The sequence below is a fragment of the Bacillus sp. FSL K6-2839 genome, assembly GCF_038003365.1.
Taxonomy (GTDB): Bacteria; Bacillota; Bacilli; order Bacillales; family Bacillaceae; genus Bacillus.
This window is the reverse complement of record NZ_JBBOOZ010000001.1, coordinates 344,464-459,806: the sequence shown is the minus strand read 5'-3', so window position 1 is coordinate 459,806 and position 115,343 is coordinate 344,464. Positions and strand designations below refer to the sequence as shown.

Here is a 115,343-nt window from a genome sequence, read left to right as displayed (position 1 = left end):
ACGAAACGAATTGGAGTGTCCTTCAATGATCTTGACGATCGTTCTTTTTTTATTAGCAGGAATAGCAGAAATTGGCGGCGGCTACCTTGTGTGGCTTTGGCTGCGTGAAGCCAAACCCGTCAGCTACGGGATTGCTGGGAGCCTCATCCTCGTCGCTTATGGGATCATCCCTACCTTCCAGCAGTTCCCGACCTTTGGACGAGTTTATGCGGCCTATGGCGGTGTGTTTGTGGTTCTTGCTGTGTTTTGGGGCTGGTGGGTCGATCGAAAAACGCCTGATTTTTACGACTGGATCGGTGCTTTGATCTGTTTAGCCGGAGTCAGTGTGATGTTATTTGCGCCCCGCCATTCATAGCCTCATATAAAAAGTGCTGCCACATATGGGCAGCACTTTTATGAGATTATTTTTTAACGAGCTCCAGCCGTTTGTAATTCTTTGTTCTTCTCTTTAAAGCGTTCGTTATGAGAAGAAACATACGCCACTTTTTCGGCTTCTGGTTCGATGTAAAGCTTCGCGCTATTGAGCGCATTGACTCCGTCAACAAATGTCCCAGCTATTAAGCGGACCTTGCTTTTATGTGTACATAAATCACCTACCGCATAGACGCCTGGTAAATTGGTTTCCATTTTTTCATTGACCTCGATCAGTCCCCATTCACCCTGCTTGAGTCCCCATTCTGATAGAACACTTAAATCACCTTTCATGCCGTGATTGACGATGACAGCGTCTGTTTCCATTCGTTCGATTTCACCTGTCTCTATATTTTGGATGGTGACAGCATCAATTTTATCGCCTTGACCATGAAGTTCTGTCAGTTCATGCGGGGTTAAAATTCGTGTGCAAGATGCCTTCATGTTGGCGACGTTTTTCTCATGTCCGCCAAACATGTCACGGCGATGCACGACGGTCACACTTTCAGCAATCGGAACAAGCGCATTTGCCCAGTCAACCGCTGAGTCGCCGCCTCCAGAGATAACAACCCGCTTTCCTGCAAATGTCTTAAGCTCCTGCACTGTGTAATAAAGGTTTGTCACTTCATAGCGGTCTGCATGCTCGATTTCAAGCTTCCGCTGGACAGGAATGCCGTGGCCCATCGCTAAAATGAGGGTCTTCGTCAAATGGCGATCACCATTTTCAGCCGTCAGCAAAATGTTCTGATGTTCATCTCGCTCGAATGACGTGATTTTTTGATTCAGGGCGATCTCTGGTTCAAATGTTTTCGCCTGCGTTTCCAGCTGCTGAATCAGCTGTTCGCCTCTTGTTGGCGGCAAACCGCCTACATCCCAAATGACCTTTTCAGGATACAGTAGGATTTTTCCGCCAAGGCTTTCGTTATACTCAAGTACCTTCGTCTTTAAATCCCGCATCCCACTATAAAAGGCGGTGTACATGCCTGCTGGACCGCCGCCAATAATGGTGACGTCAAACAATTCAAGCTGCTCTGTCATTTGAGTCCCTCCAGTTTTTCATCGATTGATCTATTTATAAGTGATATTGATTCTCATTATCATATGTACCTATTGTAGTCTACTCTGGTGAAAGGAATCAATAGCTTTCTGTAAAAAAAGAACAGGACGAGTGCTTTCTCGTCCTGTCATCCATCACACTATCGTTAACCCAAGGTCTTTTAATTCAAGCGAAACAAGTCTTGCAATCGCATCTGCTCCTTCTTTTGTAAAGTGCGTGCGATCCTCTATGCCTGTTGACAGCATAAAGTAAGAGGTCGTTTTCTCTATGCCGGAAATTTGATAAAACTGAAGGCTTGCCGTATTCAAATCAACGAGAAGGACCTCTTCTTCATCAGCTAATTCCTTCATAGCAGCACAGTAATCTGGGAAATCATTGATATATTCTCCGTCTTTTTCATGAAAGCGGCCGACTGGCGTTAATAAAAGCGGTGTTGCTCCTTTCGCTCTTGCTCCATGAATATATTGAGACAAATAGCTTTTATACGTCGTGAAAGGATCTGTATGCCGCTCGGGCTTCTCCGTTGAAGCATCATTGTGCCCCATTTGTGTGAACAGCCAATCCCCTGGCTGAATGTCAGCCAATATGTCATCAAGCCGTCCTTCTTCAATGAATGTTTTTGAGCTTCTTCCACCGATTGCACGGTTGTCGACGCTCACGCCTTGCGCTGTATAGCGATGTAAAAACTCTCCCCATCCTCCTTGAACAGGACGGTCTGGGTAAGATGAAACGGTTGAATCACCAGCTAAATAGATGGTTGTCATGTTCATACGCCCCCTTTTTCAAATAGCCACCTCTTCTAAGCGATGCGGACATCCTAGTGGCTGCTGAAAAGATATGAAACAATTAGCATCGCTACTTCATTGATTCTCTTTTTGATGATGAAAACCCTGCTTACCGGTCGATGTGAATACGTTAAATATGCGGCGGAAGTTCTACTTTTGTCTCAACAGCTTGCTTTAACGCCTGAAGCATGTAACCAATTCCTTTATATGGAGCCAGCGGATAAATCGCTGTTTGATGAGGAAGTAACAAAGGATCGATCACCTTTCGATATTTCTTTCCACCTAGAATCACTAGTTCATCATATGCAGTGAGATGTTTTTCATGAAATTGTTGCCTTAGTGCTTCTCGTGTCATTTGATCAGCATGCGGTGTACCAAAAGCCACATCATAATTTTCATGGATGATCTCATCTGCCTTTAAGAATCCATGCTTCGCTGATAAAATCAGCCAGTCTGAAAAGAACGTTTGGGCATAGCTTTTCGTACGCTGATGCAGCGGACTTAAATAAACGAGGTTCGCCGGCTGGCTTCCTGCTTCTGGATGGACGTCCCAAATTTTCTTCGCCCCACATGGAATGATACAAACTCGCTTCACTTGATTTTCTCCTTCCTTCGTCGATACATCCGATACAACATACAGCCTAGCGCTGTGCCAAGTGTATTTAAGAGAATATCATCAATATCGCTGCTTCTTGTAATGATACCAGATTGCGAGAATACCCATTGAAGCACTTCAATCATGGTTGACAAGAAAAAGCCAGCAAGAATCGCCTTTTGCCAGCGTAAGGTTCGGAATGCTTGATAGAGAAAAAAACCAAGTGGCACAAATAACAAAATGTTCCCTGCCAGATTCAAAAAAACAAGATTGGGATAGCCGTGATGGTAGGCGTGAAGATTTTGATAAATGGACTGCAAAGGCAGGAGGTTGACACTCACCTGATCCCTTGGTGCGGAAAAACGATTTGGAAAGACCGTCAAATATAATAAAACATTCGTATAAATAAATAGACAGGCAAGAACTAATTCTGTACGTAAATAGATAAATCGTTTTTGCTTTTTCGCCTGTCTGTATCTCATATGTAGATAGAGCGGGACGAGCAGGAGAAAATAAGCAATGGAAACTATAGCACTGGATGTCATACGGAGAGCTGCCCCTTTCTCACATGATGCTTGACCATATTTACAGCTTATTCAGGCCTGCCCGCATCTATTCATCACTTATTCTCATATTCAATGACGAGAATACCATATTGACAAATCGTCATTTTTCCGCTAAACTGACTGACATTCAGTCATTTAAGGTCGGTGAAGATGTGTCGAAACGAGAAAAGATTATGCTTGCTGCCATTGACGCGTTTAAAGAAAAAGGAATTGAAAAGACGACCATTTCGGATATTGTGAAAGCAGCAGGAGTGGCACAAGGAACATATTATTTATATTTTCCTTCAAAGCTGTCTGTCATGCCTGCTATCGCAGAATATCTGATCTCACAGATGGTCCCCGCTATTGAAAAAGAATTAACACAGCATGCGGATGTCCTCGATCAAGCAGATGCGCTTGTTGAATTCATCTTCTCTTTTACAAGACAATACCGTGACGTCCTTGCTCTGACCTACTCAGGTTTAGCTGCCACGGAGCATTTAAAGGAATGGGAAGATATTTATGAGCCGATTTACAAATGGGTCGCTGCTTTTTTAGAAAAAGCTAAGCAGGATAAAAGAGTCCGTGCGAATTTGAACTGTCAATATGCCGCTAAATTCATTATCGGTTTACTGGAATCGTCTGCTGAGCAAATGTACTTATTTACAGAAACAGATACAGAAGAGGTTCTGATTCAAAAGCGAGAGGTGAAGCAATTTCTCCTTTACGCACTTGGCATAGAGACACCTTAACTTAGTACAGCACTTGCTGTACGCTCTTTTTTGGCTTCAAAATGACGAATCGTCAGTTTTAGGAGGAAATAGGATGAAAAAAAGCTGGATGTATGTCGCACTCACTTGTTTATTCGAATTACTTTGGGTGTTTGGTTTAAATAAAGCTGATGCTGTGTGGGAGTGGGCGATCATTATCTGCCTGATCCCGGTTGATTTTTATTTTTTAATGAAAGCCTGCGAGAAGCTGCCGACAGGGACCGTGTACGCCGTGTTTGCCGGAGTTGGAACGATTGGTACGTCTTTGATGGATTATGCGCTGTTTGGCGGTTCGTTTTCATTAGAAAAGCTCTTATTTATGGGCATTTTAATTCTCGGCATTATTGGACTGAAAGTGTCTGATGGAGATGCACATGAGCAGAAAGGAGAAGCGGTATAAATGGGCTGGTTTTTTGTGCTGTTAGCCTCTGCCTTTGAAATTGGCGGAACCATTGGTCTCAATATGTTCAGTAAGAAAAAGCAAATCACGACAGGCATTTTATTTGTTGGCGGATTTGCCTTATCCTTTTTGTTTTTATACGCCTCGTTCTCTTCCGTTCAAGTATCCGTTGCCTATACGGTCTGGATTGGACTTGGAACGGCGGGCTCTGTCTTGTTTAATATGATTCTATTTAAAGAGCCGAAAAACATGATTCGTATACTCAGCTTGCTGCTGATCGTGATTGGTGTGGTCGGGCTGAAGTTGTTTGCGTGATTGATTGACAAAAAAGGAAGGGAGTCAAAGCCCCTTCCTTTTTTATTTCTCGTTTAATGTGGATCATGCTGCTCGAGCAAGAGACCCATTGCGTAAATCGATCCGCCTTTTTCATCTAATAAAAAGTACACAATCAAAGGTTCCCCAAAAGCTGCTGTCTGCTGTGTGAACAAAACACAGGTGAATTTCTCGATACCAATTGGAAGCTTTCTTTTTAATATAGGATGAAGAATAGGCGAAGTCCGAATTGTATCTACATCAACATCCCAAAGTTCGTTTTTTAATGTTGGATAATGCTCTGATAACAATTGGTGTAACATGTCGGTCGTGAGCGCTACTTTTCCATCGTACCCATCATCTATTATGTTGGTGTTATACATCCGACGGTTGCTCACCCTTTGAAGCATTGATTCGTATTCCTTTTAAGACAAAGCGTTTCTGGCCATCAAGTGTACAAGTGATCAATGTCAGTTCATTTTTCCCGCGATCCTTTAGTACATCAACATCCGTCGGTTCAATCGTAGCAGAGCTGACAATTTTATATTCGTATGTTTCAGCTTGATGATGTAAGACGACTTTTTCTCCTTTCGGCACCTCTGGCAGCTGCCGGAAAAGCCGATCACCTCTATACCCTCTATGGCCTGCAATCGTGAAATTCCCTTCACCTGGCATTTGATGAGATTTGATTTGAGTCAGTGCAATACCTAAATTTTCTTTTGATGTAACTGGAAGCACTTTTTCGTTTAAATCAATTGACGGGATCTCTAGCTCCATCACATCTCGTAGGTCTTCCTCTGACACAGTTAAATGTGGAATAGAAGAAAGGGCATCACTGTCATTTTCTTCAATCATCTTTAATGCCTGTTCCATTGCCGCTGTCTCTTGAGAAGTTCGCCACTCATATATAAAAGGAATGGAGATGAGCATCAGCCCTGTGAACACCAAAAAGCTGCCTAATAAGGTTCTTTTTTTCATCAATACACTCGTTCCTTCCTTTTACTGAATGGTTCTTCTTCTAAGAACAAGGAGAACAGTTCCAAAAACTACTAGTAAAATCCCTGCATACATCAAATAACGCAGCCATTCTTCTCCGGTCTTTGGCAGCTCACCGTTTGAGTCATGAGGCGGATGTTGATCACCTTTAGGTGAGGCTGGAGGATTCGTGTGATCCTCTTCATTCTTCACTGGTGCATTTTTCACAATCAATGTCTTGATCTCCACTTCGCCCATTTGAATTGTAAAGATGAGTGGTTTCTTTAAAGCTACATAACCATTTGGAGCTTTCGTCTCTGTGAGTGTATATTCACCAGGTTTAAGCCCTTTGACAATGGCTTCTCCGTCTTTTCCTGTTGTCACAGATTTTATGGTTTTCCCGGCTTTTGTACGAATGTCAAAGGCTGCACCTTTTAAGGTTCTATCTGTCTGCTGGTCTACCTTTATGATACGCAGACTTCCTAAGATCAAGTGATTCTTCGCTGTTAATTGAAGTGGCTTCTGCTGATTTTTCTCAATGGTAAACAGGATCGGCTTATGATCCAATTGATAGCCATGAGGTGCTTTCGTTTCAACGAATTGATATTCTCCCGGTTTTAGATCGTTGATGTGAAGCTTTCCTTTTTGGTCCGTTACAAGTGATGTCTTCAACGTTTTCCCTTCTTTACTCAGAAGAGCAAACTCTGCATTTTCGAGCGTATGTCCCTCCTCATCCACTTTGGTCAGTTCCACTGCTCCCGGCGTCAGTTTGTTGATCATTTCTACTTTTGCTGGTTTGTCTTGACCTAAACGAATCGTAAATGAGACAGGTGTCTGATCCAATTCATAGCCGGCAATGCTTGCTGTTTCGACAAATTGATAGGTTCCTGGTTTCAGTTGATCGACTGTCAGTTGACCGTTTTTGTCTGTCTTTAAGTCTTTCTGAATACGCTGATCATGCTCATCAATCAGGTCAAAGGTCACCCCAGCGAGCAACTGTCCATCCTCCCCTTTTTTCTGAAGCTTCACAGCACTTGTCGTCCGAATATTTTCTTTTGTCACTTTCACCAGTTGATTTGGGTTGAAATCAATCTTAAAGTCTACTGGTTCTGCATCTAGTTTATGTCCAAAAGGTGCTTTCGTTTCAACCAATTGGTAAGCGCCTGGTTTCAAATCGTTTACAGTGATGATGCCTTTCTCGTTGGTTGTTAAACCTGACATCAATTCTTTACCATCGTCATTGAAAAGTGTAAATTCTGCGCCTTTCAATCTTTCTTTTTCTTCCCCTATTTTTGTTAGTTCTACAGAACCTTTCTTGAGCTGATTGATTGCCTCCACTTGAATCAACTCTTTTTGACCTAATTCAACTTGAAAGACAAGTGGTTTCGCACTCAATTCATAGCCTTCAAGACTCTTTCTTTCAACAAATTGATAGGTTCCAGGTTTTAGACCTGTGAAGGTGATTTTTCCCTCCTGATTGGTTGTAATCCCTTCTCCTCCTGCCACTATCTTTCCTTTGGCATCAGATAGATCAAAGACAACCCCTTCTAATGATTTCCCATCTTCGCCTTTTTTGTGTAACAGCACTCCGCCTGTTGTGCGGCTATTTTCTTTTGTGACACTGACCAGCTTCTGTGGGTTAAATGGAATAGCAAAAGTGACAGGTGTTTCGTCAAGCTCATGACCGAATGGAGCCTTCGTTTCAACAAACTGATAGGTTCCAGGTTTAAGATCGCTGATTGTGATCTGCCCGTTCTGATCTGAGACGAGACCCGTTTCAATCTCTTTTCCATTTGCATCTAAAAGCTTGAATTCTGCTCCTTTAAGCACATCATTCTTTTCACCGAGCTTCGTGAGCTGGACAGCTCCAGTTTTAAGATCATTGATTACTTTTATCTCTGCCTGAGTTTTTTGTGCGATTTCGATGGTAAAAGGATAAGGTTTATTTTTCTTTTGGTAACCATCAATACTCTCTGTCTCCACGAGCTGATATTTGCCCGGTTTGAGGTTGTCGATCAAAAGCTTCCCATCTTCATCTGTTGTCAAATCTTTACGCACGACTTCGTCATTTTGATCCATGACTTCAAATCGAACACCTTGAAGCTTCTTGCCATCTTCTCCTTCTTTCATCACTTCTAATGCACTTGTTTCATATAGGTTCTTTTTCGAAATGATGACCGGTTCCTTTGGATCGAGTGGTACTTCAAATTTGATTGGCGTTTCATCTAATACATAACCATCAGGTGCTTTTGTTTCAATGAGCTGATACGTACCCGGTCTTAGTTCGTTTATCGTGATCTTGCCATTTTCTCCTGTGACAAGCGAATCTTTTAGCTCATGCCCATCTTGACCTAAGAGCTTGAATTGTGCACCTTCTAGTCTCTCTCCGCCTTCGCCTATTTTGCTCAATTCTGCAGAGCCTTTTATCATGTCATTTACTGCGGTTACAGTCGTTGTTTCTGTTTGATTCTCTTTAATTGTGAACGGCCATTTTTGCTGATTTAATTGATAGCCTTTCGGTGCGTTTGTCTCAACAAAATAATAGGAACCTGGCTCAAGATGTTTGAAAAGAATTTCTCCTTTTTCGTCCGTTTTCAAATGGGTTTGGACAGTATCTCCAGATTCATTTTTTAGTTCAAATTCTGCATTCTCTAATGCTGCACCCGTCTCTTTGTCTTTTTTTGTTAACTTGACATGCTGGCGGATTTCTTGGTTCTGCACCGTCATGCTATTTCCTGTTTTCGCTTGATCTCCTGATTCGTAAGGCTGATCAATCGTTACATGGATCGGTTCCTTGTGCTTCATATAACCATCAGGTGCTTTCACTTCTGTCACTATATAGTCACCATACAAGAGACGATCAAATCGAAGAGCTCCTTCTTCATCTGTTGCCTTTGTTCCAATGACGATACCGCTCGCAGCATCTGTCAGAGAAAAGCTTGCTCCTTTTAGCACTTTTCCACTACTCGCATCTACCTTTTTAATGGTTAAAGCGCCAATCGCTCCCGTGCCATCTCCCATGCCAGCGGTGCGTTTTACCACAATTGAGGCTTCGGATTCCTTTTTTATTTCTTTTACATTTTCACCTCTAAACGTTACTTCGTTTTGAAGTGTACTTCCCACCTTATCTAAAATGAGAGATTGATATTCTAAAATATATGGTCTGGTGATGTCTTCTTTAAATTTGATTTGAAAAGAGTCTGGATCGAATTCAAGGTCTAGCTCATAATCCTTCCCTTTTTCTAGCTCTTCCTTTTTGGTCACTTGCCCCTTTTCATCTATTGTCGTCGAATAGAGATGAAATGAGTTTTCTATTATTGCTTGGTTACTGCTCGGATGGTCTATAATCGTCGCATCTTGGACTGTTGATTGACCAAAGTTGATATTCAGTTTCCAATCAATAACCTTCCCTTGCTGATTTCCTGATTTGCTCGTGTATTTCCCTCCATTTGGAATGGACACCACAGCATTCACGTCTGATTCTTTCGTCTTTCCATCATAAAGGGCCGCTTTATTTTCGTAGGTTTTCTGTACTAAATCCATTCCTTCAACACTTGTTTGATACGTGATTTTGTATGGGGAATCAATGGCTTTTTTGAAAATGACTTCGAAGCCTGATTCTCCTTTTTCATTTTCAAGGAATTTGATGTCATAATGTTCTTTCGCTAATACCTCTTTTTCTTCTGCTCCATTTTCCCCGCCATGTAAATCAAGCGAGTAGATGGTGATTGAATCTTTAAGCAAACGCTGATTTCCTTGAATGAAATCCTCGATTTTCGCCTCTTCTAAATGTTTCAAGTTATAGTTCACACCGATATTCCAGGTGATCTCTTTTTTCTTTGCATCATATGTTCCGTTCTTGAACCCATTTGACTGCGTGTATGTGTCAGGCGTGAAGACAGACTGATTTTCCTTCGTCAAATCCTTGCCATCTTCATTTACCCATTCAAGCTTTACATGATTACGCAGGTTCTTTTGATCTTTATTTGCTCTTTTTTCATAATCAAAAGACGTTGTATATGTGACTACATGTTCTGTCTTTATTTCTTTCGTAAATTGAATATCAAATCCATTTGCATGTTCAACTATTTGATAATCTGTGCCTTCTTCAAGCACTGTATTTCCTGTCGTCACTTTTAAACTATCTTTTTGCAGCGTCAATCCTTCGTTTGTAAACGTATCTTTTAATATCAGGTTGTTCATGGTTTGTTGATCTTTGTTGAAGGTGATACGCCATGGAATGGTCTTGTTCTTGTAATTCGGTGTTCCATGATTTTTCGTTAGGATTTGCTGGTCAATTCTTTGCTTCCCTTGTTTGCTCTCTTTGCCAGCTGTTACAGTATTGATAATCTCTTCAGCTTCAAAAATCCGCTCGGTTGCTTTTGTTTGATATGTGATGAGATAAGCCGATTGAATATCTTGATTGAATTGCAAGGTAAACCCGTTTTGTTCATCCTTTTTTTGAGGTTGAACCACATAATGTTCAAACGCTTTTGTTCCTGATTCTTTGCCATTCTGATCAATTGTGACTTCCTTGACTTGAAATGAATCGGATATCAGCGCCTGTGTGCCATTAAAGAAGTCTTCTAACAAAGCATCCTTTTTAGCAATCGTTTTTTCGTTATAGTTATAACGAATTTCCCAGGTAATCGTCTGTGTGACTGGGTCGTAGTGGGCGGCTTTTTTATTTAAAGGGCTGCCTCTAGTCACATTCACTGTTCCTTCTGCTGAACTAATCACTTTATCAGCAGAGACAAGGGACGCTTTATTACGAAACGCAGACTGATCTTGATTCGTAATGTCCGTTTCATACATTAAACGGTAAGCTAGATGCACGTCATCTTTAAATTCAATCGTGAAATCTTGACCATCTGCTGTTTGGCCGATGGTGTAGTGGTTTTCGTCAAGCTGCTGACCAATCGATGTTTCACCATTTAGCTTTGTATCAACACGATAAAGCTTGATTGAATCTTTTTTTAACGCCTGCCCCTCTTGAATCGGATCTAACAGTCTCGCTTGTTTCACATCGTCTAAGTCCATATTAAAATCGACTGTCCATTGAATGGTTTCAGCATTGTAAGATCGATTGGGTTTTCCCTTTTTAGAGACATTTGGGCCATTTGGAATGTATTGAATCGGGATCGATATCGTATCTTTGCCTTCAATTGGAGTAATGACCACTTCTTTTTCTTCAGTAATGACAGTTTTTTTATCTAATTGCGTCCACACTTGAAGTGTTCCATGGATATTTGAATATTGTTTGATAAAGTCAGTGAATTCGATGGAGGCATTTCCACTTTCATCTACAGAAAAATAACCAATGGTTGCTTGATTAAATTTCATCTCGAGACGATCGATTTTTTCGTAAATCACTAATTCCTCTGGAACCTTGAAATGGAATTCATCACCGCCATTATAGCTATGCCCATTCGGGATGGCCCACTTATAGTTAATGGAAATCAGCGAGTTGATATCAGGCCTATCAACTGAATTTCCTCCCTGATCTTCAAATATCAATTTCGCATCAGTGAGGAGATTTTCTTGTATCAGCATTTGTTTTGAAACACTTTGCAGCCCTACACGCTTAGATATGCTCACTTTGTTTTTTAGTAATTCATCCTCATCGCTTTGTTTCGTTTGAGCGGCTTCTTGATTCTTAGCTGCTTTGTCTTTCTCAGTTGAGGTTGTGTCATCTTTTGGAAGGCTTTCTTCACGCTCGTTTTGCTTTGTTTTCTCTTTTTGCTCAGCTATACTAGTGACATCGATGTCTATTGATCCTTCTAAATTTGGATCAAGCTCAACATCTTCTTTAAATATGACCGTCACTTCATTTTGTTTTGAAACGGTATACTCTCCAACAGATACTTCATTGACAATAATTGGTTCATTCTGCTCCTTCTCTACCTGAATGGCTGAAGGAAGAGAGAGAACATACGGATATTGCTTTTTTAGATCAATTCCTTTTATAGACCAATGGACAGTGGCCTTTCTTACTTGCTGATCTTCCATGTTTGATAACTTGTTTCCTTCGCTATCAGCAAACTCAATATCCCCATAAATGTTTTCTTGGCTTTCTTTGGCTTGTGCCCCTGCCAGAGGCAAGATTCCTAATATACTAGACTGTATGACTAACACCGCGATGAGAGCCAATGACAATATTCTTTTCAATACATCCACCCTTTTCTAAAATTAATTTTCAACAACGATAAAAAACCATTTGTATCTTGTCTGATAAACCACTCCGTTTCTAATCAAATATTTTCTAAAAATTGCACCTTAAGACCCTATGAATAAAATGAGATGATCAATCATGAGCTTGAAAGGTAATCATGAGTAGTGGATATAGTAACTGGATAGGGGTCTATAGAAATGGGGAATAGTGAGAGGGATCATGAAAAAATAAATGTGAATTTTCTATTTATACTGGAATGAACAACAAATGATGTTTACATGCTTATATAATCATGTATTCACATATGGTTCGTTCATATGAAACAAGCATGTATCATATGGTATGTATGGTGAGACAGTTCAGCATCATATAGATCGCATTCCTTTCTACTCCCTTTCATATGGTAATCAAAAAGCTTCTCCGTTTTATTCTTACATTTACCGTTTCAACAGCAAAAAAATAAACAAAATATCTAAAATGATCCATTTTTATAGGATTCATGGCTTACTTATCACCTTTTAAAAGAAAAATATGGAGAATCAGCGAATAACATTTGTTTTCGTCTAATTTTTTTCTCTTTTATCTTCAAAAGTGAAGACAAAACGATTTAGCCTAAACATTACAATCATTTCATGCCTATTTTGAGAATCAAATGTTCTTTAAGTGAACTTCATAATATAGAGGCAAGCCAAGGGAAGGAGTTAGTTGTTTGATGGAGCTCATTGATAATAAATCAAAGAGATGGATAAAAATTTTAAAACTGCTTGTATCCAAAAATAAGTGGTGGAGCCTTCAAGAAATATCGAATGAACATATCGGTTCGGTTCGTGCCATTCAAAGCGATTTAGAACAAATGAAATCGTTCAAAACAGAGAATGGAGAGCCGTTAATCCACATAAAGCCAAGACAAGGCATATCCATTTGTTATACACAGACGATACGAGTAGACTACTATATCAAGGAAATATTAAAAGATACGATTGAAATTCGATTGATTGACGGCATTTTTTTCGAACAAAACAGGTCTTTCTATGAATGGATGGACACGCTTAATATTAGTAGATCAACATTGTATAACACCATTCATAAAATCAATTCGATCCTTACATCCTATGACATCGAGTTACGCCCAGATAGTATGCAGTTCCATGGGGATGAGAAGGAGATTCGTCAATTCTTTGTTGAGTTTTTGTTTGAAGTGTATGGAAGCCGGCTTTGGCCATTCGATGATATTCAAAAGCAAGACGCAGTTGATTTATTACAAGAGCTATTTCAGGTGCTCGAAGTCAATGTACCAGATGTGGCTATAGATAAATACTGCCTGTGGCTCGGTGTTTCCATTCACCGAGTGAGGAAAAATTTTACCATACGACGCAATTATACGTACTCGATGAATGAAGAAAAACAGACCTCTACAGCCAAAGGTATCTATAATCAAATCAAAAACTGGGAAGAGCACATTTGCCAAATGACAAAGGACATTTTTGGTATTACACTGGATCATCACGAATTTGTCTTTTTACTATTGATCGAACCAGCTATTGGCCACTTTAAATCAATTGAATCTGTCGAAGAAAAGTTGACGTTCTTTCAATCGCATACACCACACCTCTTTGAAGCCATTCATTCATTTATCAATCAATTGGAGTTGATTTATCATCAAGAGGTGGCTAATCGCAAGGTGATGACACTGATTCTTCTCCAATATTATGTGTATTCTAAGGAAATTACCGTGAGAGATGGATTCCTTTTCAAAAAGAAATCGAGTTATTTATCAGAGGTGAAAGAGCAGCTTCCTTACTTCTATTCGAGGATTACTCATATCATCCAAGAGTTAAAAACAGACGATATACTCGCTTCTTTTGTGAAAAATGAACGGGAATTGATCCGTATCATTACGTCTACCTGGAGAGGGCTTGTTCAATTTGAAATGGAGCGAAGAAACGTGTTGAACATATTTGTTATTTCAACATTAGGTTATTATCATAGTTTGTTTATAGCAGATTTAATTAAATTAAGCGTGCCTCCTCTCATCCACACTTTTACAAGTCCAGAAAATACATTAAATGATGTAACGATGGATCAACTTGGGATTGATATGATCGTGACCGATACCGAGCTCCCTATTCAATTTGGACGATATACACTGCTGATCAGCTCTTTTCCAACAAAGAAAGAATTGGACAACTTGAACCGAAGATTGGTTGATATGATCGACTAATGTTCATCAAAAAAAGCTGCTTGAGAGCTTCTCAAGCAGCTTTTTGCTTCTGTATTAATGAAGCACGATTTGTTCATTCATCAAATCAATGGCGTAAAGTGATTGCTCATATTCATCTAATAGAAGGTATACTTTGAGCGGTGCAGCGGTTTGATCTGTCTGCTGCGTGAATAGGACACAAGTGAATTTTTCGATCCCCTCTGGCAGCTTGCTTTTCAGAAAAGGATGAAGAATAGGAGAGATTCGAAGGGTATCAACATCTTTCAGCCAAAGCTCATCTTGTAACGCAGGATAATGGTCAACCAAAAACTGACGAAACACTTCCAATGTACTCAAGGCAGATATCCTCACTTTCTTCTATCATGGCTTCAAGCTTACCTAAAAACAAACGTGTTCAAGTCATCCTATGATGTCAGTCCACCAAATGTCGTATACTACTAGAGACACGATTTCATTTTTCTTCAAAAAGCATTGTAGATCAACTTTACTGTCAGGAGTGTTTACTATGTATGACGTCTACTATATTCCAACCGATGGACCTATGATCATATTCTTATCTGTTTCTTTCGTGATGAAACGACAACTTCCTGCTACAAACTTCCAAATTCCTTCAAAAAATTGGTGCAATGAGACAAAAAAGAACAGCTCCTCACTGTTCTTTCAGAAATTATGAGAGGTCTTTCAAAGAAAACACTTCGCCGCTCTCTGCATCAACACCATCATGGCAATCGAGCTTTCCGCATAGAACATATTGTTTTTGCACTTCGTCATAGACGTAGATAGGTGTAAGTTCAAGACGTTCTCTCAATTTTTCAAAGGCTTCTTTCTGAGATACAGAAATTTCACTTGCTGCTTGAGAAGGACTCAGTATCCCGCACACTTGAAACATTTCTTTTTTATCTATGTAATTAACGGCTTCAAACGAGCTGGCGTCAATGAAGACCTTGATCTTGTCCATAAACCCACTGCCTTCTTGCCCGTTCGTTTTTAATATCGCATGGATGTATCCATGATCACGTTGGAGTGTTTTCAGAACCCACTTCCCTGTATCCTTTGGATATTTTTGCGCCAAGAATCTTCGGATTGATTTGATACACTCAGCTTGCTCTTCTTTTGATATCGGGAAGGTATCTGGTGACGGTTCCAATGAGAAAGCTTGTTCAGCTGAAATGTTCTCATGAATATTCATTTCCTTTTTTTCAAAGGCATTGTTTAACGGTTCATTCCACTCAATGATCTCATTCATGTGTATACAATGCGTTTCTCCACGCCCAAGTTCAAACGGAAGCGTTCCTGTTCCATCGTTCTTGACATAGATTTCTTCTAATGCATAAATTGCTCGAATTCGATTGTGCTCGAAGGATGGCCATTGAAACTGCTGCACTTGCTGCTCGGCTAAGTTCTCCAGCTTATCAATAGAAAGCACATATTCCTCAGCTCTCAGTAATGTTTTGGCTAAAAATGGGCCGTGGTGTGTAAAGTACATGAGCTGTCCATGTTCATCCCATTTCACCTCAATTCTGCCTGAAGGCGTCACTTTCACACCATCTATTGCTTCTTCGAAAAAAAGTCCCCCTTTTTCCTTCTGATGCATGTGAAAATGCTCACCATAGATCAACCCTGTTTCTTGTTCGATCCATTGAATGACATGAGCTGGATATGGTCTCTTAAATGTGACACCATGCTGCGCATAGGTTTTGTCCATGACAAAAATAACTGTTTCCACCTGTCCCGTATTCAAATTCACTTCAATAACGGCTGTGCCGTCTGGGTTGACATCGTCGTCCTCAGGTTCAGCTTCATGAGAGGGGAACCATTCCATATTCAATGTATAAATCGTTTCATTAAACATATTGACGTAACGATGAAAGCTGTGTCTTTTTAGATGATAAAGATCTAAGCCAAATTTCGCCTTTGTCTGATCGATCAATTGTTGTATGTTTGCATTCAATGGATTCACCTCAAAATGGTTAAGTTTTATGGAAGAACAAAAATAACGATAAAGATGAAGATGACAATAGCCATCAAGAGTCCTAAAGCAATTCCCATTATGTTTGACTCTTTTGTATAACCTGTTAATTCGACTTCAGTAGATCGGTCGATTTTTCTAAAGCGAAAAAGCATGCTAATATTGATAAGAGCTAGAGCCATAATCAATAAGAAAAGTAGAAATATAGGTTGGATATCAAAGAATGGGTTCGATACATCTTGGAAGCTAAAAGACTGAAAGAACATAAGCCCACTCAATATCAGTTTCCAAACATTATCCATCTTCTGTTCTTTCTCCCACTCTTTCCCCAATTTTTCTTTTTCATAAATAGCTATCTGCTCGAAAATTGGAATGAAAGACTTTGTTGATCCTTTTTTAATAAAACCATAAATGCTTTGAAGGAGCATTAAAATTCCTAAACAAAGAAAGAAATGTGTAAATCGAATTTCAACAATTTGGATCAACATAAAAAAAGCGACGATTATGATAGCGGCTATTAAATTAGAGACAGCTATTTGTTTCGTCCTCATCTTTTTCAGTGCAGCTTGTTCCATGTAATACTCCTCTCCGTTTTAAATGTTTCTGTTGAACGCTCTATCTTTATTACGATTTTACTGAAAAAATGTTTCAATATTTTCCCTTTCAACTGTCAATTCGGCTTTTTTCGCAAATGAAAAGACGCCCATCATTCAATGAACGTCTTATCTTTCTTCATGAAATCAGCACATCATATTTGAACAGCTGATCTGTTTTTTATTTGGTGGGCTGCCAGGTGTTTAAAGTCATCAACAGACAGCTGTCTAGATGTCTTTTCTCCATGCTGTCTGATGTTCAGTGTTTTTTCTTGCATTTCTGTATCGCCAATGACAGCGATATAAGGGATTTTTTGCATTTGTGCTTCTCTCATTTTATAGCCGAGTTTTTCATCCCGTTCATCTATTGTCACTCTTATTCCGATCCTTCTTAATTGCTGCTGCACCTCAACGCAGTGGTCGAGGTGAACCGTTGAGACAGGGATGATTTGTACTTGTACTGGTGCCAGCCATAACGGGAAGGCGCCTGCAAAATGCTCGATGAGAATGCCAAGGAAACGATCCAGAGAACCGAAAATGGCACTATGAATGACAACTGGCCGTACCTTTTCATTTTTTTCATTGATATATGTTAAATCAAATTTCTCAGGCATTTGAAAATCTAACTGAATTGTGGCGCATTGGTGGCTCCGCTGCAAAGCATCTTTCATATGAAAATCGATCTTCGGGCCATAGAATGCGCCATCTCCTTCATTTAGCTGGTAATCGACTTTTAGCCGATCAAGCACATTCTTTAGCGCTGATTCAGAGATATCCCAAATGGCATCATCGCCTAACGCTTTTTCAGGACGAGTGGATAGTTCCACAGAGTACTCAAACCCAAATGTCCGATACACATGATCAACTAATTGGAAAATTTGTTTGATTTCAGCTTCAATTTGATCTTCTCTCAAAAAAATATGGGCATCATCTTGGCAAAATGTCCTGACCCTGAACAATCCATTTAATGCTCCGCTAAATTCATGACGATGCACCTGACCAAATTCAGCCATCCTGATCGGAAGGTCTCTGTATGAATATAAGCTATTTTTAAACATGAGCATATGTCCTGGACAATTCATCGGCTTTAAAGCAAAGCTTGTATGGTCTACTTCTGAGAAATACATATTTTCATGATAATGATCCCAGTGTCCCGACTTTTCCCAAAGCTCTTGGTTCATCATAAACGGTGTGCTCACTTCTTCATATTGCGCTTTGCCTCGCACTTCTCTAGAAAAAGCCATTAATTCATTTTTGACAAGCTGACCTTTTGGTAAATAAAACGGCATACCTGGCGCTTCTTCTGAAAACATAAATAGTGATAATTGTTTCCCTAATTTTCGGTGATCACGCTTGTTTGCTTCTTCCATGAAATGAAGATATTCAGCTAGTTGTTTTGAATGTTGAAACGCTACACCATACACTCGCTGCAATACATCTTGATGACTGTCTCCCCGCCAATAAGCCCCTGCAACACGTGTTAGTTTAAATGACTTTAAGTACCCAGTAGAAGGTAAATGTGGTCCACGGCACAAGTCGATAAATTCTCCTTGCTGATAAACTGTGATGGCTTCTTGAGAGGGTAGACCTTTTAAAATATCCAGCTTATATGGATCATGTGCAAACAACGATTCAGCTTCTTTGTAAGATACCTCTTTTCTTTGGATGAGATGATTCTCGTTTATGATGTTTTCCATTTCTTTTTCAATTACAGCCAAATCCTCTACACTTAATGTTTGATTGAGCTTCATATCATAGTAAAATCCATTTTCGATAACAGGTCCGATTCCAAGTGTGACATTGTCGTATAACCTTTTCACCGCTTGGGCTAATATGTGTGCAGATGTATGGCGCAGCACTTCAAGCCCTTCTTTTGAATCGAGTGTGACAATAGACAGCCCAGCATCGCTGTCCAGCTGGTGACTTACATCGACCAATTGATCATTGATCTTTCCTGCCACTGCTTTTTTCCTTAAACTCGGGCTAATATGGGAGGCAACATCTGCGACAGTCGTACCTGCAGAAAACTCCTTTATCTTTCCATCTGGAAATTGAATCTTCACCAATTTTTCTCTCATGACTGACACACCTTTCTTTTTTTGAAATAAAAAAACACACCCATCCCTCATAAAGGGACGAATGTGTAATCCGTGGTTCCACCCAAATTCCCATAATGCGTATTCGCTTTATGGCTCTGGTGCCGTAACGCGGCATAGTCGGTATTGGATACTTCAATTTTCCCCAATACAGCTCAAAGGTGGTAAGACAACTTTTCTGCGTTAGGAAGATTTCAGCGTGACTTCCCTCTCTGGTAACCGATAAAAGCTGCTCATGTCCTTTTCAAAGCAATGATGATATATGAGTGAACAAAAAAACACACCCATCCCTCATAGAGGGACGAATGTGTGATCCGTGGTTCCACCCAAATTCCCATAATGCGTATTCGCTTTATGGCTCTGGTGCCGTAACGCGGCATAGTCGGTATTGGATACTTCAATTTTCCCCAATACAGCTCAAAGGTGGTAAGACCATTTCCTGCGTTAGGAAGATTTCAGCGTAACTTCCCTCTCTGGTACCCAGCAAAAATGGCTCATGTCCTTTTCTTCGCTTTTAATTTCTCCATATCTTACATGATGATGATAGAACATGTAAAGCTTTATTTTGTGCAGAGCAATTGAAATTCATTCTTTAAATGATATGTTGCGTGTATTGACTTGGGCTGTATTCAATTTGAAACGCAGGGGATAAGGCTCGTTTCACTTCTTCTGTGATACGCTCTCCTTCTTGATTGAATTTCTTTTCCATGTCTGCACCATTTGATAGCAAATCATCTGTCTCTTCGTCAAACCAGCGGCCATACTGTATGTTCCAATTCCAGATCTTTGAGAAAAGTGTATCGCTCATTGGTATATCATCTCTTTCTAGATGACATTGACAATGCCCACAATGAAAAGGTTCACCACCGTAATCTCCTTCAATTTTCACAAAAGGATGATCCTCAAATTCACGGCAGCACACCCATTTTTTGAAGTGCTGACCGAATTCTGTCAGTTTAATTGAGTAATAACGCATGGAAGTTCGTCGTCCTATCATGTCAAAAATGCCTTGATCAATTAATGTCTTTATCCGATACTCGATAAAATCATCACCGATATACTGATCTAAATGACCAATGACTTCTCCTATTAAGCGTGGAGTTACGATGTACTCCTCTTCTGGCTCGGACTGATGAAGCCGCTTAGCCATTTTCACTAAATAAGCATCAAATTCATCTTCTGGTACACTGATCGTTTTTCCTTTTTGCCATATCCGCAGCGTATGATTTTCTTTAGCAAATGAAAGCCATTCGTTTTGTAATTTCTCTCTTTCTTCTTTTGATACTGCGTGAATGTGCTCTTTACATCTGTACAAAACCTTCAATTTTTCAGTTGTAATTTCCCCGGCATGGCGAATATCCATTCGTCTTGTATTTGTATTGAACAGCTGATCAAATGCAGTCGTTGTATTGAGTAGAGTCAATTCAATGTTTTTCTCTTTTAATAAATAGATGGCATATCGTAAACCAATTTGCTCATGTGCATTACTGCCTGTCCAGATGAGGATACGCGTACCATCTTTTATATCTTTTATTTGTTGAAGCATTCTATGCTGATCGTTGACCATGTCATCAAAATAGCCAAATTCATTTGATATCACGTTACGCAGCCACTCTATACGCTTCTCCTGTCCTTCATGTTCATGCAAATGCAAAAGGGGTCCAATCGAATAAATGTCATCAAAGGCGATAATATTATTTACTTGATCTTGCTTCATTTCACGTAATGCTTGTTTTAAACTACCGGCAGGTGCTGCCCCAAATACGATATGTATCATCATTTGTCTCCCTTTATCTTACAGTTTATTTCATCTTCACCTATTCATGGCTCTTGCGTCAATTCTATTGAGTCAATTTCATTCAAAAGTATGACAATGAGAGGATAAGATATATATAGAATGCAGAATTGAAGAGACTATATCCCACGAAATGGAGCAATCTGTTTACTGAGCTCGCTTTGAGACTTTTCTTTCTGAATGATTTATAGATAGAAATCCCCTCAAAAAAGGATTTCAGTTCAAGCTCTTATTCACAGATTCCCCTTCACAAATCGTTCTCTTCGCTTTCTTGATAATTCTGCTAGTCGCTTTTGTATCAGATTCCTTAGACCACTGTTCGCAAAGGTTCATGACCCAATTTGGCTGTGTTTTACTAGCGTCATTGAGCCAGTTTCCTACAGAATCTTGAACATATGTTGATAGATCGGATTTGAGTAAATTTAGAATAGGCAGTGCCCTCTCTGGCTCTTGTTTTAATAACTCAATATGCTTTGTCCATACCCCTCTAGGACGGATCGACTCTACAGAGAACCGGCGAATATTTTCATCCCCGCTTTTTGCCCATTCTGTTAAATATTCTATACTTTGATCAAGCTGATGACTGAGGCTTTCTCTCACTGACATCCACGCAATTTCTCGTACACCAAAATGATGATCAGCTGCAAATGGCTGAATGTACGCAAGTTTCTCTTCCAGAGTTGATAAGTGTTGTTTGTTCATATAAGCAGCCCAACAGCGAACGCTATCAGATACGTGGTGAGCAAATGCCTGTAGTACTTCCGCTTGTTTTTCCTCATTCTCTTCGTGTAGCACTTCATCTAACAATTGACCGATGAGACGAATTGCTTTCATTCCTGATTCAGCTTTTTGTTTAGTGATCTCAGATGAAATATCGTCTATATAATGGTCTAAACCAACGGACGGCAAAACATGCTGTATTAGCGTCATATGATTGACAGCCAGCCATTCAGTTAAATTCACACTTTCGATCTCTCCCTGATTCAAAAGGATCCAGACGTCACGAGGGATATCAGTCCCCTTTCGAGCGCCTTTTCGATTGATGATATCCTCACTTATTTGCATTCTATTTTCTCTCCTCGTCTAGCAGTTCTTTTGTTAGACATTCATCGTTTTTAAAAGAAATTTGTTGATGCCTTCATTCTTTGGATATTGACTCCTATTGTAGCAAATATACAACTTCACTGGTTCATTCTTCAAATCAAAAAGGAACTACCCGAAATAAGTAGTTCCTTCTATACAAAATTGAATTTAAGTTAGCTTCCTTGTTCGAGCACCTTCAAACTCTTATGCTGAGAAAAACGGTCAAACGCCACCATTAGAATGGTCATGAGTAAAGCGAGAAAAACGGTTCCAGCACTGATCCAGCTTAGGTTTAATATAGATGTTTCGCTTAACAAAATCCCTCCTACACCAGAGCCTAAGGCAAATCCGAATTGAATAAATGATGTATTGACACTTAATGCGATATCAGGAGATTTTGGTACAAGTGTTACAAGATATAGCTGCTGAGCTGGTGATGTGCTCCATGTAGCGATCATCCATATCATGATGACAGCCACCATGACCACGAGATTCCCTGTGACAAATGCTAGCAGCATGAGCATGATGATTTGCAAAATGATTCCTGAGAAAATCGTGAATATTGGGCCCTTTTTATCTGCCGCAATCCCTCCAAGGCTGGAGCCCAAAAAGCTGCATATTCCAGCTAGTAATAAAATGCCACTGATTTCTGTGATACTAAGGTTTGCTGATGCTTGCAGGAAGGGCGTTAAATAGGTAAATAACGTGGAATATCCACCTACATAGAATAGCGTCACTGACACCGCAAGTAATATTCGCTTATCTTTTAAAATCGATAATTGCATACCAAGTGTCACCGGTTCTTGTTCTTTCATAGAGGGAATTCGCCTATACACAACAATCAGCGGAATAAGCGTGATCAATCCAATGGTTGCGAATAATGCTTTCCATCCGATTATACTGCTTAGAAATGTCCCGATGGGAACGCCCAAAACCAAGGAGCTGCTTAATCCCATTAAAATGATGCCAATGGCTGTTCCTCTTTTTTCACGTTCTACAAGACGAGTCGCAACAGCCATTGCCACTACAATAGCCGTCCCCCCACTGATTCCTTGTAAAATCCTTGTCATCATTACCATTTCAAACGAATGGCTGACACTTGTGATGAAATTACTTAAAATAAAAATGATCAGCATCCATGATAGTATTTTTCTGCGGTCCATATTGATCGTCAGTGCAATGACAATCGGTGCGCCGATGGCTGCTGAGAGAGCTAAAGACGTGACCAATAATCCAGCAGCAGACGTCGTGACATGTAAATCATCTGCGACCATCTGGATAATGCCTGTAATGATATATTCAATCGTTCCAATTAAAAAGGCTGCTAATGCAAGTAAATAGACAACGGTTTTATTTTTCATCGTGACTTTTCTCCTTTGGGCAAAGTTTACGATTTGATCTCATCTTTAATAGGAATTTGAATTTCAATGAGTCTGCCTTCTTCATTTTCAGACAAAGGGTAATAAATCTCTCGGCCCGGCTGGTCTTCTTTCACGCGGTATCCGTTATTTTCGATCCATGTTGCCAGGTCAATACAAGCAGTTTGTGCGGATGGAGAATGTGAATGAAATAACAGCGTCGCCATGGTTTCTTCTGCAGGTAACGTACGTATCTTGATTCCTTGAGGAAGAGTGCCCCTTAACGATTTGACGGAATACCCTACCTCAAATTCGAACTCACTTTCTTTTTCGAATGAGTCCCTCCACAGCACCACTTGTGGTCCCGAGATCGATTCTTGTTGATTTTTAAGTAATAAATGATGAAACGTTTGAAAGAATGAGGGGATCTCATCAACAGTTCCGTTAGTTTGAAAAGACATGATGCGTTTGCTTTCAACAGATTTGATGATGACCTCCTGTTCTTTTTCAACACACCCCTCTCGTTTGATGAGGTGCATCCGCTCCTTAATACGCGCTAATTTCTGTTGTTCTCTCTCGATCAATTGCTGAATCTCACTTTCTTTCAGCAGAAACATGCCCTGAATCTGCTCTACCGAAATATCTTCACGAAGCAGCTGAGCCATTTGCTTTAACGTAAAGCCCAATTCCTTGTACAGAAAAATTCGATTGACCTCAAGCAGCTGCTCAGCTGAGTAATAACGGTATCCCGAATCCTGATCGATCTGCTTAGGCTTTAATAAATCAATTTGGTCATAATATCTTAAGGTTTTGACAGGGACTTTACTTAACATAGAAAAATCACCAATCTTGAACATCCTGCATCTCCTCCGTTTTGTTGATCTGATCAAAGTATAAACCTTTCAGTTAAGGGGAAAGTCAACTGAAGAATTTAAAAATGTCGATTCGCTTCGGTAGAAACAAAAAAGCACTATTTTCAAATAGTGCCTAAAACGAAGGTTTTCGATTCACTTTTAAAAGAATGCTTTCTGATAAGAGCGGAGCACATGCCATCACCCCTTGAATTTATTCATTTACTCCAAACAATCCAATCTTTCCAGGCACTTTACAATATCTCCACTTTTAAAGAAATTGAATATGGCACCCTCGCTAAATCGTTCGGCTCTTACAACCCCCATCATGAGAGCAAGCACACACTGCGCATTTAAATTTGAAATGTCCACATTCTCCATATCGTTCGATCCACCTTCAATCCCATTTTCTTTGAGGTTCTCTCTGTAGCGGGTAAGCTGCAGCTCTTGATGTTGTTTTGCAAAGGTATAAACATCTTCGATCAAGTGACGAACCGTTTCGGAATAATTCACAAAGGGCATCTGAATCGGATGTTCAGCTGTGCCATCATTTTCTTGATCGATTACCCATTCTCCAATATGATCTTCCTGAAGCAGTGGTATGTATTTTGTTAGAATATCGAATTGACTCATTTTCATCCTCCTCTATCTCCTTTATATGGTTTACTCTGATCGACACCTATGGATCAGTATAAAAAAAATCCGTGATCATCCTACCAGCTAGACACCAGTATTCAAATCACGGACAGTCTTTATTCACTTCACTTTTTATACTCTAACCATTGATACAACTGTCTCCACATGCGCCGTTTGCGGAAACATATCCAATGGCTGCATGTATTCGATTTTGTAGTCTTTTGACATGTATTCAAGGTCTTTTGCTAGTGTGGATGGGTTGCAAGAGACGTAGACAAAGCGTTTTGGTTTGACTTGTTTGACAGTGTCTAAGAAGGTGCGCTCGCAGCCTGTTCTTGGCGGGTCCACGACGATGACGTCAGGACGGAAGCCTTCTTTGACCCATTTTGGCAGCCAGTGTTCAGCTGTTCCTGTCACATAGGTCGCGTTTTTCATGCCGTGTTTTTTGGCATTTTTCTTGGCATCATCAATCGATTCTTTGATGACATCCATTCCTCTTACTTCTTTTGCACCATCTGAGAGCCACATACCAATGGTTCCAACGCCGCAATATGCATCGACAACCTTTTCTTTGCCAGTCAGTTTGGCCGCTTTTTTCGCTTCGTCGTAAAGCTTTAGCGTTTGCTTCGGATTCAATTGGAAGAAAGCACGTGCACTCAGTTCAAAGGAGACGTCTCCTAAAAATTCTTGAATGACCATGTTGCCAGCTAGGTGAGATGTCTTATGGCCAAAGATAACCGACGTTTTTTCACCGTTGACATTGTGCATAATGGACGTCACTTCTGGCAGACGTTTTTGAATGGCTTCGGCGATTTCTTTTTTCTTTGGAAATTCAGGTTTCGATGTGACAAGGACGACTTGTACTTCCCCTGTTTCAAAGCCGACACGCACGACAATTGAGCGTACGTCGCCTTTTCTTGTCCGTTCATTGTAGACCGATACACCGAATTTCTCTAAGATTTTGCGGACAACGCCCGTTGTTTTGTTCGTATTTGGATGCTGCACGATACATTCCTTGATCGGTACAAGCTTATGAGAGTTCAGTCCGTAAAGTCCAGCAATGATGTCACCGCTGTGAGAACGCCCTACTTGGAACTGGCTTTTGTTTCGGTAGTGCCACGGATCTTCCATGCCGATCGTTGGTCTAATATCTAGCGTTTCGACCGATAGCTTCGTGTGTCGTTCCATTGATTGAATGACAATATCTCGTTTTTCCTTTAGCTGCTGCTCGTATGCCAAATGCTGTAGCTGACAGCCTCCGCACTGCTCGTATACTGGGCATGGCGGTTTCACTCGATGCTCGGAGCGCTTTCGGACTTTTCTAACCGTACCTTCTGCATATTTTGCTTGGACATTCGTTGCTTCCACAACCACTTCTTCGCCTGGAAGCGCACCCGGGACAAAGACCACTTGCTTTTTAAAATAACCGACCCCTTCCCCATTAATGCCAAGGCGTTTAATGGTAAGCGGGAACTGCTGTCCCTTTTGTAAAAGGGCACCTTGCTGTTTTTCCTTCACTTCATTCTCTCCGTTCTATCTGAACCCTTGATAGGTTGTCTTCATTTTATTCCATCTCATTAGTATATCATGACTTGGACAAAGAGAGAAAATCCCTTTCATTTATTTATCTGTCTCAATGCTTCTCCATAAATATAAAGAAGCGTAGCTTAAATACGGGGTCCACTCCTTGCTTAATGCTGCCATTTCTTCTTTTGTCGGCTTTTCAGGCAGGTCAAAGTGCCGCTTGATGGCGTTTTGAATACCGATATCTGCCATCGGAAAGAGATTTGGTCTTCCAAGTCCATTCATGAGCACATTTTGAACTGTCCAAGGTCCAATCCCTCTAATCGGAAGCAGACGTTCTTCCACCTCCAGATCAGTTAAATCGTGTAATTCTTCTAAACAAAGAGAGCCGCTCACAATTCGCTTCGATACATCGATGACATATTCCGCTTTCCGCTGACTAAATTGGAGCTTTCTCAAATCCTCTGTTTCAAGTGAGGCGATGGCTTCCGGTAAAGGATCAAACCAAACACCTTCTATTTGCTCACCGTACGTATGAACAAACCGTTTCGTGAGCTCATAAGCAAACGCCAGATTGAGCTGCTGATGAATGATGCATTTCATCAAACAATGATATAAATGAAAATCCAGCATGAGCGGTGTCCCGACATGACGCTCAAATATGGACGCTAAATTCGTTTGAGAAAAATGCTCATGCACAGCGTGTAATTGATGCTCCATACCAAATATCCGCTTCACCTCAGATATGAGAGGTTCCTCAGGACCTTTTCCTTGCACCCGAAACGTGGGTGCTTCTTTTGTTCCGATGGCTTGAACGACGACAACGTGTGATTTTTGTTCTAACCTAATTGGTACTTTGATTTCTCGTTTATTCAAATCGACTGCTTTTAATGGATCACTTGATAAGCGTCTGAGCACTTGATCGAAATGATACGGCGGCTCCACCACCAGCTCTTTTTCCCACATGTTTTCCTCTTCCTTTCTGCAAACACGCAGATGCGATTGTTTCACTTTGCATGAATGATTCTCCATATTGAATACTTTTAAACATAAAGAGTACAAGAATTTATCAGTTATATCTTCCTTATTTACGGTCATTTTCCTTTTGGATGAAGAAACATTTTTAGTCGAATTCAGCTAAAATTCGACAGCATCCTTCAATATTTTAGGATTATTTACCTTAAATTAGAAATAGAACCTCTGGGTGATATCTTCTATTCCGAAAACATTTGTATAATTATGACATATCAAGGAGGTGAACAAAGGAATTAGCTGATTAGGCAATCATTTGTTTTATCTTGCAGGACCATATTTTACCTCATTGATAACCGGCTTCACCTAGTTTCACTTTTTACGAAAAGAAAGACCCAAAATTTAAAAACAAAGGAGATCCGACCAATGAAAAAAACCATTCTTTCTGTTGCCCTTGCCACTGCTGTTTCTTCGACACTACCAGTATTCGCTGACGCTGCTGAACAAAAAACTACTCCAGTTTCAACTACTGTTCAGCAAACTGTTTTAAACAAAGCTGTTGAAAGTAAAGCATCTACAACCGCAGGAAACGTTAATATTAACTTTGACGTACTTGGTATAGCTAATGCATTAATCAATGCTGCAAATGCTAACACAAACCGTGAAGGCTTTGTCAAAGGACTAATGGAGTCTGCTTTCTATGCTGCGGGCTCAAAATACAATGTCATGGTATTTAACTTAAGCCAAGGTTATGAGACTCGTTTCAACGGAGTCAAAACGTTTGCTACTGTGAAATACGGAAGCATTACTTACGGAGTTTGGGTATTTGAAAATGGATCTTTCACAAACAAAGGTGACGGCGGCTACATCAACTGGGCATTTAGAGGCTGGTTCGACCGTAACGGTGGTTTCGTCAACTTCCGTCGTCCTTAATTCTCGTTTTTATCCATCAATCATACACGCACATTGGACCGATCTCAGTGATGAGATCGGCTTTTTTTATGCAGAACACGTATAAGTTCACCGGTGCTGCTTCATGATATAATGCAAGTCTGGAGGGGTGCACATGCTGAAAAAAATTGCAGTGACAAAAAACGGCGACTTGATTGAACATGCAACATTACAGCAGCTTTCAAGCCCCGATATCGCCTGGTACTGGATTGATTTCCATGCGCCAACAGAAAAGGAAGCAGCGCTTTTGAAGGAATACTTTCAGTTCCATCCGCTTGCGATTGAGGATTGCTTCCATTATTTACAGCGGCCGAAGCTTGATTTTTATGAAGGGTATTTATTTTTCGTGCTTCATGCCCTGAATCAAAAGACGCTTCGATCTGAGGAAATCGATCTGTTTGTCGGTGACAATTATATCGTGACCTTTCATTTGAAGGAGGCGCCATACATTGACCGTGTCATTCGAAAGCTCAAAGAATCTGACAAAACCCGAAATAGCGGACCTGAGCATATTGCTTATATGCTGATTGATCAGCTTACCGATGATTATTTCCCTATTATTTATCAAATTGAGGACAGGCTGAATGAAATTGAGGATGAAGAAGGTCATAAAACATATGGAACGCTGATGAACGAAGTATTCGGAATTCGATCCGATTTGCTCAAGCTGCGACGAACGATTATCCCGATGAGGGATCTTTTATATCGTATTGTAAACACGCACATGATGAAAAGCGATACAAATCGTCAAGCATATTTTAATGATATTTATGATCACTTATTGAAATTAACAGAGATTGTCGAATCGAACCGAGAAATGACAGCAGATTTAAGAGACAGCTATCAGACGCTGAATTCCAATCGAATGAATGCGATCATGATGACATTGACCATTGTGTCGACTATTTTTATCCCACTGACCTTTATTGTTGGGGTGTACGGAATGAACTTTGATAACATGCCTGAATTACACTGGAAGTATGGCTATTTTGGGGTGCTGATTTTCATGGGTCTGCTCGTCTCGGGTATGCTTTTGTGGTTTAAGCATAAAGGATGGTTCCGCATTTTCAAATAATTTGTTGAGAGAATAGCTTGGGGGCGGTTAAGGTGGAAAACTGGATTCCATTGACTCATCAAGAACTAAGGCTGGTATGGAAGACGTTCTATCGAGATTTCAAATTTAATCCAAGCATCTCTCGTTTTCCCTCATTCCACGTACCATCTCCTTATATTACATATGATATTTCTGCTTATTTTGAGGACCCTTCCCTTCTACATGCGGAGAAAGACCTTGAAGAGAAAGCGTTACTTGCTTTTCAGGAGCATATGAGAACAGACGAATATATGCTGGCACTCGATTGGCAGCACGAATGCTACTGGATCACACCATACGAGTCATTTGAAAAAGATGAAATTGGGGAATGGAGAGTCCCTGTGCTTCCTAACGGGGATTATGATTTCTTTTTATCAAAAGAGATGCATTGGGGCTTGCTAGGACATCCTTGGGAGCAAACAATCACGATTTTTGGTGAGGGCTTGATTGACTCTTTTACGCGTCATCACCCGATTTTGTTTCAGCGTAAAATAAGAGAAGGATAAAGAAAAAGCTCGCAGGTCTTCTGCAAGCTTTTTTCTATAGCTGAGGGAGATGCCATACTTTTTCAAGCATGAGATCGTCTAGGCTTTTAAAGGAATAACCTTGTTTTTTCAGGGCCGTGATGGCATCATCCAATGCCTCTGCATTGTCCCTTGAGACGGTATGAAGTAAGTAAATGGCACCTGGGTGCGCCTGCTTCATCATTTGATCGTAAGCATACTGTTTTCCCTTTTGATGATGAATATGCCAGTCCACAAACGCCACTGACCAAAAAACGGTTTGGTAGCCGAGCTCTTTTGTTTCCTTCAGCACTCTTTCACTGAATACACCGCGCGGCGGACGAAGATAGAGGTTGTCTTGTTTTCCAGTGATTTTGTACACGGCTTCATTGACACGCCCCAGCTCTTCTTTGATTTCTTTCGTACTCTTTGTTGTTAAATCTGGATGGTGATAGGAGTGGTTGCCAATGATATGACCTTCCTCTGCCATCCGTTTGACGAGCTCAGGCTGATCCTTTACAAAGTGCCCTGTCACAAAAAAGGTGCCTGGTACTTGATGTTTTTTCAGCACATCTAAGATCTTCGGCGTGTACCCATTTTCATAGCCATTGTCGAAGGTAAAATAAATCTCTTTCTTTTTCGTGTTTCCTAAATAAAAGGCATCATACTTTTTTAAAAGGACGTTCAATTCTTTACCCGCATCTGCTGGCTTGTGTTCTTTGCTTTTCGCAAATCCCCAATGGACGGGCTTATTAGACACGGCTTCCGCTTCTGAGAGAGGCATGGATACAAAAAGCGCACATAAACAGATGAGCATGTATTTTTTCATTTACGTCACTTCCCGGTTTTTCTTCTATTGTGCAGAATAAGACCGAGACTCATACATTGATTCACCTGCCAAATTAAAGAAAAAAGCCCGCACTGCGCGAGCTATTCTTCCTTCCAATCGTTTTTAAACCGTTCATATTTCGCTTCTAAGTCGTCAATCATCTGGATCAGTCTGTCTATATCCTCAACATCTGTTGATTCAGGATCTAATGAATCAATCACATTCATAAACATATCTAATCGGTTCTTTAAATAATCAACCTGCTGCTCTTTGCTGTCTGCTGCCTTGCCCATAGATACACTCCCTTTAGCATTTGTTTCTAGCTTATCTTTTTTTCCCTTGTAAATCAATGAAACCCCACTTGCGTATAACGGTGATGGGGCTTAAAATTAACTGTTGGCGGGTCCACGTTTGCCCGAATGAAAAGGAGATAGATACCATGAACCAAAAAACAGCACTTCGTCCGATTACACCTGCATATGACCCTTGGGAAGCCTATCTCGATGTGCAGGATTACGGAGAAATGAAGCTGACAAATATTGAATTTACGACAACGACGTTGTGTAACATGAGATGTGAGCACTGTGCGGTTGGCTATACTTTGCAGCCGAAAGACCCACATGCACTGCCGCTTGATTTGTTACTTCGCCGTTTAGATGAAGTTCCGCTCCTGCGCTCAATCAGTATTACAGGCGGAGAGCCTATGCTTTCTCTCAAATCTGTGCGGGAATATGTCGTCCCTTTATTAAAATATGCCCATGAACGCGGCGTCCGTACACAGATCAATTCAAACTTAACACTTGATTTGGCGCGATATGAAGAAATTATTCCATACTTAGATGTCCTTCACATCTCACATAACTGGGGAACTGTCGAAGAGTTTGCAACGGTCGGTTTTGCGATGATGGACAGAAAACCAACCTTTGAGCAGCGCGAGAAATTATTTAACCGCATGATTGAAAATAGCCGGGCACTTGTCAAAGCAGGTGTTACCGTATCTGCTGAAACCATGCTGAATAAGCGCACGCTTCCATATATTGAACACATCCACCGGCAAATCGTGGAGGAAATGAAATGCCAGCGCCACGAGGTTCACCCGATGTACCCAAGTGATTTTGCCAGCGCCCTTGAATCATTGACGCTACCGCAAATGCGTGATGCGATTCATCAGCTGCTGAATATTCGTGATCAGAACACATGGATGCTGTTTGGCACCCTGCCATTTTATTCTTGCAGCACAGATGAAGAAGACCAGCGCCTCCTCAAGCGATTACGCCAGGAGAAAAATGTTACAGTACGAAATGACCCTGACGGCCGCTCACGTTTGAATGTGAATATTTTTGATGGGAATATTATTGTGACAGACTTTGGCGATACACCGGCGCTTGGAAACATTGCTACTGATACGTTGCAATCTGCTTATTCACGCTGGATGGACACAAAATTAGCAAAAGAGCTGAATTGCCATTGTCCAAGCGTACAATGCCTCGGTCCGAATGTTCTTGTGAAAAACAGCTATTATCAAGATGTTGATTTTACTTCTCGTACAGCCAGGGGGTAACCGATAGATGGACGATACTTTTCTGACAATAGTCAAGAACAAATACATTGAAATTCTCCTTGTTGGACTCGTTCTTTGGCTTGCCGTCTTTATGATTAACAAAGCGCTTCAAATTTTCTTTAAACGAACGGAGTTTATAGAGGACAAGAAGAAAAAAACGATCGAGAGCTTGGTCAAATCTGTTACAAAATACACCGCTTCGATTTGCTTTGTAATGTATGTCATTTCTCTCTTCTTTCATGATTTCGGGAAAATTCTTGCAGGTGCTGGTGTTGCTGGGATCGTCATCGGTTTTGGCGCCCAGACGCTGATTCGCGATATTTTAGCAGGCATTTTTCTGATCTATGAACGTCAGATTCATAAAGGGGATTATGTGACAGTAAATAACCTCTTTAATGGAACGATTGAAGAGATTGGTCTCCGCTCTCTGCAAATTAGAGAATGGAGCGGCAAGCTGTTAACCATTTCTAACGGAGACATCCGGCAAATTCAAAACTATAACATGCACTACATGCGGATTACGGAGTCTGTATTAATTAGTGCGAATCAAAACCCAGATACAGCCTTTCAAGCACTCGAAACGGCCTGTGACAATTTAAATCAGATACATCATGATTTTCTCAAAAAAGATGAATTTCAACATGCCATTGAACCGTTTCAAGTCCATGGCATTATGGGCCTGAACAAGCTGAACCGCGGGATTGAGATCACAGTGAAAGGAATGGTCGAAGACGAAAAATACTTCGATGCTGCCCTCGCTGTCCGAAAAGAAATGATCAAACAACTTCATCAGCATGATGTCAAATTGCTTGAAGATCTCGTTTATCCCCAGCCAGCAAAATAACCTCATTTATGATGGGGTTATTTTTTTGATTGTTTTTTGTTAACTAGTTAATTATAATGGAATATAGTTAACTAGTTAACATAAAGAGAGGATGTTGATTCATGACAAAAAAAGAAGCGATATCATTTATTAAAGAGATGTATGAAGAGGTATTAATCAAATTCAATATAGAAAAAGTGGAGGCTTATTTTTCACCTGATTATCAGCAAGTGACTGATGGAAAGGTTTCGACACTTGATGAGTTTAAAAAGCATCTATCCACATTAAAAGGATTGACAAAACAGCTTGAGATCCCCGCTTTTCATGATGTGTTATTTGATGAAGATACGCAGCAAGGGTGTTTTCGTTACACTGTACATGTGGAACTCGCAAGCGGGGATCGGGGTTTAATTGATGTCATGGCTCTTTTCACGTTATTAGATGGCAGGATCATTCGGTGCGACGAGCTGACGAAATCTCACAAGCAGCATGAAACGCTTGAACAGCTTGGACACATCAACTGAGAAATCTCTTCATTTCAGCCCTCTTACTTCTATCCTCTTGACTGATTCATGTATAATAGAAGGCAGAATGATTTCATGCAGCATGGGGACCCTCATACTGTGTATTTACTAAGTGAAAGAGAGTGAATAAGATGGGTCGTAAGTGGAACAACATTAAAGAAAAGAAAGCATCAAAGGATGCCAGTACAAGTCGTATTTACGCAAAATTCGGGCGTGAAATCTATGTGGCTGCCAAACAAGGTGAGCCAAACCCAGAATCAAACCAAGCACTTCGTTTTGTCCTAGAACGTGCAAAAACATATAGTGTCCCAAAACACATTGTAGACCGTGCCATTGAAAAAGCAAAAGGCGGTGCGGAAGAGAATTTCGATGAGCTGCGCTACGAAGGATTTGGTCCAAGTGGATCGATGGTGATCGTTGATGCCCTCACCAATAACGTCAACCGCACAGCGTCAGATGTTCGAGCAGCCTTCGGGAAAAACGGTGGAAACATGGGCGTAAGTGGTTCTGTTGCTTACATGTTTGACCAAACGGCAGTCATCGGTGTCGAAGGGAAAAGCGAAGAAGAAACGCTTGAACTGTTAATGGAAGCAGATATCGATGTACGTGACATCATGGAAGAAGATGAAACGGTGATCGTATACGCTGAACCAGATCAATTCCATCAAGTACAAGAAGCATTCAAACAAGCCGGCGCTCAAGAATTTACTGTCGCTGAAATCACGATGCTTCCTCAAAACGAAGTGACATTAGACGATGAATCTAAAGCACAATTCGAGAAACTAATCGATGTATTAGAAGAGCTTGAAGACGTGCAGCAGGTTTATCATAATGTGGATTTAGGGGAATAAAAATTTAAGCCATAGTAGTGGTTGGGTTCATTCAACTTCTACTATGGCTTTTTTATTTTCTCAAAAAAATGTACCATGTGAATATCATGTTAATTTCTACAAGTTTTTAAGGAGCTGAGTTCCATCTTTAAAACATGATGGTTTTCTTATTATGGATTTATGATCCTCCCGTTTCTTGGTCTATGTTTTATTTTCAACAATTTAACGATATTGACTAAAGTGATCTTCTTTCTTTTCATCTTATGGTTTTTCTATAACCTCTTTGATTTTTACAAGAGTGAACTGAAACGGGAAAAAGAGAAATCCAATTAGCAAAAAAACAGTCATCTCCTCTCTTGATAAGAGGAGATGACTGTTTTAATTCATCCCTTGAAAACCAAACGTCAGGTGATCCTGCACAGGAATCCAAGCGCCGATTCCTTGCGAGGTCACGTTTTTCACGACGAGTTTTCGTTTATTTCCTTTAAGCACAAGGTACACTTCTCCGTATGTCACCTTTCCTTTTTCGTTAATCGCTGGTGCATAGGCATGAAGCGAAGCTGCTTTTTTCGGAGATACATGGTACGACTGATCTCGTTTTGTTCCTGCGCCAATCACTGTGTCAAAAGCGAGGGGCAGCTTTGTTTTTTGAATGGCTTTTTGCATCATCAATGTTTTCACATCTTCCGGGTTTGGCACCTTTGCTGTGAGCCCGCCGCTCACTTTCACTTGCTGCTTTTGAACGTATTTTCCAATGGCTGTTTTGTTGCCGCCTCTATTATCAATGTGGTTCGTATTCACTTTTTTGTATTCCCAGTTCGCAACCGTTTCGTTTGAATCGTAGCTCAGCGCCCATCTCCCGAGGAAAATGGTCGCGCGGTATCCAACCGCTAATGGCGTCCCTGAAATGCTGGATTCATTCAGCATTTTGATCAAATGGGTATTTTCAATCGGTACATTCGTTGTTTTGAACAATTCAGCTGTCAGCTCACTCGGCTGGAGCAGGGGCTGATCCTGTGACGCATTCGGATACGTATTCTCCTTTGAGATACTGGCGACAGAGGATGGCACTTTAAATGGCTTCGCCGCCTCTAGTGGAAAGCTGTATAGAAAACTTAAGGATAAGAGAACAACAAACATGATGCGGGGCATCTTTTTCATATCATCACTCTTTCTCATTCATTTTTCCATAGTATTTTCCGCAAAGACGTCCCTTATCCACAAAAGATTATAAAAGGAAAAATCCAATCGCCATAATGAAATAGGCAGCAAGCAATGTGGCACCTTCAAACCAATTGGTATCTCCGTCATTAGATAAAATGACTGTGAGTAATACAGCGGATGCCATCGCAATAAGCTCTGGTAAGGAGAAAATGAGCGGCATCTGCGTATTGAAAAAAAGCGAGCTGATGACAAGGATTGGTGCCACCATCATCGCAACCTGAAGTGTGGAACCAAAAGCTATTTCCACTGCGACATCCATTTTGTTTTTATACGCCATGATGACAGCAGAGGCATGTTCTGCGGCATTTCCGACGATGGCCACAATAATGACTCCGATAAACAGCTCACTCCAGCCAAATTGTTCTCCCACCGTATCAAATGTATGGACGAGGCGCTCTGAAATGTACGCAACGGCAATCGTCGCAAGCAGCAAAATCACAGTGGCAAACTTACCAGACCATTCAGGTGTTTCTTCTTCCGTCTCCGCTTCCCCGTCCATGCTCTCCAGCTTGGCAACATAGACTCCGCGGTGGCTGACCAGTTTGAAATAGAGCGCTGCGACATAAAGCAAAATCATCACAATGCTAATTCCAATGCTTAAAACAAATTGTTTATCCTCAGCCATCTCCACCGAAAACACTTCTGGAATGACAAACGCCACAATAATGGCAAACATGAGCAAGCCCGAGTTGTGCCTTGCATCGTGGACATTGAACACTTGGCGCTTATATTTTAATCCGCCAACGAAAAAAGACAGCCCCGCCACAAGCAGTAAGTTTCCGATAACTGATCCAGTTAATGAAGCAAGTACAATAGCTGTCAGTCCTTGCTTTAATGCAAAAAATGAAATAATTAACTCTACCGCATTTCCAAATGTGGCGTTTAAAAGCCCGCCAATTCTTGGGCCCGCTATGATGGCAAGACTTTCTGTGGCTCTTCCCATAAAACTAGCAAGACCAATAATGGCGATACAATACACGGCAAACATGATGACCTGCGGGAAATGAAGAAAACTGCCAATGACCGATAGCGGCACACCAATTGCGACAATCACAAGAAACAAACGATTCATACAGCCATTCTCCTTTACATATGTCTGATTGTTATTCTTTCGTGAGTGCCGGCATCATATACATTTAGATTCGCTCGTGTGAAAAGGTGACCTCAATACTTCCTTTCACAGACTGCACCATCGAACAATGCTTCAAAGCAATTGTGATGACTTTATCTATTTGTTCTTTAGATGTATTGATGTGTTCAAAAATGATATGTAAATGAATACGGGAGATTTTGTTTACAGCTCCTCCTCTTGTCGTTTCAGGTGTGATCGTCAGCCCTTCACAGGATATTCGCTTTTTCCGGCATACATGAATGAGCATTTCTCCAAAGCAGCCTGCAATAGCTGAGGTGAACAATTGAGATGGCCTGTACCCCATTTCTTCTTTTCCTGAGATATACAGCTGCTTTTCATCTGTTCCCGCAATCCACCGGTCCGTTTCGTATATCAGTTTCATTCCTTTTCCACCTTTCTATTGAAACCCCTATGGTTCCATTGTACGATGAAAATATGAACTTGTAAGGAGCTTCTTATGTCGAGAATTCACTTTATGATTTTAATTTTACTTGTATCTGTATCTGGTTTTTCGCAGGGAGCGTTATTGCCTGTCATTTCGATTATTTTTGAACATGCCGGCACTTCTCCTACGTTAAACGGTCTGCATGCCACAGGCTTATATCTTGGCGTGCTGCTAGCATCTCCCTTTATGGAAGCGCCGCTTCGCCGGTTTGGGTTTAAGCCGTTAATTGTCATTGGGGGCGCTGCTGTCTTTTTAAGCTTGTTTAGCTTTGTGTTTTTTGAATCTTATGTCGTCTGGTTCTTCCTGCGGCTCATGATCGGGATTGGTGATCATATGCTGCATTTCTCTACACAGACGTGGGTGACCTATGCATCGTCATCGAGAAATCGCGGGCGAAATATTTCATTGTATGGGTTATCCTTTGGACTCGGTTTTGCCGCTGGACCTTTTTTAACACCACTCATTGAAATCAACCCATCTTTACCTTTCATTGTTTCTGGTGCCGTTAGTTTATGTATTTGGCTGCTTGTTTTTGTTTTGAAAAATACATATCCAGATACGGGCGAAGTGCAGACGTCAGAGCAGACAAACAGTTTGAAGCGCTTTAAGAAAGCCTTTCAATTTGGCTGGGTCGCCTTTATGATGCCTTTTTGCTATGGCTTTTTAGAAACGACACTCAATAGCAACTTCCCTGTTTATGCACTCAGAAGCGGGGTAACAGTAGATGCAGTTGCGTTTATTTTACCTGCGTTTGCCATTGGAAGTATTGTCTTTCAGCTACCTCTCGGGATGCTCAGCGACCGGTTTGGCAGGCGCCGCATCATTTTATGTGTCACACTCGTCGGGTCTTTCTTTTTCCTACTAGCAGGAATTTTCATTCAATCGGTTTTGGCTGTTGCGATTTGTTTCTTTATTGCCGGAATGGCTGTAGGCTCTACCTTCTCACTTGGCATCAGTTATATGACCGACTTATTGCCAAAGCATCTGCTGCCTGCTGGAAATTTGATGTGCGGGATGGCGTTTAGTGCGGGGAGTATTCTCGGGCCTGTTCTCGGTGGAATCTTTGTGCAAACGTTTGAAGGAATGAATTTACTTTACCTTGTCAGCATCGTGATATTATTCGTGTTTTTCTGCGTTCGATTTGGGCGAACGGCAGCAGTGGGTGAAAGCTCCAATGCATCCATTTCTAAATGAAAAAAACTCCCCTGCGCTATGCAGAGGAGTTTTTTCATTTAGTGATATCCATTTTGCCCGTTCGCACTGCCGCTTGTTTTGTGCTTAGGCTGATGACCTTTGTTTTGTTTCGTATTGCTTCCGCCTTTTTTCGATTGTTTGGACATATGTGATTTCCCCCATCCATTCAGATTGAACTTGTTCGTTCTTCTTTAGGATGCCCGGATTTCTTTATAGCTTGCCTGGTACGATTTTACGTTTATGTAAAAGCGCATTGAGCTCGCCGCCAAGGATAATCATGATGCCGGTTAAATAAAACCAGATCATTAAAATAATGATTCCCCCAATGCTTCCGTACATCGCACTGTAGTTGGCAAACTCGCCTACGTAAAATGAAAACAGCATGCTGACCAAAATCCATCCAATCGATGCAAAAATGGCACCTGGCAGAACAAATTTCAATTTCAGCCTAATGTTTGGAGCAAAATAGTACAAGGATGTAAAAACAATCAACAAAATCAGCGGGCTAATGATCCATCTCATCGCAGTCCATACGGTGAGAAAGGCATCTGACTGCCCGACTAATTTAGCGACAAATAAACCAAGTTCTTTTCCAAAGACAGGCAGCATCAAGGCAAAAATAATGGTCAAAACCATCGCGATCGTTAAGATAATCGATGTTAAACGTACGAGAATGAAGGAACGATTCTCCTCAACTTCGTAAGCATGGTTAAAAGCTCTGACGACGGCATTAATGCCGTTAGATGCTGACCAAAGGGCGGCAATAATCCCAAACGATAATAACCCGCCGTTACGATTATTCAGCGTCTGATCGGCAATGGATTCAATCATCGAAAGCGCTCCTTCTGGCGCATAACCAGAAATGACGCTCAGGACATCCTTTGACGTCAGCGGCAAATACCCAACCAGTGTCAGCACGAAGATGAGAAACGGAAATAATGAAAGCAAAAAGAAATACGCAAGCTCAGCAGATTTTGCCGGTCCTTCATGCAGCAAAAAGCGTTCAATTAACGCTTTAATAAAACCCATACGCCTCATCTCCAATGATCAATCTGTCTGTTTCGATTGAAAGTGATCCTTTGTTTCTTCAATAATTTCTAATACCCTTGGGGTTGTTTCCTTTAACTGATTGACCTGTTCATTTAAAAATGACAAATCATCTGAGACTGTTCGCATCAGCTGCTTCGTTTCTTCCATCTTTTCTTTCATGCAAGCCGATATTCTGCCTGGCTCCTGGCGGTATTCATCCAGCTTTTGCTGGCAGTCATTCCATTTCTCTTTGAGTGCAATTCTCGTTGGCCGATGAAATAAAGTTAGCAATGCGCCGCAAGCTGCTCCTATGACAGCTCCTCGGAGCACGATTTGATTTTTTTCTTCCATCTCGTCTGATCTCCTTTCAGTTAAAGGTGGTTCTCTTTCTTTACATACGTCAAAAAACGGTCAATTCCTGTTTCAATTAATTCATGGACTTCCTCAAAGTTCCCAGTGTAATAAGGATCTGGCACATCATCTCGATCGTCGTCTTCTACAAAATCAAGAAGACGGCCAATAAAGTGATGTTTCCCATAGCCGGCTATACTGCGAAGTGCCCCTACATTTTCAGCATCCATCGCCATGATATAGTCGTATGTGGTGATATCCTTCTCCATGATTTGTCTTGCAGTCATTCCTTCATAGCTGATGCCTTTTTCATCAAGCAGCTTTCGCGTTCCTTCATGCGGAGGACTTCCTTGATGCCAGCCGCCAATCCCTGCTGAATCAATCACAAAGTGCTCGCTAAGCCCCTCATCTTCTACTCTTTTTCTAAACATGGCCTCTGCCATCGGTGACCTGCAAATATTGCCAAGACACACGAATAACACATGTATCATTCTTCATTCTCCTCCTATCTTTTCCCTAAGAGTTCTTTTCGAAAACCTTTTCTCTATCATATCAAGCCCTTTTTCTTTTGGAAACTTTGCAAGAAAAGCTCTCATCGCCATTGACAAATTACACAAAAACAGGAGAAACTTTAGGAGAATTACACAAACAAAGGGGGATATTAGATGGGAATAATTGAGCAGTTTGTCACGACGATGAACAATTTTTTGTGGGGGCCTCCCCTATTGATTTTAATTGTTGGTACTGGAATATACCTCACCTTTCGCGTTCTCTTCATTCAAATTAGATTACTTCCTTATTCTTTAAAGCTCGCTTTTTCTAAACAAGACAAAATGTCAGAAGGAGATATTTCTCATTTCCAAGCGTTAATGACGGCTCTTGCTGCAACTGTCGGTACAGGGAATATCGTAGGTGTGGCCTCGGCAGTTATAGCGGGTGGTCCGGGTGCGGTATTCTGGATGTGGTTTGCTGCATTTTTCGGAATGGCCACTAAGTTTGCAGAAGCTGTTCTTGCAGTTAAATACAGGATCAAAAACGAAAAAGGCGAAATGTCTGGCGGGCCTATGTATTATTTAGAGCATGGATTGAAACAGAAATGGCTAGGGGTGCTATTTGCTGTTTTCGGCGCCAGTGCTGCCTTTGGGATCGGCAACCTGGTACAGTCTAATTCCATCTCAGGAGTCATGAATTCTACCTTTCAAATTCCAACATGGGTGACAGGTATTATCATTACTGCTTTTACGGCACTCGTGATTTTAGGCGGAATTAAGAGCATTGGCCGGGTCACATCTATTTTTGTACCCGTCATGGCTTTATTTTACGTCATTTGCGGTCTGATCATTCTTGTCATGAATGCTGATCTCGTTCCAGGCGCAGTCGGTCTTATTTTCTCAGATGCCTTTACGGGTCAAGCCGTGGCAGGTGGTGCAATTGGAACTGTCATTCGCTGGGGTGTGGCACGAGGAGTATTTTCCAATGAAGCAGGTCTTGGGTCAGCACCAATTGCTGCTGCGGCTGCGAAAACGGATATGCCCGCCCGTCAAGCTCTCGTATCTATGACGCAAGTGTTTATCGATACAATCATTGTTTGTTCTATCACTGGCATTACCATTGTCATGGCAGATATGTATTTAACAGTGAAAAGTGATGCGCTGACCTCGTTATCCTTTGCTCATTTTCTCGGTCCAGTTGGCTCAACCATTGTGGCAATCGGTCTGCTCTTGTTTGCCTATTCCACCATCATTGGCTGGTCCTATTATGGTGAAAAATGCTTTACATATTTGGCGAAGGATTCGTACGTCATGTATTATCGCATCGTGTTTGTCATTGCTGTCTTTTTCGGTGCCGTGTTTAAAAATGACTTCGTTTGGGGTGTAGCAGATATGCTCAATGGGCTGATGGCGATTCCAAACTTAATCGGGCTCATCGGTTTATCAGGGGTTGTCGTATTTGAATCCAAACGAATCATTGATAAGATTAAGCAGGAGAAAAAGGAGAAAAACATCTCCGTGTCATCTTAATAGCCCTTTTATTCTTTTGCATTTCTGTTAAAATAGACATATTATTCGACATATATGCAGGAAAGGACGTGCCGCCCTTGTCAGAGCAAAAAGCGGCTGAAGTCAATCAGCTGATTGAAGACATTTCGCAAAAGTTAAATATGCTGAACATTGGAGTCATTAAAGCCGAGGACTTCAGTCCAGACAAGTACGAAGATATCGAATTTCTTCACCAAATGGTGATGAAAAAATCTTCATTCAGCCCAAGTGAAATGCAAGCCATCGCAAGCGAGCTAAAAAACTTAAGAAAATAATGGTGCAAAAGGAAACTGCTTTACGGTCTACACGCAGTTTCCTTACATCATGCGCAGAAAAAGCCAGCTCCCCGCAAGGTACTGGCTTTTTTTATCCTGTCATAACTGCGGTTTATTTCTCAAGCAGTTTTAATGATTCACGGTTAAATGCTGGAATGTCATCAGGTGTACGGCTTGTCACAAGCTGATCCTGACAAACGACAACTTCTTCGTCTTTAAATTTAGCGCCTGCGTTTTCCATATCTACTTGAATGGATGTATAGCCAGTTGCGCTTCTTCCTTCCAACGTCTTCGCTGTAATAAGCAATTGCGGTCCATGACAGATCGCAAATACTGGTTTTTTCTCGTCCATAAATGCTTTAGTGAATTGGACGTAACGATCATCTGCACGCAGAATGTCCGGTGAGAAACCGCCAGGAATGAGAAGTGCATCGAAGTCTTCAGGCTTCACGTGATCAATGGACGCATCCACTCTCACTTCTGCATCTCCTTGCTTCCCTTTCACTGTTTTACCTTTTTCGTTTTCAATCACTGTGATTTCATGACCTGCATCTTTAAAGGCTTTTGCAGGCTCGGTGTATTCAACATCCTCAAAGTAATCTGTTAATACAACTGCAATTTTCTTACCCATGTAGAAACCCTCCTGCTTGATTATCGTTTACACTACACACTATACCCGGGCATGTTGAAATGAAACATCCTATCCCTATCAGAAAACCCCTTACGATAAAAATAAGCAATTCGACCCATTCATATCCCCTTAACAAGGTAATTCGTATGATTTATGTTATCTTTACAATAATCTGCAAAAAATAACTACAAAAGTTAACGAAACATTTCTACAATAGGTATTGTGGTCAAAAAAATTAGAAAGGCGGAGATCAGGTGAAGAAGCAAACACATAGGTCTAAACGAAGGAAAAACCTGTCTATTCTGCTCACTTCCATTATGATGATTAGTCTCATTCTCCCAGCAGTACCTACTTATGCAGAAACAGAAAACGGCAATGCCGTAAAGGTCAGCATCTTAGCCACAACCGATGTTCATGCGAACATGATGAATTATGATTATTACAGCGACAAAGAAACAAATGAATTTGGTTTGGCAAAAACAGCCGAGCTGATTGACAAGCACCGTTCACAAAATCCCAATACACTCCTTGTTGATAACGGAGACCTGATTCAAGGAACCCCTCTTGGAGAATACGTTTACAAACATGAGAAAGACAGCATCATCAATCAAACAAAGGTTCACCCCATTATTCATACACTCAACAAACTAAAATACGATGCAGGAACACTTGGCAATCATGAATTTAACTACGGATTATCTTTCCTTGACGGTACCATTGCGGGCGCCAACTTCCCGATTGTCAATGCGAACGTCAAAAAGCTAAATGGAGAACACCGTTTTACACCTTACGTGATCCAAGATAAAACCTTTAAAGATGCAAACGGAGCCTCACAAACTGTGAAAGTTGGTTACATAGGATTTGTTCCACCACAAATTATGACGTGGGATAAGAAGCATTTAGATGGACAAGTCCAAGTGCAGGACATCGTCGAATCTGCCAATGAAACCATTCCTGAAATGAAGGCGAAAGGCGCAGATGTCATTGTCGCTCTTGCCCATACAGGAATTGAAAAAACAGCTTCACCTAAAGGATCAGAAAATATGATCTTTGACCTTGCCACGAAAACAAAAGGCATCAATGCCATTGTATCTGGCCACCAGCATGGCACATTCCCAAGCGCTGAATATAACGGCGTCGACAAATTCAATGTCTCAAAAGGAACCATCAACGGCATCCCAGTCGTCATGTCAAAAAACTGGGGAAGCTACCTCGGAGTCATTGATTTAACATTAGAGCCTGACGGCAGCAGCTGGAAGGTCACAGACGGAACAGGCAAGATTGAATCTGTTGCCGGAGTGATATCTCAAAACAGTACTGTGAAAGATGCTATTCAAACAACGCATCAAAACACACTTGATTACGTGAGAAAGCCTGTTGGCAAAACAGAAGCAGACATTAATAGCTTTTTCGCTCAAGTGATGGATGACCCTTCGATTCAAATTGTGACAGATGCCCAAAAATGGTATGCACAAGAAAAAATGAAGGACACTGCGTATCAAAATTTACCGATTTTATCTGCAGGTGCCCCGTTTAAAGCCGGCGGCCGAAACGGTGTAAATTATTATACAAATATCGCAAAAGGAGATTTAGCAATTAAGAACATCGGCGATCTCTACCTTTACGATAACACTGTGCAGATTGTGAAACTGAGAGGCAGTGAAGTGAAAGACTGGTTAGAGATGTCTGCCGGACAGTTTAATCAGATCAAACCGAACGTTTCAAAAGAACAGCCGATTTTAAACGAGGAATACCGCTCGTATAACTTTGATGTAATAGATGGTGTGACATACCAAGTCGATGTGACGCAGCCTGCTAAATACAGCACAACAGGCACACTTGTCAACGCCAATTCAAACCGCATCAAAAACCTGTCTTACAACGGGAAAACAGTCTCTGACAATCAAGAATTTTTAGTCGTGACAAATAACTATCGTGCTTCTGGCGGCGGAGGCTTTCCGCATTTGACCCAAGATAAAGTGGTGCTTGCCTCAGCAGATGAGAACCGTCAAGTGCTGATGGATTATATTATCGAACAAAAAACCATCAATCCAAGTGCTGATCAAAACTGGGCCATTGCACCGGTGAAAGGCGCAACTTTAACATTTGAATCTTCTCTTTTAGCCAAACCGTTTGCTGAGAAATCAAGCAGCGTAGACTTTGTTCGTAACGCAAGCACAGATGGTCTTGGTGTGTACAAGCTAGCCTTTAAAGAGGATGGCACAACAGAACCGCCTTCATCAGACAACTGGAATTTAACAGTCATGCATACGAACGATACACACGCACACCTTGATGATGCGGCAAGACGCGCAACAAAGATCAAAGAAATCCGTGCTGAAAGCAAGAACAATATTTTATTGGACGCTGGAGATGTCTTCTCTGGTGACCTATACTTCACAAAATGGCAAGGACTTGCCGATCTGAAATTGATGAACTTAATGAAATACGATGCCATGACGTTTGGTAATCATGAATTTGACAAAGGTCCTTCTGTACTACGTCAATTTCTAACAGGTGATGCATCAGATGTCGATCCGAAAAACCGTCATCAATTTGAAAAGCCTCAATTCCCGATTGTGTCATCAAACGTGGATGTCTCGAAGGAAAAACAATTGAGCGACTTAGTGAAAAAACCAGCCTCATTTAAAGCTGGTGAGAAAAAAGAAGCCGGGATCTACCCTTACATCCTGCTTGATGTTAATGGTGAAAAGGTGGCCGTATTCGGCTTAACGACTGAAGACACAGCCATTACATCCAGCAGCGGTCCTAACATTCAATTTAAAGATGCGTACAAGAAAGCAAAAGAAACAGTCAACACCATTCAAACAGAAGAAAAAATCAATAAAATCATTGCGTTAACACACATTGGCTACAATCGTGATCTTGAGCTGGCTCAAAAAGTTGACGGTATTGATTTAATCATTGGCGGTCACACGCACACACTTGTTGAAAAATTAAAGGTCATCAATAAAAAAGAACCTACAATTGTCGCTCAGGTGAAAGACTACGGACAATTTCTAGGGAAAGTAGACGTAGCCTTTGACAAAAAAGGCGTCGTACAGCCAAAAGAATCTTCTTTTGACCTGATCTCTATTGATGACTCTGTCAAAGAAGATGCAGATGCAAAAGCGATCCTTGATGGGTACAAAGCAGATATTCAAGATTTAAAAACAGAAAAAGTCGGCTATACAGATGTCCTATTAGACGGACAACGCGAGCACGTCCGTGCGAAGGAAACAAATCTTGGGAACTTTATTGCCGACGGCATGCTGCAGAAAGCGCAAGAATCTGCCGGTGCTGACCTTGCCATCACAAACGGCGGCGGTATTCGTGGAAGCATTGAAAAAGGAGATATCACTTTAGGTGATATTTTAACGGTGATGCCTTTCGGAAATACACTTTATGTCGCAGATTTAAAAGGCAGTCAAATTAAAAAAGCACTCGAACAGGGGCTGTCAGGCATAGAGGAAGGCGGAGGCGCATTCCCTCATGCAGCTGGCATAGAATATACCTTTACACTCAGTAAACCAGCTGGCAGCAGACTAATTGATGTGAAACTGAAAGACCAAAAAGGTCAACTGACGGACATTGATGATGAGAAAACATACCGCGTAGCCACAAACGCATTTGTCGGCACAGGCGGCGACGGCTACAGCGTCTTTACAGAAGCCTCTCACGGCGAAGACTTAGGTTATGTCGACTATGAAATCTTCAAAGAGCAAATTGAAAAGGCAGACGGGCAGATTTCGCCTGTTATCGATCACAGGGTGAAAGAAGTGTTCCTTCCTCGCGTGAAAGGGAAAGGCGCTTATGACATTCAAGATGATAAGAAATTCCAAACATATGTGCAGCATACAAACAAAGCATTGCTCTATCTAGACAAAGCAAGCAAAGCGAAAAACGTTCAATTGTCTCTATCAAAAGCGCAAGTAGCTGAGCTGAAGAAAAGAGAGCAAGATCCAAACGTCACCATCTATCATGACAAAGTGGGATTCGCATTACCGCTCTCCAATTTGTCCGAGAAAAGCGCAGATATATGGATGACAAAGACGGATAAAGTGAAAAACGCATTAACGGATACGTATGATTTCCAAATCAAACAAGACAAGAAAAAGGTTTCGACCTTTAAAGACCCTGTCACACTATCCTTTACACTAGACGAGCCTCAAAAGGCGAAAAAACCTAGTGTGTATTATGTGGATCGCGAGAAGAATCGTTACGCCAAAACAAGTAACGGATCGTTCGAAAATGGAGTCGTATCAGGTCAAACTGAGCACTTTAGCGAATACACCGTCCTCAATCAAAATGCAGCAGCTGGAACAACCCCAGATCAAAATGGTGGAGACGGCGAAACATCAGCACCAGGCGGAGGTACAGGCACAGATTCAAACCAAGAAGGAACCGGCCTCCCAGGCGGCACACTGCCGAATACAGCCACGATGATGTATACAGCTGTACTGATTGGCGTGCTCATGCTCGCCGCAGGCGGTATCCTTTATTACTACCAGCGCAAGCGTACAAGAAAAAATGTATCATCCTAAAGGAAAAGGACAGAGCCTATGCTCTGTCCACTTTTCATGGAATAAGACATCAATCTTGAGATAAATAGATCCAATTGCGGTCGTCAAATTCTTTCACATCATCTGACCCTATATGACGAAGCATTCTATTAAAGAACATGATGTCATTTTCATCATCTACATCATATAAATCCTTTAAAACATAATCTCTTATAATAAAATTCGTTAAGTTCGTATTATTTACAAAATCAGCAAAATAATCTTCTACAAGAGTTAAATCCTCTTTACTTAATTTTTCATCATTGATAATGGAAATATGAAAAACATTCAAAATCGCTTGTATATCTTCTTTATCCATATAACATAATGGGTCTAGCTTTCTGTCTTCTTCCGTAAACGGTTTTCGCGTATCTTCAATGATGACGTAGCATAAAATCTGATGATCTTTCATCACGCTGAATATTTCTAAATCTCTTAATTTTAGTGGTCTATTTAATCTCATCATCTTTCCTCCTGAAAATGGTGAGCTCTTTGTCGTCTGCTTTTCCCAAAACCTGAAATGGACAGAGCCTATGCTCTGTCCACTTTTTCTCTTCTTGCAAAATCGACGAATCTGAAGCGGTCTAATCGGTGACGGCTTTCCGTGTATTGAAATAAACTTGTATCCTCTAAGAACACGTAATTTTTCACGACAACCACATGGTCAAACCCGTTCAAATCAAGATACTTGGCGTCCTCTTCTGTACATGGCTCCACCACAAATTCCTTTTGGGCATAGCTGATTGATACACCGAGCTCACCTTCAATATACTCGTAAATTGATCCTTCACATATGTCCTTCGACAAGACCGACACATGCTTTTGCAAAAAGTAATCCTTGTCTAAAATCACTTCTTCTCCGCTAATATTGCGAGAGCGGATGACTTCCCAGACATCCTCCTGCCCACTAATTTTCAGCTGAGACTGAATATACTGATCCGGTTTGATTAAACCAAATTCGTGAACCGTCGTAACTGTCTTTCGGCCAAGTGTTTGGGAAAGCTCTTTAAAGCTGACGAGACCCGAGACTGGGAATTGCATTTTTTCACGATTCAGCAAGACAGAGCCTTTCCCGCGGATTTTTTGGATATAGCCATTTTGCACAAGGATATTTAATGCCTTTCTCACCGTCTCACGGGACGTATCGTACATCAAGGATAGCTCATGCTCTGATGGCAGAATGCCTTTATCCTGCCAATCACCTTGTTCAATTCGTCTTGCGAGCTGATCATAAATCACTCGAAACTTATTCTCTTTCATTTTCCCTCCGCCCCATTTTCTAGCGTTTGGTTAAATGATAAACGATTGACTCATATGGACGCAACGTAAATCCCTTCATATCTGCCGGTACATCCTCATAATTGGATAACAGCACTTGCCCCTCCATCTCATCTATAGCCTGCACAAGCTCATCAGGAAGCGTAAAGTCCGTCTCTCCTGCGTAAAAGTGATTGATCACAAGAAGCTTCTCCTCATCACTTTCTCTCACATAAGCAAAAACCTTCGGGTCATCTGCTAAGAGTAAGGTGAAGCTTCCATATGTGATCACGTCAAGTTCTTTACGTAGCCTGCAAAGGGCTTGATAGTGGTAGAAAATAGATGTCTTATCTTTTAATGAAGCTTCGACCGAAATGTCGTTATTGGCTGGCTCAATCCAAGGTGTTCCTTTTGAGAAACCTGCGTTCTTTTCTGAGGTCCACTGCATCGGTGTTCTCGCATTATCTCTTGACTTGACCTGTAAAATGGCGAGTGCTTCTTCCTTTGATTTCCCTTTTTCAAGCATGGCTTCATACATATTGAGTGATTCGATATCGCGGTAAGATGAGATGTCCTCAAACTGAGGATTCTTCATGCCAATTTCTTCACCTTGATAAATATACGGAGTCCCTTGCATGAGATGAATGGTAGTCGCCAGCATCTTCGCTGATTGCTGATGGTACGTTTCATCATCACCGTATCTTGAGACGATACGCGGCTGATCATGATTGCACCAGAAGAGCGCATTCCAGCCGCCGCCCTCATGCATTTTCGTCTGCCATTCGGACAGAATCGACTTCAATTCCTGAAAATCAAATGGTGCGAGGGCCCATTTCTCTCCGTTTGGATAATCGACCTTTAAATGATGGAAGTTAAACGTCATATCCAGCTCCTGCCGATCCGGTCTTGTATACCGAATGCAGTCTGCGATATTCGTTGAAGACATTTCCCCGACTGTCATGCTGTCATATTTCGAAAAAACCTCTTGATTCATTTCATGCAGAAACTCATGAATTCTTGGGCCATCCGTATAATACATCCGACCGTCTCCTTGCACAGACTGTCCGGCGTCATCTAAGAAGCGTTGATCTTTCGAGATGTTGTTGATGACATCCAGCCTGAATCCATCAATTCCTTTATCAAACCAAAAATGCATGATGTCATATACTTGCCTGCGCACCTCATCCTTTTCCCAATTGAGATCCGCCTGTGTGACATCGTATAAATGAAGATAATACTCTCCCGTTGCTTCATCTAGCTCCCAGGCTGGACCGCCAAATTTTGACTGCCAATCATTCGGCGGTGATCCGTCTGCTTTAGGCTCCTTCCAAATATAATAATCTCGATAAGGATGATCCTTTGACTCGCGCGATGCTTGAAACCACTCATGGAAAATGGATGTATGATTGACGGCTAAATCCATGATGACTCGTATGCCTCGATCATGGGCTTCTTTCAGCATGTGTTCAAAATCCGCCATTGTGCCGTACATGTCATGGATTTTTGTATAGTCACTAATATCATAGCCGTTGTCATGCTGCGGGGACTCATACATTGGCGTGAGCCAAATACAATCCGCCCCCAGCTGTTTGATATAATCGAGCTTTTTTGTCACACCATTGATATCGCCTGTACCTGAGCCCGTTGTATCTAAAAAGCTCTTCGGGTAAATTTGATAGACCACCGCTTTTTTCCACCACGGTTCGTTTGTTTGTTGTTTCAATTTCCTTCACCACCACTAGTTAAGTTCTTGTGAAACATCTTTTTTCTTTTTTAGCTTTGCATACAAAAGGGTTCCAATGAACGGGACGATGAGTACAATGACCATCCCTATCGCAAATGCGCCCCAATATTTCGGGATAATGGAGAAGATTCCTGGAATGCCTCCAACACCAACTGAACTTGCCAGCACCCCTTGAGAGGCGATAAACATACCAGCTAAACCAGAGCTAATGAGTGCAAAAATAAATGGGAATCGATAGCGCAGGTTGACGCCAAACATCGCTGGCTCGGTAATTCCTAAGTAAGCGGAAATACTTGATGTCAGTGAGAGCCCCTTTTGCTTTTCATCTTTTAAAACAAACATCATCGCGAGTGCGGCTGATCCTTGTGCGATATTAGACAGTGCGAGCATCGGCCATAGAAACGTGCCATGCAGTTTGGAATTAATCAATTGAATATCGACAGCGAGGAACGTATGGTGCATCCCTGTAATCACTAATGCAGCGTACAATCCGCCGTATAATAGACCGCCAAGTGCTGCGAACTGCTGGAATACAGCCACAAGTCCAGATGTTAAAACGTTACCGATTGCAAATGTAACAGGTCCAATGACGATAAAGGATAAAAAGCCAATGACTAATAACGTAATCGGTGCAACCACTAACAGCTGAATACTTTCAGGTGTCCGTTTTGTGATGAATAATTCGAGCTTCGCTAGTAAATACGAGGCAACGAGTATCGGAAGAACCTGCCCTTGATAGCCTACCTTTTGCACTTCAAGTCCAAACAAATTCCAGACAGGAATCTCACCAGACTTTTCAGCCGCTCCATAGCCCCACGCATTTAATAAGTCTGGGTGTACAAGCATCAGCCCAAGGACCATCCCTAAGAGCGGATTTCCTCCAAACCGCTTCACTGCTGACCAGCCGATTAATGCGGGCAGGAATGTGAAGGCAGTGCCTGCAATCAAGTTGATCATATTCGCTAAATCAGCCCATGCCGGATACACATCCACAATCGATTTTTGATCAAAGAAAATATCTGGAGCTGTTAAAATATTATTAATCCCCATTAATAAACCGGCTGTGACGATGGCAGGAAGAATCGGAATAAAGATATCCGCAAGCGTTTTCACAGCACGCTGCAATGGATTTAATTTTTGATCAGAGGCACGCTTAACGTCCTCTTTTGTGGCTTCCCCAATGCCTGTCTGTTTCACCATTTCAGCATATACTCGATTGACGACCCCTTGGCCGATCACAACTTGGTATTGACCGTTCGCTGAGAAAGATCCCTTCACTTCTTCTATTTGTTCAAGTGCTTTCTCATCAACCTTTCCTTCATCCTTCAGCACAAAGCGCAGCCTTGTCACACAATGTGTTGCTTGATCAATATTTTCTTTGCCGCCGATGGCTTTCACAATCTGATCTGCTGCTGCCTGATAATCAGCCATGCTATCCCCTCCGAGATCGTTTTTTATAAGAAAAAAGAACCAAAAAACTTGTATATACATGTTTGTTTCTTATTTTATATTTGTATATACATGTAGTCAACAACAAAATGCAGCGCTTTCATAAAAAAAGCTCCCTCAATGTGCTCAGGAGAGGCAGCGTGTCATCATCTTTTTTTATGCTCCGTTAATTTTTCGTAGACCCTGTTTTTATAAAAGGAGGAGGCTGGACGGGCAAAAGTTTGTCGCTTAGATGTGAGTTCATCCAGGCGTTTTTGTTTTTCTTCACACATGAGAGAAAGTTTTTTTCTTTCCTCTCCGTCTATACTGGAGTGAAGCAGCTCTTTGACGGTCATGAGTTCTTTTTTCAGTGCTGTTTCTTCCCCAGCAAAGCCAGCATTTTTCATCATCCTGTAGCCCATTCTGAGTTCTTCAGGTACATGAGCAGCGTCATCTTTAGGCAGGGGTTTCCCAAAGCCAGATAATCCTTCAAAAGCCCCGTGATCCATCGCTTTTTTAATCCGTTCTTCTGATAATCTCTGCGCAAAATCCATGGCGTTTCTCCTTTCGTCTGAAACGATTTGATTAAGCATAGCAAAAAAGCTGACTCTCTCACAAGAGTCAGCTTCAGATACGCTTAAAAGAAGACAAAGGGCTAAAATAAAGATCATTTTAGCTCTCTCTCGTTATTTATTGTCGATTTTGAAAGTAGATACCATCTGTGCTAAGTCCTCTGACATATCAGAGAGCTGTTCAATCGCACTTGAAATTTGCTGCATGCCAGCACTTTGCTGTTCTGTTGCTGCCGCTACTTCTTGAGAGCTGGCGGCGTGTTCTTCCGATACAACTGAAATTTGTTCAATCGATGTAGAAATCGTTTGATATGCTTGCTCTACTTGCTTAATAGAAGCAAGCAAATTGTTCGTTCTTCTTGAAAACTGAGATACGCCGTCGTAAATCACAGCGAAGTTTTGTGACGTGCCTTCCATTTGTTCACGTCCTTCTTCCACTGCTTTACTGCTTTCCTCTACGCTTTCAAGAACACGCTGACTGTTTTCCTGTGTGCCGATGACGAGGTCTGAAACGGTTTTAGCCGCATCCGCTGATTGCTCAGCTAACTTACGCACCTCATCTGCCACAACAGCAAACCCTTTTCCTTCTTCTCCAACACGTGCCGCTTCAATTGAAGCATTCAGTGCAAGCAGATTCGTTTGCGCTGAAATGTCCGTAATAATCGAGATGACACTTTCAATCTCCGTGGAATGAGATTGTAATTCTTCTGCTGCCTGCTTTGAGTTGGTCATCTTGTCATGTAACATATTCAGATGCTCAAGCACATGATTCACTAGTTTTTGACCAGATTCTGACTGCTCTTGTACGTCAGATGAAACAGATTTCATTTCATCGACTTCTTTTGTGACACCTTCGATTTGAGTATCGATCTCTGCAACGGATGTTGTACAATCCGTAATATTTGCGACAGAATCATTGATTCCTTCACTCATATTCGTCATGGCTTCTGACACTTGCTGCGCACTTTGACTCGATTCATTCGTTACGGTGCGAAGCTGTGAGGACATTTTCGACACTTCACTAGATGAGTTTGAGATCTTCGCAATGAGCTCTTTGATCCGCCCCTGCATCTTTTGGAAGGATGCGGCAAGTTGACCGATCTCATCTTTACTTTCAACCTCTACCATTCCAGTTAAATCACCGTCAGCAATTCGGTTCGCTGATTCCATCAATGAACGTGCTGGTTTCGCAATTCTTCTGCCCATGATAAAGGAGAAAAACAACCCACCGATGAGCACAATAGCAGATGCAACCGTGATATAGATCGTCAGCTTCTTCGTTGTTTCAGGCACAACAGACGCATCTAAATCAATTCCTAAAATCCCCGTCAGTTCACCGCCTGAATCTTTGATTGGCAAAAAGACTGATTTATGTGTACCAAATGAGTCTTTGTAAATATCACTTTTGATCATTTTATCTTCAGAAAGTGCTTGTTTCATCTCATCTGAAAAGGCATAATCTTGATCAAAATCATTTTCTTCCCCAGTTAATATAATAATTCTTTCTTTGCCGCCTTTATTAGATAGCACGTATAAGTTCTCAAGCGTATGATCTTCTTGAAGCTCCTTGAATTTCTTTTTGACCTCCACATAAAGGGGATCATCCTTCCCGCTAATGCCAAGAACGTTTCCATCCAAATTATCGATTTCTTTCTTTGCAGTATCAATATCTGTTGTTAATCGATAATCAAATTGCTTTAATAACTGGGATGATAAATCCTGGCTGACTAGATAAAATGTTAAAACGAATAGTGCAACGGTTGCGAGTAATGTTACGACAACGACTGACATGATTTTAGAGGATATCGTGTACCCTCCAAATTTCCTTTGTTTCGCCATTTTTTCCTACATCTCCACTCTCAGATTTGATTTAAGCATGTACATGTTCAAATTGTCCACAAACAGATGCGATCACATCTTTTAAATAAGATACGATATGTGGGATATGCTCTGGTAACGTATAAGGTGAGATAACAAAAAACTTACTAACACTTAGATAGAATTCTTGTCCTTCTTTTGCATTTACAAGTAAAAACTTCGTTGTATCGCCAAAGAACATTTCGTCTCTTTTCTCTCCAAGCTTTTCAAACAGCATTTTGTTCAATTCATTATTCCGCTCAATTTCCATTGCAGTCGCTTCGCCTGAAATCTCTTCTTGAAAACGCGGTGAGCCGTCTAGGTAAATTCTAAATAATGTAGCCATTCCGACGTTGTCATCATTCACGACTTCTGCTTGCGGAATTTCTTGACTGAGTGCTTCTCTAAAGGCAAGGTTCACCTCTAGGAATTGACCGAGCAAGCGCTGGTAGCCTTCAATTCCAAACGTTAACAGCACACTCAGCATACTGATAGAGCTTCCCATTCTTGAGCATTCCAGTGTATAACCCGTATGGTATTCGCCGTAGCCTCTATGACCAACATATGGTGTCTCTTGTTCTTCCAGATCTAAACGCTTTAGGTCAGCAGCATTTTTCACTAAGAATAAACTAGATGTGTAAGGTGTTTGGCCGAGCTTTTGAAAGTCAAAGCACATCGTGTCAGCAAGAGAAAGATGCTGGAATTTCGCTTTGATTTCTTTTAGCATACGAAGAACACCGTATGAGAATTGCAGCGGGTTTTCAGCTACATCATACTCATTAAAGAAAGCAAAGAATCCGCCGAGCGCTGAATCCGCATGAATATGCGGCACCTGTAGACCATACTCCCCAGCAATGGCTTCTGCTGTTTCACGTACCCCTTTTACATCATCAATTGCAATGGCATCTGTTGTTCCGGTTGTTGCGACAATATAAACGGGAATTCCGCCATTTTGTGCAACACGTTCCATTTGACAACGCAAATCTTCCATATCCATCGAATGATCTTTATTCGTCTTAATTCTGATCAAATTGTCTGTGCCAAGTCCTGTTGCTTCCATTGACTTAAATAAGCTGTAATGTGCAGCATCAGAACAAAACGCATAAAGATTTTGCGGGACACCTTTCCGTAGTGACTCCGGCGCAACTTTTGCAATCGCTAAACGTAGTCCTGAGAAAATGGCTCCCTGACCTCCCCATGTTGTATATCCCCCGCTCACACTTGGATCATATCCGATGAGCTTAGACATCATTGAGACCACTCTGACCTCAGCTTCCGCTCCTGCTGGTCCATAAACATCCCATAGGTTGTTTCCATTTACCAGCATGGCCGTCAGCATGCCTAGAATTCCTGGTGTACTTGCCATTGGCAAAATGTTCGTGAAGAAATACTTTGTGTGGTATGGATGGTTATGTAAAAGCTTTAGTAATTCTTCATTCACAAGTTCCGCTTGTTGGCCGTTCACCGGAATTTGACTTGTTTCAGTGAGCTTTTGGTAAAAATCTTCTCCACGATTCTTTTCACCCTTTAGGTGTGCACGGTTCGGATCTTTCAGGTGATCGACCCCTGAAACAATCTGCTCCATTAATTTGATGAGTTCTTTACGCTCTGCTGCATTTCCGTCCTCACTCGGAAACCAGTTCTGAACGAGGTTCTCTGCTCGTACAGTCATATACTATCAATCCTTTCAATGGAAGATTTCCTGTCAAAGTCTATATCGACCCCAATTTAAAAGTTTATAGTCTCGAAATGTTCACTTAAGTATATTTAGATAATTTGTTCATTCATCAAAATAAATAAAACCCTTACAAAACACATCGAAAACATTATGTTGATGAAACAAAAAAATATATTGATATATCTCATCGCAGGAAATTTCATCCATGTTCCTCCTCCATTCTTTTTCTCATTTTTTTTACTTAACTTGCATAAACATTAAGAAACACTGGAAATACTGTCTAAATCATCATTGTAGAAACCAAATTAATTCTTTAGACTTGTGTCTTTTTACCTGTTTTATTGATATAGCAACTGGAAAATGGCTGAATTTTCTGTTAATAATAGGATGAATTTCATAAAAAGTTTTTCGAAGAGCGAATATTTTCGTTTTCTTCCCTTTTATTGCTCGGACAGGCTGCTGACGCTCTTCTCCGGTTAACACTTTTCTATTTGAGCATTTCATGGTATATTCTAATGGTTCGTTTTCTTTCGTTCCGCCTCTTCCGTGTATCGGAGAAAAGGAGTGTTTTTATGAAAACATTTATTCAAAAACGAGGCCTCGGCTTCTTTGTTATTGCAGCCATCTTACTTTGGCTCAAAACGTATTCAGCGTATTTAATTGAATTTAAACTTGGTATATCAAATGTGCTTCAGCATATTTTGCTTTTCGTGAATCCTATTAGCTCCAGCTTGTTCTTTCTTGGCTTTGCTTTATTGTTCAAGAAAAAATGGCAGCCTGCCGCTATCATTGTGATTCATTTTTTCATGTCTTTTTTACTATACGCAAACATCGTGTACTATCGATTCTTCAATGACTTTATCACGCTGCCTACCGTGATGCAGGCAGGAACGAATGGCGGACAATTAGGTGATAGTGCATTTTCACTCATGCGTTGGACTGATATGTTTTACTTTATGGATACAATCATTTTGATCGTACTCGCAGTCCGCATGAAAAAGCAGCAGCAAACAAGTACAGCTACTGTACCTGTTCAAAAGTCAAAATCGTTTAGACTCGTCCTTGTGTCCTCTGTTGTGATCTTTGTGATGAACTTAGTCGCCGCAGAGATTGATCGACCAGAGCTTTTATCAAGATCGTTTGACCGCAATTATTTAGTTAAATATTTAGGTGCTTATAACTTTACTGTGTTTGATGCCATTCAAAATGTGAAATCAAACAGCCAGCGTGCGCTGGCAAATTCAAATGACGTGACAGATGTAGAGAACTATTTAAAAGCGAACAGCGCTGATCCTAACCCGGCGTATTACGGGAAAGCGAAAGGCATGAACGTGATCACCATTTCTCTTGAATCTCTGCAAAACTTTGTCATTGATTACAAAGTAAACGGAAAAGAAGTGACGCCATTCCTTAATTCATTGGCACACGACAACCAAACGTTTTACTTTGATAACTTCTTCCATCAAACAGGACAAGGAAAGACGTCTGATGCTGAATTTATGATGGATACTGGGCTATTCCCATTATCACAGGGCTCTGTTTTTATTAACAAAGCGCAAAACACGTATCAAGCACTTCCTGGCATCTTGAAGAAGGATCAATACACGTCAGCAGAATTCCACGGCAATACGAAAACCTTCTGGAACCGTAATGAAATGTTTAAGTCGTTTGGATATGACAGATTTTACGATTCTGAGTACTACGATATGAATGAGCAAGATACGAAGAACTATGGGCTGAAAGACAAACCTTTCTTCAAAGAATCCATGCCAATGCTCGAAAACTTGAAGCAGCCGTTTTATTCGAAATTCATTACGTTATCGAACCATTTCCCATTTGGAATGGATGAAGGTGATACCGATTTCGAACCTGGTGACTTCGGAGACTCTGTCGTCAATAACTATTTCCAATCGGCTCATTATTTAGATGAAGCCATTGAACAGTTCTTCAACGACTTGAAAAAATCAGGTCTCTATGACAATACAGTCGTCATTATGTACGGAGACCATTACGGCATTTCTGAAAATCACAATGAAGCGATGGAAAAAGTGACAGGACAAAAAATCGGAGATTATGAAAATGCGCAGCTCATGCGTGTGCCGCTCTTTATTCATGTACCAGGGGTAAAAGGCGGACAGATTCATAAATACTCTGGAGAAGTCGATATCGCACCAACCCTTCTGCACCTGCTCGGCGATGATACGAAGAACTATTTAATGTCTGGTTCTGATATCTTATCGAAGAATTTCAAAGAGCTTGTGCCATTTAGAAACGGTGACTTCGTCTCTAAGGACTACACAAAAGTAGGCAATAACTATTACAGCAACAAAACAGGCGAGAAAATTGAGCCGACTGATAAAGCAACACAAGAAAATGAAACGGTGAAAAAGATGCTGGAGACATCTGATAAGATCGTCACCGAAGATTTACTCCGTTTCTACAAGCCTAAAGGCTTTACACCGATTGACCGCAATCAATATGACTATACAAAGAAAGTACAGGATGAAGAAGATTCCTCTTCCGCCAAAGATGAATCCAGCTCTTCATCAAAATAACTTTCTCATTTTAAGAACCAGCCGATCCCTGATCAGCTGGTTCTTTTCCCGTTTGACCGCTATTGCACCGGGTATAGAAAGAAGAAGGAGGGATTTATCTTGAAAAAAACAACCGCTTTTGTCGTGACTGCTTCACTCGCTTCGTCCGCCCTAATTGGTTTCAGCCCTGCGGTCTCAGCACACGCCATGACCAAAACAGCAGTAGAACAATCCGTTCCTCAAGGTCCGAAAAACACATTAAACAACGTGTATGAGCTGGCACATAAAGGACAAATGCCGTACTATGCAGAAGGACTAAAAATTGGTGTTCAAACAAAAAAAGACGTTCATCATAAACTAGGAAATCCATATCCAGAAACAGGTCACAGCAGCTTTGATTTGTATCATGCTGAAATGGGGAATCCGGGATTTGCTTTTCATTATGATGCAAAAGGCAAAATTGACGAAATCCGTTATTTCGGTACAAATGTAGAAAAAGAAACGAATATCGGCGGGATGACCCCTTCCCTATTAAAGAAACAACTTGGACCAGCGGATTCGGTCAGCACCATCCCTCAGACAAAAGAGAAAAAATACGTGTATCGAACTGGAGATTATGAGCTTGAATTTATCGTCGGCCATGACCCAGATATAAATCAGCATAAACTCACCGTCCTGCATATTAATCTGATGAAAGCCGATTCCTAAATAAAAAAGCATCCTGAGCAGAAGCTCAGGATGCTTTTTCTTTATTATGAAGCCACTTCTAAATGCGGCTTTCTTTTCATTGTTCGTTTCAAGACTGGACCTGCGACATAATCAAGTCCAAATTTGCCTGCATTCCCTTTCGCTGCCATGATGACGATGGCAATGAGCAAGAGAAGCGGGTTGACAGAGACGGTACCAGCTAGTAAGAAAGAGACATTCATCACGCTTCCGAAAAAGGCTGCGGTTGTTGTGAACAATCCAACGATTAATCCTAGACCTACTAAGATTTCTCCCCACATGACCATGGCACTGAATAGTCCCGCATTCGGCAAAGCGACATTTTCTAAAAACCATACATAGAACGGATACACTAAATGGCCATCTTTGACAACAGGTTCAGCTATCGCTAATTGTAAATATCCTGATGCATCGAATCCGCCTGTTAGTTTTCCTATACCAGATGTCAGCCAAGTCCATCCGATATAAAGTCTTGCTGCCAAAAGGATAACCGCTGCCCATACATTCGTTTGTAAGAATTTTGTAAACATGATGATGCCTCCTTTTAATTTATGTGAAATATTTCACATTATCTTTATGATCTTATTATACTATGCCGTTTCTAATTTGTGATCTTTTTCACATAGGTATTCACAAATTGTTCATGAATATCTATGTGAGGTAAACTTTTCCCTTGCTAAAACCGTCTAAGTCATTTCAGACAATAAGAAAGGGTTTAACTTTGTATGAAAACATTATTCCATTTTGCTTACTTACAGGCGATGTCGTGTCTATTCCCTGTCATGATCTTTGCGGCGCTTGCCCTATCAAAGATGGTGGCTATTCCTTTTCTTCACCGGTATGATTTCATTCTACTGCTTTGCCTCCTGGCACAGATTCTCATGCTGACGCTTCGGCTGGAGACATTGAATGAACTGAAGGTGATTTGTCTATTTCACCTCATTGGAATTGGCTTAGAAATGTATAAAGTACATATGGGTTCTTGGTCCTATCCTGAAGAAGCTTATACGAAGGTCTTTGGGGTTCCGCTCTATAGCGGGTTTATGTATGCGAGTGTAGCAAGCTATATTTATCAGGCACTGTCCCGACTTCAAGTGCAGATGGCTTCATGGCCCCATCCGTTTTTTTCAATCGGGATCAGTTTGTGCATTTATCTCAATTTCTTTACGCATCATTGGCTCTATGATCTCAGGTGGTGGCTGACATTGCTGCTTGTTGTCGTGTTTCGAAAAACGTCCGTCTCGTTTCAGGTTGGCTCTTCTACCTTTCGAATGCCGCTTGTCGTCTCATTTCTGCTGATTGGTTTCTTCATTTGGATTGCCGAAAATGTCACCACCTTTTTAGGAGCATGGCAATATCCAAATCAACAGCACGCTTGGTCTCTCGTACATCTTGGGAAAATCAGTTCTTGGTTTTTACTTGTTGTAATCAGTATTGTGCTGGTGATCGAACAGCGCAAACAAAAAAACGTTCAGCCCATTTGACCTGGCTGAACGCTTTTTTCAATCTCGATCGACTTCCTTGCGGAGATCATCTGCGACAAATTCTACATTCGTTCCAATGATGATTTGTACGGAGGTTTTCCCTGAAGTCAGTACCCCTTTGGCACCTGCTTTTTTCAATGTGCCTTCATTTAATAAATGTGTATCTTCTACTGTTAAACGTAGACGAGTGGCACAATGATCAATCGTGGTGATATTGTCTTTGCCGCCAAGTCCCTCTACAAGCATACTCGCACCTGCCGTCTTCGTATCATCGGCTGCAATATCTTCAATGTCATCATCTTCCCTGCCTGGTGTTTTGAGCTTTAACAGTTTAATGAGGAAATAGAAAACGACAAAGTACACAATGCCATAAAGCACCCCAACTCCGAGCAGCATGAGTGGTTTTTGTGCGATGCCAAAGCTTAAAACGTAATCAATCGCTCCTGCTGAAAAGGCGAAGCCGCTATGAATTCCAATGGTGTTCACAATAAAGAGCGAAAGACCTGTTAGCACAGCATGGACACCATATAAGAGTGGAGATAAAAACATAAATGAAAATTCAATTGGTTCAGTGATCCCTGTAATAAATGACGTAAGCGCCATCCCAATCATCAAGCCAGCTGTAGCTTTTCGCTTTTCAGGCTTTGCGGTCACAACCATGGCTAGACATGCCGCTGGCAGACCGAACATCATCACTGGGAAGAACCCAGTCATAAATACACCCGCACTTGGATCTCCTTTAAAGAATCGTGCTAAATCCCCTGTTGCCCCGCTGAATTCCCCGAATTGAAACCAAAATAAGTTATTCAGCACATGATGAAGTCCTAATGGAATGAGCAATCGGTTAAAGAAACCAAACAGCCCTGCACCCGTTGCACCAAGACTTAAAATCCATTCCCCTAAACCATTGATCCCGCTTTGAATCGGAGGCCAGACATATCCGAAAACGGCTGCTAATAGAATGGTGAAAAGTGCGGTCATAATGGGCACAAGCCGTCTTCCGCTAAAGAACCCTAAGTATTCCGGCAGTTTTGTATCCTTGAAGCGATTGTACACATACCCTGCCAATAGCCCGCATAAAATACCGCCCAATACCCCCATATTGTTCGTTGAGTTAATCGACGTTGTACCAGCTGATAAAATAAAATAAGAGATCGCACCTGATAATGCCGCTGCCCCATTACCATCCTTTGCAATGCCGATCGCTATACCCATTGCAAAAATTAAAGCCAAGTTTGCAAAAATAGCATTCCCTGCCGCATGAATAAACGGGATATCGAATACATCCTCCCGCCCAATAGCCAAAATAATCCCTGCTGCTGGAAGCACAGCGATTGGAAGCATAAATGATTTGCCTAGCTTTTGAAAAAACTGAAACACCATTTGCCTTCTCCCCCTTTGTCTTCATCATGACCAAACGTTCATGATGTTCATAAAAAATATATCATATGCACATCTAGTTATCTATACCAATTTGTCCACATTCATTTCACATTCCGCTCTTTACTCTTTTCGCGTAAAATGTGGTAAGCTATTGAATAGAATGAAGTTATAGAAAGCGGGAATGAACAGTGATTGTCAAACATGATCATGAGTTAGAAGCCTTAAAAAAAGTCGGCCGAATTGTCGCTTTGGCAAGAGAAGAAATGAAAAGCCAAGCGAAACCAGGCATGTCTACAAAAGAATTAGATTTGATTGGAAAAAAAATATTAGAAGAGCATGGGGCCAATTCGGCGCCTGAAAAGGAATATGACTTCCCTGGGACGACTTGTATCAGCGTGAACGATGAAGTTGCACACGGTATTCCAAGTGAAAAAACCATTTTACAAGAGGGCGACCTCATCAATATTGATATCTCAGCAGAGCTGGACGGCTATTATTCCGATACCGGCATTTCATTCGTATTAGGTACAGGTGATGCTCGTCTTGAAGCATTATGCCAGTGTGCAGAGGATGCATTCCTCGAAGGATTAAAGCATGCAAAAGCCGGTAAAAGACAAAACCAAATTGGCCGTGCGGTCTACAATACAGCCAAAGAACAAGGATTTACCGTCATTAAAAACCTAACAGGACACGGCATTGGGAAAAATCTGCATGAAGCACCCAACCATATTTTGAACTATTATGATCCATTCGATAATGCTTTGTTTAAGAATGGCACAGTGATCGCCTTCGAACCTTTTATTTCAACAAATGCTGAATCGATTTATCAGACTGATGACGGCTGGACATTTAAAACACCAGATAAAAGCCTAGTGGCACAGATTGAACATACCATTGTGATCACAAAAGACGAACCCATTATTTTAACGAAGCTGTAAGCCAGCAGGTCCCCTTCTTCACTGGAGGGGTTTTTTTCGTTTCCCTTTCACGAATCTGTCACGACTAAACAAAAATGCCTGTGGTAAAATAGGCAAAGATATGCGAAAGGGGTCTTATTTGATATGTGGTTCATCATCATAGGAGTTATCTTTTTGATAGAAAGTATCATCTTAACGGTTGTAGGTATTAAGAAAAAACAATCCATGATGACTTATCTTGGTATTGTCATCATGATTATGACGGTCGGCATGATCATCGTTACCCTCAACCCGCCAAATTCATAAATGATTATTTCCAGCATATACATGGATCATAGGCAGATAGAATCAGTTTTCATTTCTTAACCCCTGCACACTTTTCACGTCCTTTTTTGAGATGTTACAATGCAGGCAGTTTCAATTGAAAGGAGTTTTCTATCATGCATTATGGTAGCAAAGGCTGGTATGTCGAAGAATTAAAGAAGCTTGGTGTGACCAAGCATGAAGGAAGAAAGCTTCAAAGCTTAAAAACATATTTCCTTGCAAATCTTCTTGAGCAAAAGAAACCTAGCTCATAAACGCTTAAAGCCGTACATCAGCATAAGATGTACGGCATTTTTTAAATGTGCTGAACTCGTTTTTCTAAAGACTTCCTCACCACATCTGCTAAGGCATCTACTTCAAGAACGGCTTTCAGCCTCTCTGGACTTGTTTGACGATATTTGACTTCGTTCACTTCATGGACTGTAATGTGATGGGGCGCTTTTTCTACTAATACAAGAGAACCATCAGGCGGCACTATGCCTTCTTTCAGCACCCGTAAATAAAAGCCGGTATACCCCGTTTGCTGTACTTCCTTGACAAGCTTCATGTTAGCGTGCTTAAAAGATAGTTTCACACACGGCTGTCTTGGCTGGCTCACTTCAACAAGTGCTTCTCCAAGTTGAAAGACATCGCCAATACGCACCTTCGTCTCGACTAGCTTGCGCACTGTCAGATTTTCGCCAAACGCAGCTTCCTGTAATGTAACCCCTAAAAATTGCTCGAAGTAAGCATAATGATCATATGGAAAGACGCAGACGGCTTTATCATATCCTCCATGATGAACCAAATCACCTTGGCCATCTCCCTCAAAATTGACCTTACTCAAATACACAGGCTCATGAATACGCTTTTTGTTGATGGCTGTTTTGATTTCTTTTCCGTTCGCATAGGTCGTGATGGGTTGTCCTACTTGGATTCCTACTATGTCGTATCTCTTCTGTCCCAAGATGACCATCTCCTTTAGTTGTCTCATGCCTATTATTTTACATCGTTAGACAATTAAATCATAGTCGATGCGTGAAGGTCAGTTACATGCTATGGTATGATGAGAAAAAAGGAGAGATGACATTGATTCATTATCATGCCATTGTCGCAGGACGGGTGCAGGGAGTCGGTTTTCGCTATTTTGTACAAGGAGAAGCCGTCAATCGCGGGATGAAAGGCTGGGTACGCAACACAGATGAAGGTCATGTCGAGTTAAAGGTAGAGGGTGAGCAGCAAAAGGTACTTGATTTCTTAAAGACCGTTCGAAAAGGAAGCCCTTTTTCAAAGGTCACAGATATGCAGATGGAGCCGCTCACTGAGTTAGCTCATTATAAGGATTTTCGAATAAGGTAATCAAAAAACCTAGCTCTCGCTAGGCTTTTTCTGTCCCATGGTAGGGCTTTTCCTGATAAAAATAATTCGGCTTCACAATGGTATTGTCGTAATGCTTGTGGAAGACGTGGGTAGCAGCTGGTGATACTGGCGGAATCAGCCATGTCCAGTCCCCAGTCAGCTTGCGGTCAGCCTTTTCTTCCTGCTTTTCAAACTGTTTGAACTGATGTGCTGCTGTATGGTGATCAACAATGGTCACCCCTGCTTCTCGGTAAGAATGGAGAACCGCTACATTCAACTCAACAATGGCTTTGTCCTTCCAAAGCGACGCATTCTTTGTCGTGTCCAGCCCTAAAATAGAAGCAACTTTTTTCAACATATTGTAGCGATTTTCATCGGCTAGGTTACGTGCGCCAATTTCTGTACCCATATACCATCCGTTAAACGGTGCCGCATTGTAATGAATACCGCCAATCTCTAATTTCATATCAGCAATAATCGGAACGGCGTACCATTTCAATCCTAAATCACGAAATCCTTCATATTCAGGATGGGTAATCTCGACTTCTTGGACGATTTCTTTCGGAAGCTCATACAGAACTGGCGGCTGATCCTTTAGCTGAAACATGAGAGGCAGAATATCAAAATGCGTGCCCTCCCCTTTCCAGCCATGGGCTTCACACAACTTTGTCAATTCAAGAGATGCCTCGTCGCCAATGATGCCATACTCCGTCTCATAGCCTGCATAACGAACGAGCTGATGATTATAAATGACGACTTCCTTTTGCGAATGATTTTCTGGAGGAAAGATCGTAATGGATGGTTTGATTTTCCCACCATTTGTCGCATACTCAATATGATGAAAGAGTGCCTCTTTCACCTCTTCTTCTGTCTTCACATGCCGGCAGTCGTGAACTTGCAGGGTTGACCAAAACAAACGGCCAATGCAGCGGTTGCTGTTGCGCCACGCCATTTTCGCCCCGTGCGCCAATTCCTCTTGTGTATGAGTATACATCCCTTCAGAGTCAATTTCTTGTTTTATTTCATGCAGACGTGCTGCTTTCTCTTCATTGGACTTGCTTAATTCTTCATAGCATAAAGAAATAAAAGCTTCTGCTTCATTCCACAACGCTTCTTGATTACTCAAACATACTCGCCTCACTTTAATACGAATATATCCATTGTAGCGGTTTCTATTAATAAATTCACTGGTTTCAAACCATTTTTTATCATATCAACCGACCATTGTCCTTAGAGCGCGGATGAATCAATCCGTTTAAGGGTTTGCTCGAGCCAGCGGACATAGCCTTTTTCTCTTTCAATTGCCCTTGTCAGCACTAAGTAATGCCCAAATTGCGCTGAATGAAGCGATTCAGCGGCAGGGTCTTCCTCCGTTAAAGCGTGCAGCTTCTGTTCTAGCATGTCTATTTTTTTGGTGCGCTCTAGCAGTTGATGTGTAAACAAGTCAGCCGCTTCTTTGTTGTCCATGGAAGAGATGAAAAATGTTTTGAGCATGAATTCATCCTTTGTTGTTTCTGGTATCGGGTCTTTTGTCCTTAACCACTGATGCAATTCTGCTTTCCCTGCCTCTGTGATTTGATAAACCTTCTTCTCCAGTTTCTTTCCTTGTATACGAATATCAAATTCAATAAACCCTTCTTCTGTGAGACGCTTCAGCTCAGGGTAAATTTGGCTGTGCTTCGCACTCCAAAACTGTCCAAGGGAATCCTTAAAATGTTTGGTTATATCGTATCCCGTCAGCTCACACTGATCTAGTAAGCCAAGAATGGCATATTTCAAAACTCTCATGATGTGCCTCCAACGCTTATTCTTTGACAATAGTATACCATAGACTTTAAAATAAACATGTAAATCATGACATGTTTTAAATAACATCATTCTAATGAAAGAAGGAATAAACATGGATCAATTCGTTGGACTTCATATGATTTATACGTATGAAAATGGCTGGGAATATGAGATTTACATTAAAAACGATCACACCATTGATTACCGCATTCATAGCGGAATGGTTGGAGGCCGCTGGGTCCGTGATCAAGAAGTGAATATTGTGAAGCTGACAAAAGGCGTTTACAAAGTTTCTTGGACAGAACCAACTGGGACAGACGTCTCTCTGAACTTTATGCCTGAAGAAAAACGCATGCATGGCGTCATCTTCTTCCCAAAATGGGTGCATGAACGTCCAGATATCACAGTTTGCTATCAAAATGACTATATCGATCTCATGAAAGAATCTCGTGAAAAATACGAAACCTATCCAAAATATGTTGTTCCAGAATTTGCGGACATTACGTATATCCATCATGCAGGTGTAAATGACGAAACCATTATCGCCGAAGCACCATATGAAGGCTTGACTGATGAAATAAGAGCTGGACGAAAATAAAAAAGCGGCACGCACTGTGCCGCTTCTAGATTGTAGACAAAGGGCTAAAATGATGTTTATTTTAGCCCTTTGTCTTCTTTTCAGCGTGATAGAAAACCTTTGCAGTCTAGGAAGGACGAGCACCGAAGCGGAGCGAATTTAACATTCGTGAGCATCGGCGCACAGGACTGACACCGAATGCGAGGGTTTGTCTACACGCTGAGGGCTAAAATAATTTTAGCCCTTTTTTATTTAATACCTAACGTCTTTTTAGATAGCAAGAACCGGTACACTGGGAGTTCATCGCCTACTTTTGAAGCAATAAACCCAGATGACATATAGCTGTCTTTTGATTCTGGTTCAAGGGCAAGTGACAATAAATTTGTTTGCGGCTGCGCCGTGATATATACCTTTGTCCCTTTTGGCAGCTGACGTTTCTTTTGGGTGAGTTCTGTTTCAAGCTGAATATCTGTTTTGCTCTTTTCGTCTCGTTTTGTTACTTGATAGGCTTGTACCGGTACTTTCACGCCGACGGCAATGTGACACTTTTTAACCCTAAAGTTTTCAGCTTCCGTTCTACCCCTTCATGCCCAGGTAAAACGAGATAAGCTGTCGGTCGTTCTCTCGACATGACAGGAACAGCATCGCTCGCACTGTGAAAGCGTACAGGGATATTGATGGTCCGTCCTTTTTCAATATCCACCATTTCAAGCGAATCATCCATTGGCGCTTTGAAATCATCTTGAATGACCACTTGATCGTCATCATTTGATTGAAGTCCTTTTTTCACCAGCTTCAGTCGCTCCGTCACCATTTGCTGCTTCACCTGCTTAGCATGCTTCACCGTTGTTTCAATGATTTTTTCATGTGTGGTGACTTGTGCTGCGACGCGGCGGGTAAAATCCTCTCTTCCAATTCCAATCCCTCTGCTTTCTACAAGAAATGACAAAGCTGGCGAGAGCGCCAAGGCATTTCGGCCAATTCGTGCATCCGTTCCGCCTTCATAGAGATCGATCTTTCCATCCTTTCCTCTTGTGCTTGTATAATATAAATCATTCGAAAATCCTTGATTTGTCAGCGTTTCACGGACGCCGCTCACATATAATTCATTTGACGTGAGCCGGATGCTTTCTGGAATATTCAAGTTCTTCCCTGATAATATCAGTAAATCGTGATATTTGAGGGCACCCGCTGAGCCGATATCATCAAACTGCTTTTGTCCCACATCGTATTCATGGGCATCAATGACTACTTCTGGTGCATACCGATTAAATTCTTGATGCAGGGCTGTGAGCTCTGGAGATTCTAATGTCATATGATCACGGTTTCCATCCGTTCCGTTTGCAAGCCTGCGGTCAAACGCATAAGAACCATCAGGATTGATTCTCGGGACAATGATCATATTCACATGATTGAGTATACGCTCTCCTTGTTCACCTGCTAATCGTTTTGCGATGACGAGAGCAGATTCACCGGAGGCTGGTTCATTTCCGTGTATTTGTGCTTGAAGCCAGATCGTTGGCTTTTTTGAAAGTGGAGAGATATGACGATCCTTTGTAAAGTAGAGAGCTGAAATGGACCGTCCTTCAATGGATGTTCCAATCTGTTTCTGCGTAGCGTAAGGACTTTTGCGGACAATATCACGTAAGAATTCTTGAAGCTCTTCTTGTGTTGTAAAGGCTTCTCCTTTTTTCTGAAAGGCAGGGGTGTCGAACGTCTCGTCAGGTTCAGGGTATAGCTTCTTCACTGAGGCCGGCTGTTCATAACTCTTTCCAAAATAAGGGGTATCTGCATGAGCTGAAGCTGGGCTCACCATCGACAAACTTCCTGCTATGAGGCATACAGCAGTAAAAAGAATCGTGCCTTTTCGTTTGGACATGCTATCCTCTCCCTTCGTTGATTTGCATTATAAAGAAAAAAACAGTAAAAGTGTCAGTATTTTTCAAAAATATATCTTTTGGAGGAACAGACATGTTTTTTGTATAGGGCAAATGAATCGAGCCTGCTCGGCAATATGACCTAAAAAAAGTGCCTGCTCAAGTAGCAGACACTCTTTTATTTACCAAATAGAGATGGCCCCAATGAGTATCGACATGACCGTCATGGCGACGACTGCAAGTACAGCCCATTTCATGCCAAACTTCTGATGCTGATCCAGTGATACCCCAACAAGTCCAACAAGTAAATGAGTGGATGGAACAAGTGGGCTTAGCATATGAATCGGCTGACCAATAATAGAAGCTCTCGCGATTTCGATTTTATCAACACCGTATGCTGCCGCTGTTTCTGATAGGATCGGCAGGACCCCATAAAAGTATGCATCATTCGGCATAAAGAACGTAAATATCCCGCTCGTTAACGCAACAATGACTGGAATGAAGCCGCCAAGCTGCTCTGGAATAGCAGATACAATCGAAATCGCCATTTCATCGACCATTTTCGTCCCAGTTAAGATGCCTGTAAAAACCCCTGCCGCAAAAATCATGGAAGCAATGGCTAAGACGTTGGTTGAATGAGCCGCAATCCGTTCACGCTGCTGTTCAAGGTTCGGATAGTTCACGATAATCGCCACACAGAAAGCAAGAACAAATAGAACCGTTAAGCTGACTTTTCCTGAGACAAGAAGGAGCACCAATAACAACGTAAGCGTCAAGTTAAACCACCAAAGTTTCGGCCGCTTGATGTCATCCTGTAGTGCCGCTGCCATTTCATTTGCATGAATCGGCTGGTCGAGCTCAATGACACCAAGACGTTTTCTTTCAGACTTCCCAAGAAAGTATGCCACCACAATCATGCTCAAAACCCCTGCACCAATGACTGGAATCATCGGGCCAAATAAAAGTGAAGGATCAACGCCAAGTGCACTCGCCGCTCTAGGTGTGGCACCTCCCCATGGAATCGTATTCATAATCCCCATGCCAACTCCGGCAATCCCCGCTAAAATAATCGGACGGATGCCAAGCAGCGTAAATAACGGAAGCATCGCTGTTGTTGTAATCATGTACGTTGTTGTCCCGTCACCATCAAGTGCAACAAGCATGGTCAGGACAGCTGTTCCGACGACAATTTTTAATGGATCGCCTTTGACAATGTTTAAAATTTTCGCCACCATTGGATCAAATAAACCAGCATCAATCATAATGCCAAAGTACAAAATCGCAAACATAATCATGACCGCTGTCGGCGCGACTTGCTGCACACCTTTGACAATCATGTCTGAAATTTCAGTAAAATGAAAACCTGCAATAAGAGCAAATGCAATTGGTGTTAATACCAATGCCGTTAAAACAGACATACGTTTCGTCATAATTAAAACCATAAATACAACCATCATAAGAAATCCTAAGATTGCTAACACTTTGTTCACCCCTTATGTTGTATACGCTTTCATTAAATGTTGGTATCCCATTTCCAACCCTTTCTGTCATGATATCTGACGTTGAAATTGAAGTAAATATTATGAATTTTAATTCTTTTTCGGTCGATAAATGCTTTTTGTTCATTTTGTTCAAACTTTGATTTTGATGGATTCCATAAAAAAAAAGCGGTCTCACTCGACCGCTTGTTCTCCTTGGATAAACTGCTCATATCGCCTTAATTGCTCCTCCATAAAGATCTTTGACTCTTTGCTGTTCATATAACGACTTGTCCAGCCCTTTTGCTTTAATTGCTTTTTCCAGGACTTCGTTTGTGTCATTTTTTGAAGAAGCTGATCCCATTCACGAATATCATGCTGATTCATTTGCTTTGGGCCCATCACACCACGCCAATGAGAGAAGATGAGCGGGATGCCTTGCTCTTTCCAAGTCGGCACATCTTCAAATCCTGCTAAACGCTGATTCGTTGTGGTTGCCACAAGCTTTAGCCTTTTCTTTTCATAATCATGGCGAACCTCTGTAATCGTGGTCGTTGCTGCATCTACCTCATGGTCAATCAGCGCTTGAAATAAATCATCTGCACTGTCAAATTTCAAAAATTGGATGCGGTATGGATCAATTCCTGCCATTTCTGCCGCTCGTGCGAACGAGATTTGATCATCATTACCGAAGTCTGGGGCAAATCCAATTTTTAAGGAATCTGGTTTCTTCTTTAGTGTGTTTAATAGCTCCTTCCCATTTGAAAAGGGAGAATCCACTGGGACTGCGACGACCTGCCACTCTTCTGCCAAAATGGCGAGCGGTGTGACATCGTTCATTGTCATGTTACTGCTGCCAAGCAAATTACGGCTTAACAATAAGCTTGAATTCAAACTAACATAGTTGGTATCTCGCTCCATCATATATGTCCATCCTTTATCCACCGTTCCGCCTCTTTGATAAAGGATATTCACCGGCCGCTTCACCAGCTTTTCTTTCTCGAGCACTGATTTCATCACTTGAGCTGTTTGGTCAAAGCCGCCGTCAGGGACACCAGACACCACAATATATAATGGGCTGTGCTGCAGGAAAGAGTCGCCTCCCTTTTTTTCATTAAAGGTGAGCGTCATACAAAGACAGATCATAATGACAAGGCATATTCCTTTTTTCATCTTTTATGACTCCGCTTGCTTTATGGCAGGATAATATTTCCGTTCTGGTCTGCCAATGATTCCGTACGCAAGCTCTGCCCGGCATTCTCCTGTTGTCACGAGATACTCGACGTACCGTCTCGCTGTTGTGCGTGAAGCCCCCATCTTTTCTCCGAGTTCTTCCGCTGTAATCCCATTATTCTCTGATGCCATCAATGTTTTCACCTTGTCCAAAGTCAGCGAATTGATCCCTGTAGGCAGGTCCCTGCCATCCTTTTCTTTTGGCTCTTCTTGCATCTGTCCAAAAAACAAATCAATCATCGTTTGATTGACTTCATCCTTAGAATTGATGATGTCTTTCTTCTCTTTATATTCGGTTAAAACTTGCGCAAACTTTTGTGCGGTCACTGGTTTGATTAAATAATGAACCACTCCGTAATGAAGTGCATCTCTTAAAAGTGTCGTTTCCGTTGCAGCCGTGATAATAATTACATCTATTTCTGGATAGTGTTCTCTTAAAAGCGGCAACAGGTTTGTACCGAGCTCATCGGGCATATATACATCAAGCAAGATGAGGTCGACTTGTTCCTTTTGGAGCGCCTCCCACATATCTATTGCACTCTTTGCCTTTCCGGCGACTTGAAATCCTTCTATTTGTTGTATATAAGATTCATGAATGGCTGCGATTCGAAAATCATCCTCCGCAATGAGTACCTTCATCACCATTTATTCCCCCTTTGTGCCTTTCGGTATGTATGCAGTGAAGATGGCACCGCCTTCTTTTTGGTTCGTCACTTCAATCCAGCCCCCAAGTTCGTCCAATACTTCTTTCACATTCGCTAGCCCGTAGCCTCGTCCTTCCCCCTTTGACGAATGGCCTCTTGTGAAAATATGTGAAAGTTCTTCCTCGTTTACTCCATCACCTGAATCAGATACTTCTATGATAATATCAAACCCAATATCTGTAATGAACAGGCTTACCTCGCGCCTCTCCTTATTTAGTACGGCCTCAAAGGCGTTATCTACAAGATTACCAATGATAGTAATAAAGTGAGATAGACTTAAATGTGTTGGAAGCGGCTCCAATGAACTATTTTCATCGATGTGGAAATGAACCTTCTTCTCAGATGCTTTCCCTAACTTGCCGAGTAAGATGGCTTGTATTTTAGGAGATCGAATTTGCTTCATGAGTAAATCGTGCTGACGGTTTTGCAGCGTATATTCTTCCTTTATTAAGTCGATGGCCTCATCCACTTGCTTCAGCTCAAGCAAACCTAAAATGGCGTACAGCTTATTTGAGAATTCATGCGTTTGTGCCCTCAGGTCTTCTGAATATTGGCTGACCTCTGTTAATGTATCCAGCAGCTTCGTCAGCTCTGTTTTCTCTCGGAAGCTCACAATTCCCCCAAAAACTCGATTGTCCTGGACCACTTTTTTCACATTTAAGACATAGGTTTTATCATTGACGACGGTTTCGATGTTCGGTTCAATCGTTTCTGCCTTTAAATAGAAAAGGAGATTGGCTTTTGGCAAGACTTGGTCAATATGAAGCGGCAGCTCGGATGAAACGCGCAGCATGTGTTTAGCAGATGTATTCATCATCGTTATCGCGCCTTTGCGGTCAAATGCAATAATCCCTTCTTTTATAGCAAGCAGCATCGCTTCTCTTTCTCGAAATAATGAAGCAATTTCGTGCGGTTCAAGCCCTAATGTATCTTTGCGAATACTTCTTGTTAAAAAAATCGCTCCGAATATACCAGGCAAGAGCACAAAAAGGGCAATATAGCTAAGCTTGATTAGTTGATGGGCTGTCGCTTGATCAATTTCCTTTTTTAAAAATTCGACGGTGACTGTGCCAATAATTTCTTCATGCTTGCCTGTTTCTTTCATAATCGGGGCACTGCCTCTGACAACGGTTTCACCATTAGAATCACCCGTTGATATGGAGGTCCCCCCAAATAGCAGGGTACTTCTTCCTCTAAATACACTGATGGTTTTTCCTACATTCTCATGATTCGTATGAAAAAGGACCTTCCCTTTTTGATTGGTAATGAAGATGGCATGTGCTCTGACTTGATCCTTCATTTGCTCAAGCACTACCTGTTCTTCATACTCAGACACTGATGAGGTGCCCACCGATGTTTTAATGGGCGGCATATATGAGATTGTTCTAGCGGTTTGCACCGCCAGCTGTTCAGCTTGCCGTTGCCTTTCTGATGTCTGCAGAAAACCAAAACAAATGGTCAATAACGCAATGACAACAAGCAAAAGCCCGATAATTAACCCCAAAATTTTCGTTTGTAAAGTGACTTTCCTTTTGCCCATCCTCACCGCTACAACCCCTAATTCAAGTAGATTCATCGACTAGACTCTAAGAAAATCATATCATTTTTTCTTACGAAGTTAAGAGAAAATTCATTCAAACAAAAAAGGACGACTCAAATCGAGTCATCCCTGTTTCAATTACGTGATAGATAAGCCTGCACTCGCATAGCCTGCTACAGTGTTAATTAAAGATAAGCCTGTTGCAGTCGCAGAGAAAACAACCAGTAATCTTGTTTCTGCTGTAACTGGCACATTCAGGCCGGTAGCGATTCCGTTTGAAATAGCACCAATAGTTAAAATCCCCGTTAATGGTGGTGCCAACGTGACACTCGCTACTTGAGTGAAGCTGTTATCTGGTGTCGGTGAAGCAAATAAGCTAGCTGTCACTGTAATACTCGTGCCGACTAAAGCCAATGCTGCCGTAGTACTAAAGTATCCGGCAAATGAAGTAATAGTGCCATCCCTTGGTACAGAGAATGCCATATTTAAAAGAGTACCTGCTGCTCCTGTTAAGTCGATGATACCACCTAGTATGCTAACGCCTGTTGCAGAGCTACCAAAGCCGACCAAACTAGAAGTTCCGACAAGACCCCCTGCTATTGTAGTCAAGACAGCAGGGGTACCTGATGCAAATGGAATAATCGCACTCGATCCAGTTGCTCCGGTTGCTCCGGTGGCGCCGGTATCTCCTGTTGCTCCCGTTACTCCGGTCGCTCCTGTGACTCCGGTGGCGCCGGTATCTCCTGTTGCTCCCGTTACTCCGGTGGCCCCTGTGACTCCGGTGGCGCCGGTATCTCCTGTTGCTCCCGTTACTCCGGTGGCCCCGATATCTCCTGTTGCTCCCGTTACTCCGGTGGCTCCTGTGACTCCGGTGGCGCCGGTATCTCCTGTTGCTCCCGTTACTCCGGTGGCCCCGATATCTCCTGTTGCTCCCGTTACTCCAGTCGCTCCTGTGACTCCGGTGGCGCCGGTATCTCCTGTTGCTCCCGTTACTCCGGTCGCTCCGGTATCTCCTGTGACTCCGGTGGCCCCGATATCTCCGGTCGCTCCGGTGACTCCGGTCGCTCCTGTTGCTCCAGTCGCGCCGGTATCTCCGGTGGCGCCGGTATCTCCTGTTGCTCCCGTTACTCCGGTGGCCCCGATATCTCCTGTTGCTCCCGTTACTCCGGTGGCTCCTGTGACTCCGGTGGCGCCGGTATCTCCTGTTGCTCCCGTTACTCCGGTGGCCCCGATATCTCCTGTTGCTCCCGTTACTCCAGTCGCTCCTGTGACTCCGGTGGCGCCGGTATCTCCTGTTGCTCCCGTTACTCCGGTCGCTCCGGTATCTCCTGTGACTCCGGTGGCCCCGATATCTCCGGTCGCTCCGGTGACTCCGGTCGCTCCTGTTGCTCCAGTCGCGCCGGTATCTCCGGTGGCGCCGGTATCTCCTGTTGCTCCCGTTACTCCAGTCGCTCCTGTGGCTCCGGTGGCCCCGATATCTCCTGTTGCTCCTGTGGCTCCCGTATCACCTGTCGCACCGGTCGCTCCTGTACCTGTTGCTCCTGTGGCTCCTGTGATCCCGGTTGCTCCGGTAACTCCAGTCGCACCTGTATCTCCTGTTGCACCGGTAACTCCAGTCGCACCTGTATCTCCTGTTGCACCGGTTGCTCCTGTACCTGTTGCTCCTGTGGCTCCTGTGATCCCGGTTGCTCCGGTAACTCCAGTCGCACCTGTATCTCCTGTTGCACCGGTTGCTCCGGTAACTCCAGTCGCACCTGTATCTCCTGTCGCACCGGTCGCTCCTGTACCTGTGGCTCCTGTGGCTCCTGTGATTCCGGTTGCTCCGGTAACTCCAGTCGCACCTGTATCTCCTGTCGCACCGGTCGCTCCTGTACCTGTGGCTCCGGTTGCACCCGTTTCACCAGCAGCTGCTAACAATGTATAATCTGGTGACGTACCTGGCGTACCTGTTGGCGGCGCTGAATTCACCACATACGTACTTCCATCGAATGTCACGACTTGACCTACTGGATAGGTTGGGGCTACCGCTGGATCAAATGCCACAATGCCCGTTAAGCCTACACCAGTGGCTCCAGTTGCTCCTGCCGGGCCTCCTGGGCCTGCTGGACCCGCTGGACCTGCTGGACCTCTTCTTCCTCTCCCGCCTGGCGGACCTTGAATCACACAAACACAAGGATCTTTTCCGCAGCAAGGATTTTTCACTGGTTTCCCTGGCTTTCCTGATATCCCTTTCTTACAACTATCACATTCCCAGCCAGCATCCTTATACGCATCATACCAGCTTCCTTTTTGGTAGTGGTCTGTCGAATGAGTTGGATATGTCTTTCCGCATTGTCTACATCTTCTCATGGAATCACCCCCCATCCATCGTATTCATCATTCCTTGGAAAGGTGTATGTACACTTTTATTTTTATCAAGAAGTATTGAAAAGACCTTGCGCTCGATGCACAAGGTCTTATATTTATTGAAATTTCATTGTCATTTTGATATCTTTTCCTACCATACTATACTCAATATCTGCTGGACGGATCGCTTCTTTTAGTTTTTTCACCCCTTCTCCTTCAAAAAAAGTAGGTGCATGTTTTCCACCGATTAATAAAGGCGCCATGTAAATGACGGCTTCATTGACTAGTGATGCTTCTAAAAAGGACGCACTCACATTTCCTCCTGCTTCAACGAGAACTGACATGACAGAACGTTCCTTCAGCATTCGTAACACGTCATGAATATTTGTCCGCTGCTCTCCGCTTGTGACATAGACTTGATGCCCTTTATCTACCAGCTGTTCATACTTTTTCTGATCATACATGTGCGAGGTGCAAATAATGGTTTCCGCCATATGATCTGTTAAACATTTCGCATGAAGCGGAATCCTTAATGTGGAATCTAAAATGACACGAATGGGCTGGGTCGCCATTGAATCTTTCACAATAAGACCTGCATCATCTTGAATAATCGTTTCGACGCCTGTTATCACAGCATCGGCTTCTTGACGCAATTGCTGCACTTCTTTCCTCGCTTCTGTTCCTGTGATCCATTTGCTTTCAAGATGAGATGTTGCAATTTTCCCGTCTAACGAAATGGCTGATTTTAATATGACGTAAGGAAGGTCTGATTGAATGAAATGAAAAAAAGGCACATTTAAGCCGTCCGCCTCCTGTTTACATATTCCTTCATCTACTTCGATCCCTGCTTGTTTCAACATGGTAACCCCCTTACCTGCGACAAGCGGATTTGGGTCTTGCGTCGCAATGACTACACGTTTCACACCACTTTTGATAATGGCTTCCGTGCAAGGACCCGTTTTCCCATGATGCGAACAAGGTTCAAGCGTCACATACATGTCAGCTCCCTTTGCCTTTTCCCCTGCCATTTGCAGCGCATGAATTTCAGCATGAGGTTCGCCCGCCTTCATGTGAGCACCAATCCCAACAATCTCACCTTGCTGTACAATGACTGCACCGACAAGCGGGTTTGGGGAGGTTTGCCCTTTCATTGCCTTTGCGTTGGCAATCGCCAGCTTCATATAAAAAACATCGTCTTTCATGTGAGTCTCCTTTCTTCTCTTTCAAGGGAAAGAACTCCTTCAGGAAATGAAGGAGTTCTATTCTCATGTGCTATATTTTTTCCATCCGTTTCTTTTCAGATCGATCATAGTAAGGCAAGGAATAAAAAAGTTTATATGATGCTCGTTGTTTACAAAAACAGCATTTGCGTAATTCATATTTATTAATGAGGAGCACATGCGGACAATTGAGTACAGTCAGGCCTTTTTTCATATGTTCCTTGCAAACACTTATCATGAGAATCCCCCGCTTACATTCTTTTTCTTAATGAGAGATTACTTCTTTCGGAAATTGTTCAAATAAGCGCAGTACTTCAGTATGTGTGCCATCTTCTCGAATATGATAAATCCCGCCGTCATATGAGCTTGCGTATACATCATTGCCTAATTGTCTGATGGCACTAATCCCATTCTTGGCAATTCTAATTGGGCCGGTATTGAACTCCAGCTCTGGATTCCACACAACGATATAGCCCCAATAATCTCCGCTCACAATATAGCCAGAGTCTGTGACAGAGACAGATTTAATAGAATACTGGTGTTCATTATGCTGGTCTAAAATTCTTCCTGTATGCAAATCAAACAATCTCACATTCTTGTCACGGCTGACAATGGCAATACGATCTCTTTTACTATCAATGAATACATCATTTAACAGCTCTGTCGCTCCGATATATTTCGCTTTTAAAGACAAGCTCTTCTTATCTAAAAGACAGATGGTTCCTTCTACCGCGGCTGTGATGATATGATCTCCTTCTACTTTTAATGCTTTAACAGCACAATCGTGTGCTTTGGAACGGCCAATTTCCTTTAAATGTTCTGTCGAAATGACATGTACATAACCGCCGTAAGTTCCAATATAGAATTGCCGATCCTCCTCGTGGAAATACACACTGTTGACCGGCCCTGTGTTGAGATCAAACGAAACCATTTGCTGTAATGATTCATGAACAATATGCACCTGACTTGCATGATCTCCCCACGCATAATAGCTTCCATCTCGTGCGACAGCCACTCCATTTGTTAAAACGCCTGTCGATTTAGCGATTTCAATCCCGTTCTTTCTGAATTTTCCGTCATCTGATGCTGTGATGATATCTCCCGCATTAGTCAGCGCAATATCATTAATAGAGGGTGTCGCCATTTCGATCTCATCTGATACAACTTTTCCCTTTTCAATAGACCATTCACAATACGTTTTTCCAAAGCTGGCTCCTAGGATCGATTTCTCATCCTCCGTCCAGACAAGCGAGCGCTCCCACTGATATTTATGAGGCAGCAACGTATCGACTAAATCCCCTGTTTCATAATTCCACAGCTTAATTAAATGGTCATAGCCTGCTGTCAGCAAGTAATTGCCGCTTGGAGAAAAGTTCACCCGCTTGACGCCCTGTAAATGGGCTTTAATGATTTTTTTCTCCTGTAAAGTAACCGCATCATAAATAATGACGGTGCCATCGTCTCTGCCAAGTGCGAACACTTCTTTTTGATTGCTGCCGCTGATTGTGTCCAGCTCATAATCAAACGGACCAATTTCCCCTACAATTTCTCCTGTATCATACAGCCATACAAGAACGTAGCCATCATCACCTGTTGTATAAGCTTTATCGCCATGTATCCATACAGCTAATACATCTTTGCTATGTCCATGGAATTCTCTTAAAATAGCTCCTGTTTCGATATCCCACACTAAGCACCTTCTATCTCTAGACACCGATACTAGTAAGGTATCCTGTTTGGCAAAGGCGACGGCTTCTACATCATCCGCATGACCAAACAGGGTGCGAATTCGAGTATGAGTGCCTGTATCATACAATTGAATGGTGTAGTCTGACGATGCACTCGCTAAATACTTTCCGTTTTCAGAAAGAGATAAAGAGTTAATGATATGCTCGTGACTTCCAATAAACGTTCCTTCTCCTGTTGCCCGGTTCCACTTATAAATACAGCGGTCATAGCCGCCAGTGTAAACAATTTGGTCCTGCTGAGTTGATAAAACAGATGTAATCGGTCCTCTATGCATGATTTTACACTCCCACCTTTATATGTTGTTTTTGACGAGTCACTACACGAAAGCCAGTAAATCGGAAAACGGGATCTGGATGCTTCCCGTGTCTTCTGGCGACTCTGCATAAATCTCCGCCTCTTGCAAAGGAGCCGCCTTTTAAAATGTAGTAATCACTGCCAAGCGTCTCCGTTAAATCATCTACGACCTCGATGCCGCCTTCGTATACATGATATTTGGTGTTGACCCATTCCTCGACGTTGCCCCCCATATCATAAAGACCAAATAAGGATCTGCCCTTTTTGTATTGACGGACAGGCGTCGTTTTTTCAATATTTGATTCGAACGTATTACATAAAGAAGGATCAAACTCATCTCCCCACGGGTATTGATTTCTCGTATTTCCTCGGGCAGCATATTCCCATTCTTCTTCAGTAGGAATCGACACGTCTATCCCAAGTTTCCCGCTCAGCCACTGGCAGAACGAGAAGGCTTCCTCGATATCCATGCCCCAAGCCGGATGATCTTTCCCGCCACCAAGCTCTTGATTCGTTAAGCTCTCCGGGTACGCCTGGCCTGTTTCATCACAGTAGCTTTGATACCATTCATTGGTGACGACCGTATCTGAAATAAAAAATTCATTGATATACGGCTGATAGGATGGAAATTCTTTGTACAGCCATTTTTGAAATTTTTTCTCACGGCCGTAGGTTGGATTGAGAAGCTTGTCCTTCCAGAATTCTGATGCCTTTTTCATATCTTCTTCATTACTTCCAATCGTTGCATAGCCGCTTGGAATTTGAATCCAATTGATTTCAGGTTTCACGCTTTTCTCCCGCCTTCTTTAAAGTAAACTCATCTACTGATTAATTAATTTTTTCTCATCGACCATATGCCCTGAGGCTGCTTTTGCCTTTAAATAGGCTTCATTATAGAGTGAGGCTTCGACCGTATGATCAAACCGCAAAACAGGAAGACCGTAGGCAGCAATGGAATCGACTTTATCTGGATTGTTCGTTAGGAGGTGCATTGGTTTCCCTTTGTTTAAATAGTGCAGAACAGCCGCTGCCTCCTCGTAATGCCGGTCATCATCTCCGCAGCCAATCAGACGGTTGGCTTCAAAGGTATCCAGCTTCATTTCCTGTAATTTATACGTCAATGCTTTCGCCATCAGCCCAATTGACCGCCCTTCTTGATTGGCCATATATACGAGCATGCCTTTTCCGTAATCGGTGATTTTCTTCAGCGATAACGCAAGCTGTGGACCGCAGTCACATTTCAGTGATCCAAACACATCCCCTGTTTGGCAGACACTATGAATTCGCACTAGCGGCGGCACCTCATTTTCAAAGTCGCCAAATAAGAGACAAGAGGAAAAGGTTTGCTGCGCGGTACTCATTTGGACAATAGATTCGATTGTTGGTTTTGTCTCCCCTTCAACAGGTGCGAAGGCATACCATTTAAATGGCACTTCTTCATGTTGAATGGAGATCGGCAGGTTCACTGGCCCCACGAGCAAATAGTTTTTTTCTTGAAAGGTAAAATGATGAATCATTGATTGTAATTCATCTACAAACTTGTTCATTTGTCTCCCCCCTATTCATCGCTGCACCCAAATCGACTCTCATAGCGCAGTGATGGAGTGATGAATATGTGTCCGCACTCCCTTACTTAACATGTGTGCTCCTATTTCAAGCGGCACTCATGCCTAAAAAGAAGAATATAGATGTGCGATGCCTCTCATCGTTCAGACCTTGATTTTCGCAAAAATGTTTCCGTTCCACCTCTTCTAGCAATGTTTCAATCTAGGTCTTGTCCAGTACAAAGGAGCAGAAATCTTGGTTCATACGATGTTAACGCCTTTCGATTCTTACATGATGCATGCTCTTTATTAGAATGAACCCCTCTGCTAGCTTTGAGTGATCACCTTTGTACTAGATTTTGACGGCAATGACATGATGCTGGCTAATGCCGGCCTTTGCTTTTAATGGTGTAATCGATACAAGCTCCAGACCTGATGAACAAATTCTTTCTCCAAGCTGAGAGTCTGAAAATGAAAAGTGGAAACGGCCATCTTCTCCGATTAACCCTGTTCTCCACTCTTCTCCCCATACAACAAGTGAGAAGACGCCGCCTTCATGAAGCAATGAGGAGACCTGTTTTAAATAACGCTCATGATCATCAGGATGCTGGTGATGAAAGCAGCCATGATCTAAAATTAAATCAAACTGCATCCCGCGTCCCTGATCCATCGACCAGGACATAAAATCTTGATGAACAAAATGGACAGGAACCGTTTCTCTTTTCTGTAATCCTTCCCACTCCTCATGCTCATACAGGTCGATACCGACATATGCAGAAAGCCCCCTTAAATGTTCAAGTGCCCGGCCGTTCCCGCACCCGATATCGAGCACAGAAGCAAGTGCATTCTTTTCCCGTGAATGCCATGCCTTTAATGACATCACGGCTGCATCTGTTAAGGATGGATCAGTAGACCACATATCTGTTCTTTTCTCATAATGTTCTTGAAATGCCATACGCATTTTTTCTAGATACAACCCACTGTCTTCATGGTATAAAGCTTTTTTCATCACAGGACCTCCTTCTATTCAAAATCGGCTTTTCGGGCAAAGGTCATTTTCAAGCCAAAAACCTTATGTTAAAATGAAAGATGGATTTTTTAGGAAAATCTGTTTTCTGAAAAAGGAGAGTAGCATCCCACATGTTCACTCTTCTTTTTCAGCATGCATCCTCATATGCAGCCATTTGAGAGCTGCAGCGCCTCAGCTTATTGTCTCTTTTTTTCATATGAGTTCACCTCCTTCACCGTTCGATCAACTCACAGTCTTTCTTGGAAACGCTTTCTCTTCTGTACAGGAGTACGACGTCTTTTAAATATCTCTTGCAAAGTGATCATAGTAGAAAGATCATCTACTGTTTAAATCGGCTTTCATTTCTTCTTCATGTAAAAAACCATTTTCTCGTGTTTAGTAGTAATTTTCCGAGTGCTTTTACCTTGGTTTTATGCCACCACCTATCACTAGAATGTGCTTCGAATAAACCCATCAGAAATTTAACAACTACTTCCATAATGACTGGATTAAGCCAAATATATTGTTTTTAGATTATTTTGTCAACAAATTATTTCCTAAACATTAAAATGAATTTTCTAATTGAAAATACAGGTATTTTTCGTGGTTTTTTGACCTCAAAACACTTATTTCTACACAAAAATACAACATAAACCAATAGAACTAAGAAATTTATCTACTAAATTACACAAGATTTTTATTTCATTTTGAAACAAAATTGAAAGATACAATGATTATTTCCCGAATGGATTTTTGTGATATTTTGACTATTTTTTTCTCTTTTCCGATCATTTTCTTTGGTATATCTGCATTTTCAATTAGGTGATTTACTGTTTATTCCAATCTGCTGTTTTTTCTTATTATAGTAAAAAAGATGTATCCTCTCCTTCAGAGATGATGGCATGAAAAAAAGCCCCTTACGAAAGTAAGAGGCTTTTTTCAGTTGGCGTTTATGCCCAAGTTTTCACTTTTTCATGGTCTGTCACAAAGAGAAGGACTTTTCCTTCGTCTAAATGTTCTTCAAATTTCTCAGCTTCTTCTTTAGAGAAACCAATTTCATGGATTTTATTTCGGAGTTCATCGCCCTTTTTACTAAAGATGTTCCCAACAGCATGTTTAAGTCCAACTTCTCTTTGACCTATCGTATTAGCATCTGCATTTCCAGCAATACGCTCTGTACGATCATCGTCATGGGACAGAACATAAATGTCCTCTCTTGCAACACCGAGTGCTTTTAATTGCTCTACATCTCTTTGAAGTGTCTCATCATTTGAATACTCTCTTACAACAGGTTTCATTTTATATTCCTCCTTTAGCGTCTTACGAATCTTTTACCCGTCACTTTTGTCATTAAACCTTCCTTGAGCACATCCATTTTACATTGTGTACTAACCGTGCCTATTGGCTTATTTTTGACAAAAAGCCCGTAAAAATGACTAAATTTTCTGAAATATTGTATTCATCCCTGTTGTTTTGTTGTACAATTCTTATACTGGAGGCTAGAAATGAGGTAGAGCTGATGTATTACTTTTCAGCGGAGCAGCAGTTTAATGCTTGGGTTGTCAGTGATTTGGTGAAACAGCTTTTTCAGAAGTGGAATCCTGAAGAAGCAAAAGCAAAACCGCTTACATTGTTTGCTGAACAGCACTTTCGCATCTCCATTGATTATCTCTTTTCAATCATCATTAACATTGGAGATATCGAGTCGATTGAACAAGATCCACAAGACCTGTTGTCCTCATACTTGAATATCCTTTTTCCTTTTGTGACGCGCGATATGATGAAAGCCTCCATGCAAAATGCGAACGAATATTTGTTAAAAGAACGTGATGCGGACGTGTATCAGCTGTTTGGCTGTCTGCCGCCGCTCCTCTCTGTTGACTTCCAAAAAAGTAGTCCTCATCTATGAGATGGCGGCTGCTTTTTTGTATGTGTTTGAAAAAGACCGTATGTTTTGAATGAAAAGAAGCATCATGTTAATGTAAATCTAGGCTGCAAGTGAAAGGGAGGATTTGACATGAGTCAACAAAAGCAAATTCAATTAGCCAAACGTCCAAAAGGATTACCTACAAAAGATGTTTTTCATTTTGAAACAGTCGATATACCTGTGCCGCAAGATGGCGAAGTCTTGATTCAAACGAAATATGTTTCTGTAGATCCTTATATGAGAGGACGAATGCAGGATACAAAATCCTATACACCTCCATTCAAGCTAAATGAAGTGATTCAGGGCGGTGTTGTCGGAGAAGTCGTTGAATCCAAATCGCCTCAATTTGAAAAAGGGGATTTTGTTCTTGGATTCCTTGGCTGGCAAGAATATTCTACAGCCAAAGCTGAATCTCTGACTAAAATTGATCCATCCATTGCGCCATTGTCCTATTATTTAGGAATTTTGGGCATGCCAGGGCAAACCGCTTATTTCGGACTTCTTGCGATTGGCCAGCCAAAAGAAGGCGAGACCGTTGTCATTTCTGGAGCCGCAGGTGCCGTTGGTTCCGTTGTGGGACAAATTGCTAAGATCAAAGGCGCTCACGTCGTTGGGATTGCGGGATCTGATGATAAGCTGGCTTATTTAAAAGAACTAGGCTTTGATGAAACGATTAATTATAAAACAACAAATGATTTAGATGATGCCATAGCAAAGGCGTGCCCTAACGGCGTCGATGTGTATTTTGACAATGTTGGCGGCGAAATTTCTGATGCCGTGATGAATCATTTGAACCGCTTTGCACGTATTCCAGTGTGCGGCGCAATTTCGTCTTATAACATTAGCGCAAGCGAGGACATCGGACCGCGTGTGCAAACAAAACTCATTAAAACAAGCGCATTGATGCAAGGCTTCATTGTTGCCAACTATTCAGATCGTTTTGAAGAGGCTGCAAGAGATCTCGCACAATGGGTAAAAGAAGACAAACTGACTTATAAAGAAACAATCATTGAAGGCTTTGACAACATTCCTGATGCATTCCTTGGACTATTCAAAGGTGAAAATGTCGGAAAACAGCTTGTCAAAATTTCATAATAAAAAAGGCCCCTCCATGTGGAAGGGTCCTTTTTTATGCCTGCTTGGGGGCAAGATGCAGCTGGCCTTGCTTATAAACAATTTCCTGAAGCGAAAGATTCAGCTTTTTCGCCATTTTTTTGAGCGTTGCATGCTCTTGAGGTGTGACTAGGCTGATGACAGCCCCTTCCTTTCCTGCGCGTCCGGTTCTGCCTGAACGGTGGATATAGCCTTCTTCGTTTGGCAGGTCGGCATGGATCACGTAAGGCAGATCGTCAATATCGATGCCTCTTGCTGCGATATCCGTTGCAAGGAGAAGCGGGAATTCACGCTGTTCAAATTCCTTTAAGATGATAGCACGCTCTGCTTTTTTCGCCTCACTATGAAGCACACCAAGGTCGACATGGTGATACGCTAATTTCTCTGCATAAATGCTTAAATTCGTAATATCACGCACAAAGACGAGCGCCTGCATGTCCTCAAGGCGTGATAGCTTTTGCAGTAATTTCACTTTATCACGCTGATCACATAACAGATAATAGTGTCCTACTTTCTGCGCTTCTTCCTCACTTCTGGCAATTTTCAATACTTCTGGTTCAGACGTCATTTGTTTAATCAGTTGAACCGTTTCCTCTTTTAACGTCGCAGAAAAACAGAGGATTTGTCTTTCTTTTAGTGTGGATTTAATGATCGCTTGGATCGTTTTCATATGCTCTGGCACAAGAAGCTGATCTGCTTCATCTAGCACGACTGTTTTGACTTCGTGCATTTTCAGTTTCTTGATTTTGATTAATTCCTGTACACGGCCAGGTGTTGCGACAACGATGTTCGGGTGTTTCTTTAGTTTTTCCTGCTGCTTTTTGATGTTCGCTCCACCAATCAAGGAGACCACTTTGATGTCTGATCCTTGTTTGAACTCTTGCACGACATCAAAAATTTGCATCACAAGCTCTCTTGAAGGTGCCAAGATTAAGACTTGCGGGTGTTTGATATCCACATCGATTTTATTTAAAAGCGGCAACACATACGCCAGTGTCTTCCCCGTTCCCGTAGGCGATTCCGCGATCACATCACGCTTCTCCGTAATCCACTCTGCTGTTTTTTCTTGTATAGCTGTTGGTTTTTCGAAGCCAGCCGCTTGAAAGTTTTCCTGAATAAATGGCTTTGCTTCTTTCAAAAATGCCCAATTTTCTATCATGTCGATCTCCTTTATCCTCATTCAATCTATCCTTTAGTATCTCAAAATCAGCTTTGAAACGCAATTTTTCTTTTGATGCTTTTATCGAGCCGGACAGTTCGATATAATCATGAGAGGCACTAGCCGTTTTGAATCTATTTGAGGTGTAAAAAATGATATTATCTGTTAAAGATTTAAGCCATGGCTTTGGCGACAGAGCCATTTTTCACGAAGTCTCCTTCCGTTTATTAAAAGGCGAGCATGTCGGCTTAATTGGCGCCAACGGTGAAGGAAAGTCAACGTTTATGAATATTATTACTGGCAAGCTGGAGCCAGATGCAGGAAAAGTCGAATGGGCAAAAAATGTCCGTGTCGGCTACCTTGATCAGCATACTGTACTAGAAAAGGGAAGAACGATCCGCGAAGTGCTTCAGGATGCATTCCACTATTTATTTTCCATGGAAGTAGCGATGAATGACATTTACGGCAAAATGGGTGAAGCCGATCCTGATGAGCTGGAAAAGCTGTTAGAGGAAGTGGGCGTCATTCAAGATGCGCTCACAAACAATGATTTCTATATCATTGATTCCAAGGTCGAAGAAATTGCGAGAGGTCTTGGGTTAACGGATCTTGGGCTGGACCGTGATGTGACGGAGCTGAGCGGCGGACAGCGTACAAAAGTATTGCTTGCGAAATTGCTGTTAGAAAAGCCAGAAATTCTCCTTCTCGATGAGCCAACCAACTATTTGGATGAGCAGCATATTGAGTGGCTGAAGCGCTATTTACAGGAATATGAAAATGCGTTTATCCTCATTTCACATGATATTCCGTTTTTAAACAGTGTCATTAACTTGATTTATCATGTTGAAAATCAAGAGCTCACGCGCTATGTTGGTGATTATGATCAATTTAAACAAGTGTACGAAGTCAAAAAGCAGCAGCTTGAAGCAGCTTATAAAAGGCAGCAGCAGGAAGTCGCTGAATTAAAGGATTTTGTTGCAAGAAACAAAGCACGTGTCAGCACAAGAAATATGGCTATGTCCCGTCAAAAGAAACTGGATAAGATGGATATGATTGAATTGGCAGCAGAAAAGCCAAAGCCTGAATTCCACTTTAAGACGGCACGGACTTCCGGGAAATTGATTTTTGAAACAAAAGATTTGGTTATTGGTTATGATGAACCGCTCTCTCGTCCATTGAATCTGAAAATGGAACGCGGGCAAAAAATTGCGTTATACGGCGCTAACGGTATCGGAAAAACGACATTGCTGCGAAGTCTTCTTGGAGAAATCACGCCAATTTCTGGTGAGGTGGAACGCGGAGAATTCCTGCATATTGGCTACTTTGAGCAAGAAGTAAAAGAGCAAAACAGCAACACTTGTATTGAAGAGGTGTGGAGTACCTTCCCTTCTTACACGCAATATGAAGTGAGAGCCGCTCTTGCAAAATGCGGATTAACGACAAAACATATTGAAAGCCGCGTGTCTGTCTTAAGCGGAGGAGAAAAAGCAAAGGTCCGTCTTTGCAAACTAATCAACGAAGAAACCAACTTACTTGTTCTCGATGAGCCGACCAACCACTTGGATGTCGATGCAAAAGAAGAACTAAAACGCGCGTTAAAAGAATACAAAGGGAGCGTCTTATTGATCTCTCACGAACCTGAATTTTATCAAGATGTTGCAACCGACACATGGAATTGTGAATCTTGGACGACAAAAGTACTTTAACAAAAAAGCCTTATATCTGCATAAGATATAAGGCTTTTTTCTATTTAATGACCTGCTTGAATATTGACGAGATGTTTACGGCCAAGAAGCAGGATGATCATGCCTAACAGAACGACAGCCGCCCCAACATAGTAAGGGGTGCTTGCTGTATAAGATTCAGCAAGTACGCCGGCAATCCAAGGAGCAATCGCGCCCCCAATAAACCGTACAGCACTATAAGAGGATGAAGCAATCGAACGTTCAACCGGCGCCGATCCCATCACAGCGGTCGTGAGCACTGTATTGATCATGCCAAGGATGCCCCCAGCAATAACAATTCCGCAGATGACGACCACAACATGTGAAGTCCATACCCCAATGCCGAATAAAATCACAGCAAATGAAGCAAACAGAACCACAAGGGAAGTCAATGTCCCAAGCTTGCGATGAATGACCGGCGCTGAGAAGACGGATGTCACGGCCAAAAATAGTCCCCATCCAAAAAAGACATAACCAAGACCATGCTCATCCAGATGAAGCACAAATGGCGAATAGGCTAAAAGCACAAAGAAACCAAAATTGTATAAGAAAGCCGCAGATGCCATCGTTAATAGCCCTTTATATTTTAACGCCCCGACAGCCTCGAATAATTTCACCTTTTTCTGAGGTTTTTGCATCGGCGGGAGCATAAACGTAATGGCTAAAAGAGCAACAAGCATTAACACCGCAACGCCAAAGAATGGCCCGCGCCAAGAGATCGTCCCAAGCTCTCCGCCAAGCAGCGGTCCAACCGAAATCCCAAGACCTAGTGCAGCCTCGTATAAAATAATGGCCTTCGCACTTCCTCCAACAGACACACCGACAATGACAGAGAGGGCAGTTGAAATAAATAAGGCATTCCCAATGCCCCATCCGCCTCTAAAGCCGATTAATTCATTAATCGTTGAAGAGGTACCGCCTAAAGCAGAAAAGACAATAATAAAAATAAGTCCTATTAATAACGTCCATTTCGCACCAATCCGACTAGAGATAAAGCCGGTAAAAAACATGACAAAGCCGGTCACAAGTAAGTAGCTCGTAAATAAAAGAGAGACCTGACTTGGAGATGCATCTAATTGTGATGCAATGGCCGGCAAGATCGGGTCCACAAGTCCTATCCCCATAAATGAAATCACACACGCAAAGGCAACAGCCCAGACGGCTTTCGGCTGCCTAAGCAGACTTGTACGCTGTCTCAACACTTCTTCTTTCTTCATTCCATCAGAACCTTTCCTTCAAATGTTGACAAAATAAAATAAACACGCAGAGGTGTTTATTTTTGTAATTGCTCAATTGCATGAGCCGCTCTTTCTTTCATCGTTTCAAGATCCTTTTTAAAAGATTGAATCGTTTCAAGCTTTTTTGTAATCAATTGATGCTGTACAGACAGCTGCGCCTCAATATCTAACAGCTTCTCTAATCGTTCCTTCGGATCAAGCGACAGCAAGTAACCCTCTTTATTCAGCTCTAGCTGCTTTCCTATTTCCATAAACGATTGAAGCTCTTGTAAAGAAAATCCAAGTACCTCTTTTGCCTGCATCACTTTCTCTAGTTCTTCCATGTCGTCCTCTGAGTAAAGTCTGACACCGCCCTCTGTCCGCTTTGGTGCTGATAATAAACCAATCTCTTCATAGAAACGTATCGTCCGTTTAGTCAGTCCGCTTCTTTTCGCCACTTGATCAATTTTCATCCATTCCATTGCCAGTGCCTCCTGCTCATCAATTCATGATTTATTATACACCTTTATAACCTTAACGTAAACGTAAATTTTTGCACTCTTGATTTTTCTCGTGTTTTGATGCAAAATAAATAGGAATTATTACGATTTAAAGGAGGGATCTCATGTTTTCTTTTCCACCCAAAAAAGAACGACACCAACAATTCGGATCTGTACCACCAAGCCTTGGAACGAAACCCCCTCAAAAAGAGAACATGACTGACATCCAAAAGACGGAGCAGGACTTTTATTTTCATCTTGAACAAGTCGGCATCTGCCGCGTGTCTTATCCTGTACGAATTTTGTCTAAAACGGCACCGCAGGACCAAATAACTTCTGCTGACTTTGCACTGAGTACCTCCCTGAGAGCTCACGAAAAAGGCATTCATATGAGCCGTCTCACTGAACAGCTGCACTCGTTTTACGAAAGCGGCAAGCCGCTTGATGTGAATAGCTTAAAAGCATTGACAGCAGCGCTTGCCCGTCAGATGAATCAGTCATCTGCCTCGGTTCAAGTTTCCTTCCCTTGGTACATGGAAAAGCAAAGCCCAGTCACCGGGAAATCGGGTTTGATGCATGCGACAATCACATATGACATTCATTTTCATGAAAAGGATGGATGGACCTGTCATATTGGCTGCGATGCACAAGTCACCACATTATGTCCTTGTTCTAAAGAAATTAGTGAATACGGTGCACATAATCAGCGCGGCTCTGTTTCCATTCAGATAGAGTTGTTTGAACAAGCATCATTCCCTAACGACATGAAAGCAGCTCTTTTACATATCATTGAGTCCAATGCGAGTGCACCGCTCTATCCTGTGCTTAAAAGACCTGATGAAAAGAAAGTGACAGAAGAGGCTTATGAAAATCCACGCTTTGTAGAAGATCTCACAAGGTTAATGGCCATCGAATTATATGAGCAGCCATGGGTCAGGGGCTTTCAAGTCGAGTGTCGTAATGAGGAATCCATTCATCAGCATGATGCCTATGCGAAATGCTCTTATCAAAAAAACCTGTAGATCAACTCTACAGGTTTCTTATTTCTTAGTCATAACTCTCTAATTCCTCAATCATCAGCGATAGTTCTGTCCAGCGGTCCATTGCTTGTTCTAGTTCTTCAGCAACGGCTTTTTGTTCGTCCATCAGCTCTTGAATTTTTCCAAAATCACTGCCTGCCTCCGCAATGCTGGATTCAAGCTGCTGGTGTTTTTCCTCTAAAGCCTGTATCCGGTCTTCAATTCCGTCCCATTCAAGCTGGTCTTTATAAGAAAGTTTTTTTCTCTTTTTAGGTGCCGCTTCTACTTGTTTCTCAGCAGGCTTTGTCTCTGTCCGCTTCTGCTCTTTTTCTTGCTCCATGTAATCGCTGTAAGCACCTTGGTAGTGTGAAATGCGGCCATTTCCTTCAAAGACAAGCAGACGGTGAACCACTCGGTCTAAGAAATAACGATCATGCGATACGGTCATGACAACGCCAGGAAACTGTTCTAAATAATCCTCTAAAATGCTGAGGGTCTCCGTATCAAGATCGTTCGTCGGCTCATCTAAAAAGAGAACATTTGGTTCTTCCATTAAGACTTTCAATAAATACAATCTGCGGCGTTCTCCCCCTGACAGCTTGCGAATAAACGTCCTCTGCATGGATCTTGGGAATAAGAACCGTTCCAGCATTTGCTCTGCTGTCACTATGGCACCATCAGATGTCTTGACGATCTCAGCTGTTTCCTTGATGTACTCAATGATGGTCAGCTCGTCATCCATTTCCTTGTGATCCTGCGTGTAATAACCAATACGAACGGTTTGTCCAATCGTCAATTGTCCTGAAGTCGGTTCTATTTTCCCCGCTAGACAGTTAAGAAGAGTCGTTTTTCCGACTCCATTCGGTCCGATAAATCCAATCCGGTCGCCCGGCACGACTAAGTCTGTAAACCGCTCCACAAGGGTCTGGCCAGCAAATGAAATTGATAAGTCTTCTGCCTCTATGACTTGTTTTCCTAGGCGGTGCGAGCCGATAGCGAAATCAAGCTCTCCTTTCGCATCAGGCCCTTTTTGATCCATCAGCTCTTCGGCTCTGCCAATGCGTGCTTTCTGCTTCGTCGTTCTTGCTTTTGCCCCTCTTCTCAGCCATGCAAGTTCTCGTCTGAGTAAGTTTTGACGCTTCGTTTCTTTCACCTGAGCTTCTGCTTCTCGTTCGGCTCTTTTTTCTAAAAAGACTTCATAATTTCCTTTATACGTATAGAGCTGCCCTTGATTCAATTCATAAATTCGGTTGGCCACACGGTTTAGGAAATAACGATCATGCGTCACCAGAATGACAGCACCGCTGTATTGACTCAAATATCCTTCGAGCCATTCAATCGTTGCATTATCGAGATGGTTGGTTGGCTCGTCTAAAATCAGCAATCCCGCGGGCTGAATTAAATTTTTAGCAATCGCGACACGCTTTTTCTGTCCGCCTGATAATGCATGAACAGAGCGGCTCACATCTTTGACACCAAGCTTTGTCAAAATCGTTTTTGCTGACAGGTTCGCATCCCATGCATCTTCCTGATCCATTCGATTTTGCATGCGCATCAGCGCTTCTTGTTTTGCTTCATTTTGGGGATCATGCTCTAAATCGGCTAGCGCCTGTTCATATGCCTTCATCGTTTGAATCATGGGTGCCGTTCCAGAAAAAATGTAATCAAGAATCGTTTCATTCCCGCTCATTTCAGGGTCTTGCTCAAGAAATTCGATATCAAGTGTCCCTGCCTTCGTGATGTCACCCTCCTCAAACGATTCAAGTCCTGCAATGACCTTTAGGAGCGTTGACTTTCCTGTTCCGTTTGGTCCAATCAATCCGATGCGTTCCTTTGGTTCTATATGAAAAGAAATATGATCAAACAGCGTTTTCTCGCCATAGGTTTTATATAATCCTTCAACATTCAATAAACTCATTTTTATCAGCCCTTACATAGATTCTCCCTTTATTTTAAATCAGCCAGTAGCAGAAAACTAGTTTTAAAAAAACCCGCTGCTGAAAAGAATGTTTCCTTTTGCTGCTCGATACACTATGAAGAGGTGATCTAAAGATGGTAACCATTAGCTTATGTATGATTGTGAAAAATGAAGAGGAGGTGTTAGCGGACTGCCTTTCCTCTGTCCAAGACATTGTAGATGAGATGATCATCGTTGATACAGGGTCAACAGATCGTACGAAGGAGATTGCTCACTCCTTTTCAGCACAGGTACTTGATTTCGAATGGGTTCAGCACTTTGCAAAAGCCCGCAATTTCGCTTTCTCACATGCAACGAAAGAGTATATTTTATGGCTTGATGCTGACGATGTTCTGCTTGAAGAAGACCGTCAAAAACTTCTTCAGCTCAAAGAGACACTTGATCCTTCGGTGGACGCCGTCTCGATGTTTTATCATGTGGGATTCGATGAAGACGGTCAGGTGAATTTTAAATATAGAAGAAATCGCCTTGTGAAGCGTGCCTTGAACTTTCAGTGGTACGGGGCCGTACATGAGTTTCTTCAAGTGTATGGCAACATCTTTCCAGCCGATATAGCCGTCACACATCAAAAGCGCAAGAAAACAACCACTGGTGAGCCCGGGCGCAATCTTCGAATTTATGAAGACATGCTCGCAAAAGGAGAGGACATGACGCCACGTGATCTCTTTTACTTTGCCAATGAATTAAGAGATAACAGGCAGCATGTCAGGGCGATTCGTTTTTATCATGAATTTTTAGCGACAAAACAGTGCTGGATTGAGGATGAAATTCGCACATGCCAATATTTAGCCGACTGCTATTATGCGGTAGGCTTCGAGGAAGCGGCTTTATCCTCATTATTACGTTCTTTCTTATACGATCAGCCCCGTCCAGAATTTTGCTGCCGGATCGGGGATCATCTAAAAATACAAAATAAACATCAGGCAGCAATCTTTTGGTATGAGCAGGCGCTGAAGGCTCCTGAAAACGAAACAGCCTTCACACTCACACAGTATAAAACGTGGTATCCACATCTCCAGCTTTGCTATTGTTATTATCAGCTCGGCGATTTGGAAAAAGCCAAGACACATCACCTTGCCTCCTCCGCCCATTACCCCACTCATCCAAGTGTGCTGTTCAATGAAAAAATATTTGCTGAACAGACATAGATCCCCCGTCACCACATCCGCCTTCCACCTGCCAGCGGATGTCTCTTTTTATGCACAAATTCGATTGTGACGTTTAACACTTTAGTGATTTAAAGCGTTTTTCAACCAATTGACTAAATTGTCAATTACGCATATACTAACATTCGTCTTACGAAAAGATTTATCCAATAGGAGGTCAACATGAGTTCTTTATTTCGAAAAAAGTCTCTCGACCAGCTCATGCTTGAAAGTCAAACGAAGCGGCTTAGCCGATCGTTAAATACGTTTGATTTAATCTTGCTTGGCATTGGCTGCGTGGTCGGGACTGGTATCTTTGTGATTACGGGGGTTGCGGCAGCAAAGGATGCGGGACCTGCGATTATTATATCTTTTATTTTGGCTGCGATCGCATGCGCCCTTGCTGCTTTTTGCTACGCTGAATTCTCCTCGTCCATTCCTGTGTCAGGAAGCGTCTATACGTATTCCTACGCCACACTTGGGGAATTTCTCGCCTTCTTAATGGGCTGGGATCTCATGCTTGAATATGTCATTGCGCTCTCTGCTGTAGCAAGTGGATGGTCGTCCTATTTTCAATCACTGCTCAGTGGATTCGGTCTGCACATACCGAAGGCTTTATCAGCTGCACCTGGAGCCGCTGATGGTGCCGTCTTTAACCTACCAGGCGCACTTATTATTTTACTCATCACCTTTATCGTCTCAAGAGGCGTCAAAGAAAGCACGAAGCTGAATAACATCATTGTGTTAATCAAAATTGCCATCGTCCTTCTCTTTATCATTTCAGGCTTTGCTTACGTCAAACCTGAAAACTGGACACCCTTTATGCCGATGGGCTTTGAAGGAGTAATCGCAGGCGCGGCAACAGTCTTTTTTGCTTATCTCGGATTTGATGCGATCGCCAATGCATCTGAAGAAGTCAAAAATCCGCAAAAGGCGATGCCGATCGGCATTATCGGGGCGCTCGGTGTTTGTACCATTTTATACATCGGTGTGTCCTTTGTCTTAACCGGCATGGTTCACTATACGAAACTGAATGTCAGTGACCCTGTCGCATTTGCTCTTCAAGTCGTTGGCCTTCATAGTGTGGCAGGTATCATATCAGCCGGTGCCATTATTGGGATCACAACGGTTTTAATTGCCTTGGTCTATGCGCAGGTTCGCTTAACCTTTGCGATGAGCCGTGATGGACTCATGCCAAAAATTTTCTCAAATGTTCATCCAAAATCGCAAACACCTGTTGCCAACACTTGGCTGACAGGTGCTGTCGCAGCATGTATCGTAGGTTTTGTGAATTTATCGACGCTTGCGAATTTAGTGAGTATCGGTACACTTGCAGCCTTTACGGTGATTTCAATTGCCGTCATCGTTTTACGGAAAAAGCACCCGAATGTCAAAGCAGCGTTTAAAGTGCCATTCGTGCCTGTTCTTCCGATTATCAGTGCGGTCATTTGTATCACACTTGCGACGACCCTTTCATGGGTGACTTGGAGAGCCTTCCTTATCTGGGTAGCCATTGGTGTCGTTGTTTACTTCACCTATGCAAGACGAAAAAGCCATCTTAATGAAACACATTAGAAAAGAGACACGGGGTTTCCCGGTCTCTTTTTTTTGCTTAAATCACGCTGTTTTTGGCTGAATTTGAGTCCACCATGTCTGGATCTAACACGCTTATTACACGCCAAAGGACACTCACATCAAAAAATCCACACCACCACCGAAGCCAAAAGAAACAAAAACACCGACGGTCTCGATTCGATCAAAGCCATCTTCTTAACCCGCTCAGCTTTTAAACACAATCGGGAGCCAGAAATACACCGCAAGGACAATCGCAACAATACTGATGATATTTAACCAAAAGCCTGCCCTGACCATATCAGATATTTTCAGCACGTCCGCACTAAAGACAGCGGCGTTTGGCGGTGTGGAGATCGGCAGCATAAACGCACATGAAGAAGCCAAAGCAGCCGCAGCCATTAACCCATATGGCTCCATGCCAATCGCAAGCCCAAGCCCTACCGTAATCGGAATAATCATATTGGCAACAGCTGTATTTGACATAATTTCAGTCATAAACAAAATCGCTCCCGTTAAAATGATCAACAGCACGATATACGAAAGCCCATTTAAATGCTGTAGATTTTCCCCAATCCATCCCGTTAGATTGGTTTCTGCAAAGCCCGTAGCGAGCGAAAGCCCACCTCCAAACAAAAGCAAAAGCCCCCATGGCAGCTGTTTCATATCCTGCCATTCTAATATTCTCTCTCCATTTGTTGCTGGAATGAGAAATAACAGCATGGCACCGAAAATGGCGATAGACGTATCAGATACGGTGATCCCTCCAAACAAAAAGAGCTTAAAAATCCATAAAAACGCCGTCATGAGAAAAACAACAAACACCCATTTTTCCTCTTGTTTCATTTTTCCTAAATTCTCTAATCCCTTTCGAATGAACGCTACACTCATTTCACCTGTGTGCTCTACCTTGAACTGTACCTTGGTCAAATACAGAAATAAGAGAATGAGCAGAATCATCGCAACAGGAAAACCAAACAAAAACCATTCAAAAAACATAATTTCCCGATCTAATAGCTTTTTTGACATCGCAGCAAATACCGCATTTGGCACAGATCCGACAAGTGTTGCTAGACCACCAATTGACGCTGAATACGCAACCGACAATAAGATGCTTTTACTGAATCGATCAAGAGATGGACCAGATAAGACTTCATTAGCCTTGACCTCTTTAATCACTGCAAGAGCCACTGGGAGCATCATCAGGGCTGTCGCTGCATTCGAAATCCACATAGATAAAAAAGCAGTCGCGATCATGACACCTAATACAATGCGGTCACTTCTTGTGCCAATCACCCTCAAAATGTGTAAGGCCATTCTTCTATGTAAGTTCCATTTTTCAATGGCAATAGCAATCATAAATCCTCCCATGTACATAAAGACGATCGGATCTCCATAAGCCCTTGATGTCTGTTCCATAGAAAGCCCGCCAAGTGTCGGCAGTAGGATGATGGGCAATAAAGATGTTGCAGGTATGGGCAGTGCTTCTGTCACCCACCATGTTGCCGTCCAAGCCGTAATGCCCAAGACTACCCTCGCAGCATAGGTCAATTCATCTTCAGGTATGAGAAACAGAACGAGCAAGAAGAGTGTCGGTCCAAGAATAAGTCCAATTACATTCACTTTTTTATAAACGATAACAATTCCCCCCTATTGAAAGCGCTTGTCATATTTTTTCTAATTTTCCACATTCGATGATCTCTTAAGAAATCCTTTAAATCATAAGAAAAAATGAAGATATCTTTCATAAAAACAGCTGTCATTTTACTCCCATTTTCAAAACCATGACATGATGCCTTGGTCTATTTTCATAGGAGAAACTATACAAATCATGTGCAATCACTGTAAAATATAGAAGATCTAATCAAAAATTGAGGTGTTTTCATTGTATAAGGATCAAAGAAAATCATTTTGGAAACAGAAAAAATTCATTATTCCTCTTCTTAGCATCATCGTGATAGCAGCTGCTCTCTTTTTCTTAAAAGATACTCTTTTCTCAAAAGAAAAAGAGGCTTTAAAAGCGGCTGAATCCTTTACGAAACAATTGGAGAAGAAAGACTTTACGAAGCTGGCTGATGAGGTAACGAGTGCGTCTTTGAAAGCCAATGACTTCTCAAAAAAACAACTAGCCGAAAAATATGACAATATCTTTAACGGAATTGGTGCTTATGATCTGAACATATCAAAGCTCAACGTCGAAAAACAGGACAAAGGAAATGGGTATCAATTTTCCTATGATGTGACAATGAAAACGTCTTTTGGCAAGCTGCACAAGCTTTCTTACAAGGGCGTTCTCTCAGAAGAAGATGACAAGTGGAAAGTGGACTGGAAGCCAAATCTCATCTTCCCGCAAATGGAGAAGGGAGATACTATCAAAGTCAAATCAGACCCTGCTGTCCGTGGAAACATTGTAGACCGAAAAGGGCGTACGCTGGCAGAAACAACTGGTGGAAACGCACTTGGCATCATCCCAGGTAAACTCGGAACAGGGAAAGAAAAAGAACGCAATATCAAAAAAATCAGCAAGGCGTTTGATATAGACGAAGAACTGATTGACAATCAGCTGAAACAAGCATGGGTCACAGACGACACGTTTGTCCCGCTCAAATCAATGTTAGAGCAAAAGCCGATTCCAAAGGAGGTAAAAGGCGTCACCTATCAAACGAAGGAAATGCGTTACTATCCTTATAACGAAGCCGCCGCCCATCTCACCGGCTATGTCGGAAAAGCAAATGCAGATGATATCAAAAGAAATCCGGCATTAAAAGCAGATCAAATCATCGGCAAAACCGGCCTTGAATTTACGTTTGACAAAAACCTGCGTGGACAAGATGGCGGAAGCATTCTGATCGTCCATGATGAAACAGGCATTGAAGAAACATTGCAAAAATCAGATCGAAAAGATGGAAAAACAGTGAAGCTGACCATTGATGCTTCCTTACAGAAAAAAACCTATGAACAGCTAAAAGGTGAAAAAGGGGCCGTCACGATCATGAATCCATCATCGGGGGATCTATTAGCGCTTGTCAGCGCCCCTTCCTACGATGTCAATCTCATGACAAATGGGATCACACCTAAGCAATATCAGGTATACAGTGAAAACCCAGACCTCCCATTCCAAGCTCGCTATGCGAGCCGGTATGCACCAGGGTCTACATTCAAAACCATTACAGCGGCCATTGGGCTGGAAACAGGTGTCACAAAACCTAATAAAGTACGCACCATTCATGGACTGAAATGGCAAAAGGATCAATCTTGGGGCAATTATCGAATTACACGGGTTCACGATAAAGAAAACGTAAATATGGTCGATGCCCTCGTGTACTCAGACAATATTTACTTCGGACAGGAAGCACTGGAAATTGGCAAAGACACCTACGAGAAAAAAGTAAAAGCATTTGGGTTTGGCGAAGATTTGCACATGCCATTTACAATGAAACCAGCACAAGTATCGAACGATGGCATTCAATCGGACATCTTACTTGCTGACTCTGCCTATGGCCAAGGCGAATTACTCATGTCACCGATTGAACAAGTACATGCCTATTCTCCATTTGCAACAGGAGGCAAGCTTGTCTATCCTCGAGTCGTTCAAGATGAAAAAACAGCATCACCAAAACAAATCATCAAAGAAGACTCGGCAAACTCAGTGAAAGACGCGCTGACTCAGGTCGTGACCAGTCCAAACGGTACAGCTCACTCCTTACAAATTGAAGGAGCTGATATTGCCGCTAAAACAGGAACGGCAGAGCTGAAGAGCAAACAAGGGGCAACAGACGGTTCTGAAAATGGATTTTTACTTGCATTTAATCCCAAAAAAGAAGATTACGTCCTCGTCGGCATGATTGAAGGTGTGAAAAACCGCGGCGGAAGCGGACTCGTCATTCAAAAAATGAAGCCTGTGATCGCATCTTTTTATCAATAACCCTTTAGAGACACAAGCACTTGTGTCTCTTTTTTCTAAATCATGACAATTTGCTATTGTTTTATAGTTCACCTTATGAATAAAATGAGAAGAATGCAAAATAGAAAACAGTTGAATGAAAGGAGGAAGTCTCATTGGCTATTGCTGCTCGTACAAAGGATAAACCTCAAAATTCTGTCACCGGATCAACGGTTTACCCCATTTTATTGATTATTGGCATTTGCCATATGCTGAACGACACATTGCAAGCCGTTATTCCTGCGATGTTCCCTATTTTAGAACGCTCAATGGGGCTGACCTTTACACAATTAGGGCTGATTGCCTTTACATTAAATATGGTCTCCTCCGTCATGCAGCCCGCTATTGGGTGGTATACAGATAAACGGCCGATGCCTTATGCACTCCCGATTGCTTTATTTTCTAGTGCTGTCGGTATATTCGGGCTTGCGTTTGCGCCTTCCTTTGCCACCATTTTGCTTTGCGTTGTCTTTATCGGACTCGGCTCTGCAATTTTCCATCCAGAGGGCTCTCGTGTTGCCAACATGGCAGCTGGTCCAAGACGAGGACTTGCACAGTCCATCTATCAAGTAGGCGGAAATACAGGTCAAGCCTTTGCTCCGCTGATCGCTGCATTAATGCTCGTCCCTCTCGGTCAGCCAGGCGTGGCTTGGTTTACGATTGTTGGAATAATTGCTGTCGGTTTCCTTCTTTATATTTCAAGATGGTACGCAGGAAGACTTCAAACCATTCGAGCTCAAGCGAAAAAGGCTCCAGCAAAAGCTGCAAGATCTGATATTCATCGTAAGTCAGCACTCACAGCACTTGGCATTATCGTCTTTCTCATCTTTGCCCGCTCTTGGTATGGGAATGCGATATCGAATTTCTATGCGTTTTATGCGATTGAACAATATGGATTGACGATTAAAGAATCACAGACTTATATTTTCTTATTTCTCATTCTAGGTGCAATTGGGACATTTTTAGGCGGACCGCTTGCAGACCGCTTCGGCAAGAAAACCGTGATTTTAATTTCCTTATTGGCATCCTTTCCGCTTGCCCTGCTGCTGCCATTTGCCGGACCTGTTTTTGCTTATGTTTTACTTGGACTGATTGGGGTCATTCTGACATCAAGCTTCTCTGTCACAGTCGTTTATGCTCAAGAACTATTTCCCGGGAAAATTGGCACAATGTCTGGTTTAACTGTTGGGCTTGCGTTTGGTATGGGTGCAATTGGATCAGTCGCTCTAGGCTCATTCATTGATGCCTTCGGTTTAACGCCTACCATGATCGGAGTCGCCTTTTTACCGATATTAGGCATCCTGGCCTTCTTACTACCTAGCGATCAAACCATCTCCAAATGGAATGAATCATAAAAAGGGAGAAAACCGCTCAGTTATTGAGCGGTTTTTTCATATCTCATAAAAATGCGTGTCAGGAACGTGCTTCTTTGCAATAAACCCTTGCTGAAATTCTGGAAAGACCGTTTGCACCTGTTTAATTTTTTGATGAACCAAATCGGCATACGGAATATATAGATGATCCACTAGATTTTGTTCTGTCATATAGTAATACCAATTAAGATTAAAGGTATTCTCATCAATGATCGTAAAGGCAGAAAAATGATAGAACAAGAGTGGACATTCGTCGAGATACATATCCCCTTTCACAACTGAAAGCTTGTAGTTTTCAATATTCCAAATGGCGGCATTGGCTCCTTTAGATGTCACCACATGGACCCCTTCAAAATCATCGATCCATCTTTCAACATACCGCTGATCTCCATACGTCTTATTTTCTGTATCCATTTCTACTGTACAGTGTGCAAGACAGTTTTCCTTCCATTGTGTGACCGCCTGTTTGGCAACGTCTGTGTTGCGGCAGCCGACAAATCCAGTATTAAAGCGGCCAGACAACTCATAAAAGTGATAGAACCGCTTGGAATTCATATGATCCGTCAAAAATAAATGAGCGAGTGGATTCTCTGCAAATACCGCCTCTGGATCATGATAAAAATACAAATCCGTATCCAAATGGGCGAGATAATCCGCTTCTGAGGACTCAAGGATTTTGAGCAGAAAAGCAGGCTTTAACGTCCAGCAATACTCATGGAACGTCCGATCATCTTTTGCCTTTCGCAGCGTGTCATCTTCAATGTCTTCAAGCTGTTCATATTGAACGTGCGGATGAGGGAATTCACTTAACACCTTGTAAGCCAAAGGGTCCGCACATAAAACCGACAACTTGAATGAATGGGCGGTTTGTTCAAGCGAATGAATCAGCGCCAAAAGCTTAAAAATATGGGTATTCGACACAATGGTTGTAAAATGATAAGATGCCATCTACAACACATCCACTTGAAACAAATCAACGCGTAATAGCTCTTTCGTCAGCCCTTGAATGGCTTCTACAAGCACTGTGCAGCCATATTCCTGCCGTGCAAGCTGCGCTGCCTCTGACAGCTTTTTCAAAGGGACATGCTTTGCTGTCAGCTGATCTTTTTTATCGCGTTTGATGCCTACATTCCGCTCTGTGATCAAATGAAGCAGCTCTAAAAAATAAGAAAGCAGACCATCGAATGCCAGATTTTCACGCAGCTGCCGGACCTCTTTCACAATGTCATTTGTGACGGTGTGAGAAAATGGACCAGAGAAAGCCAAATGGACATCAATGGCATCAATATTGTTGTACTTCTCGCACATATACAAAATATTATATTTGATGTCATCAAATGACGTTAAATTACTTGGATGCTCCTGATGCACACTCATGATATCCTCTCGCAATTCAAACGAGAGACCAAGCTGATGCAGACGAATTCCTAAATCATAATCTTCAAACCCGTACCGAACGATATTTTCATCAAACATCCCGAGTGCCATGACATGCTTACGTTTGACAGAGGAGTTATTCGTAATAAAAAATCGCCACGGCAGCTCATAAGAGCCTAAATCATAGTTATACGTGCGCAAAATGTCTTTGAGAATATCAATAAACTCAGACTGCAAATCGAAGCTTTTCTCTAGAAATGCACCATTTTCAACTTCCTTCATTGATAAAAGAGGCGTTTTATCTTTCATTTTCCGCTTATACAAGCCTTGCTTTTTCAACCGATTGATATGATCCTTATCAAATGCTTCGTAAAAATAACGATAAATCCGCTTCCAGCATACACCACAAATGACAAGGTCCTCATGAACAGCATGTGCCTCCGCATGCTTTTGAATAAATTGCGGCTCTGCCAGCATATCGCTGTCATGGAATATCAGCAGGTCTCCCTCCGCCTCGCGAATGGCATGATTGCGACCCTTGGCAATCCCTTGATTGACAGGAATACGTACCTTTTTAAACGGGAAATTCACCTCAATGTTCTCAAGCATTTCCATCGTGCCGTCCGTTGACCCATTATCAGCGACAATGACCTCAAATGGAATATCCGTATCCTGAAGCGTTAAGGAAAAAAGACTCCCTTCTAAACGCTCTTTGGCATTATAGCTTGGAATAATGACGCTTACCTTTGGCTTCTCATTCATGCGTCATCCCCCTCCAATTTGGCATAGCCGTTAAACAGCGGATCGACCTGCTCAACAGATTCAATCACATGGCGCAGCACGTTTCGATAGGCTTCTTGGAAAAACGGCAGATCATTTCTCCCTTTTTCATGAATTTGCTGCATCTCATCCTTGCTCACGATGCGAAAGCCGCTGAAATGATAGCAAATGAGCGGATGCCCATCGTCCAGCAAAATCCGTCCATTTTCTTCCCGATAAGAATGCTGCCCATAGTTCCAATGACCAATATTCACGCCTTTTGTTTGAATATCTTCCACTTTTTCAAACAGCTTCGGCATATGATCGAGATATCCTTGATCGCCAAACTTGCCTTCGCCCGGCGCATTTTTGCATTCCTTCAGGCATTCTTCTTTCCACCAGCTGAGGCATTTCCGGCCGGCTTCATCTCCTTTAAAATGCAGGAAGCCTGAGTTATAGCGGCCTAATAGCTTCTGAAGCATCTTCACTTCCTCGGGATCGAAGCTCGGAATCACAATATCCCCTCTCGAGAGTAAAACAGAGGCATCCGGCTGATGTTGAAAAATCACTTGCGGGCTCTCATAAAAGAACAAATCCGCATCAAGATAGGTTACGCCCTCTGCCTGCTCCTGTTCAAATAACCACTCAATCCAAATCGGCTTTAATGTCCAGCAATATTCCGAGGCATCCCGTTCCTCTTTTTTATCCAGCAGCTCCGGCGTTTCGAGCTCCCGTACATGAACAAGATCGACATGAGGAAAATTCATTTGATGAAGCAGATCAAATGCAGCATCATCCATACATAACGTCTTGATAACAGCATCATCTTCTACTTGCTTCAATGATAAGAAAAACGCAATGGCTTGATAAAGTCTTCCACTCGATAGAACCGTACAATATATGCTGTTCATCTACTTACACCTCTATTTTTGAAAGAATTCGCGGTACCATTCAATCGTCTTCTCTAAACCTTCATCAATGGAGTAGTCAGGCTTCCAATCAAGCAGCTTTCTCGCCTTTTCTGCCGACAAATATTGATGCTTAATCTCATGCGTTCCTTGGTTTAAAATACGCGGCTTCAGTTCACTGCCCATTGCCTTTAAAATCTTATCCACAAGCTCAAGCACCGTCAGCTGAATTTCATTACTAAAGTTAAATGCTTCTCCAGCGAGCCCTTTTTCCTCCATCTTCTCAGCTAGAAGCAAATAAGCCTTGACTGCATCTTCAATGTAGAAGTAATCACGAATAAATGTCCCGTCACTTCTAATTTCCGGTGCCTCTCCTTCTAACACAAGCTGGATGGTTTGCGGAATGATTCTGTTGAAATTTAAATCCCCGCCCCCGTATAAATTGCCGCAGCGTGTAATACAAACCGGAAGACCATATGTGTTGTAATACGTGTGAGAAATTAAATCTGCACAGCTCTTCGATACATCATACGGATGTTTCCCATTTAGCGGCATGTCTTCATCGTATGGAAGCTGCTCCTGATCGCCGTATGCTTTGTCACTTGATGCCACGATGACTCGTTTGATCAGCGGCTGTCTTCTGCAAGCCTCCAGTACATTCCATGTCCCTAAAATATTGGCTTCAAATGTAGAAACAGGGTGTCTATTTGCGACCCCAACAATGGCCTGCGCCGCCAAATGGAAGACAGTATCAATTTCGTATTCTCCTAACGCACGTTCAATCGTTTGCATATCCTCCAATGCACCTTGCACCACATTCATCTTTTCGAATTGACTGCCTTGATATAAATTCGATCGAGGCACCTGATCACGCACAAGTCCAGTTACGTTTGCACCTTGATCAATCAATTCCTTGACGAGATAGCTTCCCAATAGTCCTGTACATCCAGTCACAAATACGTTTTTCCCATTCCAAAATCCGCTCATGCCGTCACCAAACCTTCCATGGTTGTTTTCCATTTGTCCACATGCCATTGATTTCCTTCAGGTTCTTATACGTATCGATCGCTGTCCAAAATCCGTGGTGCTCATAAACCGCAAGCTCTCCATCATTCGCCAGATTTTGCAGAGGCTCCGCTTCAAACACGCATTGATCACCGTCTGTCAAATAGTCAAATACCTTTGGAGACAACACAAAAAACCCTCCATTGATCATCCCGACACTGTCTGTCTTCTCAGAGAAGGATTGTGCCATCCCGTTATACACCTTCAGTGTCCCGTACTGGGACTTCTTTTCAATTCCTGTGACAGTCGCAGCTGCCCCAAGATCCTGATGACGCTTCAGCAGATGAAACATATTGATATTGGCAAGTCCATCACCATACGTCATCATGAATGTCTCATCCCCAATGTAGTCCTGCGCCTGCTTTAACCGTCCGCCTGTCATCGTCTCCTCACCCGTATCTAAAAAGGTGATTTTCCAGTTCTCTGACTTTCCTAAAAGCTTCATTTCTCCTGTTGCCATATCCAGCTGCATGCTGTGATGCCGCCAGTCGTAGTTCAGAAAATATTCTTTGATCTTCTCTCCTTTATATCCAAGCAATAAGATAAACTCATCTACTCCGTAATACTGATAGATTTTCATAATATGCCATAGAATAGGCCGATCTCCGATCATAGCAAGTGGTTTAGGAAGCGCTTGTGTGACCTCACTCATTCTCGTTCCCTTTCCTCCGCAGAGAATGACTGCTTTCATCTTCTCCCCTCATCTCTCTATGAAAATTTTTGATTGAAAACCTTATCTTTATGCGGAAAATCAGTACATGTACCCTCAGACTTTGTCCGACATCAGGTTTTGAATCTACTCTATTCATATGTCGAAATGAGAGATGGTGCCACCTAGCATTTAACTATTTTTACAAATAAAAAAAGAGCGAGATTTGTATTCTCGCTCTTTCAAAGTTTAAATTGTATATTATCAGGGTAGATGGTATGATAAACATGTGCATCATCAGCACAAACAGCCTCTTTTTATAAAGAGACTACTAGATGGAATGAATTCAAGTGGCAGCTTGCTTCATTCTCAATATGAATCACGGAGGTGAATTCTCATGGCACAAAACGTACTTTGTGAAGTGAACTCTTGCCGTTTTTGGGCTGATAACAGCTGTACTGCTTCTACCATTAAAATTGGTAAAAACACAATGACTGATGTGACTCGCAATGCCGAAACTGATTGCGAAACATTTGAAACAAAATAAGTTGTTTTTCTGAGATGAAGGAACTGGCAGGTTCCTTCTTTTCTTTTATCATTCTATCAAGAATGATAATTATTATCAAGTGTTTTTCACTAAACATTTCTCGGGAAATAATGACACGATATTTCTCCATTCGTTGACGATTTTCACTCCTTTTTCTATACTCAACATATCCGAAGAAGAAAAAGTGGTGACCAATCAATGGATTTTACGATACGTTTTCTATCATTCTTTGTCGTAGAAATCGAAGGCAAAGATGAACAAGCAAATAAACGGTTCAAGCATTATCAAACATTAGATCAAGAGGAATTTGAACAAAGTGAGCTGAAGGACTTTTTAGATGGCGAGCTAAAAAAAATCGTCAAACGAAAAGTGGACAGACACCCTAAATCTGAACAAGTACCGACCAAAATTGGCCGGTTCATTGTCGAACCCGGTCATGAACTCGATTCAAATCCAAACTACAATTTATTTCATCAGACGAGATTTGCAGATACAAAAGAAGTATTTAATGAATGCAGCGAACAGTTTGTTCGCACGTATTTAGATACAAGTGCTGTCAGAGGCGGCGTTTTTTTAGTTGCGTCTGCCGTTCCTAAAAAGTATTTCGATGACTCCTTTGTCTTTATTATGAAATGCGATTTTGAACAGAAAGTGGCTTCTATCGCTGATACATCTACCTTGATCAAAAAAGTCGAAATGGCCATTACAACAAAAAACATGAAATCGATTCAATACCCGTTTATGCCAGAAGAGGGCATGACAGAGGAAGCCGAAGTGAAAATTCACCAATCCTCACATGCGCGTTATTTTGAGGACTTTCTGAAATTCGTCGAATACGGGGAATCTATGCCTGAAATCATGAAATCACAGGTCATGAATATGGTGCAGGAACAAGTATTTGAAACATTACAGGATGAAAGTGAAGAATTAAAGCAGTTCGAAGAGGATCTTGAAAAATGGGAAGCGAGTGAAAAACGAGAAATTAGAGAAACACTCGATACAGAACAGGTCACACTAGCAGCTTCTCACATTGTGGAACAAACCCCTGATATCACAATGAAAATGCGTCTAGGTGAAACAGAAATCAAAGGACTTCTAGCGGACTTTGGCCACTCGATCCATATTGCGAAGGTCAACAATCGATATGTCTTGCTCGTTGAAGCAGACCAAATCGTCTTCGAAAAAGGAAGCACACCTGTTGAATTCCATAAACCAAATGGATTAAAAGAGGTGGTCAGCCACCTGACGCAAAAAGCCTACGATTCAGACATAGAATAAGAGAATATGACTGCCTCCTGCGATCAGCTGCATGAGGCAGTTTTTTTATATAACGCTTCATTTTTTACACTGCACCAGAAGAAACATGCAGCTGCCCGTCTCTTGCCCACATGCTGACAAGCATTAAGCTTATGATGAGCATCAGCCAAAAGACACTGTTTGTTCCGAAAAACTGAATCAACGTATATCCGCACAAAGGCCCTAAAGCAGCACCCATATCTTGAACAAAAGAATAGCTTGCGAGAAAGCGGTTCTTATCTGTTTGAGCAGAGGCTTTTTGAAAGGCAAGTGTATCGGTGAACGTTGTTACAATCGTTGCCAGCAGCTGAATCAAAAGCAGCATCAATAGGAACCAGCCGCTTACCTTCAGCATGACCCCAAGAAAACTGAGCCCTCCAAATGAAAGAAACATCCAGCATAGCATCCGTTCCTTCATCACAAGCCGATCAAACCATTTGCCTGTTCTCGGTGCGACAAATGGTTCCCACCCCCACCTGATTGCTTGAATGACACCGCTTAAAACCGAAGCTCCGATGACAAAGCCAAATAGAGCAAATTCATCCTGATCGATCTTTGCTTCAATGACATGACTCAGCGTGGATGCGAATAAACCTTGTATAATAAGTGCGACCAGCATGCCTGTTATCAGTACTTTTACAACATCTCGTGCAAACCACTTCTGTTTGATGCCATGATACATCTGCGTGCCTTCTCTCTTTTCAATTTCATCCAAAGATACATAAAAAACGCACCCTATCAATGTGAGTAACCCAAAGACAAGCGTCATGGACTGGAAGCCGATCAAGCTGGCGAAAATCCCGCCAAATAACATGCCAAATAAACTGCCAAGCCGGTAAAGCCCATTATAAAGACCCGTCAAATGTCCTTGTGAGCCTTCGTCCATTTCAGCCAAAACCCTCATCCCGCTCATACGGAGTAACGTCCAAGCAAGTCCCCATGCGCAGCGGCAGATCAGCAGCAGCCAAAAACCGCTCACCCCATATAATATCGTGGTCACTGACGCGATCAAAATCGCCATCAATACACCGGTCTTCATTGGGATATATCGATAGAGCCACCATACGACAGGCGCTAGCGGGATGCGAATGAATCGGTTGATGGACAGCAGTAATCCGACCTCCCAAATGGATGATAAACCAATCTCTTTCCAATAGACTGGAAGAACAATATAGAGCATTGAATCCCCAATAAGTGCAAATGCTGTGATGAGCGATATTGACACAACTTGCTTTTGACGATGATCCATTTTCCCTTCCCCCTTCGCTATCTTTACGATAAGGGATGCTTTATAATAAATCTAATGAATGTTTTTGATTAAACCATTAAAATAATTGATAGGTGGTGCAAAGTTGAATTTACATGCCCTTCGGATTTTTGCAAAGGTCGCAGAGACTAAAAGCGTCACACAAACAGCAGACGCACTATCTTTGACACAGCCAGCTGTGACGGCTCAGCTTAGAAGCATTGAACGAGAGATCGGTTTTCGCCTTTTTAAACGAAACGGCCGAGGAATTGCGCTCACAGAAATGGGAAAGATGCTGTATCCTTATGCCCGGCAAGTGTTCGAGGCTGAAAAGGAAGTAGAATATCAGATCACGCTATTACAAAATGGGAAAAAGGGGCGCCTCCGCATCGCTTCTACCTACGTACCACTCAACTTTTTACTGCCTGATTGGCTCGCTGCTTTTAAATCGTCTTCACCACAGACAGAAATTGAATTAAAAAGCGGAAACTCCGCTCAAGTGATAGACAGCCTGCTTCAATATGAATCAGATGTGGCCATCGCTGTAATTGAAGATTTGCATCATGAGGAGATCGTTACCTCCCATTTGACGAATTTAAGCTATGATTTTATTGTGCCAGCAGAGCATCCGTTAAACGGAAAAACCGTCCCGCTAGAGCGCCTGAGCCTGGAGCCTTTTTTGATGCGTGAAGAAGGCAGCTCCACAAGAGATAAACTCTTTTCCCTTTTCACCTCGAAAGGAATTAAAAAACCGACTGTTGATTTACAATTCAGCGGTGTTCATGAAGCGATTCAAATGATCAAAGCTGGCTATGGGATCACACTTGTTCCCCGTGATGCGGTTCAAGGCAGTCTCAAGCGGAAAGAGATTGGGCGCGTATATATCGAAGGCATAGAAATCGTCAGACCCGTTGTTATCTGCAAACGGGCGAATGATCTTGAAGAAAATAGAACAGTGGATGCCTTTCTGCAAATGAAAGATATCGGTCCATTTAAGGCGCCTGCTGCAAATTAAAAAAGTGCCTGCATAAGAAACAGGCATTTTTTTCTATTCGGCTGGTTGAACAATGTCATACGGTACAGCCTTTGAGGCTTTCACTAATTGTTCTGGTGTGATGAGGATTTCATTTCCCCATTCGCCTGCTCCAACACCTAATACCTCTTCCTCTAATAACGAAGCTTCGATGATGGTGCGGAAGCCTTCTGGCTGCCAGCAAAATGGCGGTATCGAGCCAATTCGGTAGCCCGTCACTTCCAGAACCTTCTCTGGTGATGCCATTTTAATATTACGAGAGCCGGCCGCTTTCTTTAGTTTCCCTGACTTAATATGCTGGTCTGCGCCAACCATCACAAGCAGCTGCTCCCCTTCCCCTGTTTCAAAAATTAATGTTTTGATCATTTGTCTTTCACGAAAACCAAGGGCTGCTGCTACATTTGCTGCTCCCTTCTCTGTTTCGGAAGAAAATGCTTTGATCTCATATGGGATGCTGTGCTGATTCAAGAATTCATGTGCCGGTAGTACTTTCATTGATTTGAACCCCTTTCCTTGCGATGTCTTTCATTTAGCTTATCACAATCCTCTCATCCTTAAGATGTATTTTTCAATGAAAAGCATCTAGGTCCTTCATCACCATGCTATACTGAACTTGTTTTTGAAAAGGAGCCGGTTGGATATGGGAAACAAGTTTTGGTATTATACAGGCAGTAAAAGCCTTCTCATGCTAAGTGATATTCTATTTGTGATGACGATCACGTTTGTGATCTATCAAGATACACAATCTGTTGCCTATGCGGCTCTATTTCCGCTAATAAGAACGCTATGCCAGCTATTAGCCGGGCTCATCTCTCCTGTTTTGACCGATCACTTTCAAGCGGGCCGGCTGTTGAAATGGGTCCCTCTTTTACGTCTTGTGATGCTCATCGTGTTTACAGCCCAATTTCATTTCTTTCAGCAGCATATGGTCTGGCTGTTAAGTGCGCTTATTCTCATTTCCATCACAGGCGGGTTCATCAGTCCTTTATTACAGGCCATCATGCCGATGCTTGTGCCAGCAAATCAGCTTGTGAAAGCGAACAGTACAGCCTCCATTTTTCATCAAACGGTGCAAATCGCCGGCTATTCGTTTACTGGAATGCTTGTCCTGTTCATTGGTCCCTTTTATTTAATGTGGATCACTTGTTTTATGATTGTGTTGTCTTATTTGTTTTTCACCCCTGTATTTCCTCTTCTTAAGCAAGAAGACACCGTTCGAAAAGCAAATAAGATGAACAGTTTCAAGGATGGCTGGACGATCATTTGGACAAACAAAACAATTCGCACCCTGACCTTTATGGATGTCTGTGAAAATATAGCGGGTGCTGTGTGGATCGGGGCGATTACCCTTGCCTTTGTCACCCATGATTTAAACGAAAGTGAGGAATGGTGGGGTTTTATCAACGGCGCTTATTATACAGGCGCCATTCTAGGCGGGCTCTTGGCTGCGTGGATAAGCCGGTTGATTCAAAAGCAGCTTCTTCTCTTTATGGCAGCTGGTTCATTCATTTATGCGGTGCTGACTATTGTCTTTTCACTGAACAGCCTGCCGTGGCTTGCTTTACTGCTTTGTATTTTGATGGGGCCTGCTTATCAAATTCGGGATGTTTCGCAGCAAACCATTCTTCAAACGGAAACGCCCGTCCGAGATTTATCAAAGGTGTACTCGGCTCATTACGTCCTTTCTTCTGTATCTGTCGGTTTATCTATTTTCTTTGTTGGATTGATTGCAGATGCATTCGGAGCGAGGACTGTGTATTTGCTAGGCGGTTTGTTTGTGCTCATCTGTTCGGGGATTGCCATCCTCGCTTTTATGAGGCAGAAAAAAAAGAGCGGCTGATTCATGCAGCGGCTCTTTTACTTTTCCTTTAACATCGCGAACATGTCACGAGCCATCGCTTCTAAAATATACACAACTGGCGTCTGTGTCGTAATATTGGCTCTGTGAACCCGTTCGTCTGTCACGTAATAAGCAATATTTAAATCGGAAATGCGCGAAATCGTACAGTGCTGATTGTTTGTAATACTAATGATTTTGCTTCCTTCTCTTTTTAACTTCGAAATATGATCAATCGTAATACGGTTCTCCCCTGATACAGACAGCACAATGGTGACACTATTGTCTAAATACTGCATATTCATCGGGAAAAACGGATCATTGATGTAAAATGAAAATTTCTCAAGACTCGAAAAATACCTAGCCCCATACTGTGCCAAAATACCAGAGCTGCCAGTTCCGATAAACAGCACATTTTTTGCATCGGCAATGAGCCTTGCTGCCTCCTTAATTTTCCCTTCAAAGTCCCCTTTCAGTGTGCGTTCAATAAATTCATATAGAAAGTGCTGTGTGCTTTTTAAAGTAGGTGTCTGCTCTGATTCTAAATACATTTTGAGTTTCACTTTAAACTCTGAAAAGCCTTCACAATTCACTTTTCGGCAAAAGCGAAGGACAGACGAGGTGGAAATATGGGCAGCATCTGCTAAATCCCGAATTCTCATATACACGACCTTTTCACTGTTTTCCATGATATATCGGTATAAAGCGCTTTCTAGTTCATTAAAGCTTGAAATGACCTCACTTGAAAACATCTGACTTCCCCTTTCTCCAACAGCATGTCACAATGTGTTTCTTTTATGTAACAAATCTCTAAATGAGACACCCTTGCCTAAAGACGCTGAAGTCATTTACGCACTAGATGCTCTCACGATAAGCTATAGATGTACAGACAAAAGAATTGGCTTTTCTCTATTATAACATTGCGCGTTACATTATTCGGAGGTGCAGCACATGGCAAAAGGATTAAAGGTTGTCACAATTGGCGGAGGATCAAGCTATACACCAGAGCTTGTAGAAGGATTTATTAAACGATACGATGAATTTCCGATTAGCGAGCTTTGGCTTGTCGATATTGAAGCGGGAAAAGAGAAGCTTGAAATCGTCGGAAATCTTGCAAAACGCATGGTGAAAAAGGCAGGACTTCCAATCGAGGTTCATTTAACATTAGATCGCCGGAAAGCGCTTGCGGGCGCTGATTTCGTCACAACACAATTCCGTGTCGGACTTCTTGAAGCACGTATGAAGGATGAACGCATTCCTTTAAAATATGATGTCATTGGTCAAGAAACGAATGGTCCAGGAGGTCTATTCAAAGGACTTCGCACCATTCCAGTCATTCTTGATATTGTCAAAGATATTGAAGAACTGTGCCCAGACGCATGGCTTGTGAATTTCACCAACCCAGCTGGTATGGTCACAGAAGCCGTTCTTCGCTATTCAAACCATCGCAAAGTCGTTGGCTTATGCAACGTGCCAATCGGTATTCGCATGGGAATCGCCAAAGGACTTGATGTCGACGCAAGCAGAGTCGAAGTCAGCTTTGCTGGATTAAACCATATGGTCTTTGGACTCAATGTATTCTTAGATGGCAAAAGCATCATGGATCAAGTCATCGAAGACATGGCAGATCCAAACTCCAGCATGTCGATGAACAACATTCAAGCCATTCCGTGGAATGCAGATTTCTTAAAAGGGCTTGGCGTCATTCCATGTCCATATCACCGCTACTACTACAAAACAAGTGATATGCTGGCTGAAGAAAAGAAAGCAGCAGAGAATGAAGGAACTCGTGCAGAAGTCGTTCGTGCACTAGAAAATGACCTGTTCGAGCTTTACAAAGATCCTGATCTTGATATCAAACCGCCACAGCTTGAAAAACGAGGCGGTGCTTACTACAGTGATGCGGCTTGTAACTTGATTGCATCCATTTATAACGACAAGCATGACATTCAGCCTGTGAACACCATCAACAATGGTGCCATCAGTGACATTCCAAATGATTCTGCCGTTGAACTCAACTGCGTCATCACAAAAGACGGTCCTAAACCAATCGCTGTTGGTGAAATGCCAGTCGCTGTCAAAGGACTCATTTCTCAAATTAAATCCTTTGAACGTGTTGCCGCTGAAGCAGCCGTGACAGGCGATTACAACACAGCCCTTGTCGCAATGACGATCAACCCGCTCGTCCCATCAGATGCGATTGCAAAAAGCATCCTCGATGAAATGCTAGAAGCACACAAAGAATATTTACCACAGTTCTTCAATAAAGTAGAAGCATAAAACAGAACCGCACTTGTCAAAAGTGCGGTTTTCTTATTTCGCTGCAAACAGCCGGTCCATCTGAGCACGATCATAGTCTAATAGCCAGTGCTGTAAGCCCTCATAGACTGGCCGAAGACGCTCAGAATCTGACGCTATGAGATCACAGCCTCGATCATCATATAAGTGGAAAATCATCTGTTTCGAGAGATTGATGAGATAAATTTCATTATCAAGCTTCCCCTTCATGATTTGATTCGGTGCATAGAAATCCTCTTGGCATATGGCTTGTAGAAGTGGGCGTAATCGGATATCTTGCAGCTGACAAGTTAAGGTAAATCTCTCCAATGTCAGTGGCTCATCTAGTTCTGGTCTAACATAGGTCAAAAGCTCGTGACGCAATCGATTGCGTACTTGCTGGCGGACATATTTCTGATAAACTAGGAGCTTTTGCTTCGTTAATTCATGTTCATGCTGCGTATAGACATCCGTGACAAACAGAATATCGTCTTCTGGATCAAAAGCATATCTGACAATTTTCAAAGCACGATCCCCTGCTTTTTCTAATACAACTGATTCTTCTCCTAATGACCAATCTGCCACTTCAAAGCGAAGCCCAAAAGGCCATTGATAAAAAAGGGACGGTGTGAGGACAAGATCAGGAAAATGACTTTTTAAAAAACTATTGGTTTGATCGCTCATCTCATGTCCTTCCATTGGTTTTATTTATTATTTTACCGTTGAAACTGATGGAAATACAATTGGAAATAAACTGTCATTTCTTATATGATGGAAAGAGATGGAGGTGTGACCAATTGAAAAAATCAAAATGGTTTCTACAAGTGTTCCTCACAGCATTGATCACCATGTGGGTACAGACTGGACTTGATCAGGCGAACATCATTCATATCACCAATGTATGGGTCGATGCCAGCAGCTGGATCCTTATCTTCTTTGTCATCTACGCACTTTTTGAATGGGCAGCTCACGTCTTAGCAAAACGGAAAACCGCTCATCGCTGAACATCTCTTTTCATAGAGATGTTTTTTGTTGAAATTCCTCTTGCACAAGTTCATGGATGACGCCCATTCCTGCCTGGCTTCCCGCAGCTGCTGCAAGTACAAGCTGAGCAGGGCCGCCTAAATTGTCACCGCATGCAAAGACACCGCTGACGGTTGTACGTCCAAGAATATCTGTTTCAATGCCGGCATTTTTCGTCATTTGACAGCCTAGTTTTTCAGCAAATGGAGCTGACTGCTTGAATTCACTTGCGACAAATCCGCCTTCTCTTTTCACTGTCTCCCCATTCGCAAGTTGGAGAGAGTGCAGCTGCCCATTGTCATGATCGATTGACATAATCGGTACATCAATGACTTGAATAGAATGTGCTGATAGCAGTGCCTTCTCCTCTTCAGCTAACACTTGCTGCCCATTCGTAAACACGATCAAATCCTTTGTCCAATTGGAAAGAAGTTTAGCCATATGCAAGGCGCGTGGATTCTCAGCAATTAGGGCAAGCGGCTTGTCCTTTAGCTCCCAACCATCGCAGAAAGGACAGCTAAACAACGTCTTTCCATACACGTCATGAATTCCCTTAATCTCTGGCAGTATATCCTGAAGTCCTGTTGCCAATATGATTTTCTTCGCTTCGAATCTTTCTCCCTCTTGTGTCAGTAACGTAAAGTTGTCCTCATTGTTTTGTATCTCAACAATTCTGCTTCGCTTTATTTGAATATGAGGGTAGTTTTGAATATCTGCCTCTCCCGCTTGTCTGATCTCAAACGGTGTCATTCCATCGTTTGTAATAAATCCATGTGATTCCTGTGTCACTCGATTTCTTGGCATCTCGTCATCGAATACAATGACCTGTTTTCTGCCCCGCCCCACAACAAGTGCTGCACTTAATCCGGCTGGCCCGCCTCCGATAATGGCACAATCTAATAACATGTAAATCTCTCCTTTTTATTAAAGATTTTAAAG

Annotated in this window: 103 protein-coding genes, 1 pseudogene and 2 other annotated features; of the genes and pseudogenes, 38 read left to right on the top strand and 66 right to left on the bottom strand. The window is 42.1% G+C overall.

From position 1 onward, the window contains the following. Positions 1-25: 25 nt before the first annotated feature. Complete coding sequence (locus tag MHH26_RS01955) at positions 26-355, top strand: YnfA family protein (RefSeq protein ID WP_106038444.1); 330 nt, start codon at positions 26-28, stop codon at positions 353-355. 53 nt (positions 356-408) lie between these two features. Here MHH26_RS01955 and MHH26_RS01950 read toward each other — a convergent pair whose 3' ends face one another. The 4 genes from MHH26_RS01950 to MHH26_RS01935 form a co-directional block, all read right to left on the bottom strand. Beyond that, the gene (locus MHH26_RS01950; protein WP_268496207.1) at positions 409-1,449 is read right to left on the bottom strand and encodes an NAD(P)/FAD-dependent oxidoreductase; all 1,041 of its coding nucleotides are present in this window, start codon (positions 1,447-1,449) and stop codon (positions 409-411) included. A gap of 153 nt (positions 1,450-1,602) precedes the next feature. Continuing rightward, positions 1,603-2,232, bottom strand: coding sequence for a rhamnogalacturonan acetylesterase (locus MHH26_RS01945; RefSeq protein WP_307499316.1), 630 nt, complete (start codon positions 2,230-2,232; stop codon positions 1,603-1,605). A gap of 151 nt (positions 2,233-2,383) precedes the next feature. After that, on the bottom strand, positions 2,384-2,848 hold the full coding sequence (locus MHH26_RS01940; RefSeq protein ID WP_095286097.1) for a DUF6884 domain-containing protein: 465 nt from the start codon (positions 2,846-2,848) through the stop codon (positions 2,384-2,386). After that, complete coding sequence (locus MHH26_RS01935; protein ID WP_340972081.1) at positions 2,845-3,393, bottom strand: VanZ family protein; 549 nt, start codon at positions 3,391-3,393, stop codon at positions 2,845-2,847. Before MHH26_RS01935 ends, MHH26_RS01940 begins: the two co-directional genes overlap by 4 nt. 173 nt (positions 3,394-3,566) lie before the next feature. On the opposite strand from MHH26_RS01935, the gene MHH26_RS01930 reads away from it, so the two are divergent. The 3 genes from MHH26_RS01930 (at position 3,567) to MHH26_RS01920 (ending at position 4,878) form a co-directional block, all read left to right on the top strand. Further along, positions 3,567-4,145, top strand: coding sequence for a TetR family transcriptional regulator (locus tag MHH26_RS01930; protein ID WP_060595824.1), 579 nt, complete (start codon positions 3,567-3,569; stop codon positions 4,143-4,145). 73 nt (positions 4,146-4,218) lie between these two features. Continuing rightward, a complete protein-coding gene (locus MHH26_RS01925) occupies positions 4,219-4,563 on the top strand; it encodes a DMT family transporter (protein WP_017358819.1) in 345 nt (114 codons plus the stop codon). After that, a complete protein-coding gene (locus MHH26_RS01920) occupies positions 4,564-4,878 on the top strand; it encodes a DMT family transporter (RefSeq protein ID WP_034665057.1) in 315 nt (104 codons plus the stop codon). A 53-nt stretch (positions 4,879-4,931) separates the two neighbouring features. Here MHH26_RS01920 and MHH26_RS01915 read toward each other — a convergent pair whose 3' ends face one another. From MHH26_RS01915 to MHH26_RS01905, 3 genes are read right to left on the bottom strand one after another with little or no spacing between them, the layout of a single operon-like run. Beyond that, positions 4,932-5,258 carry a hypothetical protein gene (locus MHH26_RS01915; RefSeq protein WP_334750871.1) on the bottom strand — a complete coding sequence of 109 codons (327 nt, stop codon included), beginning with the start codon at positions 5,256-5,258 and terminating at the stop codon, positions 4,932-4,934. Next, on the bottom strand, positions 5,251-5,853 hold the full coding sequence (locus MHH26_RS01910) for a class D sortase (RefSeq protein ID WP_106072584.1): 603 nt from the start codon (positions 5,851-5,853) through the stop codon (positions 5,251-5,253). Before MHH26_RS01910 ends, MHH26_RS01915 begins: the two co-directional genes overlap by 8 nt. 21 nt (positions 5,854-5,874) lie before the next feature. Continuing rightward, on the bottom strand, positions 5,875-12,027 hold the full coding sequence (locus MHH26_RS01905; protein WP_340972077.1) for a SpaA isopeptide-forming pilin-related protein: 6,153 nt from the start codon (positions 12,025-12,027) through the stop codon (positions 5,875-5,877). 707 nt (positions 12,028-12,734) lie between these two features. On the opposite strand from MHH26_RS01905, the gene MHH26_RS01900 reads away from it, so the two are divergent. Further along, positions 12,735-14,243, top strand: coding sequence for a helix-turn-helix domain-containing protein (locus MHH26_RS01900; protein ID WP_334750873.1), 1,509 nt, complete (start codon positions 12,735-12,737; stop codon positions 14,241-14,243). A 54-nt stretch (positions 14,244-14,297) separates the two neighbouring features. Here MHH26_RS01900 and MHH26_RS01895 read toward each other — a convergent pair whose 3' ends face one another. From MHH26_RS01895 to MHH26_RS01845, 11 genes are all read right to left on the bottom strand, one after another. After that, entirely contained in the window at positions 14,298-14,579 is a 282-nt protein-coding gene (locus tag MHH26_RS01895; protein WP_003217864.1) for a hypothetical protein, read from the bottom strand. 331 nt (positions 14,580-14,910) lie between these two features. After that, on the bottom strand, positions 14,911-16,203 hold the full coding sequence (locus MHH26_RS01890; protein ID WP_340972073.1) for a hypothetical protein: 1,293 nt from the start codon (positions 16,201-16,203) through the stop codon (positions 14,911-14,913). Between the two features lie 17 nt (positions 16,204-16,220). After that, positions 16,221-16,787, bottom strand: a complete 567-nt coding sequence (locus MHH26_RS01885) for a hypothetical protein (protein ID WP_340972071.1) — start codon at positions 16,785-16,787, stop codon at positions 16,221-16,223. Positions 16,788-16,960: 173 nt separating this feature from the next. Continuing rightward, positions 16,961-18,883: a threonine--tRNA ligase gene (gene thrS, locus MHH26_RS01880; protein ID WP_340972070.1), complete on the bottom strand. Its 1,923-nt coding sequence runs from the start codon at positions 18,881-18,883 to the stop codon at positions 16,961-16,963. A gap of 50 nt (positions 18,884-18,933) precedes the next feature. Next, positions 18,934-19,158: a binding site (T-box leader), on the bottom strand. Between the two features lie 37 nt (positions 19,159-19,195). Then, positions 19,196-19,419, bottom strand: a binding site (T-box leader). A gap of 74 nt (positions 19,420-19,493) precedes the next feature. Continuing rightward, positions 19,494-20,678, bottom strand: a complete 1,185-nt coding sequence (locus tag MHH26_RS01875; RefSeq protein WP_340972067.1) for a DUF1835 domain-containing protein — start codon at positions 20,676-20,678, stop codon at positions 19,494-19,496. A 234-nt stretch (positions 20,679-20,912) separates the two neighbouring features. Then, the gene (locus MHH26_RS01870) at positions 20,913-21,761 is read right to left on the bottom strand and encodes a DNA alkylation repair protein (protein WP_340972062.1); all 849 of its coding nucleotides are present in this window, start codon (positions 21,759-21,761) and stop codon (positions 20,913-20,915) included. Between the two features lie 191 nt (positions 21,762-21,952). Beyond that, the gene (locus MHH26_RS01865) at positions 21,953-23,140 is read right to left on the bottom strand and encodes an MFS transporter (protein WP_307499307.1); all 1,188 of its coding nucleotides are present in this window, start codon (positions 23,138-23,140) and stop codon (positions 21,953-21,955) included. A gap of 26 nt (positions 23,141-23,166) precedes the next feature. Next, a complete protein-coding gene (locus MHH26_RS01860; protein WP_307499305.1) occupies positions 23,167-23,994 on the bottom strand; it encodes a MerR family transcriptional regulator in 828 nt (275 codons plus the stop codon). 216 nt (positions 23,995-24,210) lie between these two features. Beyond that, complete coding sequence (locus MHH26_RS01855; RefSeq protein WP_340972056.1) at positions 24,211-24,621, bottom strand: DUF6508 domain-containing protein; 411 nt, start codon at positions 24,619-24,621, stop codon at positions 24,211-24,213. A gap of 135 nt (positions 24,622-24,756) precedes the next feature. After that, positions 24,757-26,142: a 23S rRNA (uracil(1939)-C(5))-methyltransferase RlmD gene (gene rlmD / locus MHH26_RS01850; protein ID WP_307499303.1), complete on the bottom strand. Its 1,386-nt coding sequence runs from the start codon at positions 26,140-26,142 to the stop codon at positions 24,757-24,759. Between the two features lie 102 nt (positions 26,143-26,244). Continuing rightward, positions 26,245-27,114, bottom strand: coding sequence for a DNA-3-methyladenine glycosylase family protein (locus tag MHH26_RS01845; RefSeq protein ID WP_307499302.1), 870 nt, complete (start codon positions 27,112-27,114; stop codon positions 26,245-26,247). A gap of 432 nt (positions 27,115-27,546) precedes the next feature. Between MHH26_RS01845 and MHH26_RS01840 the strand changes: the two genes are divergently transcribed. From MHH26_RS01840 to MHH26_RS01830, 3 genes are all read left to right on the top strand, one after another. Beyond that, positions 27,547-28,053 carry a hypothetical protein gene (locus tag MHH26_RS01840; protein WP_060595786.1) on the top strand — a complete coding sequence of 169 codons (507 nt, stop codon included), beginning with the start codon at positions 27,547-27,549 and terminating at the stop codon, positions 28,051-28,053. 133 nt (positions 28,054-28,186) lie between these two features. Next, positions 28,187-29,146 (top strand): magnesium/cobalt transporter CorA, encoded by a 960-nt coding sequence (gene corA, locus MHH26_RS01835; RefSeq protein ID WP_066031160.1) that lies wholly within the window; start codon positions 28,187-28,189, stop codon positions 29,144-29,146. A 32-nt stretch (positions 29,147-29,178) separates the two neighbouring features. Then, the gene (locus MHH26_RS01830; RefSeq protein WP_340972049.1) at positions 29,179-29,670 is read left to right on the top strand and encodes a DUF2716 domain-containing protein; all 492 of its coding nucleotides are present in this window, start codon (positions 29,179-29,181) and stop codon (positions 29,668-29,670) included. Positions 29,671-29,704: 34 nt separating this feature from the next. Here MHH26_RS01830 and pdaA read toward each other — a convergent pair whose 3' ends face one another. Continuing rightward, positions 29,705-30,496: a delta-lactam-biosynthetic de-N-acetylase gene (pdaA, locus tag MHH26_RS01825; RefSeq protein ID WP_106051670.1), complete on the bottom strand. Its 792-nt coding sequence runs from the start codon at positions 30,494-30,496 to the stop codon at positions 29,705-29,707. A gap of 101 nt (positions 30,497-30,597) precedes the next feature. After that, the gene (locus tag MHH26_RS01820; protein ID WP_012009274.1) at positions 30,598-30,789 is read right to left on the bottom strand and encodes an SE1561 family protein; all 192 of its coding nucleotides are present in this window, start codon (positions 30,787-30,789) and stop codon (positions 30,598-30,600) included. Positions 30,790-30,935: 146 nt separating this feature from the next. Here MHH26_RS01820 and yfkAB point away from each other — a divergent pair, with 146 nt between their 5' ends. The 4 genes from yfkAB (at position 30,936) to MHH26_RS01800 (ending at position 34,255) form a co-directional block, all read left to right on the top strand. Further along, positions 30,936-32,057, top strand: coding sequence for a radical SAM/CxCxxxxC motif protein YfkAB (gene yfkAB / locus MHH26_RS01815; protein WP_340972044.1), 1,122 nt, complete (start codon positions 30,936-30,938; stop codon positions 32,055-32,057). Positions 32,058-32,064: 7 nt separating this feature from the next. Continuing rightward, a complete protein-coding gene (locus tag MHH26_RS01810) occupies positions 32,065-32,901 on the top strand; it encodes a mechanosensitive ion channel family protein (RefSeq protein ID WP_340972041.1) in 837 nt (278 codons plus the stop codon). A 101-nt stretch (positions 32,902-33,002) separates the two neighbouring features. Then, the gene (locus tag MHH26_RS01805) at positions 33,003-33,404 is read left to right on the top strand and encodes a nuclear transport factor 2 family protein (protein WP_307499297.1); all 402 of its coding nucleotides are present in this window, start codon (positions 33,003-33,005) and stop codon (positions 33,402-33,404) included. Between the two features lie 131 nt (positions 33,405-33,535). Beyond that, complete coding sequence (locus MHH26_RS01800; protein WP_340972038.1) at positions 33,536-34,255, top strand: YebC/PmpR family DNA-binding transcriptional regulator; 720 nt, start codon at positions 33,536-33,538, stop codon at positions 34,253-34,255. Positions 34,256-34,612: 357 nt separating this feature from the next. On the opposite strand, the gene MHH26_RS01795 is transcribed toward MHH26_RS01800, so the two are convergent. From MHH26_RS01795 to MHH26_RS01785, 3 genes are all read right to left on the bottom strand, one after another. Then, the gene (locus tag MHH26_RS01795; RefSeq protein WP_034665127.1) at positions 34,613-35,395 is read right to left on the bottom strand and encodes a YfkD famly protein; all 783 of its coding nucleotides are present in this window, start codon (positions 35,393-35,395) and stop codon (positions 34,613-34,615) included. A gap of 67 nt (positions 35,396-35,462) precedes the next feature. Continuing rightward, positions 35,463-36,530, bottom strand: a complete 1,068-nt coding sequence (gene cax, locus MHH26_RS01790) for a calcium/proton exchanger (RefSeq protein ID WP_034665131.1) — start codon at positions 36,528-36,530, stop codon at positions 35,463-35,465. A gap of 64 nt (positions 36,531-36,594) precedes the next feature. Beyond that, a complete protein-coding gene (locus tag MHH26_RS01785) occupies positions 36,595-36,972 on the bottom strand; it encodes an OsmC family protein (RefSeq protein WP_307499294.1) in 378 nt (125 codons plus the stop codon). Between the two features lie 75 nt (positions 36,973-37,047). Here MHH26_RS01785 and MHH26_RS01780 point away from each other — a divergent pair, with 75 nt between their 5' ends. Then, positions 37,048-38,229, top strand: a complete 1,182-nt coding sequence (locus MHH26_RS01780) for an MFS transporter (RefSeq protein WP_307499293.1) — start codon at positions 37,048-37,050, stop codon at positions 38,227-38,229. A gap of 210 nt (positions 38,230-38,439) precedes the next feature. Here MHH26_RS01780 and MHH26_RS01775 read toward each other — a convergent pair whose 3' ends face one another. From MHH26_RS01775 to MHH26_RS01765, 3 genes are read right to left on the bottom strand one after another with little or no spacing between them, the layout of a single operon-like run. Beyond that, on the bottom strand, positions 38,440-39,258 hold the full coding sequence (locus MHH26_RS01775) for a YihY/virulence factor BrkB family protein (protein ID WP_034665141.1): 819 nt from the start codon (positions 39,256-39,258) through the stop codon (positions 38,440-38,442). Between the two features lie 18 nt (positions 39,259-39,276). Further along, positions 39,277-39,609, bottom strand: a complete 333-nt coding sequence (locus tag MHH26_RS01770) for a YtxH domain-containing protein (protein ID WP_307499292.1) — start codon at positions 39,607-39,609, stop codon at positions 39,277-39,279. Positions 39,610-39,629: 20 nt separating this feature from the next. Continuing rightward, positions 39,630-40,100: a low molecular weight protein-tyrosine-phosphatase gene (locus tag MHH26_RS01765; RefSeq protein ID WP_034665148.1), complete on the bottom strand. Its 471-nt coding sequence runs from the start codon at positions 40,098-40,100 to the stop codon at positions 39,630-39,632. Positions 40,101-40,274: 174 nt separating this feature from the next. Here MHH26_RS01765 and MHH26_RS01760 point away from each other — a divergent pair, with 174 nt between their 5' ends. Next, positions 40,275-41,630 carry an alanine/glycine:cation symporter family protein gene (locus MHH26_RS01760; protein WP_060595772.1) on the top strand — a complete coding sequence of 452 codons (1,356 nt, stop codon included), beginning with the start codon at positions 40,275-40,277 and terminating at the stop codon, positions 41,628-41,630. A gap of 77 nt (positions 41,631-41,707) precedes the next feature. After that, on the top strand, positions 41,708-41,923 hold the full coding sequence (locus tag MHH26_RS01755; RefSeq protein WP_003214000.1) for a DUF1128 domain-containing protein: 216 nt from the start codon (positions 41,708-41,710) through the stop codon (positions 41,921-41,923). A 112-nt stretch (positions 41,924-42,035) separates the two neighbouring features. On the opposite strand, the gene MHH26_RS01750 is transcribed toward MHH26_RS01755, so the two are convergent. Continuing rightward, a complete protein-coding gene (locus MHH26_RS01750) occupies positions 42,036-42,554 on the bottom strand; it encodes a type 1 glutamine amidotransferase domain-containing protein (protein ID WP_106038428.1) in 519 nt (172 codons plus the stop codon). Between the two features lie 254 nt (positions 42,555-42,808). On the opposite strand from MHH26_RS01750, the gene MHH26_RS01745 reads away from it, so the two are divergent. Beyond that, positions 42,809-47,098 (top strand): multifunctional 2',3'-cyclic-nucleotide 2'-phosphodiesterase/3'-nucleotidase/5'-nucleotidase, encoded by a 4,290-nt coding sequence (locus MHH26_RS01745; RefSeq protein WP_340972031.1) that lies wholly within the window; start codon positions 42,809-42,811, stop codon positions 47,096-47,098. Positions 47,099-47,147: 49 nt separating this feature from the next. Here the strand turns inward: MHH26_RS01745 and MHH26_RS01740 are convergent, their stop codons facing one another. From MHH26_RS01740 to MHH26_RS01710, 7 genes are all read right to left on the bottom strand, one after another. Further along, the gene (locus MHH26_RS01740; protein ID WP_340972028.1) at positions 47,148-47,582 is read right to left on the bottom strand and encodes a terpene synthase; all 435 of its coding nucleotides are present in this window, start codon (positions 47,580-47,582) and stop codon (positions 47,148-47,150) included. Positions 47,583-47,647: 65 nt separating this feature from the next. Then, positions 47,648-48,376 carry a trehalose operon repressor gene (treR, locus tag MHH26_RS01735; RefSeq protein ID WP_060595768.1) on the bottom strand — a complete coding sequence of 243 codons (729 nt, stop codon included), beginning with the start codon at positions 48,374-48,376 and terminating at the stop codon, positions 47,648-47,650. A 19-nt stretch (positions 48,377-48,395) separates the two neighbouring features. Next, complete coding sequence (gene treC, locus MHH26_RS01730) at positions 48,396-50,096, bottom strand: alpha,alpha-phosphotrehalase (protein WP_307499287.1); 1,701 nt, start codon at positions 50,094-50,096, stop codon at positions 48,396-48,398. A gap of 15 nt (positions 50,097-50,111) precedes the next feature. Beyond that, the gene (gene treP / locus MHH26_RS01725) at positions 50,112-51,548 is read right to left on the bottom strand and encodes a PTS system trehalose-specific EIIBC component (protein WP_034665169.1); all 1,437 of its coding nucleotides are present in this window, start codon (positions 51,546-51,548) and stop codon (positions 50,112-50,114) included. A gap of 164 nt (positions 51,549-51,712) precedes the next feature. Then, positions 51,713-52,099 (bottom strand): DnaJ family domain-containing protein, encoded by a 387-nt coding sequence (locus MHH26_RS01720; protein ID WP_340972026.1) that lies wholly within the window; start codon positions 52,097-52,099, stop codon positions 51,713-51,715. 132 nt (positions 52,100-52,231) lie between these two features. Further along, a complete protein-coding gene (locus tag MHH26_RS01715) occupies positions 52,232-53,956 on the bottom strand; it encodes a methyl-accepting chemotaxis protein (RefSeq protein WP_034665174.1) in 1,725 nt (574 codons plus the stop codon). 31 nt (positions 53,957-53,987) lie between these two features. After that, positions 53,988-55,646, bottom strand: coding sequence for a pyridoxal phosphate-dependent decarboxylase family protein (locus MHH26_RS01710; RefSeq protein WP_340972024.1), 1,659 nt, complete (start codon positions 55,644-55,646; stop codon positions 53,988-53,990). 578 nt (positions 55,647-56,224) lie between these two features. Here MHH26_RS01710 and MHH26_RS01705 point away from each other — a divergent pair. Beyond that, positions 56,225-58,207 carry an LTA synthase family protein gene (locus tag MHH26_RS01705; protein WP_340972021.1) on the top strand — a complete coding sequence of 661 codons (1,983 nt, stop codon included), beginning with the start codon at positions 56,225-56,227 and terminating at the stop codon, positions 58,205-58,207. A gap of 99 nt (positions 58,208-58,306) precedes the next feature. Then, complete coding sequence (locus MHH26_RS01700) at positions 58,307-58,894, top strand: YjgB family protein (RefSeq protein ID WP_106043736.1); 588 nt, start codon at positions 58,307-58,309, stop codon at positions 58,892-58,894. A gap of 44 nt (positions 58,895-58,938) precedes the next feature. On the opposite strand, the gene MHH26_RS01695 is transcribed toward MHH26_RS01700, so the two are convergent. After that, on the bottom strand, positions 58,939-59,442 hold the full coding sequence (locus MHH26_RS01695) for a DoxX family protein (protein WP_307499283.1): 504 nt from the start codon (positions 59,440-59,442) through the stop codon (positions 58,939-58,941). A 195-nt stretch (positions 59,443-59,637) separates the two neighbouring features. Here MHH26_RS01695 and MHH26_RS01690 point away from each other — a divergent pair, with 195 nt between their 5' ends. Continuing rightward, entirely contained in the window at positions 59,638-60,396 is a 759-nt protein-coding gene (locus MHH26_RS01690) for a DUF817 domain-containing protein (RefSeq protein WP_095286073.1), read from the top strand. 18 nt (positions 60,397-60,414) lie between these two features. On the opposite strand, the gene nagE is transcribed toward MHH26_RS01690, so the two are convergent. Next, positions 60,415-61,776, bottom strand: a complete 1,362-nt coding sequence (gene nagE / locus MHH26_RS01685) for an N-acetylglucosamine-specific PTS transporter subunit IIBC (RefSeq protein ID WP_223250510.1) — start codon at positions 61,774-61,776, stop codon at positions 60,415-60,417. Between the two features lie 191 nt (positions 61,777-61,967). Between nagE and map the strand changes: the two genes are divergently transcribed. The 3 genes from map to MHH26_RS01670 all read left to right on the top strand — a co-directional run bounded on the left by map (position 61,968) and on the right by MHH26_RS01670 (position 63,274). Continuing rightward, positions 61,968-62,717 (top strand): type I methionyl aminopeptidase, encoded by a 750-nt coding sequence (gene map, locus MHH26_RS01680; RefSeq protein WP_034665196.1) that lies wholly within the window; start codon positions 61,968-61,970, stop codon positions 62,715-62,717. A gap of 123 nt (positions 62,718-62,840) precedes the next feature. Next, a complete protein-coding gene (locus tag MHH26_RS01675) occupies positions 62,841-63,002 on the top strand; it encodes a hypothetical protein (protein WP_003214360.1) in 162 nt (53 codons plus the stop codon). A 134-nt stretch (positions 63,003-63,136) separates the two neighbouring features. Then, positions 63,137-63,274, top strand: coding sequence for a YflJ family protein (locus MHH26_RS01670; RefSeq protein ID WP_003214303.1), 138 nt, complete (start codon positions 63,137-63,139; stop codon positions 63,272-63,274). Between the two features lie 41 nt (positions 63,275-63,315). Here the strand turns inward: MHH26_RS01670 and MHH26_RS01665 are convergent, their stop codons facing one another. Further along, positions 63,316-63,966, bottom strand: coding sequence for an MOSC domain-containing protein (locus tag MHH26_RS01665; RefSeq protein WP_060595758.1), 651 nt, complete (start codon positions 63,964-63,966; stop codon positions 63,316-63,318). Positions 63,967-64,088: 122 nt separating this feature from the next. Between MHH26_RS01665 and MHH26_RS01660 the strand changes: the two genes are divergently transcribed. Further along, entirely contained in the window at positions 64,089-64,358 is a 270-nt protein-coding gene (locus tag MHH26_RS01660) for an acylphosphatase (protein ID WP_034665208.1), read from the top strand. Positions 64,359-64,377: 19 nt separating this feature from the next. Here the strand turns inward: MHH26_RS01660 and MHH26_RS01655 are convergent, their stop codons facing one another. Together MHH26_RS01655 and MHH26_RS01650 are read right to left on the bottom strand one after the other, a co-directional pair. Continuing rightward, entirely contained in the window at positions 64,378-65,484 is a 1,107-nt protein-coding gene (locus MHH26_RS01655) for a nitric oxide synthase oxygenase (RefSeq protein ID WP_307499281.1), read from the bottom strand. Positions 65,485-65,588: 104 nt separating this feature from the next. Next, entirely contained in the window at positions 65,589-66,146 is a 558-nt protein-coding gene (locus MHH26_RS01650) for a PadR family transcriptional regulator (RefSeq protein WP_034665213.1), read from the bottom strand. Positions 66,147-66,258: 112 nt separating this feature from the next. Between MHH26_RS01650 and MHH26_RS01645 the strand changes: the two genes are divergently transcribed. Further along, the gene (locus MHH26_RS01645; protein ID WP_025206914.1) at positions 66,259-66,744 is read left to right on the top strand and encodes a phenolic acid decarboxylase; all 486 of its coding nucleotides are present in this window, start codon (positions 66,259-66,261) and stop codon (positions 66,742-66,744) included. Positions 66,745-66,971: 227 nt separating this feature from the next. Here MHH26_RS01645 and MHH26_RS01640 read toward each other — a convergent pair. From MHH26_RS01640 to MHH26_RS01585, 12 genes and pseudogenes are all read right to left on the bottom strand, one after another. Beyond that, positions 66,972-68,602: pseudogene (locus MHH26_RS01640) on the bottom strand (M14 family metallopeptidase). A 180-nt stretch (positions 68,603-68,782) separates the two neighbouring features. Then, positions 68,783-70,081, bottom strand: coding sequence for a citrate:proton symporter (locus tag MHH26_RS01635; RefSeq protein WP_034665220.1), 1,299 nt, complete (start codon positions 70,079-70,081; stop codon positions 68,783-68,785). 192 nt (positions 70,082-70,273) lie between these two features. Beyond that, entirely contained in the window at positions 70,274-71,251 is a 978-nt protein-coding gene (locus MHH26_RS01630; RefSeq protein WP_106038420.1) for a tripartite tricarboxylate transporter substrate-binding protein, read from the bottom strand. A 3-nt stretch (positions 71,252-71,254) separates the two neighbouring features. Beyond that, positions 71,255-71,953, bottom strand: a complete 699-nt coding sequence (locus tag MHH26_RS01625) for a response regulator (protein ID WP_189288376.1) — start codon at positions 71,951-71,953, stop codon at positions 71,255-71,257. A 3-nt stretch (positions 71,954-71,956) separates the two neighbouring features. After that, positions 71,957-73,555: a sensor histidine kinase gene (locus MHH26_RS01620; RefSeq protein WP_340973777.1), complete on the bottom strand. Its 1,599-nt coding sequence runs from the start codon at positions 73,553-73,555 to the stop codon at positions 71,957-71,959. 138 nt (positions 73,556-73,693) lie between these two features. Next, entirely contained in the window at positions 73,694-75,904 is a 2,211-nt protein-coding gene (locus MHH26_RS01615) for an exosporium glycoprotein BclB-related protein (protein ID WP_340972005.1), read from the bottom strand. Between the two features lie 113 nt (positions 75,905-76,017). Then, positions 76,018-77,103, bottom strand: a complete 1,086-nt coding sequence (gene ribD / locus MHH26_RS01610; protein WP_307499277.1) for a bifunctional diaminohydroxyphosphoribosylaminopyrimidine deaminase/5-amino-6-(5-phosphoribosylamino)uracil reductase RibD — start codon at positions 77,101-77,103, stop codon at positions 76,018-76,020. A gap of 283 nt (positions 77,104-77,386) precedes the next feature. After that, positions 77,387-79,144, bottom strand: a complete 1,758-nt coding sequence (locus tag MHH26_RS01605) for a WD40 repeat domain-containing protein (protein WP_340972002.1) — start codon at positions 79,142-79,144, stop codon at positions 77,387-77,389. A 4-nt stretch (positions 79,145-79,148) separates the two neighbouring features. Beyond that, positions 79,149-79,952 (bottom strand): formylglycine-generating enzyme family protein, encoded by an 804-nt coding sequence (locus MHH26_RS01600; protein ID WP_034664515.1) that lies wholly within the window; start codon positions 79,950-79,952, stop codon positions 79,149-79,151. A gap of 33 nt (positions 79,953-79,985) precedes the next feature. Beyond that, entirely contained in the window at positions 79,986-80,711 is a 726-nt protein-coding gene (locus MHH26_RS01595) for a GTP cyclohydrolase II (RefSeq protein ID WP_034664517.1), read from the bottom strand. Between the two features lie 349 nt (positions 80,712-81,060). Next, positions 81,061-81,717, bottom strand: coding sequence for a class I SAM-dependent methyltransferase (locus MHH26_RS01590; protein ID WP_034664521.1), 657 nt, complete (start codon positions 81,715-81,717; stop codon positions 81,061-81,063). Between the two features lie 950 nt (positions 81,718-82,667). Continuing rightward, on the bottom strand, positions 82,668-83,015 hold the full coding sequence (locus tag MHH26_RS01585) for a general stress protein (RefSeq protein ID WP_060595744.1): 348 nt from the start codon (positions 83,013-83,015) through the stop codon (positions 82,668-82,670). A gap of 221 nt (positions 83,016-83,236) precedes the next feature. Here MHH26_RS01585 and MHH26_RS01580 point away from each other — a divergent pair, with 221 nt between their 5' ends. Continuing rightward, entirely contained in the window at positions 83,237-83,626 is a 390-nt protein-coding gene (locus MHH26_RS01580) for a YfmB family protein (protein WP_003214189.1), read from the top strand. A gap of 108 nt (positions 83,627-83,734) precedes the next feature. Continuing rightward, a complete protein-coding gene (locus MHH26_RS01575) occupies positions 83,735-84,739 on the top strand; it encodes an NADP-dependent oxidoreductase (RefSeq protein WP_060595742.1) in 1,005 nt (334 codons plus the stop codon). A gap of 34 nt (positions 84,740-84,773) precedes the next feature. Here the strand turns inward: MHH26_RS01575 and MHH26_RS01570 are convergent, their stop codons facing one another. After that, complete coding sequence (locus tag MHH26_RS01570) at positions 84,774-85,916, bottom strand: DEAD/DEAH box helicase (RefSeq protein ID WP_340971995.1); 1,143 nt, start codon at positions 85,914-85,916, stop codon at positions 84,774-84,776. Positions 85,917-86,068: 152 nt separating this feature from the next. Between MHH26_RS01570 and MHH26_RS01565 the strand changes: the two genes are divergently transcribed. Then, positions 86,069-87,622, top strand: a complete 1,554-nt coding sequence (locus MHH26_RS01565; protein WP_334750900.1) for an ABC-F family ATP-binding cassette domain-containing protein — start codon at positions 86,069-86,071, stop codon at positions 87,620-87,622. 44 nt (positions 87,623-87,666) lie between these two features. Here MHH26_RS01565 and MHH26_RS01560 read toward each other — a convergent pair whose 3' ends face one another. Both MHH26_RS01560 and MHH26_RS01555 read right to left on the bottom strand, forming a co-directional pair. Then, positions 87,667-88,857, bottom strand: coding sequence for an MFS transporter (locus MHH26_RS01560; protein ID WP_307499274.1), 1,191 nt, complete (start codon positions 88,855-88,857; stop codon positions 87,667-87,669). A 56-nt stretch (positions 88,858-88,913) separates the two neighbouring features. Beyond that, a complete protein-coding gene (locus tag MHH26_RS01555; protein WP_034664543.1) occupies positions 88,914-89,339 on the bottom strand; it encodes a MerR family transcriptional regulator in 426 nt (141 codons plus the stop codon). A 143-nt stretch (positions 89,340-89,482) separates the two neighbouring features. Between MHH26_RS01555 and folE2 the strand changes: the two genes are divergently transcribed. After that, positions 89,483-90,379 carry a GTP cyclohydrolase FolE2 gene (gene folE2 / locus MHH26_RS01550; protein WP_340971991.1) on the top strand — a complete coding sequence of 299 codons (897 nt, stop codon included), beginning with the start codon at positions 89,483-89,485 and terminating at the stop codon, positions 90,377-90,379. A 25-nt stretch (positions 90,380-90,404) separates the two neighbouring features. Here folE2 and MHH26_RS01545 read toward each other — a convergent pair whose 3' ends face one another. Continuing rightward, positions 90,405-92,294 carry an ABC-F family ATP-binding cassette domain-containing protein gene (locus MHH26_RS01545; RefSeq protein WP_340971988.1) on the bottom strand — a complete coding sequence of 630 codons (1,890 nt, stop codon included), beginning with the start codon at positions 92,292-92,294 and terminating at the stop codon, positions 90,405-90,407. A gap of 134 nt (positions 92,295-92,428) precedes the next feature. Between MHH26_RS01545 and MHH26_RS01540 the strand changes: the two genes are divergently transcribed. Continuing rightward, positions 92,429-93,502 (top strand): tetratricopeptide repeat-containing glycosyltransferase family 2 protein, encoded by a 1,074-nt coding sequence (locus MHH26_RS01540; RefSeq protein WP_034664551.1) that lies wholly within the window; start codon positions 92,429-92,431, stop codon positions 93,500-93,502. Between the two features lie 180 nt (positions 93,503-93,682). Beyond that, positions 93,683-95,074: an amino acid permease gene (locus tag MHH26_RS01535; RefSeq protein WP_034664554.1), complete on the top strand. Its 1,392-nt coding sequence runs from the start codon at positions 93,683-93,685 to the stop codon at positions 95,072-95,074. Positions 95,075-95,278: 204 nt separating this feature from the next. Here the strand turns inward: MHH26_RS01535 and MHH26_RS01530 are convergent, their stop codons facing one another. Beyond that, positions 95,279-96,694 (bottom strand): SLC13 family permease, encoded by a 1,416-nt coding sequence (locus MHH26_RS01530; protein ID WP_268496223.1) that lies wholly within the window; start codon positions 96,692-96,694, stop codon positions 95,279-95,281. Between the two features lie 262 nt (positions 96,695-96,956). On the opposite strand from MHH26_RS01530, the gene pbp4 reads away from it, so the two are divergent. Both pbp4 and MHH26_RS01520 read left to right on the top strand, forming a co-directional pair. Continuing rightward, a complete protein-coding gene (gene pbp4, locus MHH26_RS01525; protein ID WP_307499272.1) occupies positions 96,957-98,996 on the top strand; it encodes a penicillin-binding protein PBP4(5) in 2,040 nt (679 codons plus the stop codon). A gap of 134 nt (positions 98,997-99,130) precedes the next feature. Then, a complete protein-coding gene (locus tag MHH26_RS01520; RefSeq protein WP_340971979.1) occupies positions 99,131-100,369 on the top strand; it encodes an MFS transporter in 1,239 nt (412 codons plus the stop codon). A 36-nt stretch (positions 100,370-100,405) separates the two neighbouring features. Here the strand turns inward: MHH26_RS01520 and MHH26_RS01515 are convergent, their stop codons facing one another. The 5 genes from MHH26_RS01515 to rfbF are packed head-to-tail and all read right to left on the bottom strand — an operon-like array spanning position 100,406 to position 105,187. Further along, positions 100,406-101,335 (bottom strand): putative nucleotide-diphospho-sugar transferase, encoded by a 930-nt coding sequence (locus tag MHH26_RS01515; protein WP_340971976.1) that lies wholly within the window; start codon positions 101,333-101,335, stop codon positions 100,406-100,408. Next, a complete protein-coding gene (locus MHH26_RS01510) occupies positions 101,336-102,526 on the bottom strand; it encodes a glycosyltransferase family 2 protein (RefSeq protein ID WP_340971973.1) in 1,191 nt (396 codons plus the stop codon). Continuing rightward, positions 102,523-103,434, bottom strand: a complete 912-nt coding sequence (locus MHH26_RS01505; RefSeq protein WP_334750905.1) for a putative nucleotide-diphospho-sugar transferase — start codon at positions 103,432-103,434, stop codon at positions 102,523-102,525. Before MHH26_RS01505 ends, MHH26_RS01510 begins: the two co-directional genes overlap by 4 nt. A gap of 12 nt (positions 103,435-103,446) precedes the next feature. Next, positions 103,447-104,418: a GDP-mannose 4,6-dehydratase gene (locus MHH26_RS01500; RefSeq protein WP_041816148.1), complete on the bottom strand. Its 972-nt coding sequence runs from the start codon at positions 104,416-104,418 to the stop codon at positions 103,447-103,449. A gap of 4 nt (positions 104,419-104,422) precedes the next feature. Further along, positions 104,423-105,187, bottom strand: coding sequence for a glucose-1-phosphate cytidylyltransferase (gene rfbF / locus MHH26_RS01495; protein WP_106043758.1), 765 nt, complete (start codon positions 105,185-105,187; stop codon positions 104,423-104,425). Between the two features lie 355 nt (positions 105,188-105,542). Here rfbF and MHH26_RS01490 point away from each other — a divergent pair, with 355 nt between their 5' ends. Both MHH26_RS01490 and MHH26_RS01485 read left to right on the top strand, forming a co-directional pair. Next, on the top strand, positions 105,543-105,692 hold the full coding sequence (locus tag MHH26_RS01490) for a DUF1540 domain-containing protein (RefSeq protein WP_003213883.1): 150 nt from the start codon (positions 105,543-105,545) through the stop codon (positions 105,690-105,692). A gap of 198 nt (positions 105,693-105,890) precedes the next feature. Continuing rightward, entirely contained in the window at positions 105,891-106,970 is a 1,080-nt protein-coding gene (locus MHH26_RS01485) for a DUF3900 domain-containing protein (RefSeq protein ID WP_340971969.1), read from the top strand. Between the two features lie 64 nt (positions 106,971-107,034). Here MHH26_RS01485 and MHH26_RS01480 read toward each other — a convergent pair whose 3' ends face one another. Next, positions 107,035-108,237, bottom strand: coding sequence for an MFS transporter (locus MHH26_RS01480; protein WP_307499269.1), 1,203 nt, complete (start codon positions 108,235-108,237; stop codon positions 107,035-107,037). A gap of 103 nt (positions 108,238-108,340) precedes the next feature. Between MHH26_RS01480 and MHH26_RS01475 the strand changes: the two genes are divergently transcribed. Beyond that, on the top strand, positions 108,341-109,249 hold the full coding sequence (locus MHH26_RS01475; protein WP_307499268.1) for a LysR family transcriptional regulator: 909 nt from the start codon (positions 108,341-108,343) through the stop codon (positions 109,247-109,249). Positions 109,250-109,282: 33 nt separating this feature from the next. On the opposite strand, the gene MHH26_RS01470 is transcribed toward MHH26_RS01475, so the two are convergent. Next, positions 109,283-109,762, bottom strand: coding sequence for an aminoacyl-tRNA deacylase (locus MHH26_RS01470; protein WP_060595726.1), 480 nt, complete (start codon positions 109,760-109,762; stop codon positions 109,283-109,285). A 145-nt stretch (positions 109,763-109,907) separates the two neighbouring features. On the opposite strand from MHH26_RS01470, the gene MHH26_RS01465 reads away from it, so the two are divergent. Beyond that, positions 109,908-111,107, top strand: coding sequence for an MFS transporter (locus MHH26_RS01465; RefSeq protein ID WP_340971964.1), 1,200 nt, complete (start codon positions 109,908-109,910; stop codon positions 111,105-111,107). 17 nt (positions 111,108-111,124) lie between these two features. On the opposite strand, the gene MHH26_RS01460 is transcribed toward MHH26_RS01465, so the two are convergent. Next, a complete protein-coding gene (locus tag MHH26_RS01460) occupies positions 111,125-111,856 on the bottom strand; it encodes a MurR/RpiR family transcriptional regulator (protein ID WP_034664588.1) in 732 nt (243 codons plus the stop codon). Positions 111,857-112,055: 199 nt separating this feature from the next. Here MHH26_RS01460 and MHH26_RS01455 point away from each other — a divergent pair, with 199 nt between their 5' ends. Then, positions 112,056-113,384, top strand: coding sequence for a 6-phospho-beta-glucosidase (locus MHH26_RS01455; protein ID WP_034664592.1), 1,329 nt, complete (start codon positions 112,056-112,058; stop codon positions 113,382-113,384). Positions 113,385-113,417: 33 nt separating this feature from the next. Here the strand turns inward: MHH26_RS01455 and MHH26_RS01450 are convergent, their stop codons facing one another. Then, positions 113,418-114,065 (bottom strand): DUF3885 domain-containing protein, encoded by a 648-nt coding sequence (locus MHH26_RS01450; protein WP_340971960.1) that lies wholly within the window; start codon positions 114,063-114,065, stop codon positions 113,418-113,420. A gap of 113 nt (positions 114,066-114,178) precedes the next feature. Between MHH26_RS01450 and MHH26_RS01445 the strand changes: the two genes are divergently transcribed. Next, positions 114,179-114,385, top strand: coding sequence for a hypothetical protein (locus tag MHH26_RS01445; RefSeq protein WP_066031192.1), 207 nt, complete (start codon positions 114,179-114,181; stop codon positions 114,383-114,385). Positions 114,386-114,395: 10 nt separating this feature from the next. On the opposite strand, the gene MHH26_RS01440 is transcribed toward MHH26_RS01445, so the two are convergent. Next, positions 114,396-115,310, bottom strand: coding sequence for an NAD(P)/FAD-dependent oxidoreductase (locus tag MHH26_RS01440; RefSeq protein ID WP_340971957.1), 915 nt, complete (start codon positions 115,308-115,310; stop codon positions 114,396-114,398). Positions 115,311-115,343 lie beyond the last annotated feature (33 nt).

What these genes read in the sequence shown, in the direction of transcription:
- MHH26_RS01955 (WP_106038444.1), top strand. Translation starts at nt 26, where the DNA reads ATGATCTTGACGATCGTTCTTTTTTTATTAGCAGGAATAGCAGAAATT.
- MHH26_RS01950 (WP_268496207.1), bottom strand. Translation starts at nt 1,449, where the DNA reads ATGACAGAGCAGCTTGAATTGTTTGACGTCACCATTATTGGCGGCGGT.
- MHH26_RS01945 (WP_307499316.1), bottom strand. Translation starts at nt 2,232, where the DNA reads ATGACAACCATCTATTTAGCTGGTGATTCAACCGTTTCATCTTACCCA.
- MHH26_RS01935 (WP_340972081.1), bottom strand. Translation starts at nt 3,393, where the DNA reads ATGACATCCAGTGCTATAGTTTCCATTGCTTATTTTCTCCTGCTCGTC.
- MHH26_RS01925 (WP_017358819.1), top strand. Translation starts at nt 4,219, where the DNA reads ATGAAAAAAAGCTGGATGTATGTCGCACTCACTTGTTTATTCGAATTA.
- MHH26_RS01920 (WP_034665057.1), top strand. Translation starts at nt 4,564, where the DNA reads ATGGGCTGGTTTTTTGTGCTGTTAGCCTCTGCCTTTGAAATTGGCGGA.
- MHH26_RS01915 (WP_334750871.1), bottom strand. Translation starts at nt 5,258, where the DNA reads ATGTATAACACCAACATAATAGATGATGGGTACGATGGAAAAGTAGCG.
- MHH26_RS01910 (WP_106072584.1), bottom strand. Translation starts at nt 5,853, where the DNA reads ATGAAAAAAAGAACCTTATTAGGCAGCTTTTTGGTGTTCACAGGGCTG.
- MHH26_RS01900 (WP_334750873.1), top strand. Translation starts at nt 12,735, where the DNA reads ATGGAGCTCATTGATAATAAATCAAAGAGATGGATAAAAATTTTAAAA.
- MHH26_RS01885 (WP_340972071.1), bottom strand. Translation starts at nt 16,787, where the DNA reads ATGGAACAAGCTGCACTGAAAAAGATGAGGACGAAACAAATAGCTGTC.
- thrS (WP_340972070.1), bottom strand. Translation starts at nt 18,883, where the DNA reads ATGAGAGAAAAATTGGTGAAGATTCAATTTCCAGATGGAAAGATAAAG.
- MHH26_RS01875 (WP_340972067.1), bottom strand. Translation starts at nt 20,678, where the DNA reads ATGATACATATCGTATTTGGGGCAGCACCTGCCGGTAGTTTAAAACAA.
- MHH26_RS01870 (WP_340972062.1), bottom strand. Translation starts at nt 21,761, where the DNA reads ATGCAAATAAGTGAGGATATCATCAATCGAAAAGGCGCTCGAAAGGGG.
- MHH26_RS01865 (WP_307499307.1), bottom strand. Translation starts at nt 23,140, where the DNA reads ATGAAAAATAAAACCGTTGTCTATTTACTTGCATTAGCAGCCTTTTTA.
- MHH26_RS01860 (WP_307499305.1), bottom strand. Translation starts at nt 23,994, where the DNA reads ATGTTCAAGATTGGTGATTTTTCTATGTTAAGTAAAGTCCCTGTCAAA.
- MHH26_RS01855 (WP_340972056.1), bottom strand. Translation starts at nt 24,621, where the DNA reads ATGAGTCAATTCGATATTCTAACAAAATACATACCACTGCTTCAGGAA.
- MHH26_RS01845 (WP_307499302.1), bottom strand. Translation starts at nt 27,114, where the DNA reads ATGTGGGAAAAAGAGCTGGTGGTGGAGCCGCCGTATCATTTCGATCAA.
- MHH26_RS01840 (WP_060595786.1), top strand. Translation starts at nt 27,547, where the DNA reads ATGAAAAAAACCATTCTTTCTGTTGCCCTTGCCACTGCTGTTTCTTCG.
- corA (WP_066031160.1), top strand. Translation starts at nt 28,187, where the DNA reads ATGCTGAAAAAAATTGCAGTGACAAAAAACGGCGACTTGATTGAACAT.
- pdaA (WP_106051670.1), bottom strand. Translation starts at nt 30,496, where the DNA reads ATGAAAAAATACATGCTCATCTGTTTATGTGCGCTTTTTGTATCCATG.
- MHH26_RS01820 (WP_012009274.1), bottom strand. Translation starts at nt 30,789, where the DNA reads ATGGGCAAGGCAGCAGACAGCAAAGAGCAGCAGGTTGATTATTTAAAG.
- yfkAB (WP_340972044.1), top strand. Translation starts at nt 30,936, where the DNA reads ATGAACCAAAAAACAGCACTTCGTCCGATTACACCTGCATATGACCCT.
- MHH26_RS01810 (WP_340972041.1), top strand. Translation starts at nt 32,065, where the DNA reads ATGGACGATACTTTTCTGACAATAGTCAAGAACAAATACATTGAAATT.
- MHH26_RS01805 (WP_307499297.1), top strand. Translation starts at nt 33,003, where the DNA reads ATGACAAAAAAAGAAGCGATATCATTTATTAAAGAGATGTATGAAGAG.
- MHH26_RS01800 (WP_340972038.1), top strand. Translation starts at nt 33,536, where the DNA reads ATGGGTCGTAAGTGGAACAACATTAAAGAAAAGAAAGCATCAAAGGAT.
- MHH26_RS01795 (WP_034665127.1), bottom strand. Translation starts at nt 35,395, where the DNA reads ATGAAAAAGATGCCCCGCATCATGTTTGTTGTTCTCTTATCCTTAAGT.
- cax (WP_034665131.1), bottom strand. Translation starts at nt 36,530, where the DNA reads ATGAATCGTTTGTTTCTTGTGATTGTCGCAATTGGTGTGCCGCTATCG.
- MHH26_RS01785 (WP_307499294.1), bottom strand. Translation starts at nt 36,972, where the DNA reads ATGAAACTGATATACGAAACGGACCGGTGGATTGCGGGAACAGATGAA.
- MHH26_RS01780 (WP_307499293.1), top strand. Translation starts at nt 37,048, where the DNA reads ATGTCGAGAATTCACTTTATGATTTTAATTTTACTTGTATCTGTATCT.
- MHH26_RS01775 (WP_034665141.1), bottom strand. Translation starts at nt 39,258, where the DNA reads ATGGGTTTTATTAAAGCGTTAATTGAACGCTTTTTGCTGCATGAAGGA.
- MHH26_RS01770 (WP_307499292.1), bottom strand. Translation starts at nt 39,609, where the DNA reads ATGGAAGAAAAAAATCAAATCGTGCTCCGAGGAGCTGTCATAGGAGCA.
- MHH26_RS01765 (WP_034665148.1), bottom strand. Translation starts at nt 40,100, where the DNA reads ATGATACATGTGTTATTCGTGTGTCTTGGCAATATTTGCAGGTCACCG.
- MHH26_RS01760 (WP_060595772.1), top strand. Translation starts at nt 40,275, where the DNA reads ATGGGAATAATTGAGCAGTTTGTCACGACGATGAACAATTTTTTGTGG.
- MHH26_RS01750 (WP_106038428.1), bottom strand. Translation starts at nt 42,554, where the DNA reads ATGGGTAAGAAAATTGCAGTTGTATTAACAGATTACTTTGAGGATGTT.
- MHH26_RS01740 (WP_340972028.1), bottom strand. Translation starts at nt 47,582, where the DNA reads ATGATGAGATTAAATAGACCACTAAAATTAAGAGATTTAGAAATATTC.
- treR (WP_060595768.1), bottom strand. Translation starts at nt 48,376, where the DNA reads ATGAAAGAGAATAAGTTTCGAGTGATTTATGATCAGCTCGCAAGACGA.
- treP (WP_034665169.1), bottom strand. Translation starts at nt 51,548, where the DNA reads ATGGCTGATTATCAGGCAGCAGCAGATCAGATTGTGAAAGCCATCGGC.
- MHH26_RS01720 (WP_340972026.1), bottom strand. Translation starts at nt 52,099, where the DNA reads ATGGATTTTGCGCAGAGATTATCAGAAGAACGGATTAAAAAAGCGATG.
- MHH26_RS01715 (WP_034665174.1), bottom strand. Translation starts at nt 53,956, where the DNA reads ATGGCGAAACAAAGGAAATTTGGAGGGTACACGATATCCTCTAAAATC.
- MHH26_RS01710 (WP_340972024.1), bottom strand. Translation starts at nt 55,646, where the DNA reads ATGACTGTACGAGCAGAGAACCTCGTTCAGAACTGGTTTCCGAGTGAG.
- MHH26_RS01705 (WP_340972021.1), top strand. Translation starts at nt 56,225, where the DNA reads ATGAAAACATTTATTCAAAAACGAGGCCTCGGCTTCTTTGTTATTGCA.
- MHH26_RS01695 (WP_307499283.1), bottom strand. Translation starts at nt 59,442, where the DNA reads ATGTTTACAAAATTCTTACAAACGAATGTATGGGCAGCGGTTATCCTT.
- MHH26_RS01690 (WP_095286073.1), top strand. Translation starts at nt 59,638, where the DNA reads ATGAAAACATTATTCCATTTTGCTTACTTACAGGCGATGTCGTGTCTA.
- MHH26_RS01675 (WP_003214360.1), top strand. Translation starts at nt 62,841, where the DNA reads ATGTGGTTCATCATCATAGGAGTTATCTTTTTGATAGAAAGTATCATC.
- MHH26_RS01670 (WP_003214303.1), top strand. Translation starts at nt 63,137, where the DNA reads ATGCATTATGGTAGCAAAGGCTGGTATGTCGAAGAATTAAAGAAGCTT.
- MHH26_RS01650 (WP_034665213.1), bottom strand. Translation starts at nt 66,146, where the DNA reads ATGAGAGTTTTGAAATATGCCATTCTTGGCTTACTAGATCAGTGTGAG.
- MHH26_RS01645 (WP_025206914.1), top strand. Translation starts at nt 66,259, where the DNA reads ATGGATCAATTCGTTGGACTTCATATGATTTATACGTATGAAAATGGC.
- MHH26_RS01630 (WP_106038420.1), bottom strand. Translation starts at nt 71,251, where the DNA reads ATGAAAAAAGGAATATGCCTTGTCATTATGATCTGTCTTTGTATGACG.
- MHH26_RS01620 (WP_340973777.1), bottom strand. Translation starts at nt 73,555, where the DNA reads ATGGGCAAAAGGAAAGTCACTTTACAAACGAAAATTTTGGGGTTAATT.
- MHH26_RS01615 (WP_340972005.1), bottom strand. Translation starts at nt 75,904, where the DNA reads ATGAGAAGATGTAGACAATGCGGAAAGACATATCCAACTCATTCGACA.
- ribD (WP_307499277.1), bottom strand. Translation starts at nt 77,103, where the DNA reads ATGAAAGACGATGTTTTTTATATGAAGCTGGCGATTGCCAACGCAAAG.
- MHH26_RS01605 (WP_340972002.1), bottom strand. Translation starts at nt 79,144, where the DNA reads ATGCATAGAGGACCGATTACATCTGTTTTATCAACTCAGCAGGACCAA.
- MHH26_RS01595 (WP_034664517.1), bottom strand. Translation starts at nt 80,711, where the DNA reads ATGAACAAGTTTGTAGATGAATTACAATCAATGATTCATCATTTTACC.
- MHH26_RS01590 (WP_034664521.1), bottom strand. Translation starts at nt 81,717, where the DNA reads ATGAAAAAAGCTTTATACCATGAAGACAGTGGGTTGTATCTAGAAAAA.
- MHH26_RS01585 (WP_060595744.1), bottom strand. Translation starts at nt 83,015, where the DNA reads ATGAAACCTGTTGTAAGAGAGTATTCAAATGATGAGACACTTCAAAGA.
- MHH26_RS01580 (WP_003214189.1), top strand. Translation starts at nt 83,237, where the DNA reads ATGTATTACTTTTCAGCGGAGCAGCAGTTTAATGCTTGGGTTGTCAGT.
- MHH26_RS01575 (WP_060595742.1), top strand. Translation starts at nt 83,735, where the DNA reads ATGAGTCAACAAAAGCAAATTCAATTAGCCAAACGTCCAAAAGGATTA.
- MHH26_RS01570 (WP_340971995.1), bottom strand. Translation starts at nt 85,916, where the DNA reads ATGATAGAAAATTGGGCATTTTTGAAAGAAGCAAAGCCATTTATTCAG.
- MHH26_RS01565 (WP_334750900.1), top strand. Translation starts at nt 86,069, where the DNA reads ATGATATTATCTGTTAAAGATTTAAGCCATGGCTTTGGCGACAGAGCC.
- MHH26_RS01560 (WP_307499274.1), bottom strand. Translation starts at nt 88,857, where the DNA reads ATGAAGAAAGAAGAAGTGTTGAGACAGCGTACAAGTCTGCTTAGGCAG.
- MHH26_RS01555 (WP_034664543.1), bottom strand. Translation starts at nt 89,339, where the DNA reads ATGGAATGGATGAAAATTGATCAAGTGGCGAAAAGAAGCGGACTGACT.
- folE2 (WP_340971991.1), top strand. Translation starts at nt 89,483, where the DNA reads ATGTTTTCTTTTCCACCCAAAAAAGAACGACACCAACAATTCGGATCT.
- MHH26_RS01545 (WP_340971988.1), bottom strand. Translation starts at nt 92,294, where the DNA reads ATGAGTTTATTGAATGTTGAAGGATTATATAAAACCTATGGCGAGAAA.
- MHH26_RS01540 (WP_034664551.1), top strand. Translation starts at nt 92,429, where the DNA reads ATGGTAACCATTAGCTTATGTATGATTGTGAAAAATGAAGAGGAGGTG.
- MHH26_RS01535 (WP_034664554.1), top strand. Translation starts at nt 93,683, where the DNA reads ATGAGTTCTTTATTTCGAAAAAAGTCTCTCGACCAGCTCATGCTTGAA.
- MHH26_RS01515 (WP_340971976.1), bottom strand. Translation starts at nt 101,335, where the DNA reads ATGGCATCTTATCATTTTACAACCATTGTGTCGAATACCCATATTTTT.
- MHH26_RS01510 (WP_340971973.1), bottom strand. Translation starts at nt 102,526, where the DNA reads ATGAATGAGAAGCCAAAGGTAAGCGTCATTATTCCAAGCTATAATGCC.
- MHH26_RS01505 (WP_334750905.1), bottom strand. Translation starts at nt 103,434, where the DNA reads ATGAACAGCATATATTGTACGGTTCTATCGAGTGGAAGACTTTATCAA.
- MHH26_RS01500 (WP_041816148.1), bottom strand. Translation starts at nt 104,418, where the DNA reads ATGAGCGGATTTTGGAATGGGAAAAACGTATTTGTGACTGGATGTACA.
- rfbF (WP_106043758.1), bottom strand. Translation starts at nt 105,187, where the DNA reads ATGAAAGCAGTCATTCTCTGCGGAGGAAAGGGAACGAGAATGAGTGAG.
- MHH26_RS01490 (WP_003213883.1), top strand. Translation starts at nt 105,543, where the DNA reads ATGGCACAAAACGTACTTTGTGAAGTGAACTCTTGCCGTTTTTGGGCT.
- MHH26_RS01485 (WP_340971969.1), top strand. Translation starts at nt 105,891, where the DNA reads ATGGATTTTACGATACGTTTTCTATCATTCTTTGTCGTAGAAATCGAA.
- MHH26_RS01480 (WP_307499269.1), bottom strand. Translation starts at nt 108,237, where the DNA reads ATGGATCATCGTCAAAAGCAAGTTGTGTCAATATCGCTCATCACAGCA.
- MHH26_RS01470 (WP_060595726.1), bottom strand. Translation starts at nt 109,762, where the DNA reads ATGAAAGTACTACCGGCACATGAATTCTTGAATCAGCACAGCATCCCA.
- MHH26_RS01465 (WP_340971964.1), top strand. Translation starts at nt 109,908, where the DNA reads ATGGGAAACAAGTTTTGGTATTATACAGGCAGTAAAAGCCTTCTCATG.
- MHH26_RS01460 (WP_034664588.1), bottom strand. Translation starts at nt 111,856, where the DNA reads ATGTTTTCAAGTGAGGTCATTTCAAGCTTTAATGAACTAGAAAGCGCT.
- MHH26_RS01455 (WP_034664592.1), top strand. Translation starts at nt 112,056, where the DNA reads ATGGCAAAAGGATTAAAGGTTGTCACAATTGGCGGAGGATCAAGCTAT.
- MHH26_RS01450 (WP_340971960.1), bottom strand. Translation starts at nt 114,065, where the DNA reads ATGAGCGATCAAACCAATAGTTTTTTAAAAAGTCATTTTCCTGATCTT.
- MHH26_RS01440 (WP_340971957.1), bottom strand. Translation starts at nt 115,310, where the DNA reads ATGTTATTAGATTGTGCCATTATCGGAGGCGGGCCAGCCGGATTAAGT.